106 protein-coding genes and 2 tRNA genes (2 of these 108 running past the window's edge) are annotated in these 112061 nt (G+C 65.3%); 60 read left to right on the top strand and 48 right to left on the bottom strand.

The features are described 5' to 3' along the window. The 8 genes from CEY09_RS22050 to CEY09_RS22085 all read left to right on the top strand — a co-directional run. On the top strand, positions 1-458 hold the final stretch of the coding sequence (locus CEY09_RS22050) for a DUF3426 domain-containing protein (protein ID WP_088590281.1). 982 nt of this gene lie to the left of the window's left edge; the window shows 458 of its 1440 coding nt (coding positions 983-1440); its start codon lies off the left edge, out of view; it ends in the stop codon at positions 456-458. Between the two features lie 12 nt (positions 459-470). Further along, positions 471-1412 carry a carbohydrate kinase family protein gene (locus CEY09_RS22055; RefSeq protein WP_006226659.1) on the top strand — a complete coding sequence of 314 codons (942 nt, stop codon included), beginning with the start codon at positions 471-473 and terminating at the stop codon, positions 1410-1412. A 203-nt stretch (positions 1413-1615) separates the two neighbouring features. Next, positions 1616-2119 carry an outer membrane lipoprotein gene (locus CEY09_RS22060; protein ID WP_006226660.1) on the top strand — a complete coding sequence of 168 codons (504 nt, stop codon included), beginning with the start codon at positions 1616-1618 and terminating at the stop codon, positions 2117-2119. A 438-nt stretch (positions 2120-2557) separates the two neighbouring features. Beyond that, positions 2558-2797 carry an acyl carrier protein gene (locus CEY09_RS22065; RefSeq protein WP_006226661.1) on the top strand — a complete coding sequence of 80 codons (240 nt, stop codon included), beginning with the start codon at positions 2558-2560 and terminating at the stop codon, positions 2795-2797. Then, positions 2775-3962: a D-alanyl-lipoteichoic acid biosynthesis protein DltD gene (locus tag CEY09_RS22070; RefSeq protein WP_088590282.1), complete on the top strand. Its 1188-nt coding sequence runs from the start codon at positions 2775-2777 to the stop codon at positions 3960-3962. The genes CEY09_RS22065 and CEY09_RS22070 overlap by 23 nt, the downstream gene beginning before the upstream one ends. Continuing rightward, on the top strand, positions 3959-4111 hold the full coding sequence (locus tag CEY09_RS22075; protein WP_006226663.1) for a hypothetical protein: 153 nt from the start codon (positions 3959-3961) through the stop codon (positions 4109-4111). The genes CEY09_RS22070 and CEY09_RS22075 overlap by 4 nt, the downstream gene beginning before the upstream one ends. A 7-nt stretch (positions 4112-4118) precedes the next feature. Beyond that, the gene (locus CEY09_RS22080; RefSeq protein WP_088590283.1) at positions 4119-5246 is read left to right on the top strand and encodes an MBOAT family O-acyltransferase; all 1128 of its coding nucleotides are present in this window, start codon (positions 4119-4121) and stop codon (positions 5244-5246) included. Between the two features lie 16 nt (positions 5247-5262). Further along, positions 5263-6708, top strand: a complete 1446-nt coding sequence (locus CEY09_RS22085; protein WP_088590284.1) for a D-alanine--poly(phosphoribitol) ligase — start codon at positions 5263-5265, stop codon at positions 6706-6708. A gap of 32 nt (positions 6709-6740) precedes the next feature. Here CEY09_RS22085 and CEY09_RS22090 read toward each other — a convergent pair whose 3' ends face one another. The 5 genes from CEY09_RS22090 to CEY09_RS22110 all read right to left on the bottom strand — a co-directional run bounded on the left by CEY09_RS22090 (position 6741) and on the right by CEY09_RS22110 (position 16615). Then, positions 6741-7301, bottom strand: coding sequence for a YggT family protein (locus CEY09_RS22090; RefSeq protein ID WP_088590285.1), 561 nt, complete (start codon positions 7299-7301; stop codon positions 6741-6743). Positions 7302-7517: 216 nt separating this feature from the next. Next, entirely contained in the window at positions 7518-8231 is a 714-nt protein-coding gene (locus tag CEY09_RS22095) for a histone H1-like DNA-binding protein (protein ID WP_088590286.1), read from the bottom strand. Positions 8232-8654: 423 nt separating this feature from the next. After that, a complete protein-coding gene (locus CEY09_RS22100) occupies positions 8655-9854 on the bottom strand; it encodes a ribonucleotide-diphosphate reductase subunit beta (protein ID WP_088590287.1) in 1200 nt (399 codons plus the stop codon). A gap of 21 nt (positions 9855-9875) precedes the next feature. Continuing rightward, positions 9876-12806, bottom strand: coding sequence for a ribonucleoside-diphosphate reductase subunit alpha (locus CEY09_RS22105; protein ID WP_006226669.1), 2931 nt, complete (start codon positions 12804-12806; stop codon positions 9876-9878). A 302-nt stretch (positions 12807-13108) separates the two neighbouring features. Next, a complete protein-coding gene (locus CEY09_RS22110) occupies positions 13109-16615 on the bottom strand; it encodes an indolepyruvate ferredoxin oxidoreductase family protein (RefSeq protein WP_088590288.1) in 3507 nt (1168 codons plus the stop codon). A 130-nt stretch (positions 16616-16745) separates the two neighbouring features. Here CEY09_RS22110 and CEY09_RS22115 point away from each other — a divergent pair, with 130 nt between their 5' ends. Continuing rightward, on the top strand, positions 16746-17195 hold the full coding sequence (locus tag CEY09_RS22115) for an Lrp/AsnC family transcriptional regulator (protein ID WP_006226671.1): 450 nt from the start codon (positions 16746-16748) through the stop codon (positions 17193-17195). 67 nt (positions 17196-17262) lie between these two features. Here CEY09_RS22115 and CEY09_RS22120 read toward each other — a convergent pair whose 3' ends face one another. Continuing rightward, a complete protein-coding gene (locus tag CEY09_RS22120) occupies positions 17263-18228 on the bottom strand; it encodes a Bug family tripartite tricarboxylate transporter substrate binding protein (RefSeq protein ID WP_088590289.1) in 966 nt (321 codons plus the stop codon). An 81-nt stretch (positions 18229-18309) separates the two neighbouring features. Next, positions 18310-19152, bottom strand: coding sequence for an alpha/beta fold hydrolase (locus CEY09_RS22125; RefSeq protein ID WP_088590290.1), 843 nt, complete (start codon positions 19150-19152; stop codon positions 18310-18312). Between the two features lie 85 nt (positions 19153-19237). Between CEY09_RS22125 and CEY09_RS22130 the strand changes: the two genes are divergently transcribed. The 3 genes from CEY09_RS22130 (at position 19238) to CEY09_RS22140 (ending at position 22134) form a co-directional block, all read left to right on the top strand. Beyond that, positions 19238-20137, top strand: coding sequence for a LysR family transcriptional regulator (locus tag CEY09_RS22130; protein ID WP_088590291.1), 900 nt, complete (start codon positions 19238-19240; stop codon positions 20135-20137). A 189-nt stretch (positions 20138-20326) separates the two neighbouring features. Beyond that, positions 20327-20833 (top strand): hypothetical protein, encoded by a 507-nt coding sequence (locus CEY09_RS22135; protein WP_088590292.1) that lies wholly within the window; start codon positions 20327-20329, stop codon positions 20831-20833. A gap of 98 nt (positions 20834-20931) precedes the next feature. After that, complete coding sequence (locus CEY09_RS22140) at positions 20932-22134, top strand: MFS transporter (RefSeq protein WP_088590293.1); 1203 nt, start codon at positions 20932-20934, stop codon at positions 22132-22134. A 269-nt stretch (positions 22135-22403) separates the two neighbouring features. Here the strand turns inward: CEY09_RS22140 and gltX are convergent, their stop codons facing one another. After that, on the bottom strand, positions 22404-23810 hold the full coding sequence (gene gltX / locus CEY09_RS22145) for a glutamate--tRNA ligase (RefSeq protein WP_088590294.1): 1407 nt from the start codon (positions 23808-23810) through the stop codon (positions 22404-22406). A 129-nt stretch (positions 23811-23939) separates the two neighbouring features. Here gltX and CEY09_RS22150 point away from each other — a divergent pair, with 129 nt between their 5' ends. Beyond that, entirely contained in the window at positions 23940-26381 is a 2442-nt protein-coding gene (locus CEY09_RS22150) for a bifunctional acetate--CoA ligase family protein/GNAT family N-acetyltransferase (RefSeq protein ID WP_088590295.1), read from the top strand. A 48-nt stretch (positions 26382-26429) separates the two neighbouring features. On the opposite strand, the gene CEY09_RS22155 is transcribed toward CEY09_RS22150, so the two are convergent. The 6 genes from CEY09_RS22155 to yjgA form a co-directional block, all read right to left on the bottom strand. Continuing rightward, the gene (locus CEY09_RS22155; RefSeq protein WP_088590296.1) at positions 26430-27122 is read right to left on the bottom strand and encodes a cysteine hydrolase family protein; all 693 of its coding nucleotides are present in this window, start codon (positions 27120-27122) and stop codon (positions 26430-26432) included. Between the two features lie 9 nt (positions 27123-27131). Next, complete coding sequence (locus CEY09_RS22160) at positions 27132-27968, bottom strand: ABC transporter permease (protein WP_088590297.1); 837 nt, start codon at positions 27966-27968, stop codon at positions 27132-27134. Between the two features lie 3 nt (positions 27969-27971). Further along, positions 27972-28784, bottom strand: coding sequence for an ABC transporter ATP-binding protein (locus CEY09_RS22165; protein ID WP_006226681.1), 813 nt, complete (start codon positions 28782-28784; stop codon positions 27972-27974). Next, positions 28784-29788: an ABC transporter substrate-binding protein gene (locus CEY09_RS22170; protein WP_088590298.1), complete on the bottom strand. Its 1005-nt coding sequence runs from the start codon at positions 29786-29788 to the stop codon at positions 28784-28786. Before CEY09_RS22170 ends, CEY09_RS22165 begins: the two co-directional genes overlap by 1 nt. 408 nt (positions 29789-30196) lie before the next feature. Continuing rightward, positions 30197-30874, bottom strand: coding sequence for an alpha/beta hydrolase (locus CEY09_RS22175; RefSeq protein ID WP_006226683.1), 678 nt, complete (start codon positions 30872-30874; stop codon positions 30197-30199). A 32-nt stretch (positions 30875-30906) separates the two neighbouring features. Continuing rightward, entirely contained in the window at positions 30907-31458 is a 552-nt protein-coding gene (gene yjgA, locus CEY09_RS22180; RefSeq protein WP_006226684.1) for a ribosome biogenesis factor YjgA, read from the bottom strand. Between the two features lie 58 nt (positions 31459-31516). Here yjgA and pmbA point away from each other — a divergent pair, with 58 nt between their 5' ends. The 12 genes from pmbA to erpA all read left to right on the top strand — a co-directional run bounded on the left by pmbA (position 31517) and on the right by erpA (position 42643). Beyond that, on the top strand, positions 31517-32881 hold the full coding sequence (pmbA, locus tag CEY09_RS22185; protein WP_088590299.1) for a metalloprotease PmbA: 1365 nt from the start codon (positions 31517-31519) through the stop codon (positions 32879-32881). Between the two features lie 180 nt (positions 32882-33061). Then, positions 33062-34159 carry a TRAP transporter substrate-binding protein gene (locus tag CEY09_RS22190; RefSeq protein WP_006226686.1) on the top strand — a complete coding sequence of 366 codons (1098 nt, stop codon included), beginning with the start codon at positions 33062-33064 and terminating at the stop codon, positions 34157-34159. Positions 34160-34420: 261 nt separating this feature from the next. After that, on the top strand, positions 34421-35575 hold the full coding sequence (locus tag CEY09_RS22195) for an ABC transporter substrate-binding protein (RefSeq protein ID WP_006226687.1): 1155 nt from the start codon (positions 34421-34423) through the stop codon (positions 35573-35575). 164 nt (positions 35576-35739) lie between these two features. Then, complete coding sequence (locus CEY09_RS22200) at positions 35740-36621, top strand: branched-chain amino acid ABC transporter permease (protein ID WP_006226688.1); 882 nt, start codon at positions 35740-35742, stop codon at positions 36619-36621. A 3-nt stretch (positions 36622-36624) separates the two neighbouring features. Beyond that, positions 36625-37506: a branched-chain amino acid ABC transporter permease gene (locus tag CEY09_RS22205; RefSeq protein WP_006226689.1), complete on the top strand. Its 882-nt coding sequence runs from the start codon at positions 36625-36627 to the stop codon at positions 37504-37506. Continuing rightward, complete coding sequence (locus CEY09_RS22210; RefSeq protein WP_006226690.1) at positions 37499-38287, top strand: ABC transporter ATP-binding protein; 789 nt, start codon at positions 37499-37501, stop codon at positions 38285-38287. The genes CEY09_RS22205 and CEY09_RS22210 overlap by 8 nt, the downstream gene beginning before the upstream one ends. Further along, positions 38284-38994 carry an ABC transporter ATP-binding protein gene (locus tag CEY09_RS22215; RefSeq protein WP_006226691.1) on the top strand — a complete coding sequence of 237 codons (711 nt, stop codon included), beginning with the start codon at positions 38284-38286 and terminating at the stop codon, positions 38992-38994. Before CEY09_RS22210 ends, CEY09_RS22215 begins: the two co-directional genes overlap by 4 nt. 304 nt (positions 38995-39298) lie before the next feature. Beyond that, complete coding sequence (gene rplM, locus CEY09_RS22220; RefSeq protein ID WP_006217309.1) at positions 39299-39727, top strand: 50S ribosomal protein L13; 429 nt, start codon at positions 39299-39301, stop codon at positions 39725-39727. Positions 39728-39736: 9 nt separating this feature from the next. Continuing rightward, positions 39737-40129, top strand: coding sequence for a 30S ribosomal protein S9 (gene rpsI / locus CEY09_RS22225; RefSeq protein WP_006226692.1), 393 nt, complete (start codon positions 39737-39739; stop codon positions 40127-40129). A gap of 199 nt (positions 40130-40328) precedes the next feature. After that, entirely contained in the window at positions 40329-41393 is a 1065-nt protein-coding gene (argC, locus tag CEY09_RS22230; protein WP_006226693.1) for an N-acetyl-gamma-glutamyl-phosphate reductase, read from the top strand. Positions 41394-41438: 45 nt separating this feature from the next. Beyond that, positions 41439-42185 carry a DUF6776 family protein gene (locus CEY09_RS22235; RefSeq protein ID WP_088590300.1) on the top strand — a complete coding sequence of 249 codons (747 nt, stop codon included), beginning with the start codon at positions 41439-41441 and terminating at the stop codon, positions 42183-42185. Between the two features lie 86 nt (positions 42186-42271). Beyond that, positions 42272-42643 (top strand): iron-sulfur cluster insertion protein ErpA, encoded by a 372-nt coding sequence (gene erpA, locus CEY09_RS22240; protein ID WP_006226695.1) that lies wholly within the window; start codon positions 42272-42274, stop codon positions 42641-42643. 96 nt (positions 42644-42739) lie between these two features. On the opposite strand, the gene CEY09_RS22245 is transcribed toward erpA, so the two are convergent. Both CEY09_RS22245 and CEY09_RS22250 read right to left on the bottom strand, forming a co-directional pair. Then, positions 42740-43873 carry an anhydro-N-acetylmuramic acid kinase gene (locus CEY09_RS22245; RefSeq protein WP_088590301.1) on the bottom strand — a complete coding sequence of 378 codons (1134 nt, stop codon included), beginning with the start codon at positions 43871-43873 and terminating at the stop codon, positions 42740-42742. An 80-nt stretch (positions 43874-43953) separates the two neighbouring features. Then, a complete protein-coding gene (locus CEY09_RS22250) occupies positions 43954-45363 on the bottom strand; it encodes a M23 family metallopeptidase (protein WP_035213895.1) in 1410 nt (469 codons plus the stop codon). Between the two features lie 267 nt (positions 45364-45630). Between CEY09_RS22250 and tyrS the strand changes: the two genes are divergently transcribed. The 4 genes from tyrS (at position 45631) to CEY09_RS22270 (ending at position 48520) form a co-directional block, all read left to right on the top strand. Then, the gene (gene tyrS, locus CEY09_RS22255; RefSeq protein WP_006226698.1) at positions 45631-46860 is read left to right on the top strand and encodes a tyrosine--tRNA ligase; all 1230 of its coding nucleotides are present in this window, start codon (positions 45631-45633) and stop codon (positions 46858-46860) included. Positions 46861-46931: 71 nt separating this feature from the next. Next, positions 46932-47585, top strand: a complete 654-nt coding sequence (locus CEY09_RS22260) for a YbhB/YbcL family Raf kinase inhibitor-like protein (protein ID WP_088590302.1) — start codon at positions 46932-46934, stop codon at positions 47583-47585. Between the two features lie 249 nt (positions 47586-47834). Continuing rightward, entirely contained in the window at positions 47835-48179 is a 345-nt protein-coding gene (locus tag CEY09_RS22265; RefSeq protein WP_088590303.1) for a type II toxin-antitoxin system RelE/ParE family toxin, read from the top strand. After that, the gene (locus CEY09_RS22270) at positions 48176-48520 is read left to right on the top strand and encodes a helix-turn-helix domain-containing protein (RefSeq protein ID WP_088590304.1); all 345 of its coding nucleotides are present in this window, start codon (positions 48176-48178) and stop codon (positions 48518-48520) included. The genes CEY09_RS22265 and CEY09_RS22270 overlap by 4 nt, the downstream gene beginning before the upstream one ends. A gap of 50 nt (positions 48521-48570) precedes the next feature. On the opposite strand, the gene CEY09_RS22275 is transcribed toward CEY09_RS22270, so the two are convergent. Continuing rightward, the gene (locus tag CEY09_RS22275) at positions 48571-49209 is read right to left on the bottom strand and encodes a LysE family translocator (protein ID WP_088590305.1); all 639 of its coding nucleotides are present in this window, start codon (positions 49207-49209) and stop codon (positions 48571-48573) included. A gap of 204 nt (positions 49210-49413) precedes the next feature. Between CEY09_RS22275 and glyA the strand changes: the two genes are divergently transcribed. Both glyA and nrdR read left to right on the top strand, forming a co-directional pair. After that, a complete protein-coding gene (gene glyA / locus CEY09_RS22280; RefSeq protein ID WP_088590306.1) occupies positions 49414-50664 on the top strand; it encodes a serine hydroxymethyltransferase in 1251 nt (416 codons plus the stop codon). Between the two features lie 215 nt (positions 50665-50879). Continuing rightward, entirely contained in the window at positions 50880-51359 is a 480-nt protein-coding gene (gene nrdR, locus CEY09_RS22285) for a transcriptional regulator NrdR (RefSeq protein ID WP_006226702.1), read from the top strand. A gap of 45 nt (positions 51360-51404) precedes the next feature. Here nrdR and CEY09_RS22290 read toward each other — a convergent pair whose 3' ends face one another. Next, positions 51405-52367: a GlxA family transcriptional regulator gene (locus tag CEY09_RS22290; protein ID WP_088590307.1), complete on the bottom strand. Its 963-nt coding sequence runs from the start codon at positions 52365-52367 to the stop codon at positions 51405-51407. A gap of 19 nt (positions 52368-52386) precedes the next feature. Then, positions 52387-52950: a cysteine hydrolase family protein gene (locus tag CEY09_RS22295; RefSeq protein ID WP_088590308.1), complete on the bottom strand. Its 564-nt coding sequence runs from the start codon at positions 52948-52950 to the stop codon at positions 52387-52389. A gap of 179 nt (positions 52951-53129) precedes the next feature. Between CEY09_RS22295 and ribD the strand changes: the two genes are divergently transcribed. Further along, positions 53130-54281 (top strand): bifunctional diaminohydroxyphosphoribosylaminopyrimidine deaminase/5-amino-6-(5-phosphoribosylamino)uracil reductase RibD, encoded by a 1152-nt coding sequence (gene ribD / locus CEY09_RS22300; RefSeq protein WP_167390136.1) that lies wholly within the window; start codon positions 53130-53132, stop codon positions 54279-54281. Here ribD and CEY09_RS22305 read toward each other — a convergent pair. Continuing rightward, positions 54278-56788, bottom strand: a complete 2511-nt coding sequence (locus tag CEY09_RS22305; RefSeq protein ID WP_088590309.1) for a hypothetical protein — start codon at positions 56786-56788, stop codon at positions 54278-54280. The two genes, ribD and CEY09_RS22305, sit on opposite strands and share 4 nt — an antisense overlap. After that, on the bottom strand, positions 56775-58031 hold the full coding sequence (locus tag CEY09_RS22310; RefSeq protein ID WP_088590310.1) for a DUF3142 domain-containing protein: 1257 nt from the start codon (positions 58029-58031) through the stop codon (positions 56775-56777). Before CEY09_RS22310 ends, CEY09_RS22305 begins: the two co-directional genes overlap by 14 nt. An 882-nt stretch (positions 58032-58913) precedes the next feature. Here CEY09_RS22310 and CEY09_RS22315 point away from each other — a divergent pair. The 4 genes from CEY09_RS22315 (at position 58914) to CEY09_RS22330 (ending at position 63880) form a co-directional block, all read left to right on the top strand. After that, positions 58914-60830: a PrkA family serine protein kinase gene (locus tag CEY09_RS22315; RefSeq protein WP_377785558.1), complete on the top strand. Its 1917-nt coding sequence runs from the start codon at positions 58914-58916 to the stop codon at positions 60828-60830. Positions 60831-60842: 12 nt separating this feature from the next. After that, on the top strand, positions 60843-62102 hold the full coding sequence (locus tag CEY09_RS22320; RefSeq protein WP_088590311.1) for a YeaH/YhbH family protein: 1260 nt from the start codon (positions 60843-60845) through the stop codon (positions 62100-62102). Beyond that, positions 62099-63652, top strand: coding sequence for a SpoVR family protein (locus CEY09_RS22325; RefSeq protein ID WP_006226711.1), 1554 nt, complete (start codon positions 62099-62101; stop codon positions 63650-63652). The genes CEY09_RS22320 and CEY09_RS22325 overlap by 4 nt, the downstream gene beginning before the upstream one ends. A gap of 137 nt (positions 63653-63789) precedes the next feature. Further along, a tRNA-Ser gene (locus CEY09_RS22330) sits at positions 63790-63880 on the top strand. A gap of 122 nt (positions 63881-64002) precedes the next feature. Here CEY09_RS22330 and CEY09_RS22335 read toward each other — a convergent pair. Beyond that, entirely contained in the window at positions 64003-64359 is a 357-nt protein-coding gene (locus tag CEY09_RS22335; protein WP_088590312.1) for a hypothetical protein, read from the bottom strand. 188 nt (positions 64360-64547) lie between these two features. Between CEY09_RS22335 and CEY09_RS22340 the strand changes: the two genes are divergently transcribed. Next, positions 64548-66413: a PhoX family protein gene (locus CEY09_RS22340; protein WP_088590313.1), complete on the top strand. Its 1866-nt coding sequence runs from the start codon at positions 64548-64550 to the stop codon at positions 66411-66413. A 181-nt stretch (positions 66414-66594) separates the two neighbouring features. Beyond that, positions 66595-67245: a DsbA family oxidoreductase gene (locus tag CEY09_RS22345; RefSeq protein ID WP_088590314.1), complete on the top strand. Its 651-nt coding sequence runs from the start codon at positions 66595-66597 to the stop codon at positions 67243-67245. Here CEY09_RS22345 and CEY09_RS22350 read toward each other — a convergent pair. Next, entirely contained in the window at positions 67242-68534 is a 1293-nt protein-coding gene (locus CEY09_RS22350) for a TolB-like translocation protein (protein WP_088590315.1), read from the bottom strand. The genes CEY09_RS22345 and CEY09_RS22350 overlap by 4 nt on opposite strands. Positions 68535-68607: 73 nt before the next feature. After that, positions 68608-69597 (bottom strand): Bug family tripartite tricarboxylate transporter substrate binding protein, encoded by a 990-nt coding sequence (locus CEY09_RS22355; RefSeq protein WP_088590316.1) that lies wholly within the window; start codon positions 69595-69597, stop codon positions 68608-68610. 136 nt (positions 69598-69733) lie between these two features. On the opposite strand from CEY09_RS22355, the gene CEY09_RS22360 reads away from it, so the two are divergent. Continuing rightward, positions 69734-70672, top strand: coding sequence for a LysR family transcriptional regulator (locus tag CEY09_RS22360; RefSeq protein WP_088590317.1), 939 nt, complete (start codon positions 69734-69736; stop codon positions 70670-70672). 15 nt (positions 70673-70687) lie between these two features. On the opposite strand, the gene CEY09_RS22365 is transcribed toward CEY09_RS22360, so the two are convergent. Beyond that, complete coding sequence (locus tag CEY09_RS22365; protein ID WP_088590318.1) at positions 70688-70918, bottom strand: hypothetical protein; 231 nt, start codon at positions 70916-70918, stop codon at positions 70688-70690. Between the two features lie 212 nt (positions 70919-71130). Here CEY09_RS22365 and CEY09_RS22370 point away from each other — a divergent pair, with 212 nt between their 5' ends. The 3 genes from CEY09_RS22370 to CEY09_RS22380 all read left to right on the top strand — a co-directional run bounded on the left by CEY09_RS22370 (position 71131) and on the right by CEY09_RS22380 (position 74093). Beyond that, positions 71131-72060 carry an NUDIX hydrolase gene (locus CEY09_RS22370; RefSeq protein ID WP_006225931.1) on the top strand — a complete coding sequence of 310 codons (930 nt, stop codon included), beginning with the start codon at positions 71131-71133 and terminating at the stop codon, positions 72058-72060. An 82-nt stretch (positions 72061-72142) separates the two neighbouring features. Next, complete coding sequence (nadC, locus tag CEY09_RS22375; RefSeq protein WP_088590320.1) at positions 72143-73027, top strand: carboxylating nicotinate-nucleotide diphosphorylase; 885 nt, start codon at positions 72143-72145, stop codon at positions 73025-73027. Positions 73028-73106: 79 nt separating this feature from the next. Next, positions 73107-74093, top strand: coding sequence for a tripartite tricarboxylate transporter substrate binding protein (locus CEY09_RS22380; RefSeq protein WP_234818373.1), 987 nt, complete (start codon positions 73107-73109; stop codon positions 74091-74093). Between the two features lie 46 nt (positions 74094-74139). On the opposite strand, the gene CEY09_RS22385 is transcribed toward CEY09_RS22380, so the two are convergent. Then, positions 74140-74829 carry a tellurite resistance TerB family protein gene (locus CEY09_RS22385; RefSeq protein ID WP_088590322.1) on the bottom strand — a complete coding sequence of 230 codons (690 nt, stop codon included), beginning with the start codon at positions 74827-74829 and terminating at the stop codon, positions 74140-74142. A gap of 159 nt (positions 74830-74988) precedes the next feature. On the opposite strand from CEY09_RS22385, the gene CEY09_RS22390 reads away from it, so the two are divergent. Further along, the gene (locus tag CEY09_RS22390) at positions 74989-75387 is read left to right on the top strand and encodes an OsmC family protein (RefSeq protein ID WP_006225935.1); all 399 of its coding nucleotides are present in this window, start codon (positions 74989-74991) and stop codon (positions 75385-75387) included. A gap of 43 nt (positions 75388-75430) precedes the next feature. Here the strand turns inward: CEY09_RS22390 and fabI are convergent, their stop codons facing one another. From fabI to gloB, 3 genes are all read right to left on the bottom strand, one after another. Beyond that, on the bottom strand, positions 75431-76216 hold the full coding sequence (gene fabI / locus CEY09_RS22395) for an enoyl-ACP reductase FabI (RefSeq protein WP_088590323.1): 786 nt from the start codon (positions 76214-76216) through the stop codon (positions 75431-75433). Between the two features lie 118 nt (positions 76217-76334). Then, positions 76335-77753 carry a transglycosylase SLT domain-containing protein gene (locus CEY09_RS22400; RefSeq protein ID WP_035213646.1) on the bottom strand — a complete coding sequence of 473 codons (1419 nt, stop codon included), beginning with the start codon at positions 77751-77753 and terminating at the stop codon, positions 76335-76337. A gap of 7 nt (positions 77754-77760) precedes the next feature. Further along, positions 77761-78582 carry a hydroxyacylglutathione hydrolase gene (gene gloB / locus CEY09_RS22405; protein ID WP_006225938.1) on the bottom strand — a complete coding sequence of 274 codons (822 nt, stop codon included), beginning with the start codon at positions 78580-78582 and terminating at the stop codon, positions 77761-77763. Between the two features lie 20 nt (positions 78583-78602). Here gloB and CEY09_RS22410 point away from each other — a divergent pair, with 20 nt between their 5' ends. The 7 genes from CEY09_RS22410 to CEY09_RS32325 all read left to right on the top strand — a co-directional run bounded on the left by CEY09_RS22410 (position 78603) and on the right by CEY09_RS32325 (position 85669). Next, a complete protein-coding gene (locus CEY09_RS22410; protein ID WP_088590324.1) occupies positions 78603-79382 on the top strand; it encodes a class I SAM-dependent methyltransferase in 780 nt (259 codons plus the stop codon). Between the two features lie 52 nt (positions 79383-79434). Continuing rightward, positions 79435-79896, top strand: coding sequence for a ribonuclease HI (rnhA, locus tag CEY09_RS22415; RefSeq protein WP_088590325.1), 462 nt, complete (start codon positions 79435-79437; stop codon positions 79894-79896). 177 nt (positions 79897-80073) lie between these two features. After that, the gene (locus CEY09_RS22420; protein ID WP_088590326.1) at positions 80074-81156 is read left to right on the top strand and encodes an efflux RND transporter periplasmic adaptor subunit; all 1083 of its coding nucleotides are present in this window, start codon (positions 80074-80076) and stop codon (positions 81154-81156) included. Between the two features lie 33 nt (positions 81157-81189). Further along, positions 81190-84306, top strand: a complete 3117-nt coding sequence (locus CEY09_RS22425; RefSeq protein ID WP_006225942.1) for an efflux RND transporter permease subunit — start codon at positions 81190-81192, stop codon at positions 84304-84306. Between the two features lie 3 nt (positions 84307-84309). Next, positions 84310-85032 (top strand): DNA polymerase III subunit epsilon, encoded by a 723-nt coding sequence (gene dnaQ / locus CEY09_RS22430; RefSeq protein ID WP_088590327.1) that lies wholly within the window; start codon positions 84310-84312, stop codon positions 85030-85032. A gap of 61 nt (positions 85033-85093) precedes the next feature. Beyond that, positions 85094-85168: transfer RNA gene (locus tag CEY09_RS22435), tRNA-Val, on the top strand. A gap of 333 nt (positions 85169-85501) precedes the next feature. After that, positions 85502-85669 carry a hypothetical protein gene (locus CEY09_RS32325; protein ID WP_088590328.1) on the top strand — a complete coding sequence of 56 codons (168 nt, stop codon included), beginning with the start codon at positions 85502-85504 and terminating at the stop codon, positions 85667-85669. On the opposite strand, the gene CEY09_RS22445 is transcribed toward CEY09_RS32325, so the two are convergent. The 5 genes from CEY09_RS22445 to CEY09_RS22465 all read right to left on the bottom strand — a co-directional run bounded on the left by CEY09_RS22445 (position 85663) and on the right by CEY09_RS22465 (position 89852). Continuing rightward, the gene (locus CEY09_RS22445; RefSeq protein WP_088590329.1) at positions 85663-86145 is read right to left on the bottom strand and encodes a YaiI/YqxD family protein; all 483 of its coding nucleotides are present in this window, start codon (positions 86143-86145) and stop codon (positions 85663-85665) included. The two genes, CEY09_RS32325 and CEY09_RS22445, sit on opposite strands and share 7 nt — an antisense overlap. Positions 86146-86151: 6 nt before the next feature. Continuing rightward, positions 86152-86418: a hypothetical protein gene (locus CEY09_RS22450; RefSeq protein ID WP_088590330.1), complete on the bottom strand. Its 267-nt coding sequence runs from the start codon at positions 86416-86418 to the stop codon at positions 86152-86154. A gap of 42 nt (positions 86419-86460) precedes the next feature. Continuing rightward, entirely contained in the window at positions 86461-87969 is a 1509-nt protein-coding gene (locus CEY09_RS22455) for a TAXI family TRAP transporter solute-binding subunit (RefSeq protein WP_088590331.1), read from the bottom strand. A 2-nt stretch (positions 87970-87971) separates the two neighbouring features. After that, positions 87972-89180 (bottom strand): sodium/glutamate symporter, encoded by a 1209-nt coding sequence (gene gltS / locus CEY09_RS22460; RefSeq protein WP_088590332.1) that lies wholly within the window; start codon positions 89178-89180, stop codon positions 87972-87974. A gap of 165 nt (positions 89181-89345) precedes the next feature. Continuing rightward, entirely contained in the window at positions 89346-89852 is a 507-nt protein-coding gene (locus tag CEY09_RS22465) for a GNAT family N-acetyltransferase (RefSeq protein WP_006225949.1), read from the bottom strand. A 273-nt stretch (positions 89853-90125) separates the two neighbouring features. Here CEY09_RS22465 and CEY09_RS22470 point away from each other — a divergent pair, with 273 nt between their 5' ends. Both CEY09_RS22470 and CEY09_RS22475 read left to right on the top strand, forming a co-directional pair. Then, positions 90126-91178, top strand: coding sequence for a glycosyltransferase family 2 protein (locus CEY09_RS22470; protein ID WP_006225950.1), 1053 nt, complete (start codon positions 90126-90128; stop codon positions 91176-91178). A 2-nt stretch (positions 91179-91180) separates the two neighbouring features. Further along, positions 91181-92767 carry an ArnT family glycosyltransferase gene (locus CEY09_RS22475; RefSeq protein WP_088590333.1) on the top strand — a complete coding sequence of 529 codons (1587 nt, stop codon included), beginning with the start codon at positions 91181-91183 and terminating at the stop codon, positions 92765-92767. Here CEY09_RS22475 and CEY09_RS22480 read toward each other — a convergent pair. Further along, positions 92727-93122, bottom strand: coding sequence for a GtrA family protein (locus CEY09_RS22480; RefSeq protein WP_088590334.1), 396 nt, complete (start codon positions 93120-93122; stop codon positions 92727-92729). The two genes, CEY09_RS22475 and CEY09_RS22480, sit on opposite strands and share 41 nt — an antisense overlap. Positions 93123-93158: 36 nt before the next feature. Here CEY09_RS22480 and CEY09_RS22485 point away from each other — a divergent pair, with 36 nt between their 5' ends. Further along, complete coding sequence (locus CEY09_RS22485) at positions 93159-93974, top strand: ChbG/HpnK family deacetylase (protein ID WP_006225953.1); 816 nt, start codon at positions 93159-93161, stop codon at positions 93972-93974. A gap of 19 nt (positions 93975-93993) precedes the next feature. On the opposite strand, the gene CEY09_RS22490 is transcribed toward CEY09_RS22485, so the two are convergent. Next, complete coding sequence (locus CEY09_RS22490; protein WP_088590335.1) at positions 93994-94857, bottom strand: LysR family transcriptional regulator; 864 nt, start codon at positions 94855-94857, stop codon at positions 93994-93996. Between the two features lie 107 nt (positions 94858-94964). On the opposite strand from CEY09_RS22490, the gene CEY09_RS22495 reads away from it, so the two are divergent. Further along, positions 94965-95450, top strand: a complete 486-nt coding sequence (locus CEY09_RS22495) for a multidrug/biocide efflux PACE transporter (protein ID WP_006225955.1) — start codon at positions 94965-94967, stop codon at positions 95448-95450. On the opposite strand, the gene CEY09_RS22500 is transcribed toward CEY09_RS22495, so the two are convergent. The 9 genes from CEY09_RS22500 to CEY09_RS22540 form a co-directional block, all read right to left on the bottom strand. Next, positions 95437-96087: a GntR family transcriptional regulator gene (locus tag CEY09_RS22500; protein WP_006225956.1), complete on the bottom strand. Its 651-nt coding sequence runs from the start codon at positions 96085-96087 to the stop codon at positions 95437-95439. The two genes, CEY09_RS22495 and CEY09_RS22500, sit on opposite strands and share 14 nt — an antisense overlap. Next, a complete protein-coding gene (locus tag CEY09_RS22505) occupies positions 96087-97052 on the bottom strand; it encodes a branched-chain amino acid ABC transporter permease (RefSeq protein WP_088590336.1) in 966 nt (321 codons plus the stop codon). Before CEY09_RS22505 ends, CEY09_RS22500 begins: the two co-directional genes overlap by 1 nt. A 1-nt stretch (position 97053) precedes the next feature. After that, entirely contained in the window at positions 97054-97956 is a 903-nt protein-coding gene (locus CEY09_RS22510; protein WP_006225958.1) for a branched-chain amino acid ABC transporter permease, read from the bottom strand. 27 nt (positions 97957-97983) lie between these two features. Further along, positions 97984-99189, bottom strand: a complete 1206-nt coding sequence (locus CEY09_RS22515; RefSeq protein WP_088590337.1) for an ABC transporter substrate-binding protein — start codon at positions 99187-99189, stop codon at positions 97984-97986. A gap of 56 nt (positions 99190-99245) precedes the next feature. Continuing rightward, complete coding sequence (locus CEY09_RS22520; protein ID WP_088590338.1) at positions 99246-99971, bottom strand: ABC transporter ATP-binding protein; 726 nt, start codon at positions 99969-99971, stop codon at positions 99246-99248. After that, positions 99964-100719: an ABC transporter ATP-binding protein gene (locus CEY09_RS22525; protein WP_006225961.1), complete on the bottom strand. Its 756-nt coding sequence runs from the start codon at positions 100717-100719 to the stop codon at positions 99964-99966. The genes CEY09_RS22520 and CEY09_RS22525 overlap by 8 nt, the downstream gene beginning before the upstream one ends. 103 nt (positions 100720-100822) lie before the next feature. Then, positions 100823-101734 (bottom strand): dihydrodipicolinate synthase family protein, encoded by a 912-nt coding sequence (locus CEY09_RS22530; protein ID WP_088590339.1) that lies wholly within the window; start codon positions 101732-101734, stop codon positions 100823-100825. 215 nt (positions 101735-101949) lie between these two features. Further along, positions 101950-102837, bottom strand: a complete 888-nt coding sequence (locus tag CEY09_RS22535) for an alpha/beta hydrolase (protein ID WP_035213653.1) — start codon at positions 102835-102837, stop codon at positions 101950-101952. A gap of 38 nt (positions 102838-102875) precedes the next feature. Beyond that, positions 102876-103763, bottom strand: coding sequence for a LysR family transcriptional regulator (locus CEY09_RS22540; protein ID WP_088590340.1), 888 nt, complete (start codon positions 103761-103763; stop codon positions 102876-102878). Positions 103764-103859: 96 nt separating this feature from the next. Between CEY09_RS22540 and CEY09_RS22545 the strand changes: the two genes are divergently transcribed. After that, positions 103860-104270, top strand: a complete 411-nt coding sequence (locus CEY09_RS22545; RefSeq protein WP_088590341.1) for a CidA/LrgA family protein — start codon at positions 103860-103862, stop codon at positions 104268-104270. Continuing rightward, positions 104260-104952 (top strand): LrgB family protein, encoded by a 693-nt coding sequence (locus CEY09_RS22550; protein WP_088590342.1) that lies wholly within the window; start codon positions 104260-104262, stop codon positions 104950-104952. Before CEY09_RS22545 ends, CEY09_RS22550 begins: the two co-directional genes overlap by 11 nt. A 10-nt stretch (positions 104953-104962) precedes the next feature. On the opposite strand, the gene CEY09_RS22555 is transcribed toward CEY09_RS22550, so the two are convergent. After that, positions 104963-105607, bottom strand: a complete 645-nt coding sequence (locus tag CEY09_RS22555) for a LysE family translocator (protein ID WP_088590343.1) — start codon at positions 105605-105607, stop codon at positions 104963-104965. Further along, positions 105604-106524, bottom strand: a complete 921-nt coding sequence (locus CEY09_RS22560) for a DMT family transporter (protein ID WP_088590344.1) — start codon at positions 106522-106524, stop codon at positions 105604-105606. Before CEY09_RS22560 ends, CEY09_RS22555 begins: the two co-directional genes overlap by 4 nt. Before the next feature lie 210 nt (positions 106525-106734). On the opposite strand from CEY09_RS22560, the gene CEY09_RS22565 reads away from it, so the two are divergent. From CEY09_RS22565 to fusA, 4 genes are all read left to right on the top strand, one after another. After that, the gene (locus CEY09_RS22565) at positions 106735-108150 is read left to right on the top strand and encodes an aminotransferase-like domain-containing protein (RefSeq protein ID WP_085946958.1); all 1416 of its coding nucleotides are present in this window, start codon (positions 106735-106737) and stop codon (positions 108148-108150) included. 29 nt (positions 108151-108179) lie between these two features. Further along, positions 108180-108524, top strand: a complete 345-nt coding sequence (locus tag CEY09_RS22570; RefSeq protein ID WP_006225970.1) for a protein tyrosine phosphatase family protein — start codon at positions 108180-108182, stop codon at positions 108522-108524. A 99-nt stretch (positions 108525-108623) separates the two neighbouring features. Then, positions 108624-109088, top strand: coding sequence for a universal stress protein (locus CEY09_RS22575; protein ID WP_006225971.1), 465 nt, complete (start codon positions 108624-108626; stop codon positions 109086-109088). A gap of 351 nt (positions 109089-109439) precedes the next feature. Then, the gene (gene fusA, locus CEY09_RS22580) at positions 109440-111551 is read left to right on the top strand and encodes an elongation factor G (protein WP_088590345.1); all 2112 of its coding nucleotides are present in this window, start codon (positions 109440-109442) and stop codon (positions 111549-111551) included. A 16-nt stretch (positions 111552-111567) separates the two neighbouring features. Here fusA and CEY09_RS22585 read toward each other — a convergent pair whose 3' ends face one another. Beyond that, positions 111568-112061, bottom strand: partial view of a DMT family transporter gene (locus CEY09_RS22585; RefSeq protein WP_234818374.1) — the 3' portion only. The gene runs 463 nt beyond the window's last position; only the last 494 of its 957 coding nucleotides appear in the window; the start codon falls outside the window, past its right edge — the gene reads right to left on this strand; its stop codon occupies positions 111568-111570.

Genomic DNA, 112061 nt, shown 5'->3' on the forward strand with positions numbered 1-112061 from the left:
TGGGCCTGATCGCGCTGGGTCTGCAACTGGTATATGCCTACCGCACCGACATCGCCAATTCCGTACCCGTCCTGCGGCCGGTGCTGGACGTCGCCTGCAAACCGCTGGGCTGCACGGTCGGTTACGCCCGGCGCCTGGAGCGCATCGCGATTTCCTCGTCGTCGCTGCAGCCACCGCCCGGCGCTGCCGCGATCGACGACGGCCGCAGCCGCCTGGTGCTGAACCTGGTGCTGCGCAACCGCTACGACAAGCCGCAGCACTGGCCGGCCCTGGTGCTGGACCTGACCGACCTGTCGGATACGGTGGTCGTGCGCAAAGTGCTGATGCCCGAAAACTACCTGACGCCCGAACAGTTGAGCGGCCCGTTCGGCCCGGCTGGCGAGCTCAAGATTTCCGTACCCATTGAAGTGACCGGTGTCCAGGTCAATGGCTACCAACTCGATAAATTCTTCCCTTAAAGGATGACAAGCATGGCGACCCCTGTACTGGTTTGCGGCTCGATGGCGTTCGACACGATTGCGGTGTTCGAAGGCCGCTTCAAAGAGCACATTCTTGCTGACCGCATCCAATCGCTCAGCGTGTCCTTCCTGGTGCCCAGCATGCGCAAGGAATACGGCGGCTGCTCCGGCAACATCGCCTACACCATGAACCTGCTGGGCGGCAAACCCGTGCCGGTGGCGACGGTGGGCGAAGACGCCGGTGAATACATGGAACGCCTGTCGGGCCTGGGCATCGACACCAGCCGGGTCAAGGTCATCCCTGACACCTTCACGGCGCAGTGCTTCATCACGACCGACCTGGACGACAACCAGATCACCGCTTTCCACCCGGGCGCCATGGCGTTCGCCGCGGAAAACGACTTGAGCGACGCCGAGGCCGCCTGGGCCATCGTGGCCCCGGATGCCAAGGAAGGCATGTTCGCCCATGCCGAACGCCTGCACCGCCGCGGCATCCCCTTCATTTTCGATCTGGGCCAGGCCATGCCCTTGTTCGACGGTGCCGATCTGGAACGCATGCTCAAACTGTCGCAGGCGTTGACCGTCAACGATTACGAAGCGGGCATCGTTGAACAGCGCACCGGCCGCAGCGTGGCCGACATCGCCTCCACACTTCAAGCGGTGGTGGTGACGCGCGGCGCCGAAGGCGCGACGTTGTACACGGACGGCAAGACCATCCAGATCGCCCCGGTGCGCGCCTCGCAGGTTGTCGACCCGACGGGTTGCGGCGACGCCCAGCGCGGCGGCTTGCTCTATGGCCTGACCAGCGGCTGGAGCTGGGAAGACAGCTGCCGCCTGGGCAACGTCATGGGCGCCATCAAGATCGCATCGCGCGGTCCGCAGAACCACGCGCCGTCGCGCGCGGATATCGACGCCGTGCTGCACGCGACCTACGGCATTCATCTGCCGGCCTGATGGCTGGCCTCGTCGGGAACCGCGATGCGGGTTTGCGGTCGAACCCATCGCGTTTTCGAAGGACGGCGGCCGGGCGGCCGCCGCATTCAGATGCTGTTTTCCGCTTTTGGCTGTGAGTTTCAGTGTGTTGCAGCTGGGAGTGCCGCTACTTCCGGCCGGAGTATGATCAAGCATCGTCGGCAGTGCCCGATCGAGGAGTCCAAATGAACCAAAGCAAATCTCTTTCCCTGGTGACGCCGCGTACTGGCCGGTGGTTGGCCATCGCAGCCGTCGTGACGTCGATGGCTGTCCTGGGTGGCTGCGCCAATCGCAGCGCATCCAGCGGCGTGTATAGCTATGACCAAGCCCAGCGTGAGCAGATCGTCCGTACCGGCACGGTCACGGGCGTTCGCCCGATCGTGATCCAGAACGACAAATCCAGCGGTGTCGGCATGTTGGCCGGCGGCGCACTGGGCGGCGTGGCGGGTAACGCAATCGGTGGCGGCACGGGCCGCACCATCGCTACCGTTGGCGGCGCCATCCTGGGCGCACTGGCGGGCAATGCCGTGGAGAACCAGGTCGGCAAGAATTCCGGCTACGAAATCACCGTACGCCTGGATAACGGCGAAACCCGCGTGGTCGCCCAGGAAGCCGACGTGCCGGTCAGCGTGGGCCAACGCGTCCAGGTGATCAGCGGCTCGGGCCCGACCCGCGTCACGCCGATGTAATCGGCCAGGCCGCCGAAAAGCCCGCGCAAGCGGGCTTTTTTTTCGCCTGGAGCCGGCGGGGCGGCTCCGTTTTCCGGGATAGGGTTTTTGCCCGAAAATCCGCCGCTGCAAATGGGGGGCAGGGCGAACGGAGACCAGGAAAACGGCGAAATCTGTCGTTCCGCCGCAACGCAGCACCCGGGATTTACCCGCAGGCGTTACGTTTGCCAGCCTTTTCTCGCGATTTACCCCAAAAGTTTCATGGCGATTCAACGGCCAAAGTGCAATGATTGCGCCTGCGATCGGCATCGCGATTCGATTTTGATGTAACCAAGTGCATCCTGCTGCCGGTCTGAATCGCTGGAACCGTCAGTTGAGCTTCAGCATTTTTCTGTATTCTCGTCTACCTGAATCCCAGGGGATGGGGATGTTTTGCCGACGAGGCAACCTGCACTATCTATGCATACCGAGCAAGAACTCCACACCAAGATCGGCGAGATCGTCGAGTCGATCGTCATGAAGAAAGTCACCCCCGATACGCAGTTGATTGCCACTGGCCTGGTTGATTCCCTGGCTGCGGTGGACATCACGCTGGCCGTCGAGTCCGAGTACGGTTGCAGCATCCCGGCTCCCGAGATCGCCGAGCACCTCCAGTCGGTCCGCACGCTTGCCGGCTATGTCGCTGCCCATACTTCGTAATTCGCATTTGTGGTCCCACGTCGCGGCCGCCGCGACCGCCGTGGCACTGGCGTTCGGGGCGTACTGCGGCGCGGATGACCTGCTCAGCCGCATCGTGACGCCGGTGTCGTCCCCGGCTGCGGCCGCTGCCGACAAGAGCAACTACCTGCCCAACCTGGGACCGGACTGGGGCACGCAGCACGTCAACCTGAATCGCCTGGGCAACGCCCTGAGCGATGGCACGCTGGTCGTGCTGGGGTCGTCCGAACTGTCCAGCCATGACCTGCGCTTCGTGCCTTACCGCTTCTTCCCCGAAGAGCTGAAGGTGCCGACGCTGGCCTACGGCCACGCCATGTTCCAGTCCTACGGCATCGTCAGCGTGCTGGAGTCCGTTGCGGATTCGCTCACGCCGAACACGCGGCTGGTGATCATGGTGTCGCCCGCCTGGTTCGCCTCGGGCGGCCAACTGCCGCGCAGCGCGTTCGCCGAACACGTGACGGGCCCGGTCTGGGACCGCCTGTGGGACCAGCCGAACACGCGCGAGCAGATGCAGAACTGGATCAGCGACAACGCCAACTGGGGACTGCTGTGGCTGATCGCCAATGGCCAGGTGGCCGAGCTCAAGGACAAGCTGTCGCTGTGGTGGCACGCCCGCAAAGAGCCCGCGCCTGACCGTCCGCGCAGCAAGCTGTCCGTGCCGGCGCACCGCTTCGTGGCCTGGCCGTCGTCCGCCCGCCTGAACGAAGGGCAGTGGGGGCGGCTGACGCACGAGGCGCGCGAAGTCGAACGCGGCCTGGGCAGCAACAACCCCTACGACGTCCGCGACGACTACTACAAGCAGTACCTGGCGTCGCTGTATTCGCCAGCGCGCAACGAATTCGCCGACGTGGACCCCATCACCCGCACCGAACTGGGTGACCTGTCGCGCGTCATGGCCTTGCTGCAAAAGCGCAAGGTGAAGGCGTATTTCGTCATTCAGCCGTTCAATCCCAAGCTCATCCTGGACGTCGAGCGCTTCGACCCGGTGGTGGCTGCCATTACGGGCATGTGCCAGCGGTATCAGATGGGTTGCCTGGATCTCTACAGCATCCCGTTCGAACCCGGCATGGTGCGCGACGACATGCATCTGGCCGAACTCGGCTGGGCGATGGCGGACCAAGGCATTGCGGAGTACTTTTCCCGATGAAATTCTTTCGCAAAGAGGGCGCGGCGCGCCGCTTCTTTTGGCATCTTTGCCTGTACATCGGGGTGATCCTGGTGTTCGTGCTGCAGGCGCAGCCCACCACGGGCAGCGGCGGACCGATCAAGGTCGAATTCCAATACCAACAGTTCTGACCGCGCCATGGAATTGTTCGCAAGCTTGAGCTTTTTCGGCGGGGCCCTGTTCGGGGGCCTTGGCCTGTTGGCGTACCGTTCGTTCGGCATGCCGTTTCGCATCGGCTATCGCCACATCATCGGCGTGATCTGCCTGGGCGTGTGGATGGCGGTGTTCTGGGCGCGCCCCTATCAGCCCATTGCGCTGCTGGCCATTTCGGGCAGCGCGCTGTGGGCCGTGCGCCGCAACTACATTCCCACCTGGCTCGCCGTGATCATCACGATGACGCCGCTGCTGCTGGTGAAGACGGGCGTATCGCACCTGGGCGCCATGCTGGGCCTGTCGTTTGCGACCTTCCGCGCCATCGACGTGCTGCTCTTCGCGCAGCGCAACGAACGCGTGTCGCCGCTGGACTACTTCATCTATCTCTTCTTTCCGCTCACGCTGCTGGCTGGCCCGATGTACCGCTGGCGCAATTTCCAGGCGGACTTGAAGCGCGGCTACGAAGGCGTGAACCTGAGCACGTGGCTGACCGGCCTGGAACTGATCATGCTGGGCGTGATTCAGAAGTTCGGTCTGGCCGAACTGATCTGGCGCTACGGCCTGTCCACGCTGGACGCGCACGACTACTCGTTCACGGGCGTCGCGCTGAACGCGTCGCTCTACAGCGCCTACCTGTTCTTCGACTTCGCCGGCTATTCGACGATGGCGATCGGCATCGGCATGCTGTTCGGCTTCACGCTGCCGATCAACTTCCGCAATCCGCTGGCCACGCTCAATCCGCAGGACTTCTGGCGCCGCTGGCACATCAGCCTGTCGGAGTGGCTGCGCGACGTCGTGTTCATGCCGATCTACAAGGCGTTGAGCAAAACCAAGTTCTTCGGCCGCCATCGCATGGCGGCGCAGAACATCGGCATCTTCGCGACGCTGCTGGCCATGGGCGTGTGGAACGGCCTGTCGCTGCACTACATCGTCAGCGGCCTGATGTTCGGCGCGTATTCGGTGGGCCACAACCTGCTGATCAACGCCTCGCGCACCCGCCCCGCCTTGCAGGCCGCCCTGGCGCAGCCCGTCATGCGCTTCCTGGGCCGCGTGCTTACCTTGATTCTGGCCGCGCTGGCGCTGTACGTGTTCAGCGGCCGCAGCCCCATCTGACGCCGGGAGTTTCGGCATGCGTTTCGACCTGAAGTCCTTCCAATTCGTCGACACGGACGTGGCGCCCGAGGCGCTGGCCGTGGCCGCCGCCGACCGCAGCCTGACCTGGGCCCAATTGCGCGCCGAAGCGGCCGCCTGGGCCGACGAGGCCCGCAAGAACGGTGCGGCGCCGGATGTGCCGGTGGCCATCTACGGCCACAAGGAAGCCTCGTTCTTCGTCGCAATGGTGGGCGCCTTGCTGATCGGCGCGCCGTTCGTGCCGGTGGATACCATCTACCCGGCCGAGCGCCTGCGCCGCATCGTCGAGATCGTGCGCGCCGCCGCCGTCTACGACGCCGCCGCCGGCACGTTCACGCCGGGCGAGGGCGCCGAATTGGCCGAGCGCGGCCTGGCCTATGTCATGTTCACGTCCGGCAGCACGGGCGACCCGAAGGGCGTGCAGATCGGCCGCGAAAGCGTCGGCCTGCTGGGCGACTGGATGCTGGGCAGCTTCGGATTGGGCGATGCGCCGGTGTTCATGAACCAGGCGCCGTTCAGCTTCGACCTGTCCATGTATGAAGTGTTCGCCACCTTGGCCTCGGGCGGCGCTTGCGTGCTGAACGCCCGTGAACAGATCGCGTCCGCCGGCACCTGGATGCCTCGCCTGGCCGAGCATGGCGTGACGGTGTGGGTGTCCACCCCGTCGTTCGCGCACCAGCAGCTGGCCAACCGCGACTTCTCGCCGGCGACCTTGCCGCTGTTGCGCACATTTCTCTTCTGCGGCGAGCCGCTGCCTGCGGCGCTGGCCAAGAAGCTGCGTCAGCGTTTCCCCGGCGCCGTCATCCTGAATACCTACGGCCCTACGGAAGCCACCGTGGCGACCACCTGGATCGAAGTCACCGATGCCGTCCTGGCCGCGCATGACCCGCTGCCGGTGGGACATGCCAAGCCGGACAGCGTGCTGATCGTGGACGAAGGCGAGATCTGCATCGTGGGCGACCACGTGATGCGCGGCTACCTGAACCGTCCCGACCTGAACGAAGCCAAGCTCTACACCTATGCCGACGGCCGCCGCGCATTCCGCACGGGCGACCTGGGGCAGATGGAAGAGGGCGGCCTGCTGTTCTGCCGCGGCCGCATGGACGACCAGATCAAGCTGAACGGCTACCGCATCGAACTGGCAGAGATCGACGAGGCCCTGCACGGCCTGCCCGGCGTGGAAGGCGGCGCGTGCGCGGTCCTGCGCCGGCCTGACGGCACGGCGGTGCGTTTGATTGGTTTCGTGGCGGGCGCGGCGCAAGCGGCAGAGGCGCGATTTTTGGCGCCGGACGCCTTGGCCGGCTGGAAAGAGCGGCTGGCCCAGCGGCTGCCGCCCTACATGGTGCCGTCTGAATTGGTGGCGTGCCCGGCGCTGCCGATGTCGAACAACCACAAGATCGACCGCAAGAAGCTGGTCGAGATCTACGCCGGCATTCCGGCGTAGCGATCAAGGGCGGGGCGCAAGGCCCCGCCGTCTTACAGTCCCATCATGCGCTGGCTGAGGTTGTTCAGCACCATCAGCAGCACCTGCGCCACGATCAGCAGCACCAGCGGCGAAAAGTCGATGGCCGTGCGCGGCAGCAGGCGGCGGATGGGGTCCAGCATGGGCGCCGTCAGCGATTGCAGCAGCGGCATCATGGGAGCGGTCGGGTTGACCCACGACAGCACGGCCTGGATCAGCGTCAGCCACACCACCAGGTTCAGCGCCCATTTGATGGCCATCAACAGGGCCGAGCCCATGGCGGCAGGCAACAGCGCGGCGGGAATCAGCGCGCCGATGGACACCAGCCAGATCAGCACGATATAGGCCAGCGCGGCCAGCCAGGTCGCGACCAGGCTCGTCCAATCGATCTTGTTGCCGGCGGGAATGATCTTGCGCAGCGGCATCACCAGCCAGTTCGTGGCCTGGTAGATAGCGCGCGAAAGCGGATTGAACGGGTGAAGGCGGATCGCGTGCATCCAGGCGCGGGCAATCAATGCCGCGCCAAACAGCGTGAACACGATTTCGAGGAGAAAGCGGAAGATATCACCGAGCATGGACGCGTTCGCCGAAAAAAGAAGGAGTCAATTGTCGCATGGGAGTTGCCCGTACGCTGTACACCCTCTGCACGATTGCGGCCCCTCTGGGGAAAACGCGTTGTCGTGGAGGCGCTGGGCGGCGACAAGCCACCGCGTCGTGACTGCCGACGGGCGTGAAAAAGCCGCCCGGCATGCCGGGCGGCTCTGGTGAAGCCAGGGCTTCAACCGTCCTGATTACGGACGGCCACCCGTCGGGAACGGCCACGACGCGGCGGGGTTCAGCGCGGTCTTCGCGCCCGGGGCAGCAGCCGTCGACGACGGAGGCGTTGCGGGCTTCTTCGGAGCGGCTTTCTTGGCAGCAGGCTTCTTGGCAGCGGCGGGCTTGGCAGCAGCAGCCGGCTTGGCGGCAGCAGGAGCCTTCTTCGCAGCAGGAGCCTTCTTGGCAGCGGGGGCCTTCTTGGCTACGGCCTTCTTGGCAGCAGGCGCCTTTTTGGCAGCAGGCGCCTTCTTGGCAGCGGCCTTTTTGGCGGGGGCCTTCTTGGCTACCGCTTTCTTGGCAACAGCCTTCTTGGCGACGGCCTTCTTGGCTACCGCTTTCTTGGCGACGGCTTTCTTGGCAACCGCCTTCTTGGCGACAACCTTCTTGGCTACCGCTTTCTTGGCGACGGCCTTCTTGGCAACCGCCTTCTTGGCGACGACCTTCTTGGCTACCGCTTTCTTGGCGACGGCCTTCTTGGCTACCGCTTTCTTGGCGACGACCTTCTTGGCTGCCGGCTTCTTGGCGGCAACCTTCTTCACTGCCGGCTTCTTGGCGGCGGCGACTTTCTTGACAGCTACCTTCTTGACAGCGGCTTTCTTGGCCGGTGCGGCCTTCTTCGCGACTGCCTTCTTGGCGGCGGCGGGCTTCTTCACCGCTGCTTTCTTTACGGCTTTCTTGGCTGTTGCCATGGTCATGCTCCTTAGGTTCAGGGGTCCCAGAACTTAAACCCGTGCCCCGACTCGCCAACAAGGCGAACCGTGCCCGGGCTATTCATCGGCGCATGCCGCTGTTCTGTGCGAGCAACAGCTACTACGGTTTGCGCTAATGAATTCGGCACAGCCATTTGATATGGCCCCCGCTCCTTTGGCGCGAGCCATTTCAAATGGCGCCGGTCGCAGCCTGATCACAGGCCGCCGACCGCTTGTTCTACGTGTTCGAAATTGTCCCCAAGCCGCACCTTCGGCTTACTGCCCCCCGAGGGGGTGTGTTTTGCCTTGAGGCGGCCCGGCGGCAGAACACCCTGACCAGGGAGAGCGCCATCAAGCCTGTCGCGAACGCGACGCTCCGTGTTGCTGGAGCGTGCCCGCGTCGGGCTTGATGACGAACTGCTTTTACTCCCAGCTCAGCGTGCCACCAGTTTGGTATTCGATCACGCGAGTTTCAAAAAAGTTGCGTTCCTTTTTAAGATCGATCATTTCCGCCATCCACGGGAAGGGATTTTCTTCCTGCGGGTACAGCGGTTCGATACCGATTTGCTGGCAACGACGGTTGGCGATGAAGCGCAGGTAGGATTTGAACATAGGTGCGTTCAAGCCCAACACGCCGCGCGGCATCGTGTCTTCGGCGTAAGCGTATTCGAGTTCGACCGCTTTGCGGAAGAGTTCTCGAATTTCTTCGCGGAATTCCGGCGTCCACAGATGCGGATTTTCCAGTTTGACGGTGTTGATCAGGTCGATGCCGAAGTTGCAGTGCATGGATTCATCGCGAAGGATGTACATGTACTGTTCGGCGGCGCCGGTCATCTTGTTCTGGCGGCCAAGCGCCAGGATCTGCGTGAAGCCCACGTAGAAGAACAGGCCTTCCATCAAGCATGCGAAGACGATCAGCGACTTCAGCAGCGTCTGGTCGGCTTCGGGCGTGCCCGTCTTGAAGTGGGGGTCCGCGATCGCGTCGATGAACGGGATCAGGAACTCGTCTTTGGCGCGGATGGACGGAACTTCGTTGTAAGCGTTGAAGATCTCGGCTTCGTCCAGGTCCAGGCTTTCGACGATGTATTGATAGGCGTGCGTGTGGATCGCTTCTTCAAATGCCTGGCGCAGCAGGAACTGGCGGCATTCGGGCGCCGTGATGTGGCGATAGGTGCCCAGCACGATGTTGTTCGCGGCCAACGAGTCGGCCGTGACGAAGAAACCCAGGTTGCGCTTGACGATGCGGCGCTCGTCCTCGGTGAGCCCGTTCGGGTTCTTCCAGAGGGCGATGTCGCGCGACATGTTGATCTCTTGCGGCATCCAGTGGTTGGCGCACGTGGCCAAATACTTTTCCCACGCCCACTTGTACTTGAAAGGCACAAGCTGGTTGACGTCGGTTTCGCCGTTGATGATGCGCTTGTCAGCAACCTTTACACGTTGCGAGGTGGCGGTGCCGCTCGCGGCGAGGCCGGCCGCGTGTTCAGGCGCGGCGGGCGTGGGCATGGCGGTGTCGCCGAATACACCGGTCGCCGCCCGGACTTCGGGCGCAGCCTGCCCGCCACCCGCGGGGGCGGGGGCTTTTGCAGGTTGCGTGGCGAGGGTGTCGTCTTCCCAATTAATCATGATTCAATTCTCCGGAGGCGGTTATTGGCAGGCTTCGCACTCTTCGAAGCCGGGGTCGCCCGGCCGCATGGTGCAAACCGCCCCGAGAACTTCGGGTTCCGGCAAAACAGGTGCGGCGCCCACAGCCGCAGCCGTGGATTGGCCACCGGCGGTGACGGCGTTCAGTTCGCCGCCGCGGCCCGTGGATTTTTCGGCGCTGGTGGCGCCCAGGGTACGCAGGTAGTACGTCGTCTTCAGACCACGCAGCCATGCCAGCTTGTAGGTGTCATCCAGCTTCTTGCCCGATGCGCCCGACATGTAGATGTTCAGCGACTGAGCCTGATCGATCCACTTCTGACGGCGCGACGCGCATTCAACCAGCCAGCTCGGTTCGACTTCGAACGCGGTAGCGTAGAGTTCGCGGAGTTCGGAAGGTACGCGATCGATGCGGGACAGGCTGCCGTCGAAGTACTTGAGGTCGGCGACCATGACTTCGTCCCAGAGACCGAGTTTCTTCAGGTCACGCACGAGGTAATCGTTAACGACCGTGAACTCGCCGGAGAGATTCGATTTGACGTACAAGTTCTGGAAAGTAGGTTCGATGCACGCAGATACACCAATGATATTGGAAATAGTCGCGGTTGGGGCAATTGCTACGCAATTGGAGTTGCGCATGCCGTGCTGTTTGATGCGCGCGCGCAACGTATCCCAATCGAGCGAGCTCGATTCATCGACTTCAACATGGCCACCGCGCTCATCACGCAGCATCTTCAACGTGTCTTGCGGCAAGATGCCACGCGACCACAACGAACCTTCGTACGACTGATAGCGGCCGCGTTCTTCGGCAAGCAGGCTCGATGCGAAGTAGGCGTGATAGCACACCGCTTCCATCGAACGGTCCGCGAATTCAACCGCAGCTTGCGACGCGTACGGCACGCGCATCATCTGCAGGCAATCCTGGAAGCCCATGATGCCCATGCCCACCGGACGATGGCGCGCGTTGGAATTGCGGGCCTTCTCGACGGCGTAGTAGTTGATGTCGATAACGTTGTCGAGCATGCGCATCGCGATGCTGACGGTGCGCTTGATCTTGTCGTGGTCCAGTTCGAAACCGCCGCCGGCAGCCGGCTTCATGTGCGCGACCAGGTTCACGGAACCCAGGTTGCACACCGCGATTTCGGATTCGTTCGTGTTCAGCGTGATCTCGGTGCACAGGTTCGAGCTGTGGACGACGCCCACGTGTTGCTGCGGCGAACGGATGTTGCACGGATCCTTGAACGTGATCCACGGGTGGCCGGTTTCGAACAGCATCGACAGCATCTTGCGCCACAGCGTCAGCGCCGGCATCTTCTTGTAGAGCTTGAGCTCGCCGCTGGCAACGCGGTTTTCGTAGCCGACGTAGGCTTCTTCGAACGCACGGCCGACCTTGTCGTGCAGGTCAGGGCAGTCCGACGGCGAGAACAGCGTCCATTCGCCACCTTCCATGACGCGCTTCATGAACAGGTCGGGAATCCAGTTCGCCGTGTTCATGTCGTGCGTGCGGCGGCGTTCGTCACCGGTGTTCTTGCGCAGTTCCAGGAATTCTTCGATGTCCAGGTGCCACGATTCCAGGTACGTGCAAACCGCGCCCTTGCGCTTGCCGCCCTGGTTCACCGCCACGGCGGTGTCGTTGACGACCTTCAGGAACGGGACGACGCCCTGGCTTTCGCCGTTGGTGCCCTTGATGTGGCTGCGCAGCGCGCGAACCGGGGTCCAGTCGTTGCCCAGGCCGCCGGCGTACTTGGCCAGCAGCGCGTTTTCCTTGATGGCGTCGTAGATGCCTTCCAGATCGTCGGAGACGGTGGTCAGGTAGCACGACGACAGCTGCGAGTGCAGCGTGCCCGAGTTGAACAGCGTCGGCGTCGAGCTCATGAAGTCGAACGAGGACAGGATCTCGTAGAACTCGATGGCGCGCGTTTCGCGATCGGCTTCGCGCAGCGCCAGGCCCATGGCCACGCGCATGAAGAAGACCTGCGGCAGTTCGATGCGGGTGCCGCGGATGTGCAGGAAGTAGCGGTCGTACAGGGTCTGCAGGCCGAGGTAGCCGAATTGCAGGTCGCGCTTGGCGTTCAGTGCATGGCCCAGCTTGGTCAGGTCATAGCTGGCCAGTTCGGGCGACAGCAGGCCGCCTTCGATGCCGCGTGCGATGAACGTGGGGAAGTATTCGGCGTAACGCGCGCCCATGCCGTCTTGCGACACTTCTTCGCCCAGCACTTCCTTGCGGATCGTGTGCAGCAGCAGACGGGCGGTGACCTGGCTGTAGGCCGGGTCCTTTTCGACCAGTGCGCGCGCGGACAGGATGGCGGACTTGAACACTTCGTCGACGGGGATGCCGTCGTACAAGTTCTTGACCGTTTCCTTCAGGATGGTTTCGCTGTCGATGAATTCGTCCAGGCCTTCGCCGGCGGCGACGATGGTCGCGCGCAGTTCAGCCAGGTCCAGCGGGCGGCGCACGCCGGCATCGGTCACGTTCAGCACGTGTTCCTGCGGGGCAGCGGCGGCCTTGTCCTGGCCTTCGGCGGCAGCGGCGGCGGCGCGCTCTTGCGTGCGCTTCTCGCGGTACAGGACGTAGGCGCGGGCGACGTCGTGCTCGCCCGAGCGCATCAGAGCCAGTTCGACCTGGTCCTGGATGTCCTCAATATGGAAGGTGCCGCCGTTGGGGCGGTTGCGCACCAGCGCATTGACGGCCTGGCCCGTCAGGTTCTCGACCAGCTCGCGCACCCGCGCGGACGCTGCGCCCTGGCCGCCGTTGACGGCCAGGAAGGCCTTGGTCATGGCGATGGCGATCTTGCTGGGTTCGAACCCGACCACCGAGCCATTGCGGCGAATGATGTTGTAGCTGGCCCATTGCCCGCCATTGGCGTCGGCAGGGGAATCGGTTTGCGAGGGCGGCACGGCCGAAGGCCGGGTCACAGAGGCGATCGTAGTCTGCATGGAAGCTCCTGTGCGAAAACGCGTAGATAGCGACATGACGGCGGTCATGTCCGGTACGAATGTGGATCTTTTGAGGGGGTCGGAACGCTTGGACGGGCTAGTCCAAAAGGCGTGGCCGACGAGAATCAGCGCTTAGGCGACCACAACATATAGTGTAGCACCCCTCGTTGGACACTAATTCTAGTGATCGAGAACTACAGGGACAAGAAGAAGATATGACGAAGCTCACAAAAGATTGTTACTAAATGCACTGGGCGCGCCCAGTAAGGCGCGCCCAGGACAGGACCGCTCAGAGCGAATGTTTATGCGGTTTTCCGCAGGGGCATGTCGCGCGGGGCCGGTGCCGTATAGCTCTGCATCAATCGACCCAATTCCGTCCGATACTTCTCGACGTTCGCAGCCTTCACGTGGCCGTAGCCGCGGATGGTTTCTGCAAGGCCGGCGATTGTAGCTGCTTGCGCGAGCTTGTCCCGGGTCAACCCTACAAGCAGCTGGTCTATGGTCTGGCGATACTCGCCGATCAGGGCGCGCTCCATCTTGCGCTCGGCGGTGCGGCCGAACGGGTCGAACCAGGTGCCGCGCAGGCCCTTCAGGCGGGTCAGCAGTTTCAGCGCGGTCATGGTGCGCGGGCCGAGCGTCATCTTGCGCGGCACGCCGGTGCGCGGGTCCTTCTGCGCGAAGATCGGCGGGGCCATGTGAAAGCGCAGGCTGTAGTCGCCTTCGAACTGGCCCTTCAGCTGCGCCTGGAACGCTTCGCCCGTGTACAGGCGCGCCACTTCGTATTCGTCCTTGTAGGCCATGAGCTTGAACAGGCCGCGGGCCACCGCCATCGCCAGGCGCGGGGTCTTGGCCTCGGGAGCCAGTTCGCGTTCGCGGGCCGCGATGGCTTGGACCACGTCCTGGTATTCGCGGGCGTAGGCGGCGTCCTGGTAGGCGGTCAGGTCCGCGATGCGGCGCGCGACGGCGCGTTCGAAGGTCTCGGGCACGTGCAGCTGCACGACCTGGGCGCGCGGGCGCAGCGCGCTGTCCAGCGCGTCGGGTTGATGCGCGGCAAGGCGGCCGCTGTCGAACGCGGCGCGATTGGCTGCGACGGCCACGCCGTTCAGTTCAATGGCGCGGTTGATTGCGGCCTGCGACAGCGGCACGCCGCCGCGCTGCCACGCATAGCCCAGCATGAACATGTTCGACAGGATGCTGTCGCCGAACAGGGCCAGCGCGGCTTCGTGCGCGTCGATGGCGGCCGTGTTGGCTTCGCCCGCCGCGTGGCGGATCTTGGCCAGCAGCGCTTCGGGGCGCATGGCGGCATCGGGGTTGCGCGTGAAGTCGGAGACCGGGGCCACGTACGTGTTGACGGTGACCTGGGTGTGCCCGCGGCGCAGCGCGCCCAGCGAATCCGGCGCCACCGAGGCCACCGGGTCGCACAGGATGGCGGCATCCGCCTGCTGCCAGTCCAGGCGCACGGGGCCCGCCGACGCGCCAGCGGGCGCCAAGCGGATATGGCTGACGACCGTGCCGCCCTTTTGCGCCAGGCCGGTCAGGTCCAGCACCGCGGCCGACAGGCCTTCCAGGTGCGCGGCCATCGACACGATGGCGCCGATGGTGATGACGCCGGTGCCGCCCATGCCCGCGACGAGCAGGCGGTAGGGGCGGTCAAGCGCGGGCGTGGCCGGCAGCGGCAGTTGTTCGATCAGGCGTTGCAGGCGTTCCTGGTCGGTCTTGGGCGCCGCGCTCTTCCTGGGCTTGCCGCCCATGACGGACACGAAGCTGGGGCAGAAGCCTTCCGCGCACGAGTAGTCCTTGTTGCAGCTGGACTGGTCGATGGCGCGCTTGCGGCCATACGGCGTTTCCAGCGGCACGACCGACAGGCAGTTCGATTGCACGCCGCAGTCGCCGCAGCCTTCGCACACCGCGCTGTTGATCAGCATGCGGCGTGCCGGGTCCGGGAACTGGTTCTTCTTGCGGCGGCGGCGCTTCTCGGCCGCGCAGGTCTGGTCGTGGATCAGCACGGTCACGCCGGGGATCTCGCGCAGTTCGCGTTGCAGCGCGTCCAGTTCGCGGCGATGGTGCACCCGGATGTTCGGCCCCAGGTCCACGCCCTGGTATTTCTCGGGCTCGTCGCTAGTGACGACGATGCGCGCCACGTTCTCGCCGCGCAACTGCTGGCAGATCTGCGGCACCGAGATCGGGCCGTCCACGGGCTGCCCGCCTGTCATCGCGACGGCGTCGTTGAAGAGGATCTTGTAGGTGATGTTGGCGCCGGCGGCGACGGCCTGGCGGATCGCCAGATAACCCGAGTGGTAGTAGGTGCCTTCCCCCATGTTCTGGAAGATGTGCGGCATCTTGGTGTAGCGGGACAAGCCGATCCAGTCCACGCCTTCACCGCCCATCTGCGTCAGGCCGCCAGTGTCCCGGTCCATCCAGGCGGCCATGTAGTGGCAGCCCACGCCGGACAGCGCCTGGCTGCCTTCGGGCACTTTGGTGGACGTGCTGTGCGGACAGCCCGAACAGAAATAGGGGCGGCGGCGCATGCCGTCGGCGTCGTTGGACAGCGCGGCCTGGCACTCGAACGCCGCCAGGTCCGCGGCCAGCGGCAGGCCCGCCGTGCGGGTCAGCCAGCCGGCCAGCGGCTGCGCCAGCAGCGACGGGCGCAACTGGCCCGCCGACGGCACCATCGTTTCGCCGTCGAAGCCTTTCTTGCCGATGACGGACGGGCGGTCGGGCCGGTTGAACAGCAGGTCCTTGATCTGGCTTTCGACGACCGCGCCTTTTTCTTCGATCACGAGGATGTGCGACAGGCCGCGCGCGAAGTCCAGCAGCCGTTCGCCATCCAGCGGCCACGTCAGGCCGGGCTTGTAGATGCGCACGGGCGCATTGGCGGTGACGGTGTCCACGCCCAGGCGCGACAGCGCTTCCATCGTGTCCAGATGCGCCTTGCCGACCGTCACGATCCCCACGGTGGCGCGGGGCGCGGGACAGGTCAGGCGGTCGATGCTGTGGCGGCGTGCAAACGCGGCCACGGCCTTCATGCGCAGGTTCATGCGCGTTTCGACGGCCAGCGACAGGAAGTCGCGCGCCGAATACTCCAGCGTTTCAGGCGGCATGTCCGGATCGGCGGGCATGTCGTAGGCGTGCACGGCGGCAGGCGTGAACGAGTGGCCGCTTTCGATGGTCTCGGACACGGCCTTGAACGCGACCCAGGTGCCGGAATAGCGCGACAGCGCCCAGCCCCACAGCGCGAAGGTCTCGTATTCGTCGATGGACGTGGGATGCACGATGGGCATCTGCCAGCCGATCAGCGACGCTTCGCTGGCGTGCGGGATCGATGACGACACGGCGGTGTGGTCGTCGCCCACCACCACCAGCACGCCGCCGTTGCGCGAGGCGCCCGCCGCGTTGCCGTGATGCAGGGCGTCGCCCGCGCGGTCCACGCCCGGGCCCTTGCCGTACCACATGGCGAAGACGCCATCGACGTTGCGGTCGGCGCGCACGCCGGCCTGCTGCGTCCCCATGACGGCGGTGGCCGCCATGTCTTCGTTGATGCCGGGAAGGAAGGAGATCTTGCTGGCGTCCAGCGCCTTCTTCGACTTCCACATCGCCATGTCGACGCCGCCCAGGGGCGACCCGCGATAGCCCGACACGAAACCGGCCGTGTTCAGGCCGCGTTCGCGGTCCACCCGGGCCTGCGTGAGCATGATGCGCACGAGCGCCTGTGTCCCGGTCAGGAAGATGCGGCCGGACTCCCGCGTGAGGTTGTCGGCAAGCTGGTACTCAAGGTCCAGCTGGGGTTCGGGGGCGGGAGTGCCGTCCATAGTGAATGCTCCTGGTATTTCGCACCATGATAGGTTCGCGGAGCATTCGATTTATTGCGTTTTCGGATCGTGCTATCCCTATAATACGCAATGAACATTTCGTGTTCGACAAAAACCAGGAGACAAAGCGATGGACAAGACCGATATCGGCATCCTCAAGGCCTTGCAGGAGGACGGCCGGGCTTCGGCGCAGCAGTTGTCGGAGAAGGTGGGCCTGTCGGCCGCACCGGTATGGCGGCGGGTGAAGGCAATGGAGGCCAGCGGGGTCATCCAGGGCTATAGCGCACAGGTGGACCGCAGCAAGGTGGGGCTGGGATGCATGTTCGCGCAGATCAGCCTGGAGCGGCATTCCTCCAGTACGGTCGAGAATTTCGAACGCTCTGTGCGCGATGCCCCCGAAATCCTGGAGTGCTATGCGGTCACGGGCGATTCGGACTTCCTCTTGAAGATCTTGGTGGAAAGCCCCGAGGCCTACGACCGGTTCCTGCACCGGTTCCTCTTCAACATGCCAGGCATCCGCCAGACGCGCACCATCGTGGCGCTGCGCGAGATCAAGCACGAACAGCGCCTGCCGCTGTGATGCGCATTGCGCCCTCTATATATAGAGGGCGCAATGTTTGTAGCCGGAAATCCGCCGTCGCAGCGGTTTATTGGGGTTGGATGCCGGAAATACGGATCCATTCCTTCCAGCGCGCCGTGTCTTCCTTCACGAAGGCGTCAAAGCGCGCGACATCCATCGATTCCGGGGTCAGACCCAAGGCGCGCAGCTTCTTCGCCGTGGCTTCATCCTTGACTGCCGCCTGCATGTAGCCGTTCATCTTCGCCACGATGTCCGGCGGCGTGTGCGCGGGGGCCGACAGGCCCAGCCAGCCGGCAACGACGAAATCCGGGTAATAGGCCGCCATGGTCGGCACGCTGGGCCAGGCCGCGTGCGGCTGTGCACCGGTGACAGCGATGGGGATCAGTCCCTTGCCGTCGATCTGGCCCATCGCGGTCAGGTAGTCCACGAAGGCGAAGCTGATCTGTTTGCCCCGCAGGTCGGTGATGATCTGCGTGATGTTCTTGTAGGCCGCGCCGGTGATGTTGATGTCGGCGCGCTGCTTGAACAGTTCCGACGGCACTTGCGAGGACGAGCTGTAGTAGCCGAAGAAGACCTCGCCGGGATGCTTCTTGGCGTAGTCCACCAGCTCGGGCACCGTGCGGTAGGGGCTGCCGGGCGCTACGACGCCGACGGTGCCGAACGTGCCCAGCATGCCGACTTGCTGGAAGTCCTTTTGCGCGTCGTAGGGCAGGCTCTTGTACAGGAACTGGTTGGCGGCGTGCGTGGAGTTCGTGGACAAGAGGAAGGTGTAGCCGTCCGCCGCCGCGTTCTTGGACGCATTGGTGCCGACGATGCCGCCGGCGCCGGGGCGGTCTTCGACGATCACGGTCTGCCCGGTCTGTTCGCCCAGGTATTGGGCGAACGTACGCGCGGTCAGGTCGGCCGCACCGCCGGGCGCGGACGGCACGATGATCGTCACGGGCTTTTCGGGCCAGCCTGCGGCGTGGGCCGATGCGGCCAGGACAAGCCCGGCGCCGAACAGCGCCGGGCGAAGAAAACGGGGAATGGACATGCTTGTCTCCTGATTGCGCTTGGCCGCGTGCTTGCGCGGTCATGTGTCGTTGTTTTGGCGTTACTGCGTGGGAATGAAGGTTCAGCCGAACTGCTCGCGGTGCCACGCCAGGATGGCGGCGGCGCTGATTTGCCATTGGTCCGCGTACATCATGCAGTGCGGCTGTTCGGCCAGCACGGCGTGGGAAAAGCCATAGCGTTGCGCGATCGCCTGGTCCTGCCCGGGCGGATGGCGGTCATGGGTGTCGAGGCCGGCAGCAAGGCACAGGCCAGGCACGTTGAAAGAAGCGTCGCCGAGCGCCACGCGCAGCAGGTAGCGGTCGTTGAGGACTTGCGGGCTTTCGGCGCACAGGCGTTGCGTGACGGCGCGGACATCGCGGTCGGGCGAGGTCGCCAGAAAGCGCGCGCGGATTTCGGCCGGGGCAGGGGCGGTGCGCGGCACGGCGTCTGGCACCGGGGGCAGGGCCAGCGCGCCGGGCAGGTCGCCGGGCGGTGACGGCGCCATCAGCACCACGCCCGCGACGGGCCGCTGGCGGGCGGCCAGCAAGGCGGGCAACGCGCCCATGCTGTGGCCCACCACGACAGTGGGGCCTTCCAGCGCATCCAGCGCGTGGGCCACGTCCAGGCCCAGGTCGGCGATGGTGGTGGACGCAAACGCCGCGTCCTGGGGCAGCGCGCCATGGCCGCGCAGGTCCAGCGCCGCGCAGGCCAGGCCGGCCGCGGCGAAGTAGTCCAGATAGTGTGCAAAGCACCAGGCGCCGTGATAGGCGCCCGGCACGAAGAGCAGGCCGGGCCGGCCGTCTTGCGGCAGCGCGCCGACGATCAGGCGGCCCTGGCCCGCGGCGCGGTCGGGCAGGCGGTCGGCCAGGCTGAAATCCAGCGGGTCCGTGGTGATGGGGGCGGAAGTGGGGGAGGCAGCGTTCATCTTGCGGCCATCTTAAGTGCGCCCCTATGATCAGAAAACTTTATTTTTCCTATGATTCAATAAGTTTTCCAAATCGAGCTGCCCGATGCGATCCCTGCCTGACCTGTCCATCACGCACTACCGGCATTTCCTGCTGGTGGCAGAGCTGCGCAGTTTCCGCGCGGCGGCCGCCCGGGCCTTCCGCTCGCAGCCGGCGTTGTCCTTGTCCATCCGTGAAATGGAGCAGCGCCTGGGCCAGCCGCTGTTCGAACGCGGCAACCGCAACACGCTCACGCGCTTCGGGCAGGATTGCCTGCCGCTGGCGCGCGAACTGGTCGAGCATCACGACCGCGTGGCGGGCGCGCTGTCCGGGCTGGCCAACAACGGCGCCGGCACGCTGACGATGGCCTCTGTGGCCACCGTGGCGACGCACTGGCTGCCCGAACTCGTGGCCACCTACCGCGAGCGCTACCCGGCGGTGGCGTTGCGTCTGTTCGACGACAACTCCGAAGGCGTCGAGCGCATGGTGCTGGCAGGCGAGGTCGAACTGGGCGTGTGCAGCCCGGTGTTGCAGGATCGCCGCCTGACCTTCGAGCCGCTGCTGCGCGACGCCTTCGGCCTGGTCTGCCATCGCGGCCATCCGCTGGCCGGGCGCAAGTCGGTGACGTGGCGCGAGATCGCGGGTCTGCCGCTCGTGGGCACCGTGGCGCACCGGCAGCTTGCCGGCTATCCGCAGGCCGCTTTCATGCTGGACCGGCAGGTGTTCGTGTCGAACATGATGTCGCTGCTGGCCATGCTGGAACGCGGCGTGGGCGTGACGGTGCTGGCGCGGCTGGGAGTGCCGCCGGACTCGCCCGGGCTGGCGTTCGTGCCGCTGTCGCGGCCGCGCATCGAACGCGAATTGGGCATCACGCGGCTGGCGGGGCGCAGCCTCTCGCCGGCGGCCGCGCGCATGGAAGAAATGCTGCGCGCCAAAGCGGTGCGGGGCGGCCGCAGTGTCGCTTGAAACCAACGCATTCGTGCGCTTTCCAGGGCTAAACCCGGGGCTTTGAACGCCCGACTGTTGCGCAATTGCACTCCGCGCGGATCGTCGTTGATTCTTCCCAAGCGGCTCTTTAGAGTGCGTCATGTTTGCTGCGCGAAGGACGTGCCGGTGTGATCGGTGCGGCGCGTCGACAGACGTGTTGAGGAAGACATGAGCAGTGTGTATTTGCGTTCGGCCGGCATCGCCTGCGCCGTTCTGGTCCTGGCCGGTTGCGTCGCCAGGAAGCCCGCCGTTATCACAGACGCCCAGCCCGCGGAACCGCCCAAGCCAGTGGCTTGCGTACCCGCCCAAAGCGGCGATCCGATGATCGGCACGTGGTTGTCGAACAGCAAGCCGCGCGACGTCAGTGGCGACCTGCAATCGCTGATCGTGTTGTCCGCCGATGGCACGATGGCCTATGAAACCCTGTTGAAGATCGGCCGCAAGGCGCGTCCCGCCCTGCGCGAGACCGGTTGCTGGACGGTGGCAGACGGCATCTACACGATGCGGACCACCAAATCCGCCGGCGAACTGGTGGACGCCAACGACCCGATCTACCTGAACCGCTACCGCGTCGAAAAGGTCGAGAAGACCAAGCTGACGCTGCGCGAACTGAAGACCGGCGGCCAGGTCGTGACCGCGCGCCGCATGCCCCCGGGCTACCGACTGCCTTACTAAGCGTTGCGCCGGGCGGACACTCCGCCCGGCGGCTTCGCCAAGACGGCCGGGCTGCGGTAAGGTGCGGGCTTCGACTTTCGCCTCGCCGCCGGACCTCCATGCCCGCCATGTCCTCCGAAGCACGCGCCATCGCGCTGCTTGCCCTGGCCGCTTTCGTCAGCGCCAGCGCTTTCCGCATCTGTGATCCCATGCTGCCGCAACTGGCGGCGGAATTCGGCACCACCACCGGGCAGGCCGCCCGCGCGGTGACGGCGTTCGCCGTCGCCTACGGTGTGCTGCAGATGTTCTTCGGACCCGTCGGCGACCGCTATGGCAAGTACCGCGTCGTCAGCGTGGCGACCGTGGCCTGCGCACTGGGCAGCGCGGGCGCCGTCATGGCCGAGTCCCTGGATGTGCTGGTCTTGTGCCGCGCGCTGTCGGGCGCGGCGGGGGCGGGCATCGTGCCGCTGTCGATGGCCTGGATTGGCGACAACGTGCCCTACGAACGCCGGCAGGCGACGCTGGCGCGTTTCCTGACCGGGACCATCCTGGGCATGTCGGCCGGGCAATTGGCCGGCGGACTGTTCGCCGACACCATCGGCTGGCGCTGGGCCTTTGCCGCGCTGGTCGTGGGGTATCTGGCCGTGGGCGTGCTGTTGCACCTGGAAGTGCGGCGCCAGCAGGTCTCGGGCTTCGGCCGGGTCGAGGCGGGGGCCGGCACTAAAGGTTTCGTGGCGCAGGCGCGCCTGGTGCTGGGCACGCCGTGGGCGCGTATCGTGCTGGCGACGGTCTTCGCCGAAGGCCTGCTGGTGTTCGGCGCCCTGGCGTTCGCGCCGTCGTATCTGCATGAACGCTTCGATATTTCTCTGACCGCGGCCGGTGCGCTGGTGGCGGTGTACGCCGTGGGCGGCCTGATCTATACGGTGGTGGCGGGCCGCATCTTGAAGCGCCTGGGCGAACGCGGCCTGGCGATCGCGGGTGGTCTGGTGCTGAGCGTGGCGTTCCTGTCTTACCTGCTGGGGCCGGTCTGGATGTGGAGCCTGCTTGCCAGCGTGCTGGCCGGCTTCGGCTATTACCTGCTGCACGCCACGCTGCAGACCAACGCGACGCAGATGGTGCCGTCGGCGCGCGGCACCGCCGTGGCCTGGTTCGCGTCCTGCCTGTTCATGGGGCAGGCGGCCGGCGTGGCCTTGGCGGGCGCGGTGGTCGACGAGATCGGCGCCGCCGCGCTGTTCGGCGGATCTGCCGTGCTGCTGCCGCTCTTGGGCGCATTCTTCGCGCGGGCGCTGAAGGCGCGGGCGGCGATTCAGGCCGGCGGCTGACGGCGGCGGGGGGATGGGGGTGATGGAGGCCCCGGCTGAGAGGCTGTAGGATGGGTGGAGCGCGCGGAGGGTAATGGCGGGAACACCGATATCCAGCGCGCGCAACCCATCAAGCAGTGCCCCAATGCCTCTTCCATTTCGCTATGAAATGACGGTCGCTTGATGGGTTGCGCGCGTTCGAGAGCGTTCTTCTTGCGCAAAGACGCGCGCGCTCCACCCATCCTACCGGATAACGCCATGCCAGCCCCCGGCCAACCCTCCTCTCGGCGTCAGATTGCGGCCAGGCGGGCCAGCACGGTCTGCTTGCCCAGCAGGGCCAGCACGGCGTCAACGGCGGGCGTCTGCGTCTGGCCGGTGACGGCCACGCGCAGCGGGATCGCCAGTTGCGGCATCTTCAGGCCGCGGTCAGCCAGCACGGCCTTGATCAGCGCCGAGATGGCTTCACGGGTCCAGTCGGTGTCCTGGGCGCGCTGGGCGAAATCGGCCAGTGCTTCGCGTGCCGCGGCGGTCAGGTGCTGTTCGACGAGCTCGGCCGCAGCCGGCTTGAACTCGGCGCAGAACAGCATGGCGCCGTCAGCCAGTTGCTCCAGCGTTTCCGCGCGGTCCTTCAGCAGGCCCATGACGCCCGGCAGGTCGATCTTTTCCGGATGGCCGCCACGGTTGGCCACGCGCGGGGCCACGCGTTCGGCCAGTTCCGCGTTGTCCATCTGCTTGATGTAGTGGGCGTTGACCCAGTTCAGCTTCTTCGGATCCCATTGCGAGGCCGACTTCGACAGGTGCTTGGTGTCGAACCACGACACCAACTGCTCGCGCGAGAAGAGCTCGTCGTCGCCGTGGCTCCAGCCCAGGCGGGCCAGGTAATTGATCATGGCCTCGGGCAGGTAGCCGTCGTTGTCGTACTCCATGACGTTGACCGCGCCGTGGCGCTTGGACAGCTTTTCGCCGTCCGGGCCCAGGATCATCGGCACGTGGCCGTATTCGGGCAGGGTCGCGCCCAGCGCGCGCAGGATGTTGATCTGGCGCGGGGTGTTGTTGACGTGGTCATCGCCGCGCAGGACGTGCGTGATGCCCATGTCCCAGTCGTCGACCACCACGCAGAAGTTGTACGTGGGCGTGCCGTCCGGGCGCGCGATGATCAGGTCGTCCAGTTCGGTGTTGTCGAAGCTGATCGTGCCCTTGACCATGTCGTTCCAGGAGGTGGCGCCTTCCTGGGGGTTCTTGAAGCGCACGACGGGCTTGCGGCCGTCGGGGATGGCCGGCAGCGTCTTGCCCGGTTCCGGGCGCCAGGTGCCGTCGTAGCGCGGCTTGTCGCCGCGGGCGCGGGCGGCTTCGCGCATGGCTTCCACTTCTTCGGGCGAGCTGTAGCAGAGGTAGGCGGTGCCGGCGTCCAGCATCTGCGCGACCACTTCGCGGTAGCGGTCCATGCGTTGCATCTGGTAGAAGGGGCCTTCATCGGGCTGCATGCCCAGCCATTCCATGCTGTCCAGGATGGCTTGCACCGCTTCCGGCGTGGAGCGTTCAACGTCCGTGTCTTCGATGCGCAGCACGAAGGTGCCTTGGTGATGGCGCGCGAAGGCCCAGGAGAACAGCGCGGTGCGCGCGCCGCCCAAGTGCAGGAAGCCCGTGGGCGAAGGCGCGAAACGGGTACGAATGGGGGAGGAGGCGTTGGAGGTCATAGGTGGCAATGATAGCGGCTGCGGCGCCACAAAGCGGCGTCAGGCAGGGTCCACATCAAGCGGACGACGGGATTGTCTTGTTACGATGAACGGTATTTTAGATTAGGGCCCGATAAGCGCCTGCCTCCTATGCTGCGACACGCTCTTGCCCCGATGTTCGAACCCGGCTCGCTGGTGATCGTTGCCGACAGGTCCCTGCCGGCGACGGCCTCCCTGTCGCCCGCGCTCAAGGCGAAAACCACCGTGGTGGCCTGCGAAACGGGGGCCGCGCCTGAACTGCCCGCCACCCTGCAAGGGTTGGCCCCGGGCGAACGGCCTGATCTGGCCCTGGTTTGCGTGTCACCGGCCGTGCTGCCGGAAACGCTGCGGCGCCTGTCGCCGCTGGCGCCGCGCTCGGTAATCCTCTTGCCCCACGAACTGCCCGACCCGTATCCGCGCGGCACGCTGGCCCTGTGCCGGGCCTGGGCCGAAGAAAACCGCTGCGAACTGCTGGGGCCGCGCTCCTTCGGCGCCCAGCGTCCCCATGCGGGCCTGAACTTCAGCCAGCACCCGGTGCTGGCGCGTGCCGGCCGCGTGGCGCTGCTGGCGCAGTCGCGCTCGATCATGGCGGCGGTGATGGACTGGGCCGAAGACGTGCATATCGGCTTTTCCACCGCCGTGTCGCTGGGCGACGAGGCAGTGGTGGGCCTGTCGAAGGTGCTGGACTATCTGGCCAGCGACCCGCGCACCGACAGCATCGTGCTGTATCTCGAAGACGTGGGCCCCGCCCGCGAATTCATGAGCACGCTGCGCGCCGCCGCCAGCGTCAAGCCGGTCATCGTGCTGAAGGCCGGCCGGTCCGACGCCGACAGCGCCGACGCCATTTTCGACGCCGCCTTGCGCCGCGCCGGCGCGGTGCGTGTGCGCTACTTCGTGCAGCTGTTCTCGGCTGTGAAGGTGCTGGGCTACACGCGCCGCCCCAAGGGCCGGCGCGTGGCGCTGATCTCCAACGGCAACGGCCCCCCGCAGTTGGCCATGGACCTGATCGGCCCCGACGCAGCCGTGCTGCGCGCCGAGCTGGCACCCGCCACGCGGCGTGCACTCGAGGGCATGCTGGAACCGGACGCGGCCAGCGCCAATCCGGTTATCACCTATACGCCGCTGACGCCGGAGCGCATCCGCGCCATCCTGGAAACGGTGCTGGACGACGCGGGGGTCGATGGCGTGCTGGTGTTGTTGGCGCCCGATGCGCTGGCCGACATGCCGGCGGTCGCGCGCGAGCTGGCGCAGATCGCGCCCAAGGCGAAAAAGCCCGTCGTCAGCTGCTTCATGGGCGACGCCGGCATGCGACCCTTGCGGCGCATGCTGGACGACGCGGGCACGTCCGCTTTCCGGACGCCGGAATCCGCCGCCGACGCGTTTGGCGTGCTGGCGTCCCACCATTACAACCAGCAGTTGCTGCTGCAGACGCAGCCGCAGGAACCCCCCAGCCATGTGCCGGACCTGGCCGCGGCGCGCGAAGTCATCGCGCGGGTGCGCGCCGACTGCCGGCGCGAATTGAACACGTCTGAAATCCGCACCCTGCTGGGCCTGTTCTACGTACCGCTACGCGACATGCCGGTGGAGGTTGCTGCGGTCGAGCCCGAATCCCGTCCGATGGCCATCCGCGTGCGGCGCGATCCGCAGTTCGGTCCGGTCATCCGCTTTGGCGCGGGCGGCCCGGACGCGATGCTGTCCGTGTCGGATCGCGGCATGGACCTGCCGCCGCTCAACGGCTTCCTGGCCCGGCAACTGATCGAACGCAGCCGGCTGTGGCGCCGCGTTCTGGCGCCGCGCATCGGCCATATCGCCGCCGAGTCCCTGCAGCAGGCGGTGGTGCTGGTGTCCGAAATGGTGTCGGAATTGCCCGACATCGAAACGCTGGACATCGATCCCCTCTACGCCGGCGAAACGCATCTGCGCGCCGGCGGCCTGCGCTTGCTGCTGACTGAAACCCCGGGCTGTGAAACGCCGCAGACCTCGGGCTATCCGCACATGGCGATCCACCCGTACCCGGCGCGCCTGGTGCAGGTGCGTCGTTTCAGCGACGGCATCCCGTGGGTGCTGCGCCCGATCCGCCCGGAAGACGGCGACGCCTTGCAGGAGTTCATCCGCGGCCTGTCGGAACGTTCGCGCTACATGCGCTTCGTGTCGATGATGCGCGAGCTGACCCCGCGCATGGTGTCGCGCTACACGCAGGTGGACTACCATCGCGAATTGGCGCTGGTGGCGGCTACGCAAGTGCCCAACCCGGCCAACCGCGGCCATCCGCGCGAAGTCATCGTGGGTTTCGCGCACTACTTGCGCAACCCCGACGGGCGCGGGGCAGAGTACGCGTTGGTGATCGGCGACGACTGGCAGCGCCGCGGCCTGGGCCGCCAGCTGATGACGGCGCTGATCGACGCGGCGCGCGAGCAGGGGCTGGAATACATCGACGGCCTGGTGCTGTCGACGAACCGGCCCATGCTGGCGCTGATGACGAGCCTGGGCTTCACCAACGACGCTGACCCGGAAGATCCGACGATGCGCCGGGTCTGGCTGGGTCTGGTTTGACCCCCATGGTCTGACCCGATGGCCTGATCCCGTGCGGGGTCAGGCCCCTCAGGCGGTCTTTCTGGCTGCTTGCGCCGGCGTCAGCCGCGCCGCCACCTCGTCCACCGACAACACGTCGCCAAAGAACAGCATCCAGCCGTAGAGCGAATGCTCGTGCTCGGCGGGCGTCACCGCGGCCAGCGCGTCGTCGACCATGATGGTGCGGAAGTCCCGCATCATGGCGTCGCGCGCGGTGGATTCACAGCACACGTTGGTGACGGTGCCCGCGATCAGCAGCGTGTCCACGCCCAGTCCGCGCAGCAGGGGTTCCAGCTCGGACGATCCGGGCGCCATCGCGCTGTAGAAGCGCTTGACCACGCGCAGGTCCTTGTCGTGCGCATGCAGGTCCGGGTGCAGCTGGAAACCCGGCGAATCGCGGCGCAGCGTTTCCAGCCGGCGCGCGCTGCGATCGCGCGTCAGCATCACGCCGTGATGGTGCGACCAGAAGGCGTCGGCATTGTCGGATGCGGTCTGCACCCAGACGACGGTGCCCCCGGCCGCGCGCACGGCGTCGCACAGGCGGTTCACCGGCGCGATGATCTCGCGCGCCGGCGCGCATTCGCCCTGATAGCCGGGCAGCGTGAAGTACTGCTGCATGTCCACCACGACCACCGCCGTGCGGGCGGCGGGCAGTTCGTCATACGGATGCAGGCAGCCTTGCCGGGCCACGACGCGATCCTGTACCCATTGCGGGAATTCCATGGCGGTTCCTTATCCGTAGCGCCGCGCCACGGCGGCTTCGACGCGGTAGATGATGAGATACATCACGCTGGAGATCAGCGCCAGCATGGCGATGGCGGTCATGACGATGTTCAGCTTGAATACCTGGCTGCCGTTCATGATCAAAAAACCCAGGCCGGAATCCGCGGACTGGAATTCGCCCACGATGACGCCCACCAGCGCCAGGCCGATGTTCATCTTCACGGCCGCGATCAGGGTGGGCACGCTGCCGGGCAGCACCACCTTGGTCAGCACCTGCCAGCGGCTGGCGCCGAACGTGTGGGCAAGCTTGACCTTGTTCAGGTCGATACCCCGGAAGCCGGCATACACCACCATGATGGTGACGAACACCGCGATGGCCACGGCCATGCCGTACACGGCGTAGTCCGACCCCAGCCACAGGTAGAAGATCGGCACGAAGGCGATCTTGGGCATGGCGTTGGCGACCACCAGGAAGGGGTCCAGCACCTTGTACAGGAAGTCCGACCACCACAGCGCGGCGGCCACCACGATGCCGATCGCCATGCTCAGCGTAAAGCCGACCAGCGTGGCCGACAGTGTCGTCATGATGTGCTTGCCCAGCTGGCCGTTGTTCCACAGTTCGATGAAGGTGGGCCACAGCGCGCTGGGGTAGCTGGTCAGCAGCGGATTCAGGATGTGCATGCGCGGCAGGATTTCCCACGCGCACAGAAAGACCACCAGCAGCAGAGCCTGCGACAGCCGGATGTTGCGTTTGCGGGCGCGGTCGCGGCGCAGGTAGTCCAGGTACTTGGCGCTAGGCGCGGGAACGGCGCGCAGAGGGACGGTATTGGCGATGGGCGCATTCATGGGTCAACCCTCCACGTGGACGTCCAACTCGTCCCAGAGCTGTTTGAAATAGGTGTTGAATTCCGGCCGCGAGCGCGCCTGGAAGGGCGTCGGCCTGGCGCCGTCGCCATAGTGGATACGGTACTGGCTCTTCAGCCGGCCGGGCCGGCGCGACAGCACGATGACGCGGTCCGTCATGGCGATGGCCTCGCCGATGTCGTGCGTGACCAGCACCACCGTCTTGCCCTCACGGCGCAGGATGTCCACCACTTCGTCCGAGATCGCCAGCCGCGTCTGCGAATCCAGCGCTGAAAAGGGCTCGTCCAGCAGGATCACGTCGGGCTCGGTCACCAGCGTGCGCGCCAGCGCCGCGCGCTGCCGCATACCGCCGGACAATTGGCGCGGCGTGTGCGACAGGAACGCGCCCAGCCCGCACTTCTCCAGCAGATGCACGGCGCGCGCCTCGCTGCGCGCATCGCGCCGGCCCTGGATCTCGGCGCCCAGCATCACGTTGTCCAGGATGGTGCGCCATTCAAACAGGTAGTCCTGCTGCAACATGTAGCCGATGCGCGGATTGGGCTTGGTCACGCCCTGGCCGTCGATCAGCACGGCGCCCGAGGTCGGCGGGATCAGCCCGGCAATCAGCGACAGCAAGGTGCTCTTGCCACAGCCACTTTGTCCGATCAGGCTGACGAATTCGCCCGGCGCCAGCGTGAACGACACGTTCGACAGCGCCTCGGTTTCGCCTTCGGTCGTGAAGTACGACAGGCAGACCTCGCGCAGCTCGATCTTCGCCGTGGCGACGGCCGGCTTCAGATTATGGACGGCGGCTCCCATCACGGCACCTTCTTGGCGAAGTCGGCCACCACCACGTCTTCATACTTCACGCGGGCGGTCTCCTTCATGACGGCGCTGGCAACCAGCATGTCTTGCAGCTTCGCCATGGCTTCGGCGGTCACCAATGGCGACGTCTTCCAGATCTGGTACTGCTTGTAGCGTTCGATCGCTTCGGTCACGGCACCCTGGTCCATGCCGGGGAAGAACGTCATGATCTGCGGGGTCAGCGTGGCGGCGGGCGTGTCCTTCACGTATTTTTCGGCGCGCGCGACCACATCGGTCCAGGCCTGGATGACCTTGGGATTGTCGCGGATGTATTTGTCCGTGGCGGTGAAGACGGTGTAGTCCACCTGGCCCACTTCATGGCCGACGGAGGCCACGATATAACCCTTGCCGTTGCGCACCAGTTCGCCGGCCTCGGGTTCCAGGAAGATGCCGTATTCGCCTTGCCCCGCCATCCACGCGCCAGCGCGCGCCGGAATGCCGATGTTGTTCAGCAGTTTTACGTCCTTCTGGGGGTCAAGCCCGTGCTTGCGCAGCGCGGTTTCCAGGAACACGATGGGGTTGGACCCCGGCCGAAAGCCGATGACGTCTTTGCCTTTGAGCATCGACCAGTCGAACTTGTCGATGGGCTTGCGCGCCAAAAGGAAGAACCCGTCGGTGGCCGTCAGGCCGGCGAAGATCTTCGGCTTGACCGGCGATTCGCTGTTCTGCACGTAGATGGATGCCTCGGGACCGATCAGCACGATGTCGGCGCTGCCCGAGAGCAGGGCCGTCATGCCTTTGTCGGTGCCCTGGGATGTCTTCATGGACACGTCCAGCCCGGCATCCTTGAAGTACCCCTGCGACAGGGCCACGTACTTGGGCACGTAGAGGATGGAACGCACCACCTCTTCGTAGCGGACCTTCACGGGGGGATTCAGGGCTTCGGCGTGGGCGGCCAGCGGAATGAACAGCGCAAGCAGCGCTGCGCCCGCCAGGCGGGGCAATGGCAAGGATTTCACGGGACTTTCTCCTGCGTCTTGTATGGCACGCCGAAACCCGGCGCAACACGGCCAATGGGATGGAATCGACAACAACAACAGGGAAGCCCGAACGATCACTGCCCGGGCCCTAAGGCATGGATCGAATACTATATTCAATACAAACAGGCGACAAGTATTTTGCGATTGGCGTTTTTCTCTATGGACGAGCGCCAGCCAAGCCCGGAAAATTCAGGGCTTGAATACCACTTGGTATACAGGAATGGGATTTGGCCGTTTGGGCGTGGGCTATAGCGGCCGCCGCGAAACGATGGATTTCGCGCGCCGGACAGGCGAAAGCTTGCCGTGCTTCGTAGGATGGGTGAAGCGCGAGGTCAGGCGCGAGAGGGCGCTGACGCCCAACGCGCGCAACCCATCATCAACCCGAGATCAACCCCACACGCCATTCAAGAACGCCGAAATGTCTCGGACTTCTTCGGCGCACACCGAATGCGGCATGGGATACGTGTGCCAGCGCACGTCGTAGCCCAGGCGCTTCAGTTCAGCCAGCGACGCCTCGGCGCGCGCCAGCGACACGACCGGGTCGTATTGGCCGTGGGCCATGAAGATCGGCGTGGCGTTATTGGCGCTGTGGCGTTCGGCTTCGGCGGTATCCGCGAGCGGCAGGTAACCCGACAGCGCCATCATGCCCGCCAGTTTCTCCGGCAGGCGCAGGCCCGTGTGCAGCGTCATGGCGCTGCCTTGCGAAAACCCGGCCAGCACGATGTTCGACGTGGGGATGCCCCGGGCGTTTTCGCGCGCGATCAGCTTGTGGATGGCGGCCTCGGATGCCCGGATGCCCTTGGCGTCTTCCACGCGCACCAGGTCCATCACCAGGATGTCGTACCAGGAGCGCATCGACATGCCGTTGTTGATCGTCACGCGCTGCACCGGCGCGTTCGGGAACACGAAGCGCACGCCCAGGCCCGCGGGCAGGTCCAGTTCCGGCACGATGGGCGCGAAGTCATTGCCGTCGGCGCCCAGGCCGTGCAGCCAGATCACGGCGTGCGTGGGATTGGGGGCGGTTTCGATCTCGATGCAATCGAGCAGGTCGGTGGAAGCGTTCATGGACGGCCGGCGGGAAATTCAGGGAAGGGGAATCAGAGCGTCAGGGTCTTCAAGGCCTGGAACAGCGCACGATAGTGCTTCTTCTGCGGTTCCTGGCCCTGCAGCAGCGAGGCATTGCCCAGCTTTTCCTTGCGCGCGGCGCGGATCAGCGTGCGCAGTTGTTGCGCATCGGCTTGCGGATTGTTCGCCAGCAGCTTGGTCAGCAGGTCGTCGTCGTCCAGCAGGCGGTCGCGTAGCGTTTCCAGCCGGTGCATGGCGGCGGTTTCTTCGCGCGAACCGTTTTCCCAGACATCGAGCTGGGCGCGGATCTCGTCGGCGGGGGCGTCGCGCATCAGCTTGCCCACGAAGTGGACCTGGCGGCGGCGGCCTTCGCGGCCGGTCGTGCGCTGCGCCATGCGGATCGCCTCATAGAGGCGTTCGGCCAGCGGCAGTTGCTTGAGGCGTTCGGGGGACAGTTCGATCAGCTGTTTGCCCAGGTCCAGCAGGGCGTGCATTTCACGCTTGACCTGGGACTTGCTGGGACGGTCGTAGCCGTTTTCATCGTAACCGTCGTCGACGGATTCTTCTTCAGTATGGGAATTCATGGAAAACTGCGCAATGACAGACTTGGCTATGATAACCGTCTCTGCAAATTGGACAGCAATGGTTAAATCCTCCTCATCCTTGCCGCTGGCGGCGAATCACGCGCGTTTTTCCGAACTCGTCGAACAAACCCTCGCCTACGCGCGCCAGATCGGCGCTTCCGACGCCGCGGCGGAAGTCTCGGAAAGCCTGGGCCTGTCGGTCTCGGTCCGAAAGAACGACATCGAAACCGTTGAGCAGACACGCGACCGCTCGCTGGACCTGACGGTCTACGCCGGCCAGAGCCGCGGGTCCGCCTCGACCTCCGACTTTTCGGAAGCGGCGCTGCGCCAGACCGTCGAAGCCGCCTGGCACATCGCCCGCCATACCGCTGCCGATCCGGCCGCCGGCCTGCCCGACGCCGACCAGCTGGCCACCGAATTCCCCGACCTGGACCTGCACCGCGCCTGGAGCGTGTCCACCGAAGAAGCCGCCGAACTCGCGTTGCGCGCCGAACGCGCTGCGCGCGACGTCGACGCCCGCATCACGAACACCGACGGCGCCACCGTGGGCACCTACGAAGGCCAGTTCGTCATGGGCAACACCCGGGGCTTCCTGGGCGGCTACCCGTATTCGCGCCACAGTCTGTCGGTGGCGCCCATCGCGGGCCGCGGCAACGGCATGCAGCGCGACTACTGGTACACGTCCGAGCGCGATCCGGCCAAGCTGGCCTCGCCCGAGGCCATCGGCCGTTACGCCGCCGAGCGCACGCTAAGCCGCCTGTCGGCCCGCCGCATCCGCACCGGCAAGTTCCCCGTCCTGTTCGAGGCGCCGCTGGCGCTGGGCCTGGTCGGCGCGCTGACCCAGGCCGTCAACGGCGGGGCGCTCTACCGCAAGGCCAGCTTCCTGGTGGATTCGCTGGGCAAGCCGATCTTCCCTAAGCACATCAACCTGACCGAAGACCCCCACATCCGTGGCGGCATGGGCAGCTCGCCCTTCGACGACGAGGGCGTACGCACGCGCCGCCGCAGCGTGGTGTCGGGCGGCGTGCTGGAAGGCTATTTCCTGTCGTCCTACACGGCCCGCAAGCTGGGCATGGCTACCACCGGCAACGCCGGCGGCTCGCATAACCTCGTGTTCAGCTCCACGCTGACCAAGCGCGGCGACGATTTCGAAGCCATGCTGAAGAAGCTGGGCACGGGCTTCCTCGTCACCGAACTGATCGGCCAGGGCGTCAACTACGTCACGGGCGATTACTCGCGCGGCGCATTCGGCTACTGGGTGGAAAACGGCAAGATCCAGCATGCCGTGCAGGAAATCACCATCGCCGGCAATCTGGCGGACATGTTCCAGCAGATCGTCGCCGTGGGCGCGGACACCATTTCGCGCGGCACCAAGACCACCGGCTCGATCCTGATCGAGCAAATGGCCATCGCGGGAACGTGATCGCCGGGGGAAACGATGGGTTGCGCGCGGCGCATGCCGGTGTCCTGATCCGCGTTTCCTCGCGCTCCTCGCATCGTCTCCCCCTCTCGGGAATTCCTCTAGCCACCAACACCGATATCCCCGTGTAATATCCGGCGGGTATTGCTCGAAGTCCCAGGTGTTGCAGTAAGGAGCAAAGAGATGCAACGACGTTCATTCTTGAAGCACGCCGGACTCGGCGCCGTCGCCACGGGGGCCGCCGTCAGCACGCCTGCGTTCGCGCAGGACATGCCGTCTTTGAGCTGGCGTTTGTCGTCTGCGTTTCCCGCTGCCCTGGACCTGCGCATCGGCGCCGGCGAGCATTTCTGCAAATTCGTCTCGGAAGCCACGGGCGGCAAGTTCAACATTCGCCACTTCCCCGACGGCGAGATCGTCCCCGCCTCGGACCTGCTGGAAGCCGTCTCCACCAGCAAGGTGGAATGCGGCCACGGATCGTCGCGCCTCTTTTTCGCCAAGAACCCCGCCTTCTGCTTCGACGCCGCCGTGCCCTTCGGGTTGAACGCGCGCCAGATGAACGCCTGGATGAGCGAAGGCGACGGCCTGCGCCTGACCCGCGAGCTCTTCAAGCCGGAAAAGATCATCAATTTCCCGCTGGGTAACACCGGGGCGCAGATGGGCGGCTGGTACACCCGTGAAATCAAACGCCTGGCCGACTTGAAAGACCTGAAGATGCGGGTGGGCGGGCTGGCCGCCGACGTGCTCGGACGCATGGGCGTGTCGCCGCAACCGGCGGACCCGGCCAAGCCGCTGGCCGAGGCTTTCGAAAAAGACGGGCTGCAGGCCGTGGCCGGCGCGGGCGCCTATGACGATGACAAGCTGGGTCTGAATAAGGTAGCTAAGTATTACTACGCACCCGGCTGGTGGGCGGGCGGCGAACAGCTTTCCCTCTATATCAACGACGAGGCCTGGAACAAGCTGCCCAAGCACTACCAGGCGGTGGTGCAGGCCGCGTCGCTGGCCGCGCATGTGTCCCTGACCGCGCGCTACGACGCCCGCAACCCCGCGGCGCTGGCGCAACTGACGGCAAGCGGCGCGCAAATCCGCACGTTTCCGCGTGCCATCATGGACGTGGCGTTTGAAACGACGCAACAGGCTTACAAGGACTTGGCGGCTAAAGACCCGAAGTTCAAGGCCATACTCGACAGTTACATGGGCTTTCGCGACAGCGAGATGCCGTGGTTCCGTTTGACCGAAAGCGCCTATGGCCAGTACTTGGGCGTGGCGCTGTCGGGCAGGTAGCAGGGAGGTCCGCCGCAGGCTGAACGGCATTCGGTGGAGAGTAGGGTTTTTGCTAGTAATACCGCGTTTTTTACAAAAAAATGGGCGGTTTTCGGGCTTTTCTCGAACCACATTCGAGTTTCGGCCTGATACAAAGGAGTAATATCCCGGGTCTTGACGCGCAATCATGGCGCCTTTAGGCGGCATAAGACGTCAATCCGGCGGGATTACACCAGCCCGGATTACCAATATTCCGAGACAGACTTTAAGGTGGTATCAACCATGCAATCCAAGACCAAGAAGCTGCTGGCCGCGCTGATCGCCGCCGGTATCGTCCCGGCTGCGCACGCGGCTGACATCAAGCTGGGTGTGGCGGAAGCCCTGTCCGGCGGCGCCGCCCAGTACGGCGTCTCGATCCGCAATGGTTTCCAGCTTGCCGCTGACGAAATCAACGCTGCGGGTGGTATCAACGGCAACAAGCTCGTGCTGGTGGTCGAGGACGAACAAGGCAAGAAAGAAGAAGCCATCAACGTCTTCAAGAAACTGATCTTCAAGGACAACGTCCTGATGGTCTTCGGCCCGACGCTGTCGAACTCGGCCCAAGCCGCCGACCCGATCGCCCAGGCTGCCAAGACGGTCGCCTTCGGCACGTCCAACACCGCTGACGGCATCACCTCCATCGGCAACTACGTGTTCCGCAACTCGGTCACCGAAGCCGACGTGCTGCCGGCCACCATCTCCACCGTCAAGGCCAAGACCGGCCTGAAGAACGTGGCGGTGCTCTACGGCAACGACGACGTCTTCACCAAGAGCGGCTACGACAACTTCAAGAAGGCCCTGGAAGACCAGAAGATCCCGGTCACCACGACCGAAACGTTCGCCAAGGGCGACGTGGACTTCAAGGCCCAGCTGACCAAGATCAAGGGCACCAACCCCGACGCCATCGTGCTGTCCGCACTGCTGGCCGAAGGCGCTCCCATCATGGTGCAGGCCCGCCAACTGGGCCTGAACGTGCCCGTCATCGGCGGCAACGGCATGAACTCGGTCAAGATTTTCGACCTGGCCCCTGGCGGCGCATCGAACAATCTGTGGATCGGCAGCCCATGGTCGATCGAGAACAAGGCCCCCGAGAACGTCAAGTTCATCGACGCCTACAAGGCCAAGTTCAACGGTTCGCCCGACCAGTTCGCAGCCCAGTCGTATGACGCCATGTACATCGTGGCCCAGGCGCTGAAGAACACCAAGATCACCGGCGAACTGCCCAAGGACCGCGCTGCCCTGCGCGACGCCCTGCCTTCCGTGACCTGGACCGGTGCCACTGGCGCGTTCAAGTTCCGTCAAGCCAACGACCGCGCCGGCAAGCCGGCCGGCTACGACGCCGACCAGGCGCCGATCGTCAGCGTGACCAAGGACGGCAAGTACGTCATCGAGAAGTAAGCAGTACGCATCCCCGCGCGGGGGGATGCGCCTTGCGGACGGCAGCGCTGTCCGCAAGGCGCTTTTTATCGTAGGGCCGTCCCAAGACAAAAATGGCCTCCCCCGGGAGAGCCAGACCACGCAGCGGGCGCGTGGAGGCCCTCATAGATCTGGAAAGTCCCATCATGTTCGAACAACAATTCGTCAATGCCTTGTCGCTGGGCTGTGTGTATGCACTGTTCGCGCTGGGCTTCACGCTGATCTTCGGCGTGCTCGGGGTGATCAACCTGGCGCATGGCGCCGTCTTCATGGTTGGCGCCTACGCAGCACTGTTCGTGGTCCAGCACTTCGGCCTGCCCCTGTGGGGTGCGCTGATGGTCGCGTTCTTCGTGGCCGGCTTCACCGGGGTCATCATCGACTACCTGGTGCTCAAGCCCCTGCGCAAGCGCAACGCGCCGCACTTGATCCCCATGATCGCCACGATTGGCGTGGGCATCATCCTGAATAACGGCGCCCAAAGCATTTTCGGCGCCAGCAACCTGCGCTTCCCGCACGGCACCGTGCCGGAGGAAGTGATCGAAGTTGCCGGTCTGCACCTGACCGTCATCGAGCTGGGCATCATCTTCCTGTCGTTCGCGCTGATGGCCGTGCTGATGTACGTCATGCGCCGCACGCAATTCGGCCGCGCGCTGCGCGCCATTGCCGAATCGCCCAAGGCCGCCTGGCTGCTGGGCATCAACGTCGAGCGCCTGTTCGTCACCACCTCGTTCGCCGCAGCTGCCCTGGGCGGCGTGGCCGGCGTGCTGATCGGGCTGTACTCGAACGCGCTGTTCCCGCTGATGGGCCAGCCGATGCTGCACAAGGGCATCGCGGTCATCATCCTGGGCGGCATGGGCGACATCCGCGGCGCCATGCTGGGCGGGCTCTTCCTGGGCTTCGCCGAGGTGCTGTCGGTCGCGTACGTCGGTTCCACCATGCGCGATGCGGTGGCTTTCGGCCTGCTGTTCCTGATCCTGCTGGTGCGCCCGCAAGGTCTGTTCGGCAAAGTGGTTCAACGCAAGGCTTAAAGAATGAGCGGATTCGAAAACTTCTGGGCCATCTACGGCAACCTGGTGCTCACGCTGGGCACCAATGCCTTGCTGGCCCTCTCCATCTGGCTGACCCTGGCCTGCGGTATGCTGGCCATGGCCAACGCCGCTTTCATGGGCATCGGGGCGTACACCGCCGCGCTGCTCACCATGAACTACGACGCCCCGTTCACGGTCGCCCTGGCCGGCGGCATGGCGGCGCCCGCGCTGGTAGCGGCGCTGATCGGCTTGCCGACCTTGCGCTTGTCAGGGGTCTATCTGGCCATGGCCACGCTGGGCTTCGGTGAAGTCGTGCGCGTGACCATCCTGAACACCGAGTCCCTCACCGGCGGCGCGCTGGGCCTGAACGGCATCCCGCAGCTGACGCAGTGGTGGCATGTGGTGCTGGCGGTCGTCATCGTCCTGTTCGTGCTCTGGCGCGTGCGCGCCTCCAAGATCGGCCGCTCGTTCGACGCCATCCGCGGCGACGAAACGGCAGCGGGCCTGATGGGCATCGACGTGCGTGCCAACAAGATGCTGGCCTTCGTGGCCGGCGCGATGATCGCAGGCCTGGCCGGCGCCCTGAACGCGCACCTGACCTTCTTCATCGGTCCCAACGAATACGGTTTCGACCGGGGCGTTGAAATCCTGACCATGGCCATCCTGGGCGGCATCGGCGGCCTGGCGGGTCCTGTCCTGGGCAGCTTCATCATTACGGTGCTGCCCGAGCTGCTGCGCGGCTTCGCGGATTTGCGTCTGATCGCGAACGGAGTGATTCTGGTGGTGATTGTGTTGTTCCTGCCGCAAGGCATCTGGGACCCGGCGCGCTTCAAGCGCTGGGCGCGTCAAGGCCGGGGCGGCCAGGGAGGCAAGCGCCATGCTTGAGCTTTCCTCCGTCTCCAAGAGCTTCGGCGGCCTGCATGTGCTGCATGACGTCAGTCTGTCCGTGCCCGAAGGCGCGATCTTCGGCCTGATCGGCCCCAACGGCGCCGGCAAGACCACGGTGTTCAACCTGATCACCGGCCTGTTGCCGCCCAGCGGCGGCTCGATCACGTTCAACGGCCAAAGCGTGCTGGGCAAGAAGCCGCACAGCATCACGCGCATGGGCATTGCGCGCACGTTCCAGAACATCCGTCTCTTCAAAGAGATGACGTTGCTGGAAAACGTGGTGGTGGGCGCCTATCGCCACATGAACTACGGCTTCCCCAGCCTGCTGCTGGGCCTGCCGGGCTACCGCGAGCACGAAAAGCGCGCCCGCGAGCGCGCCCACGAGCTGCTGACGTGGATGCGTCTGGATCACAAGGCCAACGACCTGGCCGATAACCTGTCCTACGGCGAACAGCGACGCCTGGAGCTGGCGCGCGCGCTGGCCACCGAGCCCAAGTTGTTGCTGCTGGACGAGCCGGTCGCGGGCATGAATACCGGCGAACGCGCCGAGCTCATGCGCGAGATTCTGGCGATCCGCGACCGCGGCTACACCATCCTCATGATCGAACACGACATGCGCTTCGTCATGGGCCTGTGCGAACGCATCGCGGTGCTGAACTTCGGCAAGATCATCGCTTGCGGCGGTCCCGAAGAGATCCGCAACAATGAGCAGGTCATCGAGGCCTACCTGGGCCGCGAAGACGACGAAGACACCGAACAAGCGGAGGCCGCCAAATGAGCGCGATGCTGGAAGTCCGCGGACTCGAGGTCAACTACGGCCATATCGAAGCCGTCCGCGGCATCGACCTGGACCTGAACGCCAAAGAAATCACTGCCCTGGTCGGCGCCAACGGCGCCGGCAAATCGACCACGCTGCTGGCGCTGTCGGGCTTGTTGCCCAAAGCGCGCGGCCGCATCCTGTTCGAAGGCGAAGACGTCACCAACCTGGCCCCGCACCAGCTCGTGGCGCGCGGCATTGTGCAGGTGCCGGAAGGCCGGGCCATCCTCACCACCATGACGGTGCTGGAAAACCTGGAGCTGGGCGCCTACCGCCGCGGCCTGAAGAACGTGGATTCCGACCTGGAATACGTGTTCAACCTGTTTCCGCGCCTGAAAGAGCGGATCACCGGCATCGCCGGCAACCTGTCGGGCGGCGAACAGCAGATGCTGGCCATCGGCCGCGCCTTGATGGCCAAGCCCCGCCTGCTGCTGCTGGACGAACCGTCGATGGGCCTGGCGCCGATCGTCGTGCAGGAGATCTTCCGTTCGCTGCGCGCCATCAACGCCGACGGCCTGACCCTGTTCCTGGTGGAGCAGAACGTGCGCCAGGCGCTGAAGATCGCCCAGAACGGCTACGTGCTGGAGAACGGCGCCATGGCGCTGACTGGCACCGGTCGTGAATTGCTGGGCCACCCCCGCGTTCTGGAAGCCTATCTGGGCGCCTGATCCCGGCGGGCAGGGGATTCGTCCCCGAATCGCATACGCATCGGCCACGCCCGCAGGCGTGGCCGAAAGCTCCCTGAATTCTTCCCGGTTGCCCACTTTTTGATCATCCGTGTTAGAATTTCAGGCTTTCCCTCATTTTGACCATTGCACGGGCGGGTAATAACGCTTAGGCGGGACGTCATAAAGATGAGATCCCGGACTTGAAATCCAACGATTTCACGTCGCCAGGACTCTTGTCTAGTTGGGGAAAGAACACTGGCTAGACGTTCTAGTCAGCAAGAACTTTTTATTCTTAGGAACCATCATGAAGACCTTTGTGGCCAAGCCGCATGAAGTCCAACGTGACTGGTTTGTGATCGACGCCAAGGGCAAAGTCCTCGGTCGTGTGGCCAGCGAAGTCGCACGTCGTCTGCGTGGCAAGCACAAACCTGAATTCACGCCGCACGTTGATACTGGCGATTACATCGTCATCATCAACGCATCCGATATCGTCGTTACCGGTACCAAGGCGAAGGACAAGAAGTACTTCCGCCACACCACGTACCCGGGCGGTATCCGCGAAACGAACTTCGAGAAAATGCAAGAGCGTTTTCCCGGTCGCGCCATTCAGAAGGCCGTCAAGGGCATGCTGCCCAAGGGTCCTCTGGGCTACGCCATGATCAAGAAGCTGAAGGTCTATGCCGGTGCCGAGCACCCGCACACCGCCCAGCAGCCCAAGACGCTGGATATCTAAGGAAACGCCATGATCGGTAACTGGAATTACGGAACCGGCCGTCGCAAAACTTCGGTGGCTCGCGTTTTCATCAAGAAGGGCACGGGTAAGATCGTTGTCAACGGCAAGCCCGTCGACGAGTTCTTCGCCCGCGAAACTGGCCGCATGATCGTGCGCCAGCCGCTGGAACTGACCGGCCACCTGGAATCGTTCGACATCAAAGTCAACGTCCACGGCGGCGGTGAAACCGGCCAGGCCGGCGCAGTCCGTCACGGCATCACGCGTGCCCTGATCGACTACGACGCGACCCTGAAGCCCGCACTGTCGCAAGCTGGCTTTGTGACCCGCGATGCCCGTGAAGTCGAACGTAAGAAGGTCGGCTTCCGCAAGGCACGTCGTCGCAAGCAGTTCAGCAAGCGTTAATGTTGCTGCAAAAAACCCGCTTCGGCGGGTTTTTTGTTTTTGGGCGGACGTGGGACAGTTGCCCCGGCCGCCCCGCGCGGAACTCCGCGCATCCCGTCCGGTCGGACAAAGGGGTTCGCGCACCAATTTTGGCACGGTGCGCGAAGACCCGTTTCCCGAGCGATACAATCTAGCCTCGTTCTACGAAGAGCACACCATCATGGCCCAAGCATCGAACACCCGTATCAAGGTTGGTATCGTCGGCGGCACCGGTTATACCGGCGTCGAGTTGCTGCGCTTGCTGTCGCAGCATCCCAATGTGGAATTGACCGCCATCACGTCCCGCAAGGAAGACGGGCTGCCGGTGGCTGACATGTATCCGAACCTGCGCGGCCGCGTGAACCTGGCCTTCTCGGCGCCGGAAAAGGCCACGCTGACGGATTGCGACGTGGTGTTCTTCGCGACGCCCCACGGCGTGGCGATGGCGCAAGCTCAGGAACTGATCGCCGCGGGCACCCGCGTCATCGACCTGGCCGCCGATTTCCGCCTGCAGGACATTCCCACCTTTGAACGCTGGTACAAGATTCCCCATACCTGCCCGGACATCCTGGCCGAATCCCAATACGGCCTGGTGGAACTGAACCGCGAAGCCATCGCCCGCGCGCGCGTCATCGGCAACCCCGGCTGCTATCCCACCACCGTGCTGCTGGGCCTGGCGCCGCTGCTGGAAGGCGGCAAGCCGCTGGTGGATGCCCAAACCCTGATCGCCGACTGCAAGTCGGGCGTGTCGGGCGCCGGCCGCAAGGCGGAAGTGGGCTCGCTGTTCTCGGAAGCGTCCGACAACTTCAAGGCCTATGGCGTGGCCGGTCACCGTCACCATCCGGAAATCGTTGCCCAGCTGGAGAAGATCTCCGGCGGCAAGGTCGGCCTGACCTTCGTGCCGCACCTGGTGCCGATGATCCGCGGCATGTTCTCCACGATCTACGCCCGCATCCTGCCCGAAGCCCGCGACACGGACTTCCAGGCGCTGTTCGAGCAACGCTACGCCGACGAACCCTTCGTGGACGTGATGCCGGCTGGCAGCCTGCCCGAAACCCGTTCGGTGCGTGCCTCGAACAACCTGCGCATCGCGCTGAGCCGTCCCGGCAATGGCGACCAGCTGATCGTCCTGGTCGTGCAAGACAACCTGGTCAAGGGCGCTGCCGGCCAAGCCGTCCAGAACATGAACCTGATGTTCGGCGTGCCCGAATCGACGGGCCTGGATCAGGTCGCGATTCTGCCCTGATGCCCGGATCGGGCGGCGGCTCCGGCCGCTGCCCCTCGGCTTCCCATGTCAGTTGACTCCCCCGCCACACCTTCATCCCGCCCTGCCGGCGGGCTGCTGCGCGTGGGGGCAGGGCTGCTTGTCGGTGTGCTGCTGGGCGGTGCCGCCGGCTACTTCCATGCCCAGCGGCAAGCCCAGCCGCAGGATGCCGTCGTGATCAGCGCGGCGCAGGCCGAGGCGCAGCAAGAAGCCATGCGCCAGCAGGCCACGCAATTGCGCTACACGCAGGGCCAGCTGGATACCGCCGATGGAGAGCTCGTCATCGAGCGTGCCGCCCGCCAGGAACTGGAAACCCAGCTGCGCGCCGTGCAGGCCGAAGTTGGCCGCGTGCGAGACCAGTTGGCGTTCTACGAGCAGTTGCTGCCTCCCGGGCCGGAAGGCTCGGTGGACATCCGTGGCGTGCAGATCGACCGCGAAGGCGGCGGCCTGCGCTACAAGGTGCTGTTGATGCGCAGCGGGCGCAACGGCGGGGCCTCCTTTGCGGGCGCGTTGCGTTTCCAGGCTACGGGCGTCCTGAAGGGCGAAACCGTTACCGTGGATCTGGCGCCCCTGCAGGTCAAGGCCGAAACCGGGCCCGTGACGGCCACGGGCGAATCCACCACGGCGGCGTCTCTGGCCCTGCAATTCGACCAATACCAGCGCAGCCAGGGAGTTCTGGCGGTGCCCGAGGGCTTTGTCCCCGAAAGCGTTACCGTCAGCGTCCTGGAAGGCGATACCGTCCGTGCATCGCGCAGTATCAAACTGGAACTTTGAGTCTAGTCAAGCCCTGCGCTATAGTGACACTATGCGAGCGCCGTTGCCGCTCACCGAAATATGGCCTATCCGGCCAGGAGTGAACCATGAATGCAGTGACCGAAACCGTCGACCTCCAGGCCGCCCCGCCTGTTCCTTTGGTATTTACTGACTCGGCTGCCGCCAAAGTGAAGGACTTGTTGGCCGAAGAAGGCAACCCCGAGCTGAAGCTGCGCGTGTTTGTCCAAGGTGGCGGCTGTTCGGGCTTCCAGTACGGCTTCACGTTCGACGAAGTCGTGAACGAAGACGACACCGTGCTGGACAAGGCCGGCGTTCAACTGCTGGTTGATCCGATGAGCTTCCAATATCTGGTCGGCGCCGAGATCGACTACAAGGAAGACCTGGAAGGCGCGCAGTTCGTCATCCGCAATCCCAACGCCAGCACCACCTGCGGCTGCGGTTCCTCGTTCTCGGTGTAATTCCTCACCGGTTCGGGAAAGCAAAAGCCCTTCGGCATGCCGAAGGGCTTTTTGTTTTTGGGCGGCATGTGGTGCGGTCCGGCCTTCATGCCTGCTTCAAGCAGGATATAGCGCGCCTAGGATCCGTGGGCCGCGTGCGCCCGTGACGGCCGGCAGCCCAGCGGGCCGGCGTTCGACAAACGCCTGCGCCAGCCACGCAAAGGCCAGCGCTTCGACTTGCTGCGCGGGCACGCCCAGCACATCGGTCGCTTGCACCGGACGCTGCAGGCAATACGCCAGTTCGCACATCAGGCCGGCGTTATACGCGCCGCCGCCACACACGAAGACCTCTTGCGTGCCCGCAGCGGCCGCGTCGATGGCATTGGCGACCGTCCTGGCAGTCAGGCGCTGCAGCGTCGCCTGCACGTCCTGAGGGGCCGGCTTGGGGCCGTCGAACGCGGCCAGCCGGTCGTCCAGCCATTGCAGGTTGAACAGGTCGCGGCCGGTGGACTTGGGCGGGGGCAGGGCGAACCAGGGCTCGCTGGCGATCAGTTGTTCCAGCAAGGGCGCCACCACCTGGCCGGTGGCGGCCCAGCGGCCGTCGGCGTCATAGGGCTGCCCCAGATGGCGTTGGCACCAGGCGTCCAGGAAGACGTTGGCCGGGCCGGTATCGAAGCCGCGCGCCGGCTGGCCGGGCGCCAGCAGCGTGACGTTGGCGATGCCGCCCAGATTGAGGACGGCGCGGCCATGCTGCGCGCCGAAGATCGCGGCGTGGAATGGCGGCACCAGCGGCGCACCTTGGCCGCCTGCGGCCACGTCGCGGCTGCGGAAGTCCGCCACCACGTCGATGCCGGTCAATTCCGCCAGCAAGGCAGGCGCATTGAGCTGCACGGTATAGCCGCTGTCCGGCCGGTGCCGGACGGTCTGGCCGTGCGCGCCGATGGCGGTCACGGCGTCCGCTTTCAGGCCGGCGTCCTGGAGCAGGGCGGCGACCGCCTGGCCGTACAGGCGGGCGAGCGCGTTCGCGGCCAGCGCGGCGCGCGCCAGCTCGTCGTCGCCGGACAGGTTCAGCGCCAGCAGCTCGCGGCGCAGGTTCTCGGGCATGGGCAGGCTGGCGCTGGCAAGCACGTGCGGCGCCTGGCCGGCGTCCAGGCGGACGAGCACGCCGTCGACGCCGTCGACGCTGGTGCCGGACATCAAGCCGATGTAGAGCGCTGGGTTGCCCTGCGGGCGGGGTGCGGAGGAATTCACAGGCGCCTCGGAAAGAAGAAAGGCGGCCGGCAGAATCTGCGCGGGCCGCCTTTTTGGGACGTTTTGCCGTGGCGGGCCGGTTAGCGGCTGGCCACGTTGGTCAGGGCATCCGGCAGCGTCTGCTGGAACTCGGTCAGCAGCTGGATCTGCTGCTTGTACGGCGCCACGGCCTGGTTGAACGCGCGGACTTCCGCAGGTTCCAGGGCGCGGGCGACCGGCAGGTCTACCGAGAGCGGGTCGATCGGCTGGTTGTCCACGCGGAACTCGTAGTGCAGATGCGGGCCGGTGGCCCAGCCGGTGGCGCCGACGTAGCCCAGCAACTGGCCTTGTGAGATCTTCGAGCCCTTGGTGATGCCTTCGGCGATGCGGCTTTGGTGGGCATACAGCGTGGAGTACTTGCCGTGATGCTTCACGATGACCACGTTGCCGTAGCCGTTCTGCCAGCCGGAGAACTCCACCGTGCCGTCCGCAGTGGAGTGGATCGGCGTGCCCGAGGGCGCGGCGTAGTCCACGCCCTTGTGGCCCGTCCAGGTCTTGTGGATGGGATGCATGCGCATGCCGAACGTCGAGCTGATGCGGCTGAACTTCAGGGCGGTGCGCAGGAACGCGCCGCGCAGGCTGGTGCCGTCGAAGTCGTAGTACGAACCGCTCTTTTCGTCGGGGCTGAACCAGACGGCGCTGTAGGTCTTGCCGCCGTTGATGAATTCCAGGGCCAGCACGCGGCCGGCGCCGGCGTAGCGGCCGTCGTGCGAACGCACTTCGTAGACCACGCGGAACTGGTCGCCCTGGCGCAGGTCGCGCAGGAAGTCGATCTTGGCGCTGAGGATGTCGGCCATCTGCATGGTGACCGAATCCGGGATGCCGGCGGCGTCCGTAGCGCCGAACAGCGACGACTTGATCGTGCCCACGGCAACGCGGGTCTGACGGTCGGTGCTTTCGGTGACTTCCTCGGCCTTGTAGCTGTCGCCGGACGGGGCCACGTGCAGCATGCGCGTCACGACCTGGCCGTCGGTCTCATTGCCCGGGGTGTGGATGTAACGCAGCCAGATCAGGTTGCCCTGATCGTCCGTGGCGGCCTGGACGGAGCGGCCCGGGTACAGCTTGTAGATGCTGCGGGCGCTGGCGTCGTGGGTCAGGAAGGTCTGCAGGTTCGGGGCGTCCAGTTCCAGGCGTTGCAGCACGGCAGCCAGCGTATCGCCCGCACGGATGCGGGTTTCGCTGATGTACGGCGCGGCGCTGGGACTGCTGACTTCGACTTGCTCGGCGGTCAGCGGCAGCACGCTCTGGATGATGCGGGACGGGGGGAGTTCGGTGCGGTCGGGTTGCTGCACCATGCCGAGGGCGGCGGCGCCTGCAAACAGACCGATAGCGGAGACGAGAAGAGTGCGACGGAAAAGTCCCGAGCGATGGGGCTTGGGCTCAACGGGCGCAAACAGGGCAGCAACTTTGCGCTTGATGCTACTCGCCAGTTCGTGGAGGCCACGATTCATCGTGAAGATACCCTCTCAGGTGGCTTGAGCTCGCAGGGTGCGTAACACGAACGGCCCCTGCGCGCCACGGATTCGGGGGCAAGGGCTGCTGGCGCAGTGCGCATCTTGTGAACAACGGGTGGTAGGCCGAACCGCAACTGCGAACTGCGTATAGATGGCAGTTGCGTATGATTGGGCGGTATCCTAGCTGATTCGGCTAGAATTTTCGATAGTTTTCGTCACTTTTTACACCTTTTTGTCGGCTGAAGCCGCGTTGGTCCCCCTGCCATGTCACCCTCAGAAGCCCCTATCACTCCCGAAGTCGAAGCCGATCTGCGTATAGCCAAGCGCGGCTGCGACGAGTTGCTGGTCGAGTCCGAATTCGCCCGCAAGCTCGCCAAGAGCCGCGCCACCGGCGTGCCCCTGCGCATCAAGCTGGGGCTGGATCCCACCGCGCCGGACATCCATCTGGGCCACACCGTGGTGCTGAACAAGATGCGCCAGCTGCAGGACTTGGGCCATAACGTCATCTTCCTGATCGGCGATTTCACGTCGACCATCGGCGACCCCAGCGGCCGCAACAGCACCCGCCCGCCGCTCACGCGCGAGCAGATCGAGGCCAACGCCAAGACCTACTACGCGCAGGCCAGCCTGGTGCTGGATCCGGCCCGCACCGAGATTCGTTACAACTCCGAATGGTGCGATCCGCTGGGCGCACGCGGCATGATCCAGCTGGCATCGCGCTACACCGTGGCCCGCATGATGGAACGCGAGGATTTCACCAAGCGCTTCAAGGGCGGCATCCCGATTTCGGTTCACGAATTCCTGTATCCGCTGATGCAGGGCTATGACTCGGTGGCGCTGAAGTCCGATCTGGAGCTGGGGGGCACCGATCAGAAGTTCAACCTGCTGGTCGGGCGCGAGCTGCAAAAGGAATATGGCCAGGAGCCCCAGTGCATCTTGACGATGCCGCTGCTGGTAGGCACCGACGGCGTAGAGAAGATGTCCAAGTCCAAGGGCAACTACATCGGCATTTCGGAGTCGCCCGATTCGATGTTCGGCAAGCTCATGTCGATTTCGGACACGCTGATGTGGCGTTACTTCGAACTGCTGTCGTTCCGTTCGCTGGAAGAGATCGCCGCCCTCAAGCAAGAGACCGATGGCGGGCGCAACCCGCGTGATGCCAAAGTCATGCTGGCCCAGGAAATCATCACGCGCTTCCACTCCGCGCGCGCGGCCGACGAAGCGCTGGCTTCCTTCGAAGCACGCTTTCGCGACGGCGCCATCCCGGAAGACATGCCCGAAGTGAATATCGGCGGCGCGCCGGTGGGTATCCTGAAGCTGCTGCGCGAAGCGGGCCTGGTTGCATCGGGTTCCGAAGCGCAGCGCAATGTGGAGCAGGGCGGCGTGCGCGTCAATGGCGATCGGGTCGAGGATAAATCGTTGCAATTGCCCGCGGGGACTTACGTCGTCCAGGTGGGCAAGCGCAAGTTCGCGCGTGTTAACTTGAACCCATGATTGCGAAGTTTTGATACGCTGAGGGTACAGGCAAGGGCGGTACGCCCCTGCGGCACTTCAAGGAGCACGACATGAAACTTTCGAGTTTGTCTTTTTCCGATCACGAGTCGATTCCGGAGCGCTACGCCTTCGGCAAGATCGATGCGCAATCGCACGTCGCGCTGGCAGACAACTACAACCCGCAGTTTTCGTGGGACGACGTCCCGCCGGGAACGCAGTCGTTTGCGTTGATCTGCCACGATCCGGACGTGCCGTCGCGGCCTGACGACGTCAACCAGGAAGGCCGCGAAGTTCCGGCCGACCTGCCCCGCGTGGATTTCTTCCACTGGGTGCTGGTGGACCTGTCGGCCGATCTGCGCGAAATCGATGAAGGCGCCTTCTCCAACGGCATCACGCCGCGCGGCAAGGGCGGTCCTTTGGCGCCGATGGATGCGCGCCAGGGCATCAATTCGTATTCCTCGTGGTTCGCCAATGACCACGACATGAGCGGGGATTATTTCGGCTATGACGGCCCGTGCCCGCCCTGGAACGATTCGATCGTGCACCGCTACGTCTTCACGCTGTACGCGTTGGACGTGCACAGCCTGAACCTGAACGGCTCTTTCACCGGCGAGGACGCGCTGCGCGCCATGCAGAAGCACGTGCTGGCCCACGCCTCGGTGACGGGCACCTACACGCTCAATCCGAAACTGGCGCCCAAGCAGATCGGTGCGACCGAGGCGTAGCGCCAGCCGCTGACGCCGCGTAAAAAGGGCCGCGATTGCGGCCCTTTTTTTTCGGCCGACGCAGGGCGGCCCCTTCAGCATCTGCGGTAAGCCGCATTGCCATTGGTCCGCGATTTGCAGCCGAATCGAGCGCAGAGCGCCGCGATTTGCTGGAATAGGACTAGCCCCATTTGGAGAGTCGAGCCGTCGCGTAGACGGCGGCTGTGCTTCATTCTATTTTGGTATAAAATTTTATACATATGGATGGTAATGACGTTGGGAAAGGAAATACGCTGGATCGGTTCCGCGTATGCGGACTTGCTGAGATTTCCCGATGAGAGCCGGCGGCAGGCCGGATTCCAGCTCGGCAAGATTCAGGCTGGCCTTGAGCCAGATGATTGGAAGTCGCTAGATAACCTGGGTAGCGGCGTTCGCGAGCTTCGCATCCGGGAGAGGGCGGGTTCGTTTCGAGTGATGTATGTCGCCAAGTTTGACGAAGCGCTATATGTCCTGCACGCATTTCAAAAGACGACGCGCGCGACGAGTCACCGGGACCGCGACATCGTCAGCGCGCGATATCGTGCGGTGATCAACACAAGGAATACCGGCAAATGACGATCGACACCCAAGTTCGGCACGTGACCCCGTTTGGCGCGAACCTATTCCTGGAATTGGGCTTTGCGCCCGCCGAAGCCAGGCGTCTGCAAGCCATTTCAGCGAAACAGATCGATGACTCCAAATTCCTGAAAGAGCAGCTCATGAGCGAATTGGCGTCATGGATCGCTCTGCATCATCTGAAGCAGTCGGATGCCGCCAGGATCCTGATGGTTTCGCGGCCACGCGTGTCAGATGTAGTGAACAAGAAAACCGCCAAATTCACGATCGATGCGCTGGTGGAAATGCTGGGTCGGACGGGCAAGTCGGTGACGCTGTCAGTGGTGACGCCTGCATCATGAAAAAGGGCCGCGATTGCGGCCCTTTTTTTGCGTTCCCCACCTACCGTCCGTCAGGCGGTCGAACGCTTCAGGCGCAGCAGCGCCAGTCCGAAGGCGACGAAGATTGAGCCCACCAGGCGGTTCAGCCAGACCACGATGCGCGGTTGGCGCAGCAGTCGGCGGGCGCGGCGGGCGAGGGCGCCGTAGGTCAGCAGCGACACCAGCGACATGGCCATGAAGATGCCGGTCAGGATGAAGAACTGCGGCAGCAGCGGCTCGTGCGCGTTCAGGAATTGCGGAAACAGTGCGGTGAAGAACAGGATGGGCTTGGGATTCATGGCGGCCACGAACGTGGCTTCCAGGTACAGGCGGCCCGGGCGGCGCGGCGGGGCGCCGATGGCGGCGTCTTCGGGCGGCGCGATGTGGGCGCGGCCCAGCAGGTGGCGCAGGCCGACATAGATCAGGTAGGCGGCGCCTGCAATCTTCAGCGCCGTGAAGAGCAGTGCCGAAGATTGCAGCACCACGCCCAGGCCAAGCATGGCCGCGGCCGACAGCAGGAACAACCCGGTGACATTGCCCAGCGTGGACGGCACGACGGCGCGCACGCCGCCCGCCGCGCCGTTGCGGATGGCAAGCATGGTGGCGGGGCCCGGACTGATGACGCTGGCGGCAGCTACTAGCGAGTAGGTTATTAGGGTGGCGCTTTGCATGAAAGTTTCTCAAGTCGGGTTGAGAGCGGTTTCCGGGCGCGACGCGTTAGCGTGGTTTTCGTGCCCATCGCCGGTATTTTGCCTCGCTTGCCCGCATGTTGGCGGCAATTGAATCCGCCTGACGCGGTAAACTATTTAGCATTCTTCGGGTTTACCCACCCGACACGGCTTTCTCCTCTCTTACCGCCTCAGGAATCCCCCGTCATGTTTGACCGCAACCTCACCTTGTCCAAGGCTGACCCGGACGTTTGGGCCGCCATCCAGAAGGAAGACGTTCGCCAAGAGCAGCACATCGAGCTGATCGCTTCGGAGAACTACGCCAGCCCGGCCGTCATGGAAGCCCAGGGCACGCAGCTCACGAACAAGTACGCCGAAGGTTATCCGGGCAAGCGCTACTACGGCGGTTGCGAGTACGTGGACGTGGTCGAACAGCTGGCCATCGACCGGCTGAAGCAGATTTTCGGCGCCGAAGCCGCCAACGTGCAGCCCAACTCGGGTTCGCAGGCCAACCAGGGCGTGTACATGGCCGTGCTGAAGCCGGGCGACACCGTGCTGGGCATGAGCCTGGCCGAAGGCGGCCACTTGACGCACGGCGCGTCGGTCAACGCATCGGGCAAGCTGTACAACTTCATCTCGTACGGCCTGGACGAAAACGAAGTCCTGAACTACGAGCAAGTTGAGCAACTGGCCCGCGAACACAAGCCCAAGCTGATCGTCGCGGGTGCATCGGCCTACGCCCTGCACATCGATTTCGAACGCATGGCCCGCATCGCCCGTGAAAACGGCGCGCTCTTCATGGTCGACATCGCCCACTACGCGGGTCTGGTCGCCGGCGGCGCCTACCCCAACCCGGTGCCCCACGCCGACTTCGTCACGTCCACGACGCACAAGTCGCTGCGCGGCCCGCGCGGCGGCGTCATCATGATGAAGGCCGAGCACGAGAAGATCATCAACTCGGCGATCTTCCCCGGCATCCAGGGCGGTCCGCTGATGCACGTCATCGCCGGCAAGGCCGTGGCGTTCAAGGAAGCGCTGGAACCCGGCTTCAAGGATTACGCGCAGCAAGTGGTCAAGAACGCGAAGGTGCTGGCCGACACGCTGGTCAAGCGCGGCCTGCGTATCGTCTCCGGCCGTACCGAAAGCCACGTCATGCTGGTGGACCTGCGTGCCAAGGGCATCACGGGCAAGGAAGCGGAAGCCGTGCTGGGTCAGGCCCACATCACGGTCAACAAGAACGCCATCCCGAACGACCCGGAAAAGCCTTTCGTGACCAGCGGCATCCGCCTGGGCACGCCGGCCATGACCACCCGCGGTTTCACGGAAGCCGACGCCGAACTGACCGCCAACCTGATCGCCGACGTGTTGGACAATCCGCGTGACGAAGCCAACATCGCTGCCGTGCGCGCCCGCGTCAACGAACTGACGTCGCGCCTGCCGGTCTACGGCAAGCAGTAAGCAGCACTTCCCCGGCCCCCAGGCTATCCGCCGCAGGGGCCAGACCAAAGGGACGGCCCCGCAAGGCGCCGTCCCTTTGCTTTCCGGGCGGCAGGCGCTATCCTCGAGCCGGCCGTCCGTAGTATTGGGGACGAATAAGCCGTATTGGCGCTTCCCGCGGGGCGCATCGTTACAATATGCTCAATTATTGCTATCCGTGCCTTTAGGGAACACACATGCGGTGTCCATTTTGCGGCAATGCCGAAACACAGGTCGTCGACAGCCGCGTCTCGGAAGAGGGCGACGCGATCCGTCGTCGCCGCCGCTGCCTGTCCTGTGACAAGCGGTTCACCACCTATGAGCGGGTGGAGCTGGCCCTGCCTTCGATTGTGAAACGCAACGGCAGCCGCAGCGAGTACGATCCCGCCAAACTGCGCGCCAGCCTGAGCCTGGCGCTGCGCAAGCGCCCCGTCAGCACCGAGGACGTGGATGCGGCCGTGGCGCGCATCGAAGAACAGTTGCTGGCGAGCGGCCTGCGCGAAGTGCCCAGCGAACACATCGGCGAACTGGTCATGACCGAGCTGCGCAAGCTGGACAAGGTGGCCTACGTGCGCTTTGCGTCGGTCTACAAGAGCTTTGAGGACATCGGCGAATTCGTCGAGGCCATCCGCGAAATGCAGGGGCCCTTGCTGCCGGGCAAGTTGCGCAAGGAATAGCGCCCGGCGAGGTGCGGCAGGACGATAGACGGCGCTTCGGCGCCGTTATTGCAGGGTCGCTGAACGCGCCAGGCTGGGCGTCTGCGGCTGGAATTTGCGCCAGACGCGTCGCATGTGCTGGGCCGAGCCGAAGCCCGATTTTTCCGCCACGCGCTCCAGGTCCAGCCGGGTTTCGCGCAGCAGGTCGCGCGCCAGCGCGACGCGTATCTGATACAGGTAGTCCATCGGCGTGCAGCCCGCGTGCTCGCGGAACAGCCGCGTCAGGTGGCGGGCGCTGGTGTGCGCCTGGTCCGCCAGCGACTGCGCGGACCATGGCGCGGCGGGGTTGCGCACGACGGCGTCCTGCACGCGGTGCACACCGGGATGCATATGGCTGCGGTGCTCCAGCCACGGCGACAGCGTGGAATCCGTGCCGGCGCGGCGCTGATAGACCACCATGTCGCGCGCCACCTCGCTGGCGACGCGCGGCCCGCAGTGGCGCGACACCATGTGCAGCGCCAGGTCGATGCCGGCCGTGATGCCGGCGCTGCTGACCAGGTTGCCGTCCTCGACGAAGATCCGGTTGTCGTGCACGCGGGCGGTCGGGTCGATGTCCGCCAACTGTGCCAGGCAGGAGTGGTGGGTGGTGCAGTCGCGTTGCCGGGTCAAGCCGGCCGCGGCGGCGAACAGGGCGCCCGCGCAAACCGTCATCAGCGTGAAGCCGTCCGCCGGGTGGCGCACCGCCAGCCAATCGATGACGGCGTGGGCGTCCGGGCCGTCCAGCCGCGTGGGCTGGCCCACCACGCCCGAAATGATGACCAGCGCCTGCGCGGGCAAGACGGCCGGTAGCGGCTGGATGCGGGCAAGATGCAGGCCCGCGATGCCGCTTTCCACGGCTTCGGAAGGGCCGCAGAAATGCTGCTTGAACGTGCCGGGGCAAAGCTTGTTGGCCACGCGGAAGGCTTCTGCGGGACCGGCCAGGTCCAGCAGGACAATGCCCCGCGACAGCACGAAGTACACGGGGATCATGGCGCTTTCCTTGTCCGGGTCAGGCCGCCAGCGCGTCGGCGGCGCGCGTGACGCGTGCAAACCGGCCTTGCAGCACCAATTCGGTATGGTCGCGGATCTCGGCCGGCGTGTAGTGCTTGCCGGACGGGCTTTGCATGGCGAACGTCAGGGTGGCGTCGGTGGGGAAGACCACCTTGAAGCCCGCGTCGCTGGCGTGGCGCGACGTGGTTTCGCAGCATTGTTCGGTGCGGATGCCGCTGACGATGATGCCTTCGATGCCGTTTTCCCACAGCCAGTCATGCAAGGAGCGGCCGTCCGCGCTTTCGGCGTACAGCGAGGAATGCACCGTCTTGTGGAACACGGCGGTGGGCGCCACACGCAATTCCTGCAGCGTCTTGACGTGGCCCGAGGCCAGCGAGAACGGATTGGCCGGGTCGCTGGACTTGCTGACGTGGAACACCTGCAGCACGGGAATCCCCTGGGCGGCGGCTGAATCGATCAAACCCTGGATCTGCTCCAGGAAGGCCGGGTACTCGGTTTCGTCCCAAAACGGACGGTGCCGGAAAGATTCTTGTACGTCGATGACGATCAGCGCTTGTTTCATGTTCCGGGCTCCAGGCCAAGGATTTCAGGGGGTACGACGCCATTCTGCTGCGGATTTCCGCCGTGCACGAGATCGTCGAAAGACGCCTAACGGCCCAAAACGGACATGCTGTGAGCATACCCCTTCCGGCATGGGCGGGATGCGCCCGCAGGCGCCGCGACGGACATACAATTCCTGCCATGACGACCGTAAGCCCCCCCGACGATATCTACTGGATGCGACGCGCCCTGGCGCTGGCAGACCGCGTGCTGTTCACGACGGCGCCCAACCCCCGGGTCGGTTGCGTCATCGTGCGCGACGGGCGTGTGCTGGGCGAAGGGGCGACCCAGCCGCCCGGCGGTCCGCACGCCGAAATCTGCGCGCTGCGGGACGCCCAGCACCGTAATGAATCGGTTGAAGGCGCCACGATGTACGTCACGCTGGAGCCCTGCAGCCATTTCGGCCGCACGCCGCCTTGCGTGGACGCCGTACTGGCCGCCCGGCCGGCGCGGGTGGTCGTGGCCATCGGGGACCCGAATCCGCTCGTTAACGGGCAAGGCCTGGCGCGCTTGCGCGAGGCGGGCATCGAGGTCGTGACGGGGGTGTGCGCCGAGGAAGCGCTGGCGGTCAACGCGGGTTTCATCTCGCGTATGAGCCGGGGGCTGCCCTGGGTGTGGATGAAGATGGCGGCGTCGCTGGATGGCCGCAGCGCGCTGCATAACGGCATGTCGCAATGGATCACCGGCCCCGAGGCCCGTGCCGATGGTCACCATTGGCGCGCGCGCAGCTGCGTGGTGCTGACGGGCATGGGCACCGTGCTGAAGGACGATCCGCAACTCAATGTGCGTGGGGTGGACACGCCGCGCCAGCCGCGCAAGGCAGTGGTGGATGGCCGTTTCGAGATCCCGGAGGGCGCCCGCCTGTTCGATGGCGCCGAAGTGATCGTCTTCACCGCCCGCGAAGACGCGGCCAAGGTAGCCCGCCTGGCCGACAAGAACGCGCGCGTGGTGGTGCTGCCGGCCCAAGCGCCGGATCGCGTGGACCTGCCGGCCATGATGCGCTGGTTCGCCCAGGAGCAGTTCAACGAAGTCCATGTGGAGGCGGGGGCGGGCCTGTCGGGCGCGCTGGTTGCCGCGGGCTGCGTGGATGAACTGCTGCTGTATCTGGCGCCCGTCCTGCTGGGCGATGCGGCGGGCATGGTGCGCCTGCCCATGCTGGAACACCTGGACGCCGCCCAGCGCTACGAAATCATCGACGCCGCGCGGCTGGGCGCCGACATGCGCTTGCGCGCCAGGGTGCCTGGCACCTGGCGGCAATTGATGCAGCGCGTGGCGCTGCCGGCGCTGGCTTAGGCTTGGCCGTCCGCCTTGCGCCGGCGGGGCGCCGCGCAGTGGCGCCATGCGAAGACGCAGGCGCCGCCCGCGACAATCATCAGCAGCCCGGCGGCCAGCAGCAGCTCGCCGTGATCGCGGCGCAAGCGTTCCCATGCCTTCCACGCCTGCGTGTAATGGAACCAGGCCGCCGCCTGGAAGTCCGGTGCGGGGCACTCCCGCCCGAACGTCGTGCTGAAAGGCACCTGGGCGCCTTGCTCTACATAACGCTGATACACCGTCTGGGCGCGTTCGGGCGAGTCGTCGATGATGTAGCGGGTGCCTTGGCAAAGCACGGCGGCGAACGCCTGTGAACGGTTCGGCAGCAGCGCCGCCGATTGCAGCGCATGGTCGGTTGCGACCTGCCGATAGTGAAAGCGCACATACGGCTTGGCTTCGCTGGCGGCGAAGCGCATGCGTTCTTCGGGTGTCACCAGCGGCCCGGGCAGGGCCGCCTCCGCACGCTGCGCCGGCGTGTCTTGCGGCGGTTGATTGCCGCCATCCGCGTTTTGACGCCACGGTTCGGGACTGCGGCCCGCGCCATAGGTGTAGTTGCCGTCGTACACCGCAAAGTCGGGATCCTGCTCGTAGCCCATGATTTCCAGGCCATGGCGACGGGCCAGTTGCGCGGCCTTGAACCAGGCTTCTGCCCGCGCCGTGCGGCCCCAGGCGCTGCCGGCTTGTTGCAGGGCGGCCGTGTATTGGACGGCGTGCCGATGGCTGCTGGACGGCGTGACGCGCCACGCTCCGGCGGCGTCATACGCCAGGGTGGCGAAGCGGGCGTCGGCGTCTTGCGGGAAGTAGGCCAGGGCCTGATCCATGCGGCCTTCGCGCATCAAGCGGCGCGCCAGTAGCGCGCGCAGGCGGTCCCCATCGGCGATCGGATGCTTCACCATCCAGTCGTAGAAGCGCTGGTAGTCGAACTGCGCGAAGCCGGCCGGGGCGGGCAGTACGGCTGAGGCCGGCACCTGCTGGTCCACATAGGTCTTGAGTTCGTCCGTCGTCAACACGCGTTCCGCGACATAGGCCGCATCGTTCCAGTATGGCGACATCGGCCAGCCTTCTTCCTGGGTGTCGGCGGCCGCCGCCGGCAGCGAGGCATGCAGCAGCAGGTCCAACGCCTCTATATATTGGCCGCGGGACAGCGCCAGCACCCCTTGTTCGGCCTTCAGCCGGGCCATGCCCGAGGCTTCAAGACCGGTGTCCGTGGCGGTCGGAAACGCGCTCGCGGCGCGCGCATAGGCTTGCGCCGCCGCAGCCATGTCCCCCTGGCGGATCGCCAGTTTGGCGCGCACCCACCAGGCAAGCGGCGTGTCGAGCCGGCTGGCCAGGCCTTGCGCCAGATCGTAGTGGCCCACGCGATAGGCCAGCGCGGCCACGCGATCGGCGTCCTGGATGCGGCTCACGTCCTGCTTGGCCAGCGCCGCCGCCAGCGTTTGCAGCGCGGGGTTGGGCGTGACGTTGCCCGCGCCCGCTCCGGCATCGGCGTAGCCGCGCTGCCCGTTCAGATCGAACGTGGCGAACATGTCGAACGCGCTGTCGGGGTTGCCGTCCACGATATCGCCCACTCTGGCGAGCGCATAGGCGACCAGCAGCCGTTGCGCGACGGGGTCATCGATCAGCCGGCTGGCGCGCACTGGTGTCGCCAACGCCCAGCTTGCGATGAGGCGCAGCGACGCCATGCCGCTGCCCGAACCGCGCGCTGCCTGCTCCGCATACAGGCGGATCGCCTGTTTCAATGCGGGGGCGGCAATGGCGTCGGGGCACGCCGTCGCGGCCAGGAAATCCTCGGCCGTGCACGTTCCCTGGGATCCATTGAGCAGCAGGCGGGCCTCCTGGCCGTAGCTGGCGACCGCCAGGCCCAGCGGATCTGGCGCGCCCTTTTGCGCCAGCTGACGCACGCGCGCATACGCGGCGGATGAGCCGTTGGGCGTGGCGACTGCCGCGTCCCCTGTTTCGCCGGCCCCGATTTCAGCCAACATATAAGCGGCCCAGACGCTGCGCGCAGCCCCTTGGCGTTCGGGCAACGCCAGGATGTCGAGCAAACGCGCTCGGGCTCGCGCCAGCGCCGCGTCGGCATCGGCGGGCGCGCCGGATCGGATGTCGACCGCCGCGGCGGCGTACAAGCGGATGGCGTCGGGCAGGCCATCGCCCGCCGCATAAGCCTGATCGCCGTCGGGCATCGCCCGCATCGCACGGACGGTAGCGCGTTGCGCGGCGTTGAGCGCGGGGTCGAAGTCTTCCGGAATGGCGTCTTGCCGGTAGCTGCCGTCGGGCAATGCCGCCGATTCCTGCGCCCGCAGCGCGTCGGCGGGCGCAACCAGGCGCGTCACCTCGAAGCTGAAGGAGTTGGCTGGCGTGCTCCTCAAGGTGCCGGTCCGGTCGTCCAGCAACTGCGCCGGAAAGTCCGGACCGCAAGCCACAGCAATGCCTGCGCCGACAGCGCACGCCAACAAGGTCAGGCGGATGATCGATCTACGGTTGTACATGGAAGGTGGTGGGTGGGGTTTCACAGCGTATCCAGCCGATAGGGCGTTGACCGCCCGCGCGCAGCAGGCCGTCTTGCGCGCGGCGCAGGTAGAGCCCCGCGCCGTCGCGTTCCAGCGTGTAGCCGTTGATGCCGTCCGCGCCGCGGCAAACGCCGTTCCAACGGACGATGAAGGGCAGCGCGCCGTCGGCGTTGCCGGTATTGGAAAGCACCAGGTCCTGCGTGCCGCCGCCATCGGCGATCGCTTGCGCGCCGACGTGCAGCTTGGGTTGCAGCGCTTGGCGCAACAGCACGGCGCGCCAGGTGGCCAGGCTCCAGGCGCGTTCGTCGCGCGCGGTGGGCAGCCGGAACCAGACGATGCCGGCCAGGCCGCGCGGGCGCGATTGATGGATCTGGTCGACAAAGGCCGCCATGGCGGCCGGCGTCACGACAAGCTCCGTGGCCCGGCCGCCCGGCTGCAGCGCGGGACGTTCGCTTTCGATGGCCGCCACGTTGCCGTCTTCATCCCAGGCGACACGGCTGCCGTAAGTGGGCAACGCCACGCGCCAGGGCTTTTGGGTGCGGTCCGCAAAGGCGTTTAACCATGCGTGCGCGCGTTTGGCGTCGAACAGGCCTTGCGTGGGGTTCAACACCGCATGCACCTGCAGCACCGATTCATCGGGCACCTTGAGCAAGGCGTCCAGTTCGGGGCTGTTGAGCCACGTGGGCAGCGCGGTGATCGACAAGGCGCTGTCCGGGCCCAGGCGGCGTTTCAATGCGGCGAGGAAGTCCCGGTAAGCCGGCAGTTTCGACGTGGCGCAGTCGTAATCGATTTCAACGCCCGCCACCGTGATGCCGGCGTGGCGCCATGCCTGGCGCGCCGCGGCGATCCGCGTCGCCGTGCCTTCCGCGTTCAACGCATCGACCCGGCCATCCAGCCGCCACACCATGACGACCGGACGACGGGCCGCGGCCAGGGCGTTCAGGTCCGGCGCGGCATCGAACCATCGGCCGTCAGCGCTCATTTCTGCGATCAGCACGCGCCACGCCTGCACGGCGTCGGCGCCGCCGGACAAGGCTTCCTGCACGGCTGGCGTCCACTGGCGCTGCCAGACATAAGCATCGTTGGACAGGTCGGGCGGGGGCTTTCCGCAAGCGCTCAACGTCAGCAACAGGGCTGCGAAACCGATGGCGGCGCCGCGTTGAACCGCCGCTTTCGCAGGGTTCAGAATCAGGCCCAAGGCTTGCCGCAAGCGGAGCAACATGACGCAGCGTCGGAAAATCGCGTGTTCAGGTCAACGCGGAGTGCGTCGAGATGCGTGATTCTATTCGTTGAAGGCGATGCGCGTTTGCTTGGCTGCGGCAACCATCGCGCGAAGTATCCGCGTTCGCGCAAGGGGTACTAGCACTCGGCATGTGCGGCTGCTAATTGTGCGATTGAAACCGCGCGAAATGCCTTTCTCAGCGCATCCGCGCCGCATGCGGCATGGCGATCGCATCAAGTTTGCGAGCGATTCGCACACAGGTTTTTTCATGGCGAAAACCCTCATCACTATTTTGGCCGATGCGTCAAATGAATTGCCACAAAACGGTCAATTGGCTTTAGCATAGGGTCATGACTTGGCGCTACGTGCTAACGGCCTTCACCGCACGGTGCTACGCGCCCACGTCACCACGGATTCCCGTGCCGCGATATCGGCGCTTTTCACGACCGAACCGGCACGCTGCTGAACAAGGACGCCAAGGCGCTGTTCAGACCGTCCGCTGCCATCGCATAGCGGGCGCATCGGGTTTACGCCCGAATCATAAGAATCCACCGGGATATCGCTCATCCCTTCAAATGATTGCTGACCATTTCATGTGCGGCCGCGGTAAGCGTGCTCGCCATAGCAATATGCTGAAGGCATGCCCGATAACTTCTTCACGTAAGTTGCATTCCCTGACGGAACTTGTATCTGCGGGATGCGGCCTAAATGGAAAGGGCCCCGATCGTGCTTCATGGTTGCTGTGTGGCGAAAGCAACATAACACCTGGCCGACAATGCTTATCGCTAGTTTGTCTAGTAATGCGCAGGCACTGAGGCACAATGGGGACACGTAGGGACGTACTGAATTTTTCGCGTGTTGTAGGAGGTTTCCGTGCAAAACATCGTCGAAGGCTTCAAGTCGCAGTATGCAAAAGAGCAGGAGTCAGAGCTTTCCCTTGAGGAATATCTGAACCTCGCTAAACGCGATCCCATGGCGTACGCCAGCCCCGCTGAGCGCATGCTGGCGGCGATTGGCGAACCCGAAATCGTGGATACGCGCAACGACCCACGTCTTTCCCGTTTGTTTTCCAACCGGACCATCCGGCGCTATCCGGCGTTCCAGGAGTTCTACGGCATGGAGGACGTGATCGGCCAGATCGTCGCGTTCTTCAAACACGCCGCACAGGGGCTGGAAGAGCGCAAGCAAATCCTTTATCTGCTGGGACCGGTGGGCGGCGGCAAGTCGTCCATCGCGGAACGGCTCAAGGCCTTGATGGAAAGCTATCCCATCTATGCCTTGAAGGGTTCGCCCGTCAACGAAACGCCCCTGGGTCTGTTCCATCCGGAACGCTTCGGCGACACGCTTGAAAAGGAATACGGCATTCCGCGGCGCTACCTGAGCGGCATCATGTCGCCCTGGGCCGTCAAGCGCCTGAAGGAATTCGACGGGGACATCTCGCAGTTCCGTGTCGTGCGCCTGAATCCGTCGGTGCTGCGCCAGGTCGCCATCGCCAAGACCGAGCCGGGCGACGAAAACAACCAGGACATCTCGTCGCTGGTCGGCAAGGTCGACATCCGCAAGCTGGACCGCCATTCGCAAGACGATCCGGACGCCTACAGCTATTCCGGCGGACTGTGCCTGGCCAACCAGGGGCTGCTTGAGTTCGTGGAAATGTTCAAGGCCCCGATCAAGATGCTGCACCCGCTGCTGACGGCAACCCAGGAAGGCAACTTCAAGGGCACGGAGGGTTTCTCCGCGATTCCGTTCAACGGCGCGATCCTGGCCCACTCGAACGAGTCCGAATGGCAGACCTTCCGCAACAACAAGCACAACGAGGCTTTTCTTGACCGGATCTATATCGTCAAGGTGCCTTACTGCTTGCAGGTGTCCGAAGAAGTCCGCATCTACGAAAAGCTGCTGCATCACAGCTCGCTGTCGGCCGCCCCGTGCGCGCCGGGAACGCTGGACATGATGGCGCAGTTCTCGGTGCTGACCCGCCTGAAGGAACCCGAGAACTCCAGCATCTATTCAAAGCTGCGCGTCTACGATGGCGAAAGCCTGAAGGACGTGGACCCGAAGGCCAAGGCCTTGCAGGAATACAAGGACTACGCCGGCACGGACGAAGGCATGAACGGGGTTTCTACGCGTTTCGCGTACAAGATCCTGTCCAGCGTCTTCAACTACGACCAGACGGAAGTGGCCGCCAACCCGGTGCACCTGATGTATGTGCTTGAGCAACGGATCGGGCGCGAGGACTACCCCGAGGAAATCCGCCGGCGCTATCTGGAGTTCATCAAGGGCTTCCTGGCGCCGCGTTATGCGGAATTCATCGGCAAGGAAATCCAGACCGCGTACCTGGAGTCGTACTCCGAGTACGGCCAGAACATCTTTGACCGCTACGTGACGTTTGCCGATTGCTGGATCCAGGACGAAGAGTTCCGCGATCCTGAAACCGGCGAAAGCTTCGATCGCAGCGCCTTGAACGACGAACTGGAGAAGATCGAAAAGCCGGCGGGCATCGCCAACCCGAAGGACTTCCGCAACGAGATCGTGAACTTCGTGCTGCGGGCGCGCGCCAACAACAATGGCCGCAACCCGACGTGGACCAGCTATGAAAAGCTGCGCGAAGTGATCGAGAAGAAGATGTTCTCGAACACGGAAGACCTGCTGCCGGTGATTTCGTTCAACGCCAAGGCCTCGGCCGAGGACAAGTCCAAGCATCAGAGCTTCGTGGATCGGATGGTTGAAAAGGGTTACACGGAAAAGCAGGTCCGACTGCTGTGCGAGTGGTATCTCCGTGTGAGGAAGTCTTCCTGAGCGAGGTGAATCATGAATTCACTGATCGATCGCCGTCTTAACGGGCGCAATAAAAGCGCCGTCAATCGTGAGCGCTTTTTGCGGCGCTACAAGGACCAGATCCGCAAAGCGGTTCACGGGATGATCCGTGACCGCTCGATTCAGGATATGGATCAAGGCGGAGAGATCAACCTGCCCGCCCGAGATATTTCCGAGCCGACGTTCCGGCACGGGTCGGGCGGCGACCGCGAGATGGTGCACCCTGGCAATCGTGAATTCGCCAAGGGCGACACCATCGACCGGCCGCAGGGCGGGCAAGGCGAGGGCGGGTCCGAGCCCGGCGAAGGCGAATCGGTAGACCAGTTCACCTTCAGCCTGTCGCGGGCCGAATTCCTGAACCTGTTCTTCGAGGATCTGGAACTGCCGCATCTGGCGCGCAACCAGCTGGGTGAAGTCAGCCAGAAGAAATGGCAGCGCGCGGGCTACACCACGACCGGCTCGCCCAGCATGTTGAGCATCAGCCGCACGCTCAAGTCGTCCTTGGCGCGGCGGGTGGCGCTGAACGTGAAGGCGCGCGCCGATCTTGAAGACGCCGAAGAGGCGCTGGCCAAGGCCCGTGCGGCGGGTGCGCCCGCCGCCGAGATCCGCACGCTGGAACAGGACGTCGAGGACTGCCGCGAGCGCCTTGCCCGCGTGCCGTTCCTGGACGACCTGGACCTGCGCTACCGCAACCGGGTCTCGGTCGCCATTCCGATGGCGCGCGCGGTCATGTTCTGCCTGATGGACGTGTCCGGTTCCATGGACGAAGGCAAGAAGGACCTGGCCAAGCGCTTCTTCACGCTGCTGTACCTGTTCTTGTCGCGCAAGTACGAGCACGTGGATCTGGTCTTCATCCGCCACACGGACAACGCCGAGGAAGTCGACGAGCAGACGTTCTTCTACGACCCCAAGAGCGGCGGCACCATCGTGCTGTCCGCGCTGGAGCTGATGCGCGAGATCCTGGAAAAGCGCTATCCGCCCGCGGCCTGGAACGTTTACGCGGCGCAAGCCAGCGACGGCGATTCGTTCGGTGCCGACGCCGGCAAGAGCGCGCGCTTCCTGGCCGAGCATCTGCTGCCGTCGACCCGTTATTTCGCCTATATCGAAATTCCCGACTCGCAAGAGGCTCGCAAGAGCAGCCTGTGGGCGGAGTATGAACAGAAGCTGGAGCCGCATTTCGTCATGCGGCGCATCTGCGACCGCGGCGAGATCTTCCCCGTGTTCCATGACCTGTTCAAGAAGGAAACCGCATGAATGCCATCGTGGGTGCTCTCGTGGAGCCGGCATCGGCCAGCGGCGCGCGGCCGATTTCCCAAGGTTCCGAATGGACGTTCGAACTGATCCAGTCCTATGACGAAGCGATCTCCAAGGTCGCGGCGGAATTCGGGCTGGACACCTATCCGAACCAGATCGAGGTGATCACCTCGGAACAGATGCTGGACGCCTATGCGTCGGCGGGCCTGCCCATCGGCTATCCGCATTGGTCGTACGGCAAGGAATTCATCCGCAACGAGCAATACTACCGCCGCGGCATGCAGGGGCTGGCGTACGAGATCGTCATCAACTCCAACCCTTGCATCGCCTACCTCATGGAAGAGAATTCCATGACGATGCAGGCGCTGGTGATCGCGCATGCGTGCTACGGGCACAACTCGTTCTTCAAGGGCAACTACCTGTTCCGCCAATGGACGGACGCAGACGGCGTGCTGGACTACCTGGTGTTCGCGCGCAAGTACGTGATGTCCTGCGAAGACCGCTACGGTATCGACGCGGTGGAGGCGCTGCTGGACTCGTGCCACGCGCTGTCGCACCACGGGGTCGACCGCTACAAGCGCCCGACGCCCATGTCGTTCAAGGGCGAGGCCGCGCGCCAGGCCGAGCGCCAGGAACACGCCCGGCTGCAATACAACGACCTGTGGCGTACCTTGCCGCGCCTGGAAGCCGACAAGGACACACGCGCCGAAGCAGCCGTGTTCCCGCCCGAGCCCGAAGAGAACCTGCTGTACTTCATCGAGAAGTATTCGCCCAAGCTTGCTCCATGGCAGAAGGAACTGGTGCGCATCGTGCGCAAGGTTGCCCAGTACTTCTACCCGCAGTCACAGACCAAGGTCATGAACGAAGGCTGGGCTACGTTCTGGCACTACACCATCCTGAACCGCCTGCACGAGAAGGGCTTGGTGGACGACGGCTTCATGATGGAGTTCCTGCAAAGCCACACCAACGTCGTCAGCCAGCGCGGATTTGACGAACGCGGCTATGGCGGCATCAACCCCTATGCGCTGGGCTTTGCGATGATGTCGGACATCCGCCGCATCTGCGAGGCGCCGACGCCCGAGGACCGCAAGTGGTTCCCGGACATTGCCGGCAGCGACTGGGGCAAGACGCTGGACTTCGCCATGCGCAACTTCAAGGATGAGTCCTTCATCTCGCAATACCTGTCGCCGCGCCTGATCCGTGAATTCCGCTTCTTCGCGATCTCGGACCATCAGGCCAATCCCAAGCTGGAAGTGGCCGCCATCCACAACGACGAAGGCTACCGCGACATCCGCCGCCTGCTGGCCGCGCAGCACAACCGCGACAACCAGGTGCCGGATATCCAGGTGGTGCGCTTCAACCGCGATTCCGACCGGTCGCTCGTGCTGCGCCATCTGAAGAGCCGCGGCCGGCCGCTGGCCGGCGACGATGCCGAGCAGGTGATGAAGCACTTGGCGCGCCTGTGGGGCTTCAAGGTGCGGTTGGAAGAAACCGAGCCGGACGGCACCGTCAGTTCATATCGCGAGCAAGAGGCGCCAGCCTCCACCTGAGGGCGGGGCAAGGCAAAGGGACGCCCAGTGCGTCCCTTTTTCTTTGGCGACTTGTGGTGGCCGCCCGGATTCTGCTAGAATCGCGGATTCGCAAATTTCGTAGTGGTGTTTCTGACCCGCTTCGACGTGAGCAATTAGGACAGGTGGCCGAGCGGTTGAAGGCGCACGCCTGGAAAGCGTGTATACGTCAAAAGCGTATCGGGGGTTCGAATCCCCCTCTGTCCGCCAAAAATAAATAAAAGCCCCTGACTTCGAAAGAAGTCAGGGGCTTTTTGTTTGCTGCCGTGTAAACCTGGAAAATGCGGGCGTGGATAGCGCGGGCGGCGCTCGCGATAGAGCGCATGCGCTGATCAGGCGCCCCGGATTTTGCGCGAAAACATCACGCTGACGGATTGTTCGGCCGTTTGCTTGAGCGTCACGTCCGCGCCCGGACGGTCAAGCTTGAGGGCACCCAGCCCCAGCACCCACAACGGCCCGATGAGTGGTATCGCGCCGATGATGTCGTGGTGCAGGTTCAAGAAGGGATTGGCGGGTTCATGCAGGTACCGGCAGGTCAGTCCCGCCTGGGCGATCACTGCCTGCGCGCGTTGCAGCGTGCCAGCCATGTCCACGACGTTCTCAAGGAAAAAGTTCTCGCGCCGGCCAAGCAATGCATCCAGTTGATCATCGCTTAGCGTGTTCAGGAAGTAGGTACGCGCGAAAGACATGGAAGGCCGCCTTGGCTGAGTGCATCATCCGCTGATGCACGTCATGCTACCTAAAACTGTGCGCAATGAATTCATCGGAACGTCTCCAGTCTGTCATATCGGTCTCGTAATCTCTCAGCCGTTCGTCAGCAAACTTTCAGCCAGCTGACAAATTGCTTGCCGTTTAGCCCTCAAACATAGAGATCCCAATGTCCTACCTGACAGACAAGTTGCGCGCGCCCTCCCGTGAAGCCCGAGGGGAAGTGACCGTTCCCGGCCAGATGTTCGATGAGATCATCGCCGCCAATCCCACCCGTCGTACATTGTTGAAGAACAGCTTTGGGCTGTCCGTCCTGTCGGTGTTCGGCGTGACCGCACTGGCCGGCTGTAGCAGCGATGACGATGATGGCGACGACACGGCTGCGCCGCCGGAACAACCCACGCCCGAGACGCCTGTCCCGACGCCTGAGCCGGGTCCGGACTATTCCGTCACGTTCAAGCCGCTGGGAGACAAGATCGTGGCCGACACGGTCACGGTTCCCGAAGGTTATGTGGCCGAAGTGTTGTATTCGGCTGGCGACAAGTGTGTGATCGGGTCGGCCGGTTATCTGGGCGTGCCGCAGTCGTACCCGGCCACCGAGACCCAGGCCGGCGGCCAGCACGACGGCATGCATTTCTATGCGCTGGACGGGGTGGATCCCAACCAGGGCGGCCTGCTGGTGCTGAACCACGAGAGCCTCGACAACAGCACGCTGGACGTGTCCGTTGAAGGGGTGAAAACCCGCCTGTCCAACGTGGGCGTATCGGTCGTGGAGATCGCGCGCGACAAGGATGGCAAGTGGGCGGTCAAGGCCGATTCCCGCTACAACAAGCGCTATACCGGCAACACCGTCTACAACGTGAGCGGCCCGGCCGCCTCGGTCGTGGGCGCGACGGTGGTGGGCACGTTGAACAACTGCGCCAGCGGCAATACGCCGTGGGGCACCTACCTGACCTGCGAAGAGACGACCGACAATTACCTGGATCCGACGCAGCCCGAGAACGGCTACGGTTGGGTGGTCGAGATTGATCCCAGCACGCCGGGCTCGACGGCCGTCAAGTGCACGGCGATGGGCCGCTTCGACCACGAGAACACGGCCTTCATGGTCGACGAGAACAACCGCGTCGCGTTCTACATGGGCGACGACGGCACGCCGGGCTGCATCTACAAGTTCGTGCCCAGCAAGCCCTTTGACGCGGCCAATCGCGCCAACAACAGCAAGCTGCTCGACGAAGGCACGCTGTACGCAGCGCGCTTCAACGATGATGGCAGCGGCAACTGGGTGGAACTGGCGGTGGGTAAGAACAACCTGATCGTGGGCGCCATCGATCCGGGCAACTACACGCAGGTGCGTCCGACCGACGTCCCCACCAATACGCTGATCGACTTCAACAGCCAGGCCGACGTGCTCATCAACACCAAGGCGGCTGCCCGGGTGGCGGGCGCGACGCTGATGGACCGCCCCGAGTGGATCACGGTGGGCGTGGACAAGACGGTCTATTGCACGCTGACCAACAACAGCAGCCGCCGCCGCACCAGCGCCGCCAATCCGCGCGTGACCAACCGCCACGGCCACATCGTGCGCTGGAAAGAGCGCGGCGATTCGCCGCTGGCCACCACGTTCGAATGGGAACTGCTGCTCCTGGCTGGCCAGGACGCGGCGGACGGCGCGGCATCGAACATCACCGGCAACATCAAGGGCGACGAGTTCTCCAGCCCGGACGGCATCCGCGTGGACCCGAAGGGGCGCCTGTGGGTGCAGACCGATGCCGGCACCGGCACGGACGTCACCAATATCTTCGGCAATAACTCGATGTACTACATCGACCAGAAGACGGGCGAGTCCAAGCGTTTCCTGGTGGGGCCGCTGGGTTGCGAGATCACCGGCATCGCTTATACGCCGGACCTGACGACGTTCTTCATCAACATCCAGCATCCCAACAAGGACTGGAATACGGTGCGGGCGGGCGGCGGTGATGCGCGGTCGGCGACCGTGGTGGTGCGCCGCCAGGATGGCAAGCCGGTAGGCGCCTGACGGACGGCGACCTGGAAGGCGGGACGGAGGTATCGCACCGGCTTTCCAGGCCGCTTGCGGGTGGCGCCCCAACGGGGTTCCATCGCGCCCGCCAGGTTTGATTTACTCTCTGGAATATCGACAATCATTTTCCTGACGGCTGCGGCGTGCTGCGGCAGCCGTCGGCATTCCGGAGAAGGCCATGGCCAAGATCACCATCGATTTCGTGTCCGACGTGGCGTGCCCCTGGTGCGCGGTGGGCCTGGGCGGGCTGCTGGAAGCCATGCGCCGGCTGGAAGGCACGGCGGATGTCGAACTGCGTTTCCGCCCCTTCGAGCTGAATCCCGACATGCCCGCCGGCGGGCAGAACACCATCGAGCGCCTGATGGCGAAGTACGGGTATGACCGCGAGCGCGTGCAGGCGAACCGCAAGGTCATCAGCGAACGGGCCGCCGCCGTCGGCATGCCGATGCGCATGGACGACGACAACCGTTCCTTCAATACCTTCGATGCGCATCGCCTGATCCATTGGGCCGGCCTGCAAGGCCAGGCGCAACAGATCGCGCTGAAGAAGAGCTTGCTGCAGACCTATCACTATCAAAACCGCGACACCAGCGACGCGGATGTGCTGGCGGAAGCCGCGCGCGACGCCGGCCTGGATGAAGCCGCCGCGCGCGAGCTGCTGGCTAGCGGCCGCTACGCCGACGAGGTGCGCGCCGAAGAAGAGGAATGGCGCAAGCTCGGCATCACGTCGGTGCCGTCGGTGATCATCAACGGCCAGTATCTGGTGTCAGGCGGCCAGCCGCCCGAGGCGTTCGAGCAGGCCTTGCGCCAGGTCGCGCAGGAAGGCTAGTCCGCCGCGGTGCCTGCCACCTGCACGATGGCGGCCACGTCCAGCACGTACATCTGCCGTTCGCCCTCGTGCACGGAATCGATGCATACCTGCGTGCCGTCGCGGCTCCAGCGCGGATGCAGGTCGCAGCGGTTTTCCTTGGACAGGCCCGGGTCGGCGTAGAAGCTGCCCAGCGCGTGGCGCTGACCGGTCTGCATGTCGTAGATGAACAGGATGCGTTCGTGCGTGCCGGCATCCGGATAGGTGTCGCTCAACAGCCAGCGCGGGTCGGCGGGCGAGAAGCTCATGTGCCCGTTCTCGGTCAGCACGCCTTCGCCCACGACCTGCACGCGGCCGCCCGGCGCGTCTTCATACAGGTGGTAGTGGATGCTGCCGGCATGCGGACCCCAGACGATGATGGAGTGGTCGTCGCGCCAAAGCGGATGCGAAATCTGGTATTCGGATTTCTCGTAGTCGAAGGTGCCGACGGCGGTGGGATCGAAATCGTCCGCCAGTTGCGGCAACGGATGGTCGGAACATTCCAGCAGCCGCATGTCGCTGCCGTCCGCGTTCATGGTGATCAGGCGGTGCAGGAAGCAGGTTTCGTCTTCCACGCGCTCGGTCCAGCGATGCAGGAACAGGATGCGCGACGACGACGGGTTCACTTCGATGTGGCTGACCCAGTGGATGGCGCGTTCCATCGAGGCGCGTGGGTGGAAGTTGCTCAGGTCGGCATAGCTGACCAGCAGCCGGTGCGCGCCCGTGGCCAGATCCAGCGTGTGGATGCCGTCGTCGGCCGGTGCACGCGCGACTTCGACAGGCGCATTGTCGCTATAGCCGATGGTCTGGTGGGTGAGGTAGAGCCTGCGGTAGTCCACGCACAGCGCGTAGCGGCTGTTCGGCGCGGCGACGTAGATGGGTAGCGGCAGATAGCGCGTTTGGCCGGTGACCACGTCGTGGATCGCCGAGCGCAAGCCGGGATAGAAGCCGCTGTCGTCGTCGCCACGGCAGTTGTAGATCATCTGCGGCGAGGTCGCGCCGTCCAGCCATTGCAGTTGGCAGCCCATCTGCCAGTTCCAGGCGGTCGTGGCCCCCACTACGTGATAGCGGTCGCCGTCCTCGCGGTCGAAGTAGCCCACTTCGGCGCGCAGCGACGGCGTCAGCACCGCGTCCATCATCGGCGTGCGGTTGCCCAGCACGTAGCGGCCGTCGCGGTGCCAGACGGTCTTGTTGTAGTAGCCGAAGAAGTGGTGGTGCGGGCGCGCGCCCAGACGGCGGCACGGGATGGGCGTGGCGATCATGCGGTTCATGGATGGCATTCGGGGGAAAAGGGCGGTGCCCGGGGTGGGAAGGCGCGCGGCGGCGGGCCGCCGCGCACCGGCGTCAGCCGGCGGTGATGTGTTCGGTTTCGATGACCTTGTTCCAGCGCGCCCGTTCGCGCTCGACGAACGCGCGGGCCTCGGCGGGGCTATTGCCCACGGGCGTCATGCCCAGCTTCTCCAGCCCGGCGCGGAAGGCCGGGTCGGCATAGACGCGTCGCAGGTCGGCGCTGATCTTTTCGATCAGGGCGTCTGGGACGTCGCGGCTGGCCGCCAGCGTGGTCCAGGAGGTGACCGTCAGGCCCGGCAGCCCCGCTTCCGCGGCGGTGGGCACGTCGGGCAGGGCGGGCGAGCGGGTCGCGCCCGTGATCGCCAGGGCCTTGAGCTTGTTGGCCTGGATGTAGCCGATGGTGGTGGGCACGTTCTCGAAGAGCAGTTCGATCTGCCCGCCCAGCAGGTCGTTGGTGGCGGCGGAACTGCCGCGATAGGGGATGTGCACGATGGGCGCTTGCGCAGCCATCTTGTAGAGCTCGCCCACCATGTGCACCGACGAGCCCACGCCGGCCGAGCCGAAGTGGACCGATTCGGGCTTGGCACGGGCCAGGGCGGTGAGTTCGGCCAGCGTGTTGGCCGGTAGCCCGGGCGTGGCGACCACGACGTGCGGCATTTCGGCCACGATGGTGATCACCTTCAAGTCCTGGGCGGGCCGGTAGTTCAGCGACTTGTACACCCCATAGGTCGCGTGCAGGCCGATGGAGCCCAGCAGCAGCGTGTAGCCGTCCGGCCTGGAGTCCGCCACGAACTTGCCCCCGATGTGGCCGCCGGCGCCCGGACGGTTTTCCACGACGACCGACTGCCCGTACAGCTTGCCCAGGTGCTCGGCCAAGAGGCGGCCCTGGATGTCGGAACTGCCGCCGGCGGTAAAGGGCACCACGATGCGCAGCGGGCGGTCGGGGTAGTTGGCTTGCGCCTGGGCGGCCAACGGCAACGCCGAGCCCGCGAGCGTCAGGCACAGGGCGCGCAGCGCGCGGCGCCAGGGACGGTATGGATTCATGGTCTTTCCCCTACTGGATGATGTGGGGGGCGCGTCTGATGGCACCCTTGGAAAACCGAGTGTAGGAGCGGCCATGTATTTGAAAAAATTCTTTTTTAGTCATAGGCTATGCAAGATTGCTATACATTGAATGCCTATGAGCCGGCCCCTGAACTTTCGCCAGATTGAAGCCTTCCGCGCCGTGATGCTGACCGGCACCACCACGGGCGCCGCGCAAATGCTGCGCACCACGCAGCCGTCGGTCAGCCGCCTGCTGGCGCAGGCGCAGCAGGCCTGCGGCGTGAAGCTGTTCGATCTGGAGCGGGGGCGCTTGCGCCCCACGCGTGAGGCGAAGGACTTGTTCGATACGGTCAAGCGCCACTTCGCGGGCCTGGAGCGCATCGAGGACCGCGTGGCGGCGATGCGCCGCAGCGGCACCGGCGTGCTGCGGCTGGCGTGCACGCCGGCGCTGGGGCTGGGCGTGATGCCCGCTGCGCTGGAAGCCTTCTTGCAGCAGTACCCCGATGTGCACATCAACATGCAGACCGTCGGCAGCCAGTACCTGCGCGAAGGCCTGCTGCACGGCACGTACGACGTCGTCATCACCACGGCGGAACTGGACGACGCGAACCTGTCGCTGCGCCGCTTGCACCGCAGTTCGGCGGTGTGCGTCATGCGGCCCGACCACGTACTGGCGGGGCAGGAGTCGGTCGACATCGGCGACCTGAATGCGCGCCGGCTGCTGGTGCTGAATGCGGACGACGATGTGCACCAGCAATTGCGCGGCGCCATGCGGGCGCGTGCCGTGCAGCCTCAGGGCGAAATCGAAACCACCTATTCGTCGACGATCTGCGCGCTGGCCGCAGCCGGCAGCGGCGTGGGTGTGGTCAACGCCTATATCGCGCGGGTGTTCTCCGGCCAGTTGGCGATACGGCCGTTCACGCCCCGCCTGCCCGTGCAGGTCAGCATGGCGTATCCGGCGCAGATCGCGCCGTCGGACGTGACCGAGGCGTTCGCCCACGTCCTGGAAGCGCGTTTTGCGGCGCTGGACGACGAGACCGGCCCCGACGCCCCGGCGCCGAGGCCGGTTGGATGAGCGAGGGGCTTGGCCTCAGCCCTTGCGGTTCTCGTAAGAGGTATCCAGCACGTCGTCTTCGGGCGTGATGACGCCGGGATCACCCGGCTCTTCGATGGCGCGTCCGCGTCGGGGCATGCCGGCAACCATCTTGCTCTGGTCCGGCATGGGCATGATGCCCGTGCCTTTGCGGGGATCGGGCGCCTGCGGTTTTTCCTCGGCGGCGGCGGGCTTGTCGGTGGGGGCTTCAGGGGCGGGTTTCAACATGTTGGCGACTCCGCTTGCGGGCGTCCCAGGATGGCGACGCGCCTGATTCAAGTTTCATCTTAGGCCGTCGGGCCGGCGCTGAGGCGGATTGCGATGTCACGTTTGCAAGGGGCTGTTGCAGGGACGGAACCTTATAATTCGGTTCGCGCCCGGCATGCCGGGGTCGCGCACGCCAAACCCTGACTTTTCCACTGCCAACTCCTACGCCCAACTTGACCGAATCCGTCGAACGCTCCGTCCATGCCGAACTCGTTGCCGTGCTTGTCGCCGTGACCAACGGCGAGCCTCGCGTGCTGACGACGGATGACGCACGGGCTTTGCCTGCCGGGCCGTTCGAACTGTCTCACCGGTCCTTGCAGGCCGGGCTGCGCGCGTGGGTGGAAACGCAGACGCATCACCCGCTGGGCTATGTCGAGCAGCTCTACACTTTCGCCGATGGCGACCGCTCCGACGAGTCGGGCGCGCGGGTCATGTCAGTCAGCTATCTGGGCCTGACCCGCGAAGCCGGCGAAACCGGCGTGGCGCAGGTGGGCTGGCAGGACTGGTACCGCTATTTCCCGTGGGAAGACCGCCGCGCCGGCACGCCGGCGCTGGTCGAAGAACTGATCGTGCCGCAACTGGCGGCCTGGTGCGAAGACAGCGCGGATGCGGCCGTGCGGGCCCGCCGTCATCAGCGCGCCGCCATCACCTTCGGGCTGGAAGGATCCGCCTGGAACGAAGACATGGTGTTGCAACGCTACGAGCTGCTGTTCGAAGCCGGCCTGGTGCCCGAAGCTGCGCGCCGCGGCGCAGGCCGCGCGGTGCTGCCGGGCGAGCCGATGCGCCATGACCACCGCCGCATCCTGGCCACCGGCATCGCCCGCTTGCGCGCCAAGATCAAGTACCGTCCCGTGGTGTTTGAACTGATGCCCGCGCAATTCACCTTGCTGCAGCTGCAACTGGCCGTGGAAGCGCTGGCAGGGCGAGGCCTGCACAAACAGAATTTCCGCCGTCTGATCGAGCAGCAGGCGCTGGTGGAAGAGACGGGCGAAATGGCGACGGGCACGGCCGGCCGCCCCGCCAAGCTGTTCCGATTCCGCCGCGACGTGCTGCTGGAGCGCGCGATCGCCGGCAGCAAATTGCCCCTGTCGCGTGCACTTTGACGCTTGACAAGGCTTATGCTCGTCTTTAGCATAAGTGGTGCGCAATCTCTGCGCGCCTTTTTTTAACTCACAAATACTCAAAATGAGCATTAAAGCCGAAGCGCCCGTGACCGCCTCCCGCCTGGCTGTCGCCCCCTTGCCGGACGTCCTGCTGGAGCCGCTGGTGCGCGCGGCCTTGCTGGAAGATCTGGGTCGCGCCGGCGACCTCACCACCGATGCCATCGTGCCGGCAGACGCCGTGGCGGAAACGCGCCTGGTCTCGCGCCAGGAAGGCGTGTTGGCCGGCCTGGACCTGGCCCGCCTGGCGTTTCGCGCGATGGATCCCGCTATCGCATTTACCGTATCGCAGCCCGACGGCAGCGACCTGCGGCCAGGCATGGAAATCGCCCGCATACGCGGCAATGCCCGCGCGATGCTGACCGCGGAACGCGTGGCGCTGAATTTCCTGTGCCACCTGAGCGGCGTGGCCACGGCCACCGCCTCCATTGCCCGCGCCATTTCGGCTTACGGCGCCCGCGTCACCTGCACGCGCAAGACCATGCCGGGCCTGCGCGCCGTGCAGAAGTACGCGGTGCGCGTGGGGGGCGGCAGCAACCACCGCTTCGGCCTGGATGACGCGGTCCTGATCAAGGACAACCACATCGCGCTGGCGGGTGATGTCGCCACGGCGGTGCAGCGCGCACGCGCCGGCGTCGGCCATATGGTCAAGATCGAACTGGAAGTGGACACCCTGGCGCAGCTGGAAGTGGCGCTGTCGCTGGGCGTGGACGTGGTGCTGCTGGACAACATGAGCCTGGAGGATCTGCGCCGTGCCGTCGCCATGGCGCGCGGCCGGGCCATCACGGAAGCGTCGGGCCGCATCACGCCCGAGACGGCCGCCGAGGTGGCGGCGACCGGCGTCGACCAGATCGCCGTCGGTTGGCTGACCCACAGCGCCAAGGTGCTGGATATCGGGCTGGACGCCTGATTCCTTCCGCCGGTCCCGGCCGGCTTTTTACGACACGGCGCGCCGGCTGGCGCGGCCGCGGCGCTTACAGGCCCGCATCATGAAACGTATGCTTCGATCGACTCTCCCGCTGCTTGCGCTGTCGCTGGCGGCCTGCGGCAATTCGCCTTCGGGCGAAGCCGCCGGCGACGCGTCCTATCCCACGCACCCGATCACCATCGTCGTGACGTTCCCGCCCGGCGGCGGCACCGATTTGCTGGCGCGCCGCATCGGCGCCAGCCTGCAAGAGCAACTGGGGCAGCCAGTGGTGGTGGAGAACCGCCCCGGCGCCAGCGGCAACATCGGCGCGCGCATCGTCGCGGAAGCGCCGCCCGACGGCTACACGCTGTTGATGGTGAACAGCTCGTTCGCGATCAATCCCGGGGTCTACCGGAATCTGGGCTTCGCGCCCAAGCGGGACTTCGCGGCGGTGATCAACGTGGCGTTCGTGCCGTCCGTCTTCGTGGTGCCGGCAACGTCACCGTTGCAAAAGCTGGACGACGCACTGGTTGCGGCCCAGCCGGGCAAGCCCCTGCCGTTCGCCTCCTGCGGCAACGGGACGCCGCAGCATCTGGCCGGAGAAATGCTGGCGCGCGCGACGGGCGCCGTATTGCAGCATGTGCCGTACAAGGGTTGCGGGCCGGCGTTGACCGACGTGACGGCGGGGCAGGTGGGCATGGGCATCGTCACGGCGTCCAGCGCCGCGCCGTTGATCGCCGCAGGCAAGTTGCGCGCCTTGGCGGTGACCTCACCCGCCCGGTCGCCCCTAATGCCGACCGTGCCGACGGTGGCCGAGCAGGGCGTTGCCGGTTACGCGCTGGACCAGTGGCACGGCCTGCTGACGCCGGCTGCCACGCCGCCGGCCGTGGTCGACAAGCTGAACGCCGCGGTGGCGAAGATCGTGCGCAATCCGGAGGTGCAGGCATCGCTGCGCGATCAGGGATTCACGCCGGCCAGCAGCACGCCGCGAGAATTTCAGACGATGATCAATGCCGACATCGACCGCTACACCGCGTTGACCGAATCGATCGGGCTGCGGGCGGACTGACCCGGCAGTGCGCGGGGCCAGGGTCCTGCCCCGCCTGCCATGCGGTTTACGCGACCGCCGTCTTGGCGTGCTGCTCCAACTGCTCTTTCAGCCCGGGAGCAAGCTTGAGCTGGCGCGCCAGCTCATCCAGGTAGGCGCGTTCCATATAGCTTTCCTCGTCCACGACGAGCAGGCTGGCCAGGTACATTTCGGCGGCCATTTCCGGCGTCTTGGCCGATTGCGCGACGGCCGCCGGGTCCAGCGGACGCGACAGTTCGGTTTCCAGCCAGCGGCGGTCCTGGGCGTCGGACGACAGCTTGGCCAATTCGGTTTCCAGCAGGGTGCGCTCTTCGGGCCCGATGTGTCCGTCGGACTTGGCCGCGCCGATCATGGCGGTCAGGACGGCGGTGCTGTGCTGCTCGGCCTCGGGGGCGGGCAGGCGGTCCAGCGTCTGCGGCGGCGTGGCCGGCGCGCCGCCGGCCTGGTTGCGCTGCCAATCGCCATAGGCGCGGTAGGCCAGCGCGCCAAGCGCCGCCATGCCGCCGTACATGGCGACCTTGCCGCCGATCTTGCGGGCCTTCTTGCTGCCCATCAGCAGCCCCAGGGCGCCCGCGCCCAGCGCGCCGCCGCCCAATCCGGTCAGGAACGAGCCCTTGCCGCCTGAGCCGCCCGTCGCACCTTGCACGCGGTTGGTCGCGTCGGACAGCAGGCCTTGGCCCGATTGCAGCAATTGATCAAGAAGTTGTCTGGCGCTCATTTGGCCCTCTTTTGTCTGTGCGTGAATGCGGATAGGGATATCCGACCGGCCGCCCCGCAATAAGTTCAGGTTTCCGTCAGTAAGCAGATGCCGCGGCAAGTGCTACAAGGTGGCATGGGGTGTCCGCGCCGGACGCCCGTCTTGAAGGAGGTCCGACCCATGAGCATCCGCATCCGTCAGAATGCGCCGAACACGCTGCAGTTCACCGCCACGGCCGAAGGCCATGACTTGCCGCTGGCGATGCCGCAGCCGCAGGGCGAAGGCCCGGATCCCCACGATTATTTCGATACCGCGCTGGGCGGTTGCAAGGCGATGACGCTGATGGTCTACGCGCAGCGCAAGGAACTGCCGCTGGAGTCAGTGGGGGTGGAGGTGGTGCGCGACGCAGGCGAGGAGCGCAAGGGCATCTACCGGCTGACGGCCAAGCTGACCTTGCACGGCAACCTATCGGATGCCCAGATCGACGAGTTGCTGGCGGTGGCCGAGAAATGCCCGATCCACAAGCTGATGACGGCGGTGGACGTGCAAGTGTCCACGCTGGTGGTGCGGCCGGCCTGAGCGGCCGGCCGGGCGGGGCGGGTTGTCCCGCCCCTGGGAAGCGTCAGTCTTCCATGCCCGGGACGACCGTCGAGAAACCGGCGTCCACATGCGTGATTTCGCCGGTGACGCCGGCAGCCAGGTCCGACAGCATGAACGCGGCCACGTTGCCCACGTCGTCGATGGTGACGTTGCGGCGCAGCGGGGCCTGGCTTTCCACGAACTTCAGGATGGCCGAGAAATCCTTGATGCCGCTGGCGGCCAGCGTCTTGATCGGGCCGGCCGAAATGCCGTTGGCGCGGATGCCGCGCGGGCCCAGCGCCGTGGCCAGGTAGCGCACGCTGGCTTCCAGCGACGCCTTGGCCAGGCCCATCGTGTTGTAGTTGGGCACCACGCGTTCGGCGCCCAGGTAGGTCAACGTCAGCACCGACGCGTTGCGGCCTTCCATCAGCGGCAGGGCGGCCTTGGCCATGGCGGCGAAGCTGTAGGCCGAGATGTCGTGGGCGATGCGGAAGCCTTCGCGCGACAGGCCGTCCAGGAAGTTGCCGGCGATCGCTTCGCGCGGGGCGAAGCCGATGGAGTGCACCAGGCCGTCCAGGCCGTCCCAGTGCTGGGCCAATTCGGTGAAGGCGCCTTCGATCTGGCTGTCTTCGGCCACGTCGCAGGGCAACACGATCTTGCTGCCGAATTCGGCGGCGAATTCGCTCACGCGGTCTTTGAAGCGGTCGCCCACATAGGTGAACGCCAGTTCGGCGCCTTGCTGGTGACAGGCACGCGCAATGCCGTAGGCGATGGATCGGTTCGAAAGCACCCCGGTGACGAGAATGCGCTTGCCGGCGAGAAAGCCCATGTTTTTTCCTTTGATTCTTACCTGCTGAAGACCGCCTATTTTAAGGAGTTTGGCGGTTTCGCGTGCTTGAAAAAACGGCGCCCGAGTGGGCGCCGTGCTGTTGGGTCAGGCGGGGGGATCAGCCGCGGGCGTTGGTGCCCGGCACGCGGATCGGGGCGCCCACTTTCAGGGCGCTGCCCTTCAGGTTGTTCAGCGCGCGCAGCGCATCCACCGAAGTGCCGTACTGCTTGGCCAGCGAAAACAGGGTGTCGCCCTGGCGGACCTTGTGCGTACGCACGTTCGGGCGGGCGCTGGCCACGCGGGCAGCCGGCGCCGGCGCGGCGCGGCCGCGCGGGGCGGCGGCCTTGTTGTCGGACGGGGCCGGATCCAGCGCGCCCACGGGTGCCGCCAGGGACGCCAGTTGCACGCCGCCGGTGCCGGGCTCTCCGGGCACCAGCAGGGCCTGGCCGGAGGCCGACTTCTGGCGCGAGCCGATGTCGTTGGTCTCGCGCAGCTTGGACTCGGTTACGCCGAAACGCTTGGCGATCGCGGCATAGGATTCGCCGCGGCGCGAGTGGTAGACCTTCCAGGCGCTCAGGTCGCCCTTGTAGTTGGTCAGGTTCGCGTTGAAGATTTCGACGCGGTCGGCCGGCAGCAGCAGGGTCGGGCCGTGGTCGCCACGGATGACCGGGCGGTTGAACGATGGGTTCAGCGCCTTGAATTCGTCCAGTGGCATTTCGGCCAGCTTAGCGGCGATTTCCAGGTCGATGTCGCTGTTCTTCTGCACCGTCACGAAGTAGGGCGTGTTGCCCACCGGCGGCAACGCCACCGCATAGCGTTGCGGGTCGGCGATGATGTTCTTGATGGCCTGCAACTTGGGCACGTAGTTGCGGGTTTCGTCCGGCATGTTCAGGGACAGGTAATCGGTGTTCTGGCCGGCCGCTTCGTTCTTGGCCATGGCGCGCTGCACCGAGCCTTCACCCCAGTTGTAGGAGGCCAGCGCCAGATACCAGTCGCCCTGCATCTCGAACAGCTTTTCCAGGTAGTCCAGCGCCGCGTTGGTCGAGGCGATGGGATCGCGGCGCTCGTCGCGCCACCAGTCCTGCTTCAGGTTGAAGTGCGTGCCGGTTGCCGGCACGAACTGCCACAGGCCCGAGGCCTGCGAGCGCGACAGGGCGGTCGGGTTGTAGGCGCTTTCCACGAACGGCAACAGCGCCAGTTCGGTCGGCAGGCCGCGGCGGTTGATTTCGTCGACGATGAAATACAGGTATTTGCCGGCGCGCTCGGCCATGCGCTGCACCGCCTCGGGGTGGGACGCGTAATAGTCGGTCCACTGCTGCGAGAGGTCGGTGTTCAGGTTGGGAATGGCGAAACCGCGGCGGATGCGGTCCCAGGCGTCGGACGGGGGGTTGGTCAGATCAACCGTTCGGGACGTGTCCCGGGCGATGTATCGCCCTTGGGAATTGGTGGTGAGGTTCTTGCTATCGGGGGCTTTGGTTCCTGCGCAACCGGCGAGGACTGCCAGCATGAGTGGCAGAAGGAGTCGGGATAGATTCATCAGGCGGTCACTTGAAATCGTTCTTCCATTCACGCAGGGAGGCGAAGACCTCTACCGGCGTAGGTTGATTGCGTCCGGCCCAGCTGGCTGCGGCACGAACGACGTCGACTTGCTGCGTACGCAAAAACGGGTTCGTCGCGCGTTCCTGACCGATCGTCGACGGAAGCGTGGGAAGACCTTCTGCTCGTAGTTGCTGGGCTCGCTGATACCACTGTTGCAGGGTGCGATTGGCGGGTTCCACAGCCAATGCCCAGCGCAAGTTCGCTAGAGTGTACTCGTGCGCGCAAAAAACCTGTGTATCTGGCGGTAAAACAGAAAATTTTCCTAAGGAATCATGCATTTGCGTAGGAGTGCCCTCGAAAAGCCGGCCACAGCCCCCCGCAAACAGGGTGTCTCCACAGAACAGCACGGGTTCTATTCCTGCCGCCCGGCCCGTGTACGCGATGTGGCCGGCGGTGTGGCCGGGCACGTCCAGCACGCGCAGATCCAGGTCCAGTTCCGGTAACACCACGCGGTCGCCTTCGGTCAGCGGCACGTCGCAGCGCGGCAGCCGTTCCCGTGCCGGACCGTATACGGTAATGTCCGCGATGCGTGACAATTCCAGAACGCCGCCCACATGGTCGCCATGATGGTGCGTGAGTAGAATGGCGCGCAGCCTCAAGCCTTCCTGCTCGAGCCATTGCAGTACGGGACCGGCTTCGCCGGGATCCACCACGGCGGCGTTGTCACCGTGGACGATGGCCCAGATGTAGTTGTCGGTAAAGGCGGGTAGAGGCAAGACCGCGGCATTGCGTTCGCGGCCGCCTGCGGGGGCGGTCAAGGCTTGCATGAGATTCGAAGGAATAAAACGTGGCAGAAGATACTCCGCCGATTGTAGAACTGGCCGAATGGTTCCAGACGCCGCCGGGGCAGTACGCGCTGGCCTGGGAACGGGCCCAGTTCGACGCGGCTGTCGCGGACGTGTTCGGATATTACGCCTGGCAGGTCGGGTTGGCCGACATGAACCTGCTGCGGGCCAACCGCATGCCCTTCAAAGGCTATGTCGGTACCGAGACCCCTTGCGCGGAGAGCATCGCCGGCTGGCAGTCCCGCGTGGTGCTGGCCGAACCCGAAGCGCTTCCATTCGAAACCCAGAGCGTCGACCTGCTGATCCTGCCGCATGCCTTCGAGTGCACGCAGGATCCGCATAACGTCCTGCGCGAGGTCGAGCGTGTGCTGGTGCCGGAAGGGCGGGTCGTGATTTCAGGCTTCAACCCCTGGAGTATGTGGGGCGCGCGCACGCGTATGCCCGGCATGGAGCCCTGGCTGCCGCAGCCGCCGTCCTCCCAGGTGTCGCTGCCGCGACTGAAAGACTGGTTCAAGCTGCTGTCGCTGGAAGTCGAGGCCAGCCATTTCGGCTGCTACGCACCCGCCTGCCGCAGCGAGAAATGGCTCCAGCGCTGGGGCTTCCTGGAATCAGCCGGCGCTCGCTGGTGGAGTCTGGGCGGGGCGGTCTATATGGTGTCGGCGGTCAAGCGGGTGGCCGGCATGCGTATCATCGGCCCTGCCTGGAAAACCAAGCCCAAGCGCGCGCGCGCCGCCTCCGTGGTGGTCAACCGCCAGGCCGACGACGGCTTCGACCCGTCCTGAACGGCTCGCGCCCGCCTATTTTTTGCACGAACAAGGATTACCAAGCAGCACCATGCAGGACAACAAACCGAACGATCAGAAAGTGGAAATGTGGACCGATGGCGCCTGCAAGGGCAATCCGGGTCCGGGGGGCTGGGGCGTGCTGATGCGCGCGGGCGGCCACGAAAAAACCATGCACGGCGGAGAACTCCAGACCACCAACAACCGCATGGAGCTGCTGGCGGTCATCGAAGGCCTGCGCGCGCTCAAGCGCGCCTGCGTCGTCACCATCCACACGGACTCGCAGTACGTGATGAAGGGCATGACCGAGTGGCTGGCGAACTGGAAGCGCCGCGGCTGGATGACGGCCGACAAGAAGCCCGTCAAGAACGTCGAACTCTGGCAGGCCCTGGACGAGCAGGTCCAGCGCCATCAGGTGTCCTGGCGCTGGGTCCGCGGGCACGCCGGCGATCCGGGCAACGAACGGGCCGACCAACTGGCCAATATGGGCGTGGAATCGGCCAAGCGGGGCTGAGGGCATCGGGATATACCCTGAATTCCGCCGTTTGGGGCGGATTTAGTTCTTTCATCCGGCTTCTGGATTGTTCCAGTATGTAAATTCGGGTGCTACAGTGCCTTCCCCATTCCAGTTCCTGCGGCGTTCGGCCAGGTGGGGAATACGGTCCGCGCCGCACCACTGCCACATTCGCGCATGAAAAAAGCTGTACTGCTGGCCGCCGTCGCGGCCGGGTTGGCCGCGGGGGCCGCACTTGGCGTTTTCGTGCCGCGCTGGCTCGCGCCCGGCGCCACGACCACCCAGACCGCCACCAAGCCGCAGGTCGCGCTGGCCAGTCCCGTGCGCGTTGAAGTGGCGGCCGTCCAGGAAATCCCCTTTGCGCGCGGCCTGTCGGCCGTGGGCAGCCTGCGTTCCGACGAGTCCGTCGTGCTGCGGCCGGAAGTGGCTGGACGCATCCAGACGATCGAATTCAAGGAAGGCCAGCCCGTCACGCGCGGCCAGACGCTGATCCGGCTGGACGATTCCGTGCCGCGCGCCGAACTGGCGCAGGCCCGTGCCAACCTGACCCTGGCGCAAAGCCACTACCGCCGTGCCGTCGAGTTGCAGGGCAAGGGCTTCGTCAGCCAGCAGGCGCGCGACGAATCCGCCAGTACGCTCAAGGTCCAGGAAGCTGCCGTGGCGCTGGCGCAGGCGCGGCTGGACAAGATGACGATCTCGGCCCCGTTCGGCGGCATCGTGGGGTTGCGCAGCGTGTCCGTGGGCGACTACGTCAACCAGGGGCAGGACTTGGCGCCGCTTGAGGCGATCGATCCTCTGAAAGTGGATTTCCGCGTGCCGGAAATGTACCTGAGCAAAGTGGGCGTCGGCCAGCAGCTGACGCTGCGCCTGGATGCGCTGCCGGGCCAGGATCGCCAGGGGCTGGTCTATGCCGTCAGCCCGCTGGTGGACGCAGGCGGCCGGTCCATCCTGTTGCGCGCCACCGTCGCCAACAAGGACGCGGTGCTGCGGCCGGGCATGTTCGCGCGCGTGCAACTGCTGTTCAATCAGGACAAGGCCCTGGTGGCTCCGGAAGCCGCGTTGTCGCCCTCGGGTGAAACGCAGTACGTTTACCGGATCAAGGACGGCCGCGCGGAGCGCCGCGAAGTGACCATCGGCGAACGCCGCGAGGGCCGCGTCGAAATCCTGACGGGCGTGGCGGCGGGCGACAAGCTGGTGGTGGCGGGCATGCAGCGCGTGACCGACGGCGCCACCGTGGATGTCGTCGGCGGCGGCTCGTGATGCCGGCCCTTCTTCTTTCTTGGCGATAGCGCAATGCGTATCTCGGAAACCTGCATCAAGCGGCCGGTCTTCGCGTCGGTCCTGTCGCTGATCATCGTGCTGATCGGCTTGATCTCCTATTCGCGCCTGACGGTGCGCGAATACCCCAAGATCGACGAGCCCATCGTGTCGGTGGACACCACCTACAAGGGCGCCTCGCCGGAAGTGATCGAGTCGCAGGTGACCAAGCCGCTGGAAGACCAGCTGGCCGGCATCGAAGGCGTGGACGTGATGACCTCGCGCAGCCGTTCCGAACGCAGCCTGATCAACATCAAGTTCAACCTTTCCCGCAACCCGGACGCGGCCGCGGCTGAAGTGCGCGATAAGGTGTCACGCGCCCGGCGCTTCCTGCCCGACGAGATCGACGAGCCCATCATCGGCAAGGTCGAGGCCGACTCCCAGCCCATCATCTACATCGCGGTGGAGTCCGGCACGTACTCGGCGATCCAGACCTCCGACTACATCAACCGCTATATCAAGACCCGGCTGTCGGTGCTGCCGGGGGCGGCGGAAGTCCGCGTTTTCGGCGAACGCCTGCCGTCCATGCGCATCTACGTCGACCGCGACAAGCTGGCCGCCTACGGCCTGACCGTGCAGGATGTCGAGGCCGCGCTGCGCAGCCAGAACGTCGAGATCCCGGCCGGGCGCATCGAATCGCGCGCCCGCGAGTTCTCGGTAGTGTCGTCCACCGACCTGCAGACGCCCGCCCAGTTCGAAGACGTGATCGTGGCCAACGTGAAGGGCTACCCAGTCCGCCTGCGCGACGTGTCCAAGGTCGAGATCGCAGCCGCCAGCGACCGCGTGCTGTCGCGCTTCAACGGCAAGCCTGCGATCAACATCGGCGTGACGCGGCAATCCACCGCCAACCCGCTGGAGCTGTCCAAGGCCGCGCGCCTGGAAGTCGAGCGCCTGAACGAGACGCTGCCTGCGGGCATGAAGCTGAACATCGCCTACGACTCGTCGGTGTTCATTGAACGCTCCATCGATTCCGTCTTCCACACCATCGGCGAAGCCATCGTCCTGGTGGTGCTGGTGATCTTCTTCTTCCTGCGCAACCTGCGCGCCAGCATCATCCCCATCGTCACCATCCCCGTATCGCTGGTGGGCGCCTGCGCGCTGATGTACCTCTTCGGCTTTTCGATCAATACGCTGACCTTGCTGGCGATGGTGCTGGCCATCGGCCTGGTGGTGGACGACGCCATCGTGGTGCTGGAGAACATCTACCGCCACATCGAAGAGGGCATGCCGCGCAAGGAAGCCGCGCTGCGCGGGTCGAAGGAAATCGGGTTCGCGGTGGTCGCCATGACCATGACGCTGGTCACCGTGTATGCGCCGCTGGCCTTTGCCACGGGCCGCACCGGGCGGCTGTTCATCGAATTCGCGCTGGCGCTGGCCGGCGCGGTGCTGGTCTCGGGCTTTGTCGCGCTGACGCTGACGCCCATGATGTGCTCGGTGCTGCTGCGCCACGAAAGCAGCCACAGCCGCTGGTACAACCTGATCGAAGGCTGGCTGAACGGCATGAGCAACGGCTACCGCCGCCTGCTGGGCGCATCCCTGCGCCACCGCTGGCTGGTGGTGGTGATCGGCCTGGCCGTGGCGGCCGGCAGCGGCGTCCTGTTCAAAGTGGTCAAGAGCGAACTGGCTCCTATCGAAGACCGAGGCGTGGTGTTCGGCATCGTCAGCTCGCCGGAAGGCGCCACACTGAACTACACGCTGGACAGCATGCTCGGCATCGAGAAGTTCTATTCCGAGATCCCCGAGGCCAGCGGCAGCCAGGTCACGGTGGGCTTTCCGACCGTGACAGACGGCACCGCCATCCTGCGCTTGAAGCCATGGGAGGAACGCAGCCGCAAGCAGCAGGCCATCACCCAGCAACTGCAGCCGCAGTTCTCGTCGCTGCCGGGCGTGCGCGCCTTTCCGACCAACCCGCCGTCGCTGGGCCAGTCCGCGCGCTCCAAACCGGTGGAATTCATCATCATGAGCCAGGCGTCCTACGCGGAGCTGGCGCGGCTGACGGAAGTGTTCCTGACCGAACTGCGCAAGTATCCCGGCCTGCTCAACCTGGATACCGACCTGCGCTTGAACACACCGGAACTGCGGGTGCGCGTGGACCGCGACAAGATGGCCGACGTGGGCGCCAACGTGGATACCGTGGGCCGCACGCTGGAATCGATGCTGGGCGGGCGCCAGGTCACCCGCTACAAGGACGAGGGCGAGCAGTACGACGTGATCGTGCAGGTGACGCCGCGCGACCGCGCCAACCCCACCGACATCTCGGGCATCTACGTGCGGGCGCGCGACGGCAGCATGGTGCAGCTGGATAACCTGCTGGGCGTGCACGAAGGCGTGTCGCCGCAGTCGCTGAACCACTTCAACCGCCTGCGCGCGGTGAAGATCGACGCCGCCGTGGCACCCGGCTATGCCCTGGGCGAAGTCCTGACCCACATGCACCAGGTTGCGCGCGACGTGCTGCCCAACACCATCGTGACCGACCTGGACGGCCAGTCGCGCGAATTCCGCGATTCGTCGGGCAGCATCTATCTGGTCTTCGGCATGGCGCTGGCCTTCATCTACCTGGTGCTGGCCGCGCAGTTCGAAAGCTGGCGCAACCCCTTCATCATCATGTTGTCGGTGCCGCTGTCCATGACGGGCGCGCTGCTGGCCTTGTGGCTGACGGGCGGCACGCTGTCCATCTACAGCCAGATCGGCCTGATCACGCTGGTGGGCCTGATCACCAAGCACGGCATCCTCATCGTGGAATTCACTAACCAGCTGCGCGACGAAGGCCGCGAACTGTTCGCCGCCGTTACCGAGGCAAGCGTCCTGCGGTTGCGCCCCATCCTGATGACGACGGGCGCCATGGTGCTGGGCACGGTGCCGCTGGCGCTATCCACCGGGGCAGGGGCCGAATCGCGCCAGCAGATCGGCTGGGTCCTGGTCGGCGGGCTGATGCTGGGTACACTACTGACCTTGTTCGTCGTGCCGGTGGCCTATACGCTGATTGCCACCGCGCGCCAGAAACCCGGCCATGCCGGCAGTGCAGAGCATCCCCCGGCCCACCCGCCGGGCGCTCACACGCCGCCGGCTTCGGCCAACCCAGCGTCGGAATAAGTTATGCGCCAGATCATCTTTGACACGGAAACCACCGGACTTGACCCCGCCCAGGGGCATCGCATCGTCGAGATCGGCTGCGTGGAAATGGTCAATCGGATGTCCACGGGCAATAACCTGCACATCTACCTGAACCCGGACCGCGACAGCGACCCCGAGGCCTTGGCGGTGCACGGGCTGACGACGGAGTTCCTGTCGGACAAGCCCCGCTTCGCCGATGTGGCGGACGAGTTCGTCAAGTTCATCCAGGGCGCCGAACTGATCGCGCACAACGCCGCGTTCGACGTGAAGTTCTTCAACGCCGAACTGGCCAAGACGGGCCGCGGCCCGATCACCGAATACTGCGAGACGGTCACCGATTCGCTGTTGCACGCGCGGTCGCTGTTCCCGGGCAAGCGCAATTCGCTGGACGCGCTGTGCGACCGCTTCGGCATTTCCAACGCTCATCGCACGCTGCACGGCGCATTGCTTGACTCGCAGTTGCTGGCCGAAGTCTGGCTGGCCATGACGCGCGGGCAGGACGCGCTGTTGATCGACGTGGACGACAACGACGGCGCCGGCAGCGACGGCATCGTGCTGGCCAGGTTCGATGCGTCGGGCCTGGTGGTGGTCAAAGCCAGCGACGAGGAACTCGCCGAGCACGAGACCTACCTGGCGGCCCTGGATAAGTCCGTGGGCGGCGAGTGCGTGTGGCGCAAGCTGGATGCGCCGGTCGCGGCTGCGTAAATAATTATCCGAGGCGACTTGCGCACGTTTTAAAAAACATGCTATTATTTCGCCTCTTTCAGGGTGGTTAGCTCAGTGGTAGAGCACTGCCTTCACACGGCAGGGGTCACAAGTTCGAAACTTGTACCACCCACCAAAGACCCTTGAGAGACAGCGCAGGCCCAATATCCAACAAGCCGAAGTTGTCATCAAGTCGCACAGCAAACCGTATCGCAAGATGCGTTGCCGGGTGCAAAGCAAACAAGCCAACCTTTATCGGTTGGCTTTTTTGTTTTCTGCCGCAGGCAAGGGCGTAGCAAAAGCCGTGGCGAAATGCCGTGCGCGCCGCGCTAATCCTATATTCTATTGATCAGACGCAACCGCGCCGTTGGCCCTTGCGTCCCGTCGGGTCTTTGCATGTCTATGATTGTTGTGCGGCGAACCCCTGGAGGAAACCTCCCGGGCACGCCGATGCGAACAGGAGACGTCCATGCATGCCAGCACAAATACCATGTTGATCATCATCGTCACGGGCGTGGCGCTGATGCTGGTCGGATTCGGGCTGCGTGACCGCAATCTGGGGATGGCATTGATGGGGCTGGGCCTGATCACGGCCATCGGCTCCATCTTGTACAAGGCCTACATCACCTTCTATTGACGTGGTTCTGCGCCTTTCGGCGCGGCCTGGCGCGCGAGACGCGCCAGCAGCGTATCCAGCTGGTTCGCAAAGGCCTTGCGGTCGGCCTGGCTGAACGACGGCGGGCCGCCCGTGTCCACGCCGCTTGCGCGCAACTCTTCCATCATGTCCCGCACCGCCAGCCGTTCCCGGATGGTCTCCGGCGAATAGCGTTCGCCGCGCGGGTTCAGCGCCATGGCGCCTTTTTCCAGCACTTCCGCCGCCAGCGGGATATCCGCGGTGATGACGAGATCGCCCGGTTCCGCGCGCTCGACGATGTGCGCATCCGCCACGTCGAAGCCGCGGGGTACCTGCACGGCGCGGATCAGGGGAGAGGGCGGCGTGGAAAGCGGCTGGTTGGCCACCAGCGTCACCGGCACCTGCCAGCGCTGCGCGGCCCGGAACAGGATGTCTTTGATGACCACGGGACACGCGTCCGCATCGACCCAGATGTGCATAAGCGTTTATTCGCCCAGCGCTTTCTGCAGCACGTCGGCCACGATGTCGTTGGTGGACACGCCGCGTTCAGCCGCCAGGGCGCGCAGCTTGTCGGCGTGCGCCTGCGACAGCTTCAGCGGAAACGGCACCAGGCCGGCGGCCTGATCCAGCTTGCGCTGTTCGCGGCGGTCGGGCGCCTGCGAGGCCACGCCGAAGCGGTCGGGGGTGGCGGACTGCTTGAGTTGGCCGGCCAGCTTCAGGGCCTGGTTCTTTTGGAGATCGAATTTATTCATGGAAATTCCTGATTAGGAGCGCAATCATAAGCGCAACCGGCATCAACGCGGTTTTGCGTGCTCCAGCAGCGCCAATCCTTCTTCGGCGCCGTCATGCAGTGGCACGGTCAGGCCGCGCCGGGCGTTGGCGACCGATACCTGGGCGCCTTGGGGCGAACCCGCGGCCAGCAGGTCCTGGCCCGTCTGGTAGACGGCGCGCACGACCACCAGTGCCTCGTCCCGGGTCAGGTCGGCGGTGGTGAGCAGCAGCGCTGCAGTCCCGATGGTGGGAATCGGGTCGGGCTGGTTGGGGTAGGTGCCGGCCGCGATTTCCAGCGGCATCAGTTCGCTTTCATTGGCGGCAAGCGCCTTGACGGCGGCCGGGTCCAGCGGCAGCAGCTTGAGCCGGGCCTGGGTCAGCGCGTCGCGCAGCGGCGTGGCGGGCACGCCGATCACCTGCGCGGCGGCATCCACGTTGCCGGCGTTCAATGCTGGCAGGGAAGCCGCAAACGGCGTGTCCACGACCGTGTAGTCCCGGCCCGCCTGCAAGCCGTGCGCCGCCAGCACGGCTTCGAGCGTCGCACGTACGGCGGAGCCTTCTGGCCCCAGCGCGATCGTCTTGCCCTTCAGGTCGCGTACGCCGCGCAACGCCGGGTCGTCGCGCACCACGATGTGGACCAGTTCGGGGTACAGGCTGCCCAGGGCGCGCAGGGCGACGAAGGGGCCTTGCGCCGCAAACGGGCCACGGCCTTCGTACGCCATGCGCGCGGTGTCGGCCTGCGCCAGGCCCACCACGGCATCGCCGCTGCGCAGCAACGCGATGTTCTCGGCGCCGCCACCCGTGATCAGCGGCGTCACGCCGATCTGCTGGGCACGCCCGACTGCGGTGAGCGCGCGCGCAAAGGCCACGTACTCGCCGCGGTCGGGGCCGCCCGCCAGCGGGTAGCCCTGCTGCATCCGGGCCAGCCGGCCGTTGATGCGCGACACCGACCGCTCCAGCTCCTGCTGCACGACGTGCTGCGCGGTGCTGGATGCGCTGTAGGCGACGGAATGGGTGATCTGGTCCAGCGTGTCCAGCAGTTGCCGGGTGACGGGCGGCGGCGCGCCGGTATCCAGCGACGGCGCTTCGGCGGCTTTGAAGCCGGCCGGGGTGACAAGCTTCCACGCGTCGCCGTCCTGGCGGTAGATGGCGCTGGCGTGCGCGACGATACGGTCGCCCGCCTGGTTGCCGCCGGACTTCACGCCGCTGATGCTGCGCGGGCCCGCGCCCAGCAGCGTCACCAATGAAGCCGCGCCGGGCTGGTCCCAGGCGCCCAGCGCGATGTCGCGGCCCAGGTCCAGTTCGACGTCGTAATAGACCACGCGGCGGGTTTCGCCGGCGGGCGCGCTGCTGTCGGCGGCCGAACCCATGCGCTTGAGCGCTGCGATGCGGAACAGCCCCTGGCCGTAGGTGGCGTCCAGGCTGCGTTCGACGTCGGCACGCAAGGCGTCGGTATCGGGCGCGCGGCCGCAGGCGGCCAGCGCAAGGCACAGGCCGATGAGGGCAAGGCGTTTGAGTAGGGACAGGCCCATGCTTACATCCCTCCCACGAATGGCAAGGAGATCAAGGACGTCAGCACGATCACGTTCAAGATGTCGACCAGGAACGCGCCCGTGACGGGCACCACGATGAAGGCTTCGGGCGCGGGGCCATGGCGGCGCGTCAGCGCCTGCATGTTGGCGATGGCGGTGGCGGTCGCGCCCAGCGCGAAGCCGCAGAAGGCCGCCGACATGATGGCGGCTTCGTAGTCACGCTTGAGCATCCGGAACACCACCCACGCGGCGTATAGCGCGCAGAACAGCGTCTGCACCGCCAGCATCAGGGCCAGGGGGCCGGCCAGGCGCGCCACGCTGGACAGATCCAGCGTCATCATCGTCATGCCCAGGAAGAGCGACAGCGAGATCGTGCCGATGATTTCTGTCGCGCGGTCGTCCAGCTTCAGGCCCAGCCGCACGCCCGCATTGCGGATGAGCACGCCCGTTGCCAGGCACCACAGGAAGTTGGGCAGGCTGACGGGGGCGTCCTCGACCAGCATCGCCAGGTAGCCGCCCACGACCAGGCACACGAAGGCGGCCGTCAGCGACACGATGAACGAGCCGGCCGCGGGCGCTTCCGCTTCTTCGGCCAGGTCCGGGGCGGGGTGCGCCGCATTGGCGGCGTGGTCCAGGCTGCCGGCCAGTTTGTGCCGGCGCATGATCCATTCCGCCACCGGTCCGCCCACTACGCCGCCCAGTACCAGGCCCAGCGTGGCCGAGGTCATCGCCAGCGCCATCACGTCCTGGATATTGTTGAAGTCGGCAAACCGCGTGGCATAGGCTGCGCCGGTGCCGTGTCCGCCCACCAGCGTGATCGTGCCGCCCAGCAGGCCCATCAGCGGATGCATGTCCAGCAGCCAGGCCATGCCCAGGCCCACGGCGTTCTGCAAGATCAGAAAGGGGATCAGCGCCAGCAGGAAGGCGATGAGCCTTGGGCCGCCCTTGGCCAGCAGCTTCAGGTTCGCCGTCAGCCCGATGCAGCCGAAGAACAGCAGCAGCAGGGTGGGCTTGATGCTGGTCTCCATCGAGACCGACACGCCGCCCCAGGTGGACAGCAAGTAGGCCAGCACGGCGAACAGCAGGCCGCCCACGATCGGGTCGGGGATGCTGTAGCGCGACAGGATGCCTATCCGCGTCGTCAGCACCCGGCCGATGACGAGCACCAGGCAGCAGGCAAGCAGGGATTGAACGGGCGAAAGCGAAATCATAAAAGCCTTCGCGCCCCGGTGGGGCGCAGCAATGCAGACTATCGGAACCGTTGCCGCCACATCGTTCGGATCGTGGCCCTATATTACGGCCGTGTTCGCAACGGCGCATAGGGATGCGGCAACGCATGCGGGCCCGTGAGGCGGGACCGGGAGGCCAGGCGTCGGCTAGAGCGGAAACGCGCGCGACATGTAACTGGCCTGGGGGCCGTATCCCGCCAGTTTTTCAGCCAGTTCGGCAGGCAAGGGTTCGCCGTCGCCGCCGACAGGCTGGTAGCCATGGCGCAGCCAATAGCCCACTGCGGTTTCCAGCGACACCAGACTGGCGCGGCGCAGGCCGCTTTCCATGGCGCCGCCGGCAGCGGTGCGCAACAGCGTCTGGCCCACGCGCAAGCCCTGCGCCGACGGCACCACGGCGCAGTCGTGCAGAAACCAGTGATCGGCTTGCGGCGGCAGCGCGGCCAGCGCCACATCCAGGGCTGGCGGCAGGCCGGCGTCCCAGGGATACGAAATCAGATAGCCCAGCAGGGTGTCGTCGGCATTCGCCCGCGCCACCCAGCAATAGGCGGGCGCAAGCGCCAGGCGATTGAGAAAGAACTCCGCGCTTTCCAGCAGAAAGTCGGGGTAGGCCAGGGTCTGGGCATCCAAAATGCCGTCCACGTCGCTGGCCAGCATAGGGCGGACTCGGTATTGCATGACAACCTGTGAAAACGAGAAAAGCCGGCGCATTTTACCGGCCTCGCGCGACCGGCCGCTTTACGAGGTTTCACAAATCGGGGACACAGGTTAACGAGGCTTGCACGTGACTTCATAGTTTTCGCGGCTTGGATCCCTAGAATTCACTCGTGTTCTGGCCGGCAGAAGGCGGCGCCGTATTTCATGAAAATTCGACGAGGCCCTGCGCATACTGCTTGCCATAGTGTCCTGTATTACGAGTGAAAGCGTCATATGCACATCCAATTCCGGTCCGATCCGATCCCGCAGCAAGTGTTGACCAAAGCGTATCCCTTGGAGTCGCTCTGGTCTTCCAAGGTGGCGGCCGTGCCGTATGACACTTGCGTGACGTGCGTCATTCCCTGCCTGAACGAGGCCGAGAACCTGCGCATCCTCCTGCCCTTGCTGCGCAGCCGGCTGTCCGCCTTGTGCACCAGCTGGGAAATCATCGTGGCCGACGACGGCAGCACGGACGGCACCGAAGCGCTGATGGCCGAATGGACGCAGCACGAAGGATTCCGCTACGTGCAGCTGTCGCGCAATTTCGGCAAGGAAGCCGCGCTGAGCGCCGGTCTGGAAGCGGCGACGGGCAACGCGGTGATCTGCCTGGATGCCGATCTGCAGCATCCGCCGGCCTTGATCGAGCAAATGCTGGCGCGATGGGCCGCGGGCGCTGAAATGGTCTATGCCGTGCGTGAATCCCGCGCCGACGAATCCTGGGTGAAGCGCGCTGGCGCGCGCTGGTTCTACAAGTTGCTGAGCAGCGCGCGTGGCGTGGATGTGCCCGCCCATGCGGGTGATTTCCGCTTGATGGACCGCGGCGTCGTGGACGCGCTGATCGCCTTGCCCGAACGCACCCGCTTCATGAAGGGCCTGTACGCCTGGGTCGGCTTCAAGGGCGAGGCATTGCCCTACACCCCCGACGAACGCCTGCACGGCGATAGCCGGTTCAGCGGCCTGCGCCTGTTCCGCCTGGCGCTGGACGGCCTGACCGCGTTCACGACCTGGCCCTTGCGGCTGGTCAGCCTGGTCGGTGCGGCCTTCGCCGTGCTGGCCATGTCATATGCCGCGTATCTGGTCGGTGAATATCTGATGTCGGGCAACGCCGTCTCCGGCTGGACCACGATCGTCACGGCCGTGCTCTTCTTTGCCGGCGTCAACCTGATTTCGCTGGGCGTGGTGGGCGAGTATGTCGCCCGCATCTTCGACGAGGTGAAGGGCCGGCCGCTATACGTTGTGCGCCGGCGCCAGGGCAAGGCCGCTCGCGCAGGTAAGGCGACGGGCTGACCATGGCCAGCGGCACCCTGCCCCCCGCGCGTTCCGAATGGAACCCGCGGGCGGGGCGACTGTTGCTGGCCGTTGGCCTGTGGCTGGCGTTGCTGGCGTGGATCCGCCCCTTGGCCCTGCCTGACGAAGGCCGCTACGCGGGGGTGGCGTGGGACATGCTGCGCAGCGGATCGCACGCCGTGCCCTTGCTGGACGGCATGCCGTACTTCCACAAGCCGCCGCTTTACTACTGGCTGGCGGAACTGTCCTTTTCGGCGTTCGGCGTGCATCCCTGGGCGGCGCGCTTGCCGTCGTGGCTGGCGGCATGGGGATCTGCCGCGGGGCTCTACTATTTTGTGCGCCGCTACCGCGACGGCGCTGCGGCCGCGTTGACCGTGCTGATCCTGTCGACCATCCCGTTTTTCTACGGCGGCGCGCAGTTCGCGAACCTGGACATGCTGGTGGCCGGCATGATCTCCCTGTGCGTGCTGGCCTCGGTGGACACGGTGCTGCGCGCCGAGCGCGGCCAGCCTTATCGCGGCATGTCTTTGGCCGCCTCGGCGCTGGCCGGATTGGCGGTGCTGGCCAAGGGGCTGATCGGACTGGTGCTGCCCGGCGCGATCTTGCTGATCTGGTTTGCATGGCGCAGACGCTGGCGCGGCCTGGCCGCGTTGCTGTGGCTGCCGGCGCTGTTGGTCTTCGCAGTCGTTGCCGTGCCGTGGTTCGTGCTGATGCAGCTGCGGTTCCCGGGCTTCTACGATTACTTCTTCGTGTACCAGCACTTCCAGCGCTTTGCGGCCAGTGGCTTTAACAACGCGCAGCCGTTCTGGTTCTACCTGCCCGTCGTGGCCGGCCTGAGCCTGCCCTGGTCCTTGTGGGCCGGCGGCATCATGCGGCGCACGTTCTGGCAGGAAGGGCACGCGCGTGATCTGCGCCGCCTGGCGCTGGTCTGGTTCGCCGTGGTGCTGGTGTTCTTTTCGTTGCCGCAGTCCAAGCTGGTCGGCTATGTGCTGCCCGCGCTGGCGCCGTTGGCGTTCCTGTTGGCCGAAGTGATTCTTGGCGCGTGGCGCGAACCCGGCGACCCGGTGTCGCCGCGGTTGGTGCGCACGAGCGCGGCTGTCGCCGCCGGCATCTGCGTAGTGGCGGTGGGAGTGGCGGCCAACAACGTGCGGGGCAGCGCCGCGCCGATGGCCGAGGTGGTCCGGCCGCAGGCGGGGCCAGCCGACACGTTCGTCGCCCTGCATACCTATCCGTTCGACCTGGCGCTGTACGCCCGCGCCCCGCACCCCATGTGGGTCGTGGACGACTGGCTGGACCAGGACGTGCCGGTGCGCGACAACTGGCGCAAGGAACTTTATGACGCGGCAACGTTCGATCCCGCTCGGGGCAAGGAACTGCTGATTGGTTCCGCCGAGTTCAGCGCCCGGCTTTGCGCGGCGCCCGACGGCTCCCGCTATTGGGTGTGGGGCACGAATTCGGACGGGCCGGTGTACGCGCCGTTGCGCGGCCTGGAGCCCGCGGCCAGCAGCGTGAAGTACGTGATGTGGCGGGTGGACGTGAACGAGGCTTTCAGACAGCGGGCTTGTGGCGGAACGCCCAAAGCCGGCTAGCGGCGAAGGTGGCGAACGCCAGCCCGATCAGGATCAAGGCAAGCAGCAGGTCGTAGGGAAGGGTGGTGATGTGCAGCAACAACGCGTAGGCGGATTCGTTGATCACGAAACCAATGGCTGAAATCAAGAAGAAACGACGGGCTGCTACGGTCCAGGGTGTGCGGGAATGTCGGAAGGTAAGCCGGTAGTGTCCGGAGAACGAAACCACGAAGGCGATCAGCCAACCGACCAGGTTGGCCGCCAGCGGCGGCAGGCCGAACCCCTCGACGCAGCCCACGGCAACAGCCCAGTGGGTCGCGGCGGCAGCGCAGCCGACGGCGACGAAAAGGCTGATCTGTTGGAGCAAGGCACGCATGGAAGTCGTGGTGAAATGGAAATTCGAGGTGATGCAATGAGCAAACGTATCGTCGTCTGCGGTGACGATTTTGGCATGAATGCCGACATCGATGAAGGCATGATCGCGCTGGCCGCCATGGGCCGCGTCAGCGCTGTCAGTTGCCTGTCGCTGGGGCCCACGTTTGTGTCGAACGCCCGTCGCCTGGCCGTGCACGACGTGGACGTCGGCCTGCATGTGAATTTTTCCGAATCGCTTGGCGCGGATGCCGAACCGATGCCCTCGCTTGGCGCGCTGATCTTGCGCGCCTACGCTGGCCGGCTGGACCGCGCCTGGATCGATGCGCAACTGACCCGCCAATTCGATGCCTTCGAAGCCGCGTTCGGACGCGCGCCCGATTATGTGGATGGCCATCAACATGTGCACCAGCTGCCCGGCATCCGTGAACAGGTGCTGTCGCAACTGAAACGCCGCTACGGCGACCACCGGCCATGGCTGCGTCAGACGGCGCCCGGCGCGCTGTGTGGCATTCCGTTGAAGGAATCGATCAAGGCACGCATCATCGGTGCCCTGGGTGCGGCGGCGCTGGCTCGCCAGGCCCGCCGCGATGGGCTGCGCACCAACCGCCGGCTGCTGGGCGTGTACGGGTTCGACGGCGGCAAGCGGCGCTATGCGGACCTGTTGCAGAACTGGCTGTTCAATGCGCATGACGGCGACCTGCTCATGTGCCACCCCGCCATGGATTGCAAGGAAGGCAGTCCGATGTCGCGCCAGCGGCGCGCCGAATTCGATGTATTGGCCAGTGCCAAGCTGGGCGACTGGATGCGCGCCAACGGCGTGCGCATCGCGCGCTTGCCGGCAGTGGCTCGCTGATGCCCCATCCTGGCGCGGCTTATTCGCGCGTCAGGCTTTCCAGCAACCACGCGCCCGCGGGGCCCAGCGCGCGCCGTGTGGACCATACGACGTCGACCCGGATATGGCGCGGCCAGCCGGGCGCGTTCAGTTCCACCAATTGATCGCGTCCGAAGCGCTGGATCATCCAGCGCGGTAGTTCGGCCCAGCCGAATCCCAGGCTGGCCATTTCCAGCAGCATCAGATAGCCCGGCGCCGACCACGTCGAGTGCGGCGGCGCGGCGTCCTTGTCGTCCAGCTCGTAGGTGCTCAGGCGCAATTCGCGTTCGGCCTTGAGCTCGTCGCCCGTGACCCGCTTACGGCCCGCCAGCGGATGGTTGCGCCCCACGCATAGGACGATTTCGGAAAGCTCGGTCAGCGTCGCGTGCGCCACGTCGGGCGGGTAGGTGTCCTGCGCCGCCATCAGCCCCACATGCGCGCGGCCTTGCTGCACCAGCGCCACCACGTCCTCGTATTCCGCGATCAGGCATTCGAAGCGCAGCGCCGGGTAGCGCTGGTCGATCTGGCTGAGCATGTTTTCGAAGGTCTCGGACTGGAACGTGTCCGACAGCACAACCGTCAGGCGGGGCTCCAGCCCTTCGGCCAGCTGGCTGGCGCTGCGGTTGAGGCGGTCATTCGCGGCCAGCACCTGCAAGGCCTGGCCCAGCAGCACCTGGCCAGCCTCGGTCAATGCAGGCTGGCGTTGGCTGCGGTCGAACAGGGCAACGTTCAGATCCACTTCCAGGTTGGCGATGGTTTCGCTGATGGTGGACTGGCTTTTGCCCAATTTTCGGGCGGCGGCGGAAAACGAGCCTTCCGAGGCGACCTGGGCGAACGCCGCCAGGGATTCTAGGGAGTGGCGCATGGGCAGTGGGATGGGGTATCGGTTTTTCCGATGGATATGATCTTTATCGTACCGGAAATATCGTCGAAAATCGTCTCCATTCTGTAGCAACCGACCTCAGGTGGGTCATGACGCAAGCCACTAAAACCCTTAAAGAACGTTTCTTCCACGCTTTCCTGTTCGAAATCCTCGCCATCGGCCTGTGCGCGCCCGCTGCCGCCTGGGCCATGGGCAAATCCCTGTTTGAAATGGGGGTGCTGACCGCGGTCATCGCTTGGATCGCGCTGGTCTGGAACATGATCTACAACGCCGGTTTCGACCGCGTCGAGAACCGCTTCGGCTGGACCCGCAACCTGCGCGTGCGTATCGTGCACGCGTTCGGGTTCGAACTGGGCCTGATCCTGATCGTGATCCCGCTGGCGGCCTGGTGGCTCAGCATCAGCCTGTGGGAAGCCTTCGTGCTGGATATCGCCCTGGTGCTGTTCTATCTGCCCTACGCGTTCCTGTACAACCTGGCCTACGACCGGTCGCGCCCGCGCGTCATGCAATGGCTGAACCGGGGCAAGGCGGGCGCCGTGCCCCCGGTTGCGGTCCCGGCCGCTACGCGTCAATGACCTTGCGCGTGAACATCTCCAGGTAGTCCATCAGCGAATCCGCGCCCTTGATGGCGGCGGATTCGTTGCCCGTGGCAATGCCCTGCGCCATCAGCATGTGGCGGCGGGCGCCTTCGGCGATATCGCCTTCGTGCTGATAGGCGTACCAGAAGCGCCGGCACTGGATGATCAGCGGTTCCACGGCATTCACGGCAGACGCATTGCGGCACGCCTCGTGGCAGACGTAGTCCAGCAACTGGTCGGCATGCATGTATTCATCCAGGTTGCCGCCTTCCGAGGCGCGGATCATCTGCGCCGCGCAGTCCACGATCTGGGTGCGTTGCGCGGGCGTGGCGCGCCGCGCCGCGCTGGCGGCGATCAATTGCTCCAGTGCGCGGCGGGTCTGGATCAGGTCCATGTGGTCCGCCAGCTGGATCATCGACACGCGCAAGCCCCGCCGGGGCTCCTGGCGGATCAGCCCGGCCGCCACCATGCGCAGCAGCGCCTCGCGCAGCGGCGTGCGCCCCAGGCCGGTCTTTTCCACCAGATCCGCTTCCACGACCGCGCTGCCAGGCTGCAACTGCAGCGTGGCGATCATGCTCTCGATCTGGTCGTAGGCGACGTCCGCGGCGCGTCGCTTGGGTTCTGCTCCTGCCATCAATTATTGTTTTCCTTCGTTTTGCGCCACTGCGTGTAGGCCAGCCATTCGCCGACGAACCCGCGTCGGAAGAACGACACGCACAACACGAAAATCAGCCCGATGACGATCGTGACCACGTCGCCCAGGGTGGCAAGGTAATTCTGCAAGCTCACAACCAGCGTCGCACCGACCACGGGGCCCCAGACCGTGCCGATGCCGCCCAGGAGCGTCATCAGCAGCACTTCGGTGGAGGTGGCCAGCGACACGTCGTTCAGCGCCACCAGTTGAAGCACCAGCGCCTTGAGCGAACCGGCCAGGCCGGCGACCGAGGCGGACAGCACGAAGGCCAGCAGCTTGCACCGATCCGTATCGTAACCTAGCGAAATGGCGCGCGGCGCGTTGTCCCGGATGGTCTTGAGCACCTGGCCAAAGGGCGAATGGATCACCCGGTAGACGAACAGGAAGCCCAGCACGAAAACCCCCAGTGCGAAGTAATACATGTTCGTGTCCACGCTCAGGTCCGCCAGGCCCAGGAACTTGCCGCGGGGGATGCCCTGCATGCCGTCCTCGCCGCGCGTCCAGCCTACCTGCACCGCCATGAAGTACGCCACCTGCGACAGCGCCAGCGTGATCATCGCGAAATAGATGCCGGTGCGCCGGATGGCCAGCCAGCCGATCGCATAGCCGATGGCGGCGGCCATCGCCACGCCGCAAAGCATGGCGATTTCGGGCGGCAGGCCGCGCGCGCCGAACAGGATCATCATTTCGCCGGCGGCGTATCCGGCCCAGCCGAAGAACGCCGCGTGGCCGAACGACACCAGGCCGGTGAAACCCGTCAGCAGGTTGAACGCCAGCGCAAACAGCGCAAAGCACAGCACCTTCATCACGAACACGGGGTAGACGATCTGGGGAAAGAAGGGCACCAGCAGCGCGGGCACAAGGAGCAACGCCAGGATGCGGATCGAAAGGGGAATGCGCGGCACCTTATTTCTCCTTGCCGAACAGGCCGGCCGGGCGCATCAGCAACACGATGGCCATCACGATGAACACGACCACGGTGGACGCTTCGGGATAGAACACTTTGGTCAGGCCCTCCAGCAGGCCCAGCGCCAGGCCGGTGACGATGGCGCCCATGATGGAGCCCAGCCCGCCGATCACCACCACGGCGAACACGATGTTCAGCAGGTTCGAGCCCATCAGCGGATTGATCTGCATGACGGGCGCCGCCAGCACGCCGGCCACACCCGCCAGCGCCACGCCGAAGCCGTAGGTCAGCGTGATCATCACCGGCACGTTCACGCCGAAGGCCTGCAGCAGCTTCGGGTTTTCGGTGCCGGCGCGCAGCATCGCGCCCAGCCGGGTGCGTTCGAACAGGTACCAGGTCGCGATGCACAGCGTCAGCGACGCCACCACCACGAAACCTCGGTACGCCGGCAGGAACATGAAGCCCAGGTCGAACCCGCCCTGCAGGATCTCGGGCGGCTCGTAGCCCACCCCCGAGATGCCGTAGAAGTAGCGGAATCCGCCCTCCATCATCAGCGCGATGCCGAACGTCAGCAGCAGCCCGTACAGGTGGTCCAGGTGATACAGCCGTTTAAGCAGCGTCTTCTCGATCACGACGCCGACCGCACCCACCAGTAGAGGCGCGAGGATCAGCGCGGCCCAGAAGTTGATCTGCACGCCGGGTCCCAGCAGCTGCGGCAGCTGCGTGAAGCCGATCCACGCCAGGAACGCCGCCATCATGAACTGGGCGCCATGCGTGAAGTTGACGATGTTGAGCAGGCCGAAAATAATGGCCAGGCCCATGCTCAGGATGGCGTAGAAGCAGCCGTTGATCAGCCCCACCAGCAGTTGGGCGAGCAGGGCGGGAAGGGAGATGTCGAACATGATGGGCGGCGGGCGGCGTGGGTGGCGTTACGCCTTGTTCAACGGGCAGGCGGCCTGGGGCTTGGGGAAAACGTCTTCGCCCTTGAGTACCGATTTCACGTTGTAGTAGTCCCACGGGGCCTTGGACTGCGCCGGCGTCTTCACCTGCAACAGCAGCATGTCGTGCACCAGGGCGCCGTCCGCGCGCAGTTTCCCGTTGCGGATCACGGCGTCGTTGATGGTCATCTCGCGCAGCTTGGCCATCACGGTGGGCGCGTCGTCCGTGCCCGCGGCTTCGATCGCCTTCAGGTAGGACAAGGTGGCGGAATACACCCCGGCCTGCGAGGCCGTCGGCATCTTCTTGGCTTTCTCGAAGAACTTCTTGGCCCAGGCGCGCGAGGCGTCGTCGTAGTCCCAATAGAACGCCTCGGTCAGGTACATGCCCTGCGCCTTGGGCAGGCCCATGCTGTGCACGTCCGAGATGTACGTCAGCAGCGGCGCCACGATCTGCTTCTTGTTGATGCCGAATTCGTTGGCTTGCTTGACGGCGTTGACGGTGTCGTTGCCGGCGTTGGCCAGCGCGATCACGTCCGCCTTCGAGGCTTGCGCCTTCAGCAGGAAGGACGAGAAGTCATTGCCCGGGAACGGGTGGCGCGACACGCCCACGACCGTGCCGCCGTTTTCCTTGATGACCTCGGTCGCGTCCTTTTCCAGCGAGTGGCCGAAGGTGTAGTCGGCGGTGATGAAGTACCAGGTCTTCTTGCCTTCCTGGACCAGCGCGCGCGCCGTGCCGGCCGCCAGCGCGTAGGTGTTCGTGGTCCATTGCGCGTTCAGCGGCGAGCACTTCTCGCCCAGGATGGCGGTGGACAGCCCGGCCGACGGCATCGTCACGCGGTTCTTCTGCTTGGCGATCTCCATCACCGCCAGCGCGGTGGACGCGGTGGGGAAGTCGGTGATCATATCGACCTTGCCCTGGTCGAACCATTCGCGCGCCAGGTTGGCGGCCACGTCGGGCTTGTTCTGGTGGTCGGCGGCCACCACTTCCACGGGCTTGCCCAGCACCTTGTTGCCCATCTCTTCGGCGGCAAGGCGGGCCGCGATCACGGAGCCATTGCCGGCCAGGTCGGAATACACGCCGGACAGGTCGGTCAGCACGCCGACCTTGACGACATCGTCGCTGATCTTGGTCTGCGCATGGACCGCGCCGGCCGCGCCCAGGGTAAGCAGCGCTGCTGCGATTCGATTCAATTTCATCTGACTACGCTCCGTGTAGGAAGGGGACTGCGGTCGGAAGGAGTACAGCGGGGACATCAAATGCCGAGCAACGCGTTCAGCCTGTCCTGCGACTGCTGGACCTCGGCGCGGTCGATCACGGCCACTACCTGGCCGTGTTCGATGACGTAGTGGCGGTCGGCCAGGTGCTGGGCGAAGCGGAAGTTCTGCTCGACCAGCACGGTGGTGTAGCCGCGCTCTTTCAATTGCCGGATCACGCGGCCCAGCGACTGCACGATGACAGGGGCCAGGCCTTCGGTGATTTCGTCCAGCAGCAGCAGGCGGGCGCCGGTGCGCAGGATGCGCGCCATCGCCAGCATCTGCTGCTCGCCGCCCGACAGCCGCGTGCCGGGGCTGTGCGCGCGCTCTTTCAGGTTGGGAAACATCGTGTAGATCTCTTCCACCGACATGCCGCCCGGGCCCACCGAGGGCAGCAGCATGAGGTTTTCCTCGGCGCTCAAGGACGCATAGATGCCACGCTCTTCGGGGCAATAGCCGATGCCGCGGCGCGCGATCTTGTGAGTGGGCATGCCCACCGTTTCCTGTCCCTGGACCTTGATGGAGCCGCTGCGGCGGCCCACCAGGCCCAGGATGGATTTCAGTGTTGAACTGCGGCCCGCGCCGTTGCGGCCCAGCAGCGTCACGCATTCGCCTGGCTTCACGTCCAGGTCGATGCCATGCAGGATGTGCGATTCGCCGTACCACGCGTGCAGGTTGCGGATTTCCAGCAGGTTCGCGGATGCGCCGGGCTGGGTCTCACTCATCTTCGGCTCCCATGTAGGCTTCGCGCACCGCGGGGTTTTCCGACACGGTCGCGTAAGGCCCTTCCGCCAGGATCTCGCCCCGCTGCAAAACGGTGATGGTGTCGGAGATGTCCGCCACCACTTTCATGTTGTGTTCGACCATCAGGATCGTGCGGCCGGCGGATACCTGTTTGATCAGGTGCTTGACCCGGTCCACGTCTTCGTGGCCCATGCCCTGCGTGGGTTCGTCCAGCAGCAGCAGTTCGGGCTCCAGCGCCAGCGTGGTCGCGATTTCCAGGGTGCGCTTGCGGCCGTAGGGCAAGTCGCCGGCCGCCACGTCCAGATGGGTGCGCAGGCCTACCTGGTCCAGCAGTTCCTCCACGCGGTGGTGCAGGCTTTCCAGCGTGCGCTCCGACCGCCAGAAGCAATAGTCCACGCCCAGCTTGCGCTGCAAGGCCACGCGTACGTTCTCGCGCACCGACAGCTGCGGGAACACGGCGGATATCTGGAATGAACGCACGATGCCGCGACGCGCGGTCTGCGCGGGGCGTTCCTGCGTGATGTCCACGCCGTCGTACAGGATCTCGCCGCGCGTCGGGATGTGGAACTTGGTCAGCAGGTTGAAGAAGGTGGTCTTGCCCGCGCCATTGGGGCCGATCAGCGCGTGGATGGCGCCGCGCCGCACGCTCAGGTCGACGTTGTTGACCGCCACGAAACCGCGGAATTCCTTGGTCAGGCCCCGGGTTTGAAGGATGATGTCGCTTTGCATGTTGTCCGATAGGCGTGCTTGGGGACAGGCCCCTCCGCGCACGGCGGTCTTGCCGCGCGGCGGAGGGTTCGTGCTGCGGGGTGCTGCGTCCGGAAATGGGCGCTTACGTCGACTGGTATTGCTTGGGGCGCTTGGCCAGCGAGGCCTGGATGATGGCGGTGCAGCGTTCGCGCTCGGCGCCGACCAGCGGCAGGCGCGGGCGGCGCACATGCTCGTTGCCCACGCCGGCCAGGGTTTCGGCCAGCTTGATGTTCTGCACCAGCTTGGTGGACACATCCAGGTGCAACAGCGGCGTGAACCATTGGTAGAGTGCCAGCGCCTCTTGCCACTTGCCGGCCTTCATCAGGTCATACAGCGCGACGGTTTCGCGCGGGAAGGCGGTAACGAGGCCGGCCAGCAGCCCGTCCGCGCCCAACGCCAGCGCTTCGAACGACAGGTCGTCCACGCCGATGAACAACTGGTAGCGCGTGCCCAGCGCATTGCGCAGGTCGGTCAGGCGGCGCACGTCGTCGCTGCTCTCCTTGATGGCTACCAGCCACGGGCAGTCGGCCAGTTCGACCATGTGCTCGGTCTTCAGGTCCACGCGGTAGGCGACCGGGTTGTTGTAGATCATGCAGGGTTTTTGCGCCGCTTCCGCCATGGTGCGGATGCTCTGCATCGCTTCGCGCGCGTCCGCCACGTAGATCAGCGACGGCATCAGCATGAAGCCATCCACCCCGATGTCGACGGCGGCCTTGATGAAGCGCAGCGCTTCGCGGGTGCTGGTTTCCGACACGTTGGCCAGCACCGGGATGCGGCCGGCGCTGACTTCCACCGCGCACCGCGTGACCTCGAGCTTTTCTTCCAGCGTCAGGGTGCTGGCTTCGCCCAGCGAGCCGCAGGTGACCAGGCCGTGGACCCCGTTGTCGATCAGGAAGCTGAAATGCTTGCGCATCGCTTCGAAGTCGAGGGTTTCGTCGGCATGGAATTTACTGGTGACGGCAGGAAATACGCCCTGCCAACGCACGTTGTTCAACTGGCTTCTCCTCAAGATGCCGTCGCTTCAATGGCGGAGCGGCGAGCAGGAGCAAAGTCTAATATTCGTTAAATATATTTAATAGATATTTTTAGTTGGGAATTTCCCGAGATCGGGTTTTCCCGGCGCGTCGGCATGAATGGGGCGGGAAAGAAAAAGGGGCGGGCAAGAAAACGCCCCGCGCAAGCGGCGGGGCGGCATAGGGCGAGTGGGCGTCAGCCGGCTTTGCGCGTGTAGGCCCGGGTGGCGTCCTGCATGAAGGTCTTGACCGCGGCGTCGTACTGCGGACCGCTGCGGAAGGCGCCCGAGTGCGAGGCGCCTTCGATCTTCACCAGCCGCTTCAGGTCCGGCGCCACATTGCGCGCGGCGGCGAACAATTCGTCGCTCATCGTGTGCGGCACCACGCGGTCGGCCGTGCCGTGCATGAATAGCATGGGCGTGTGCATGCGGGCCAGCTTGTCCACCGAATCGAAGGGCTGCGTGACCAGCAGCCCGGCGCCCGGCACCTTGCCCCAACGCAGGGTGCCCAGCATGGCGCCGATGCTGGTGAAGCTGGATTCCACGATCAAGCCCGCAAATTCCGGCTGTTCGGGGCGCGCGGCCAAGTCGATGGCGATGGCGCCGCCCAGGCTATGCCCGTAGACAAAGCGGCGCGCGGGGTCGGGCTGCAGCCGGGCCAGTTCCTTCAGCCCGGCCATCGCGTCTTCCAGCGCGCTTTCTTCGGACGGCAGGCGCGGGGTCGAGGCGCCGAAACCGCGGTAGTCGATGGCCAGCACCGAATAACCCATGCGCGTCCAGCCGTCGATGCGGAAGGCGCTGCCGTTCAGGTTCCAGCGCGCGCCATGCAGATACAGCACCGTGGGCGCGCCCGCCTTGGGGCTTTGCCAGTACCAGGCGCGCACCTTGTCGCCGTTGGCCAGCGCCAGGTCGTAGACCTCGGTGCCGGCGGCGGGTTCGCGCCACCAGGTCTGCGGTTCGGATTGGGGCGAGAAGATCGTCTGGCGTTGCCAGGAGTCCAGCTGCGAGCAGCCCACGACGCTGGCGGCGGCAAGCAGGGCGGCGACGAAAAGCCGGCGGGCGGAGAGTCGGGGCAAGGCGGGCATGAAAACTATGACCCTGTCGGGCCGATTGGGTTCCGGCATCAGGATACTCCGGGATGCTCCTCCCGCGTGAGCGCCAGCCACGCCTGCGCGGCATGCGACAGGTAGCCGCCGCGCCGCCAGACCAGCACCATTTCCCAATCGGTGCCGGGGTCGCGCAGTGGTACGCGGCACACGCCTGCGGGCAGGGCGTCACGCGCCTTCAGCCGCGGCAGGAAGGCCACGCCCAGTCCGGCGGCTACCAGCGCCACGATGAAATCGATCTGGCCGCTTCGGGCCGCGATGGCCGGGGTAAAGCCCGCGCGCTGGCAGGCGTCATGGAGGATGCGGTTCAGGGCAAAGCCGGTCTCGAACAGGATGAACGGCGACTCGCGCAGATCGGCCAGTCCCACCGACTCGGCATGCGCGAACGGGTGGTCGGCGGGCAACAACGCCATCAGCGGCTCACGCGCCACAGGCTGCCATTCCACGTGGTCAGGCACGGGTTGCAGCGACGCCGCCAGCTCGACTTCGCCGGCCATCACCATTTCCTCCAGCCGGCGGCTGCCGTGCTCCACCAGGCTGATCTCAATCTGCGGATAGCGGCTGCGAAAGCGGGCAAACATCGGCGCAAACAGCGAACTGCTGCCCAGCGGCGGCAATCCCAGGCGCAGGATGCCGCGCTTGAGCCCCTTCAGGTCGTCCAGTTCGGCGTACAGGTCGTCGCGTTCGGCCAACATCGCCACGGCCCGCCGGTAGACGATCTCGCCCGCCTCCGTCAGCCGGACGGGCTGCGCCTGGCGGTCCAGCAACGGCAGGCCAAGCTCGTCTTCCAACTGGCGCACGGCCTTGCTGACCGTGGGCTGCGTGGCGTAGATGGTCTTGGCGGCCTGGGAAAAGCCGCCTTGGCGGACGACTTCCACCAAGGCGCGCAAGGGGCGCAGGTCCATGGGTATGCCTATATGGAATAAGTAGGATTCTTCGAATTCATTTTATCTATGGGTCACGCAGGCGTAAAACATCAGCTTGTCGCTGGAACCCGTCTGATGTCTCGCCCTAGTCCTCGTGCCGCCCTCGTCTTGCGCCTTGCGCTGCGCCGCAGCCGCTTGCTGCAAATCGCCCTGATCGTCCTGTTCTCCGTGCTGGGCCAAGCCCTGGCCAATGCCTTGGGCCTGCCTGTGCCGGGCGGCGTGATCGGCATGGCGCTGGTGCTGGCGTTGCTGGCGACGCGGCGGCTGCGCGTGCGCAACGTCCATCGCGGCGCGAGCTGGCTGCTGGGCGAAATGCTGCTGTTCTTCGTGCCCGCGGTCATGTCGCTACTGGACCACCGCGAGTTCCTGGGGATGCTGGGCGTGAAGCTGCTGGTCGTCATCTTGCTGGGCACAGCGCTGGTCATGGCCGGCACCGCGCTGACCATCGAGCTCTGCTATCGCTGGATGAATCGCCATGCCGCTTGAATTCAACCAGGTCTTCTGGCCGGCGGCCACGGTCGCGGCCTACGTCTGTGCGCGCCTGTTCTACCGCCGCCATGCGTACTGGTGGACATCGACCCTGGTCGTGGCGCCTGCGCTGCTGCTGGCCTTGGCGATCCTCCTGCACACCGGGTATCGGGACTACATGTCCGGCTCGCATTGGCTGATGGCGATGCTGGGGCCGGTCATCGTGGCCTTCGCCTTGCCGCTGTACGAGCAGCGCGTGCTGATCCGGCGCTACTGGCCGGTGCTGGTGGCCGGGGTGGCGGTGGGCAGCCTGATCGCCGGCGTCAGCGCCTGGATGCTGGGCAGCCTGCTCGACCTGCCTCCGGACCTGCGGCTGAGCCTGCTGCCGCGTTCGGTCGCCACGCCCTTCGCGGTGGCGGTGTCTTCCCACGTGGGCGGCGTGCCGGACCTGACCGCGGTGTTCGTAATCGTGACCGGCGTGTTCGGCGCGGCCATCGGCCAACTGATGCGGCGCTGGCTGCCATTGCGTTCGGCGCTGGCGCGTGGTGCGCTGTTCGGCATGGGCGCGCATGGCGCCGGAACGGCAAAGGCCCGCGAACTGGCGGCCGAAGAGGGCGCCGTCGCGGGCCTGGTGATGGTGATGGCGGGCTTGTTCAATGTGCTGGTCACCCCCGCCGTCGTGGTCGGCCTGCTGGCCTGACCCGGAAGCGTCAGTGCAGCATTTCCAGCGCCACCGGGTACAGGGACGCCACCAGCAGCAGCGCCATGCTCACATTGAAAGCGCGCACCGCCCAGGGCTTGTGCAGCACCCGGCGCAGCGCGGTGCCGAAGGTCACCCAGACCCCAATGCTGGGCAGGTTGACGATGCCGCAGACCAGCGTGGCAATCACCAGGTTGGCGAAGAAACCGTTCTGCGGCGTGTAGGTCGCCACCACGCCTACGGCCATCACCCAGGCCTTGGGGTTGACCCACTGGAACGCCGCGGCCTGCAGGAACGTGAAGGGCTTGCCGCGCGCGTCGCCGTCTTCCATGCTGCCCGAATTGGCGATCTTCCAGGCCAGGTAAAGCAGGTACGCGGCGCCGGCGTACTTCAGCACCGTGTACAGCTCGGGCACTTGCTGAAACACCGAACCCAGCCCGATGCCCACCAGGAAGATCATCAGCGTGAAGCCCAGGTTCACGCCCAGCAGATGCGGCATGCTGCGGCGGAAGCCGAAGTTCAGGCCGGACGATGCCAGCATGACGTTATTGGGTCCCGGCGTGATGGAGCTGACCAGCGCGAACAGCGCCAGCGGGCCCAGCAGCGAGGCGGAAGCCAAGGGCACGTCGGCCCAGTTGGTAGGGAGCAGATTCATTTTTTGGTCCTGATAATGGCACGGCGTCCGCCGGCGATAACGGCGATCACGGCAGCGGCGAACACGAAGGTCGAAGGCTCCACGGCTTCGCCAAAAAAAGCTGCCGCCGCCACGACCGTCAGGAAGGGCTGCAGCAATTGCACTTGTCCCACGCGGGCGATGCCGCCCACGGCCAGGCCGCGGTACCAGGCGAAGAAGCCCAGGAACATCGAACCGAACGCCAGGTAGGCGCAGGCGGAAACGACCGTGGCGCTGGGCCAGTGCGCCTGTGCGGCCATCCAGCCGACCGGCGCCACCACGACTGGCGCGCTGATCGCCAGCGCCCAGCAGATGGTGCGCGAGCCGCCCAGCGTGCGCGCCGCGCGGGCACCTTCCGCATAGCCCATGCCGCCCAGCACCACCGCCACCAGCAGCCAAAGGTCGCCTGTGGACAGCGTGCCGTGGCCCTGGCGCAAGGCAAAGGTCGTGACCAGCGCGGCGCCCACCACCGCCCAGCCCCAGAACGAGGCCGATGGGCGTTCACCGCTACGCAGCGCCGCAAACGCCGCCGTCGACAGCGGCAGCAAGCCGTTGAACACTGCGCCGTGCGAGGACGACACGCTTTGCATTGCCAGCGTGGAGGCCAGGGGCCAGCCCACCACGATGCCTAGCGCGGCCAGGATGACGCCGGGCCATTCCTGGCGGTTCGGCCGCCGGCTGCGCGTCAGCCACAGCAGCGCGATCGCCGGCACCGCCGCCACCAGGGCCCGCCCCAGCCCGACCAGCAGCGGGGCCAGTTCCGAGACGGCCAGCCGCGTCATCGGCAGCGTCAGGGAAAAGACCAGTACACCCAGGAAGCCGTAGCCATAACCCTCCCAGACGGAGGGGGGAGCGAGGGACGCCGCCTGGGGGGACGGATAAAGCGTGGATCGGGTCATGACAGCTGCCGGGGAAAGTATGACGGTGATGAAGTTTTGGGGGCGGGTAAAGCCCGCAGTTGCGGGCATTCCGTATTGCTGTCACTCTACGCATAGTTATCGGTACAGTACCGGTACACTTAGGCATATCACTTTAATCACTGGCCTGGTCGAATCCCCATGACAGTTGCTGCCCCTTCCGCCTCCGCGCCTTCCATGCCCTGGCAGCCCGTGCGCCAGGCCGACGCCTCCCTGGTGACCCAGCTGGCCGATGGCCTGGCCCGCCGCATCGACGAACAGGGCCTGCGGCCCGGTACCCGGCTGCCCTCCATCCGCAAGATGGCCGAACAGTCGGGCGTCAGCCGCTTCACGGTCGTCGAAGCGTATGACCGGCTGGTGGCGCGTGGCCTGGTGCAGTCGCGCCGCGGCGCGGGGTTTTTCGTCCGCGCACGCAGCGGCCCGCTGGCGGCCGTGGCCACCGCGCCCGCCACCACGCTGGCGCCGCCCGCCCGCGTAGACATCGCCTGGCTGCTGCGCAGCATGTTCCGTGAAACCAACGCGCCGGGCATGCCGGGCGGAGCCGGCCTGCTGCCGGCCGAATGGCTCGACCCGGACATGGTGGCCAGCGCCGTGCGCGCAGTGGGCCGTTCGGTGCGCGCTAACCTCGTCAGCTACGGCCATCCGCAGGGCTTTGCGCCCTTGCGCCAGCAGATCGCCGCGTCGCTGCAGAACGACGGCGTGCCGGCGCATCCGGAACTGAATCTATTGACCACCAACGGCGTGACGCATGGCCTGGACCTGATCGCGCGCCACCTGGTCAAACCGGGTGACACCGTGCTGGTCGAAGACCCCGCCTGGTTCGTCATCTTCGGCCGCCTGGCCGCATTTGGCGCGCGGCTGATCGGCGTGCCGCGCGGGCCCGACGGCCCGGACATCGCCATGCTGGAACGCATGGCGGCCGAGCACAAGCCCAAGCTCTTCATCATCAACAGCGCCGTGCACAACCCGACCGGCCACACGCTGTCCGCCGGCGTGGCCTACGACATCCTGCGCATCGCCGAGCGCCACGATTTCATGGTGGTCGAAGACGACACCTACGGCGAACTGCATCCCGGCGGCGCCATGAAGCTGGCGGTGCTGGACCGGCTGAACCGCGTGATCCTGGTCAGCGGCTACTCCAAGATGCTGGCCGCCAGCCTGCGCGTGGGCTATGTGGCCGCCAACCCCGACATCCTGCAAAAGCTGGCCGACCTGAAAATGCTGGCCGGGCTGACGTCGCCCGAACTGGGCGAACGCGTGGTCCACCGCGTGCTGATGGAAGGGCAGTACCGGCGCCACATCGAGCGGGTGCGCGCCCGGGTGGACGATGCGCGCCAGCGGTGCCTGAAAGGGCTGTTGAAGCTGGGGCTGACGGTGCCGCACGAACCCAACGCGGGCATGTTCGTCTGGGCCGATTGCGGGCGCGACACGGAAGTGCTGGCGCGCGAAGCCGCCGACCGGGGCATGCTGCTGGCGCCGGGCACGCTGTTTTCACCGTCCCAGGCGCCCTCGACCATGCTGCGCTTCTCGGTCTCGATCGCGGACGACCGCGGCGTCTGGACAGAATTGGAAAAACTCTTCGCGCAAAACGGCTCCTACAATCAATAATATGCAGCTGTCTATCTGAAGGAACCGCCATGTCCGCACCCATCAAACCCCTGACCGAAAACTTTGCCGTCGCGCCTCAACTGGGTCCCGACGACATGGCCGATGTCGCCGCCGCCGGCTACAAGAGCGTGATCATCAACCGCCCCGACTTCGAAGGCGGCCCTGACCAGCCCACCGCTGCCGATGTGTCCAAGGCCGCCGCCGCCGCCGGCCTGGCAGTCGAATACCAGCCCGTCGTGGGCAGCGCCATGACCGTGTCCGACGTCGTGCGCTTCGCCGAATTGCTCAAGACCCTGCCGGGCCCCGTGCTGGCCTACTGCCGCACCGGTACCCGCTGCACCAATCTGTTCGCCGCCGCCCAGCAACTGGGCTGACCCGGTGCTTGACGCGTATCAAGCCCGCCCGGTTCCTTTGATGTGAACCTGGCGGCTTTCCGGTAGCATAAAGATTCCTCTCAAACAGGAGCAGGCAAGATGTTCAAGAAGATCCTGATTCCCACCGACGGTTCGCCGCTGTCGGCCCAAGCCGCCAACGCGGGCATTTCCTTCGCACGTTCGGTCGGCGCCGAAGTCGTCGCCCTTTACGTGACGCAGCCCTTTGCGGCCACGATCGGTTTTGACGGCATGGCTGCGGCCTATGCCATCACCGACGAAGACTACGAAAAGGCCTCGGCCGAGCAAGCCGACAAGTACCTGAAACAGATTACCGACCGCGCCGACACCGCCGGCGTCAAGTCCGAATCGCGCGCCGTGTCCAACTTCAATGTGGCTGACGGCATCGTTCAGGCCGCCACCGACGCCGGTTGCGACCTGATCTTCATCGGCAGCCACGGCCGCAGCGGCCTGTCGCGCCTGCTGCTGGGCAGCGTCACCGCCAAGGTGCTGTCGCTGGCCAGCACCGCCGTGCTGGTGTATCGCGTCAAGGAAGAAAAGAAGTAAGCGCCGTCCCGCCCGGCACTACGCCGGTGCATGCGCCGCAAAGCCCCTCCGTAGCGAGGGGCTTTTTTTGTCTTGTGCCGGCGGACTAATTTTTCCTATGGCAGCCATGAATATCTTTTTCCTGGCGCCTCTTTTCAAGGAAAACAGGGCCTTACGGGGCCAATCTGCCGTGCAGGCCGCAACCGGCACCGATTGGTTCTTGTATCTTGCCGCGCGGCGCGTAATATTTACGCATCAGCGCGGGCGCGGTTACGCATTCCCCCAGTACCTCACGCGGCATGGCGCCCGCCGCGGCAGCGCCCGGTCGGGCTTGCCGTATGTGCACAAGTGGTTCACTGCAAGGAAGAGGCCATGACTCGCAAGACGCGTATCGAGCTTTACCGCAATATCGGCATCAGCGCCCATATCGACGCGGGCAAAACGACGACCACCGAGCGCATCCTCTTCTATACCGGCATCACCCACAAGATCGGCGAAGTCCATGACGGCGCCGCCGTGATGGACTGGATGGAGCAAGAGCAGGAACGCGGCATCACCATCACGTCGGCCGCCACCACCGCCTTCTGGAAAGGCATGGCGGGCAACTACCCCGAACACCGCATCAACATCATCGACACGCCCGGGCACGTGGACTTCACCATTGAAGTCGAACGGTCCATGCGCGTGCTGGACGGCGCCGTCATGGTCTATGACGCGGTGGGCGGCGTGCAGCCGCAGTCCGAAACCGTCTGGCGCCAAGCCAACAAGTACAAGGTGCCGCGCCTGGCGTTCGTCAACAAGATGGACCGCGTGGGCGCAGACTTCCTGCGCGTGCAGCGCCAGATCGCTGAACGCCTGAAGGGCGACGCCGTGCCCATCCAGTTGCCGGTCGGCGCTGAAGACCATTTCGAAGGCGTGATCGACCTGGTCAAGATGAAAGCCATCATCTGGGACGACGCCAGCCAGGGCGTGAAATTCCAGTACGAAGACATCCCCGCGTCCTTGCAGGACGAGGCGCAGAAGTGGCACGACAAGATGGTGGAAAAGGCCGCCGAGGCCAACGAAACCCTGCTTGAAAAGTACCTGTCAGGCGAGACCCTGACGGAAGACGAAATCAAGCTGGGCTTGCGCATCCGCACCGTCGCCAACGAGATCGTGCCCATGCTGTGCGGCAGCGCCTTCAAGAACAAGGGCGTGCAGGCGATGCTGGACGCCGTCATCGACTACATGCCGTCGCCGCTGGACGTGCCCGCCATCAAGGGGCACGACGAGCGCGACCGCGAAATCGAACGCCATCCGGCCGACAACGAGCCTTTCTCGGCGCTGGCCTTCAAGATCATGACGGACCCCTTCGTCGGGCAACTGGTGTTCTTCCGCGTCTACTCCGGCGTGGTGAAGTCGGGCGATTCGGTCTTCAACCCGATCAAGGGCAAGAAGGAACGGCTGGGCCGCATCCTGCAGATGCACGCCAACGAACGGCGCGAGATCACCGAGGTCTACGCCGGCGACATTGCCGCGGCGGTCGGCATCAAGGACGTCACCACCGGCGACACGCTATCGGACCCGGCGCACGTCATCATCCTCGAACGCATGATCTTCCCCGAGCCCGTCATTTCCCAGGCGGTGGAACCCAAGACCAAGGCCGACCAGGAAAAGATGGGCATCGCGTTGAATCGCCTGGCGCAGGAAGATCCGTCCTTCCGCGTACGCACCGACGAGGAATCGGGGCAGACCATCATCTCGGGCATGGGCGAGCTGCATCTGGAAATCCTGGTCGACCGCATGAAGCGCGAGTTCAACGTCGAAGCCACCGTCGGCAAGCCGCAAGTGGCCTACCGCGAGACCATCCGCAAGGCCTGCAACGAGGTCGAAGGCAAGTTCGTCAAACAATCGGGCGGGCGGGGCCAGTATGGCCACGTGGTGCTGAAGCTGGAACCGCAAGAACCGGGCAAGGGCTACGAGTTCGTCGATGCCATCAAGGGTGGCGTGGTGCCGCGCGAATTCATCCCGGCGGTCGACAAGGGCATCCGCGAATCGCTGAATGCCGGCGTGCTGGCGGGTTACCCGGTCGTGGATGTGAAGGCGACCCTGTTCTTCGGCTCGTACCACGACGTGGACTCCAACGAAAACGCCTTCAAGATGGCGGGTTCGATGGCGTTCAAGGAGGGCATGCGCCGCGCCGATCCCGTCTTGCTTGAACCGATGATGCAGGTCGAAGTCGAGACACCCGAAGACTTCACCGGCAACGTGATGGGCGACCTGTCGTCACGGCGCGGCATGGTGCAGGGCATGGAAGACATTGCGGGTGGCGGCGGCAAGGTCGTGCGCGCCGAAGTGCCGCTGGCCGAAATGTTCGGCTATTCGACGTCGTTGCGCTCGCTGACGCAGGGGCGCGCGACCTACACGATGGAGTTCAAGCACTACGCCGAAGCGCCGCGCCAGGTGGCGCAGGAAGTCATCGCGGCCCAAGGCGCGGGCCGCTGACTCCCTGCCGCGATGTTCAGGCCGGGGCGGCCAAGGTGGCTGCCCCCGCCCGCATGCGCGAAGACGCCATCTTCACGCCCATCAAAATCATCACGAAGCCGTAGGCGTGGAACAGTTGCGGCGTCTCGCCTAGCAAAGGCCACGCCAGCAATGCGGCATACACCGGCACCAGGAACATGGACAGCCCCGCCGTGGCGGGACCGGCCTGGCTGATCAGACGGCCATACACGTAATAGGCGCCCAGGCTGGGCACCACCGCCAGGAACAGCAGCACGGCCGCCAGGCGCGGGTCCGTCCACGGTGGCGTGGCGCCGGCCGCGGCTTCGATGCCGGCAAACGGCGCCAACGCCAAGACCCCGCCCAGCATCATCGTTGCCAGCCGGGCGCTGTCCGGTACGGCGGGCAGGGTCAGGCGTTTCTGCAAGACGGTATAGAACGCCCAACCCGTCGCGGCCAGCAGTACCCACAGGTCGCCCTGGCCGAACGCCAACCGGGTCAGCGCCTGGAGAT

Source organism: Achromobacter marplatensis (genome assembly GCF_002209535.1).
Taxonomy (GTDB): Bacteria; Pseudomonadota; Gammaproteobacteria; order Burkholderiales; family Burkholderiaceae_B; genus Achromobacter; species Achromobacter marplatensis.

Coding starts and splice junctions, on each gene's coding strand:
- CEY09_RS22560 (WP_088590344.1), bottom strand. CDS start 106,524: ATGACCCGATCCACGCTTTATCCGTCCCCCCAGGCGGCGTCCCTCGCT.
- CEY09_RS22495 (WP_006225955.1), top strand. CDS start 94,965: ATGACGCAAGCCACTAAAACCCTTAAAGAACGTTTCTTCCACGCTTTC.
- CEY09_RS22480 (WP_088590334.1), bottom strand. CDS start 93,122: ATGCGTGCCTTGCTCCAACAGATCAGCCTTTTCGTCGCCGTCGGCTGC.
- CEY09_RS22445 (WP_088590329.1), bottom strand. CDS start 86,145: ATGCACATCTGGGTCGATGCGGACGCGTGTCCCGTGGTCATCAAAGAC.
- CEY09_RS22270 (WP_088590304.1), top strand. CDS start 48,176: ATGACGATCGACACCCAAGTTCGGCACGTGACCCCGTTTGGCGCGAAC.
- CEY09_RS22060 (WP_006226660.1), top strand. CDS start 1,616: ATGAACCAAAGCAAATCTCTTTCCCTGGTGACGCCGCGTACTGGCCGG.
- CEY09_RS22525 (WP_006225961.1), bottom strand. CDS start 100,719: ATGCAAAGCGACATCATCCTTCAAACCCGGGGCCTGACCAAGGAATTC.
- CEY09_RS22105 (WP_006226669.1), bottom strand. CDS start 12,806: ATGCAGACTACGATCGCCTCTGTGACCCGGCCTTCGGCCGTGCCGCCC.
- CEY09_RS22065 (WP_006226661.1), top strand. CDS start 2,558: ATGCATACCGAGCAAGAACTCCACACCAAGATCGGCGAGATCGTCGAG.
- CEY09_RS22475 (WP_088590333.1), top strand. CDS start 91,181: ATGGCCAGCGGCACCCTGCCCCCCGCGCGTTCCGAATGGAACCCGCGG.
- argC (WP_006226693.1), top strand. CDS start 40,329: ATGGCCCAAGCATCGAACACCCGTATCAAGGTTGGTATCGTCGGCGGC.
- gltS (WP_088590332.1), bottom strand. CDS start 89,180: ATGATTTCGCTTTCGCCCGTTCAATCCCTGCTTGCCTGCTGCCTGGTG.
- CEY09_RS22275 (WP_088590305.1), bottom strand. CDS start 49,209: ATGCAAAGCGCCACCCTAATAACCTACTCGCTAGTAGCTGCCGCCAGC.
- CEY09_RS22510 (WP_006225958.1), bottom strand. CDS start 97,956: ATGTTCGACATCTCCCTTCCCGCCCTGCTCGCCCAACTGCTGGTGGGG.
- CEY09_RS22250 (WP_035213895.1), bottom strand. CDS start 45,363: ATGAATCGTGGCCTCCACGAACTGGCGAGTAGCATCAAGCGCAAAGTT.
- CEY09_RS22535 (WP_035213653.1), bottom strand. CDS start 102,837: ATGCCCGCCTTGCCCCGACTCTCCGCCCGCCGGCTTTTCGTCGCCGCC.
- CEY09_RS22485 (WP_006225953.1), top strand. CDS start 93,159: ATGAGCAAACGTATCGTCGTCTGCGGTGACGATTTTGGCATGAATGCC.
- CEY09_RS22355 (WP_088590316.1), bottom strand. CDS start 69,597: ATGAATCCATACCGTCCCTGGCGCCGCGCGCTGCGCGCCCTGTGCCTG.
- pmbA (WP_088590299.1), top strand. CDS start 31,517: ATGGTTAAATCCTCCTCATCCTTGCCGCTGGCGGCGAATCACGCGCGT.
- CEY09_RS32325 (WP_088590328.1), top strand. CDS start 85,502: ATGCATGCCAGCACAAATACCATGTTGATCATCATCGTCACGGGCGTG.
- nadC (WP_088590320.1), top strand. CDS start 72,143: ATGAGCATTAAAGCCGAAGCGCCCGTGACCGCCTCCCGCCTGGCTGTC.
- CEY09_RS22550 (WP_088590342.1), top strand. CDS start 104,260: ATGCCGCTTGAATTCAACCAGGTCTTCTGGCCGGCGGCCACGGTCGCG.
- CEY09_RS22075 (WP_006226663.1), top strand. CDS start 3,959: ATGAAATTCTTTCGCAAAGAGGGCGCGGCGCGCCGCTTCTTTTGGCAT.
- ribD (WP_167390136.1), top strand. CDS start 53,130: ATGACGACCGTAAGCCCCCCCGACGATATCTACTGGATGCGACGCGCC.
- dnaQ (WP_088590327.1), top strand. CDS start 84,310: ATGCGCCAGATCATCTTTGACACGGAAACCACCGGACTTGACCCCGCC.
- CEY09_RS22350 (WP_088590315.1), bottom strand. CDS start 68,534: ATGAACCGCATGATCGCCACGCCCATCCCGTGCCGCCGTCTGGGCGCG.
- CEY09_RS22090 (WP_088590285.1), bottom strand. CDS start 7,301: ATGCTCGGTGATATCTTCCGCTTTCTCCTCGAAATCGTGTTCACGCTG.
- CEY09_RS22080 (WP_088590283.1), top strand. CDS start 4,119: ATGGAATTGTTCGCAAGCTTGAGCTTTTTCGGCGGGGCCCTGTTCGGG.
- CEY09_RS22345 (WP_088590314.1), top strand. CDS start 66,595: ATGGCCAAGATCACCATCGATTTCGTGTCCGACGTGGCGTGCCCCTGG.
- CEY09_RS22500 (WP_006225956.1), bottom strand. CDS start 96,087: ATGGCAGGAGCAGAACCCAAGCGACGCGCCGCGGACGTCGCCTACGAC.
- CEY09_RS22190 (WP_006226686.1), top strand. CDS start 33,062: ATGCAACGACGTTCATTCTTGAAGCACGCCGGACTCGGCGCCGTCGCC.
- CEY09_RS22520 (WP_088590338.1), bottom strand. CDS start 99,971: ATGAGTGAGACCCAGCCCGGCGCATCCGCGAACCTGCTGGAAATCCGC.
- CEY09_RS22150 (WP_088590295.1), top strand. CDS start 23,940: ATGCTGCGACACGCTCTTGCCCCGATGTTCGAACCCGGCTCGCTGGTG.
- CEY09_RS22450 (WP_088590330.1), bottom strand. CDS start 86,418: ATGAATAAATTCGATCTCCAAAAGAACCAGGCCCTGAAGCTGGCCGGC.
- CEY09_RS22290 (WP_088590307.1), bottom strand. CDS start 52,367: ATGATCCCCGTGTACTTCGTGCTGTCGCGGGGCATTGTCCTGCTGGAC.
- CEY09_RS22140 (WP_088590293.1), top strand. CDS start 20,932: ATGCCCGCCATGTCCTCCGAAGCACGCGCCATCGCGCTGCTTGCCCTG.
- rnhA (WP_088590325.1), top strand. CDS start 79,435: ATGCAGGACAACAAACCGAACGATCAGAAAGTGGAAATGTGGACCGAT.
- gloB (WP_006225938.1), bottom strand. CDS start 78,582: ATGCAAGCCTTGACCGCCCCCGCAGGCGGCCGCGAACGCAATGCCGCG.
- rplM (WP_006217309.1), top strand. CDS start 39,299: ATGAAGACCTTTGTGGCCAAGCCGCATGAAGTCCAACGTGACTGGTTT.
- CEY09_RS22420 (WP_088590326.1), top strand. CDS start 80,074: ATGAAAAAAGCTGTACTGCTGGCCGCCGTCGCGGCCGGGTTGGCCGCG.
- CEY09_RS22130 (WP_088590291.1), top strand. CDS start 19,238: ATGCGATCCCTGCCTGACCTGTCCATCACGCACTACCGGCATTTCCTG.
- glyA (WP_088590306.1), top strand. CDS start 49,414: ATGTTTGACCGCAACCTCACCTTGTCCAAGGCTGACCCGGACGTTTGG.
- rpsI (WP_006226692.1), top strand. CDS start 39,737: ATGATCGGTAACTGGAATTACGGAACCGGCCGTCGCAAAACTTCGGTG.
- CEY09_RS22555 (WP_088590343.1), bottom strand. CDS start 105,607: ATGAATCTGCTCCCTACCAACTGGGCCGACGTGCCCTTGGCTTCCGCC.
- CEY09_RS22195 (WP_006226687.1), top strand. CDS start 34,421: ATGCAATCCAAGACCAAGAAGCTGCTGGCCGCGCTGATCGCCGCCGGT.
- CEY09_RS22095 (WP_088590286.1), bottom strand. CDS start 8,231: ATGGCAACAGCCAAGAAAGCCGTAAAGAAAGCAGCGGTGAAGAAGCCC.
- CEY09_RS22385 (WP_088590322.1), bottom strand. CDS start 74,829: ATGAGCGCCAGACAACTTCTTGATCAATTGCTGCAATCGGGCCAAGGC.
- CEY09_RS22115 (WP_006226671.1), top strand. CDS start 16,746: ATGGACAAGACCGATATCGGCATCCTCAAGGCCTTGCAGGAGGACGGC.
- CEY09_RS22110 (WP_088590288.1), bottom strand. CDS start 16,615: ATGGACGGCACTCCCGCCCCCGAACCCCAGCTGGACCTTGAGTACCAG.
- CEY09_RS22085 (WP_088590284.1), top strand. CDS start 5,263: ATGCGTTTCGACCTGAAGTCCTTCCAATTCGTCGACACGGACGTGGCG.
- gltX (WP_088590294.1), bottom strand. CDS start 23,810: ATGACCTCCAACGCCTCCTCCCCCATTCGTACCCGTTTCGCGCCTTCG.
- fusA (WP_088590345.1), top strand. CDS start 109,440: ATGACTCGCAAGACGCGTATCGAGCTTTACCGCAATATCGGCATCAGC.
- CEY09_RS22570 (WP_006225970.1), top strand. CDS start 108,180: ATGTCCGCACCCATCAAACCCCTGACCGAAAACTTTGCCGTCGCGCCT.
- CEY09_RS22160 (WP_088590297.1), bottom strand. CDS start 27,968: ATGAATGCGCCCATCGCCAATACCGTCCCTCTGCGCGCCGTTCCCGCG.
- CEY09_RS22070 (WP_088590282.1), top strand. CDS start 2,775: ATGTCGCTGCCCATACTTCGTAATTCGCATTTGTGGTCCCACGTCGCG.
- CEY09_RS22490 (WP_088590335.1), bottom strand. CDS start 94,857: ATGCGCCACTCCCTAGAATCCCTGGCGGCGTTCGCCCAGGTCGCCTCG.
- CEY09_RS22325 (WP_006226711.1), top strand. CDS start 62,099: ATGAATGCCATCGTGGGTGCTCTCGTGGAGCCGGCATCGGCCAGCGGC.
- erpA (WP_006226695.1), top strand. CDS start 42,272: ATGAATGCAGTGACCGAAACCGTCGACCTCCAGGCCGCCCCGCCTGTT.
- yjgA (WP_006226684.1), bottom strand. CDS start 31,458: ATGAATTCCCATACTGAAGAAGAATCCGTCGACGACGGTTACGATGAA.
- CEY09_RS22210 (WP_006226690.1), top strand. CDS start 37,499: ATGCTTGAGCTTTCCTCCGTCTCCAAGAGCTTCGGCGGCCTGCATGTG.
- CEY09_RS22265 (WP_088590303.1), top strand. CDS start 47,835: ATGACGTTGGGAAAGGAAATACGCTGGATCGGTTCCGCGTATGCGGAC.
- tyrS (WP_006226698.1), top strand. CDS start 45,631: ATGTCACCCTCAGAAGCCCCTATCACTCCCGAAGTCGAAGCCGATCTG.
- CEY09_RS22120 (WP_088590289.1), bottom strand. CDS start 18,228: ATGTCCATTCCCCGTTTTCTTCGCCCGGCGCTGTTCGGCGCCGGGCTT.
- CEY09_RS22320 (WP_088590311.1), top strand. CDS start 60,843: ATGAATTCACTGATCGATCGCCGTCTTAACGGGCGCAATAAAAGCGCC.
- CEY09_RS22200 (WP_006226688.1), top strand. CDS start 35,740: ATGTTCGAACAACAATTCGTCAATGCCTTGTCGCTGGGCTGTGTGTAT.
- CEY09_RS22155 (WP_088590296.1), bottom strand. CDS start 27,122: ATGGAATTCCCGCAATGGGTACAGGATCGCGTCGTGGCCCGGCAAGGC.
- CEY09_RS22515 (WP_088590337.1), bottom strand. CDS start 99,189: ATGAAATTGAATCGAATCGCAGCAGCGCTGCTTACCCTGGGCGCGGCC.
- CEY09_RS22365 (WP_088590318.1), bottom strand. CDS start 70,918: ATGTTGAAACCCGCCCCTGAAGCCCCCACCGACAAGCCCGCCGCCGCC.
- CEY09_RS22125 (WP_088590290.1), bottom strand. CDS start 19,152: ATGAACGCTGCCTCCCCCACTTCCGCCCCCATCACCACGGACCCGCTG.
- nrdR (WP_006226702.1), top strand. CDS start 50,880: ATGCGGTGTCCATTTTGCGGCAATGCCGAAACACAGGTCGTCGACAGC.
- CEY09_RS22310 (WP_088590310.1), bottom strand. CDS start 58,031: ATGTTGCTCCGCTTGCGGCAAGCCTTGGGCCTGATTCTGAACCCTGCG.
- CEY09_RS22380 (WP_234818373.1), top strand. CDS start 73,107: ATGAAACGTATGCTTCGATCGACTCTCCCGCTGCTTGCGCTGTCGCTG.
- CEY09_RS22305 (WP_088590309.1), bottom strand. CDS start 56,788: ATGTACAACCGTAGATCGATCATCCGCCTGACCTTGTTGGCGTGCGCT.
- CEY09_RS22455 (WP_088590331.1), bottom strand. CDS start 87,969: ATGGGCCTGTCCCTACTCAAACGCCTTGCCCTCATCGGCCTGTGCCTT.
- CEY09_RS22360 (WP_088590317.1), top strand. CDS start 69,734: ATGAGCCGGCCCCTGAACTTTCGCCAGATTGAAGCCTTCCGCGCCGTG.
- CEY09_RS22335 (WP_088590312.1), bottom strand. CDS start 64,359: ATGTCTTTCGCGCGTACCTACTTCCTGAACACGCTAAGCGATGATCAA.
- CEY09_RS22165 (WP_006226681.1), bottom strand. CDS start 28,784: ATGGGAGCCGCCGTCCATAATCTGAAGCCGGCCGTCGCCACGGCGAAG.
- CEY09_RS22425 (WP_006225942.1), top strand. CDS start 81,190: ATGCGTATCTCGGAAACCTGCATCAAGCGGCCGGTCTTCGCGTCGGTC.
- CEY09_RS22205 (WP_006226689.1), top strand. CDS start 36,625: ATGAGCGGATTCGAAAACTTCTGGGCCATCTACGGCAACCTGGTGCTC.
- CEY09_RS22540 (WP_088590340.1), bottom strand. CDS start 103,763: ATGGACCTGCGCCCCTTGCGCGCCTTGGTGGAAGTCGTCCGCCAAGGC.
- CEY09_RS22295 (WP_088590308.1), bottom strand. CDS start 52,950: ATGAAACAAGCGCTGATCGTCATCGACGTACAAGAATCTTTCCGGCAC.
- CEY09_RS22545 (WP_088590341.1), top strand. CDS start 103,860: ATGTCTCGCCCTAGTCCTCGTGCCGCCCTCGTCTTGCGCCTTGCGCTG.
- CEY09_RS22175 (WP_006226683.1), bottom strand. CDS start 30,874: ATGAACGCTTCCACCGACCTGCTCGATTGCATCGAGATCGAAACCGCC.
- CEY09_RS22575 (WP_006225971.1), top strand. CDS start 108,624: ATGTTCAAGAAGATCCTGATTCCCACCGACGGTTCGCCGCTGTCGGCC.
- CEY09_RS22135 (WP_088590292.1), top strand. CDS start 20,327: ATGAGCAGTGTGTATTTGCGTTCGGCCGGCATCGCCTGCGCCGTTCTG.
- CEY09_RS22400 (WP_035213646.1), bottom strand. CDS start 77,753: ATGAATCTATCCCGACTCCTTCTGCCACTCATGCTGGCAGTCCTCGCC.
- CEY09_RS22260 (WP_088590302.1), top strand. CDS start 46,932: ATGAAACTTTCGAGTTTGTCTTTTTCCGATCACGAGTCGATTCCGGAG.
- CEY09_RS22215 (WP_006226691.1), top strand. CDS start 38,284: ATGAGCGCGATGCTGGAAGTCCGCGGACTCGAGGTCAACTACGGCCAT.
- CEY09_RS22055 (WP_006226659.1), top strand. CDS start 471: ATGGCGACCCCTGTACTGGTTTGCGGCTCGATGGCGTTCGACACGATT.
- CEY09_RS22465 (WP_006225949.1), bottom strand. CDS start 89,852: ATGCTGGCCAGCGACGTGGACGGCATTTTGGATGCCCAGACCCTGGCC.
- CEY09_RS22470 (WP_006225950.1), top strand. CDS start 90,126: ATGCACATCCAATTCCGGTCCGATCCGATCCCGCAGCAAGTGTTGACC.
- CEY09_RS22235 (WP_088590300.1), top strand. CDS start 41,439: ATGTCAGTTGACTCCCCCGCCACACCTTCATCCCGCCCTGCCGGCGGG.
- CEY09_RS22100 (WP_088590287.1), bottom strand. CDS start 9,854: ATGATTAATTGGGAAGACGACACCCTCGCCACGCAACCTGCAAAAGCC.
- CEY09_RS22340 (WP_088590313.1), top strand. CDS start 64,548: ATGTCCTACCTGACAGACAAGTTGCGCGCGCCCTCCCGTGAAGCCCGA.
- CEY09_RS22390 (WP_006225935.1), top strand. CDS start 74,989: ATGAGCATCCGCATCCGTCAGAATGCGCCGAACACGCTGCAGTTCACC.
- fabI (WP_088590323.1), bottom strand. CDS start 76,216: ATGGGCTTTCTCGCCGGCAAGCGCATTCTCGTCACCGGGGTGCTTTCG.